The 114,430-nt window shown below is 60.0% G+C and carries 108 protein-coding genes, 3 tRNA genes and 1 pseudogene (1 of these 112 cut by a window edge); 40 read left to right on the forward strand and 72 right to left on the reverse strand.

What is annotated here, in order from left to right; all coding sequences use genetic code 11:
• Window positions 1-134: 134 nt before the first annotated feature.
• The 8 genes from mmsB to ytfQ all read right to left on the reverse strand — a co-directional run bounded on the left by mmsB (window position 135) and on the right by ytfQ (window position 9,642).
• The gene (gene mmsB, locus AA309_RS14695) at window positions 135-1,334 is read right to left on the reverse strand and encodes a multiple monosaccharide ABC transporter permease (protein ID WP_047189787.1); all 1,200 of its coding nucleotides are present in this window, start codon (window positions 1,332-1,334) and stop codon (window positions 135-137) included.
• A 1-nt stretch (window position 1,335) separates the two neighbouring features.
• Window positions 1,336-2,865, reverse strand: a complete 1,530-nt coding sequence (mmsA, locus tag AA309_RS14700) for a multiple monosaccharide ABC transporter ATP-binding protein (RefSeq protein WP_047189788.1) — start codon at window positions 2,863-2,865, stop codon at window positions 1,336-1,338.
• A 99-nt stretch (window positions 2,866-2,964) separates the two neighbouring features.
• Window positions 2,965-4,029, reverse strand: coding sequence for a multiple monosaccharide ABC transporter substrate-binding protein (gene chvE / locus AA309_RS14705; RefSeq protein WP_047189789.1), 1,065 nt, complete (start codon window positions 4,027-4,029; stop codon window positions 2,965-2,967).
• Window positions 4,030-4,321: 292 nt separating this feature from the next.
• Window positions 4,322-5,095 (reverse strand): FadR/GntR family transcriptional regulator, encoded by a 774-nt coding sequence (locus tag AA309_RS14710; protein WP_047189790.1) that lies wholly within the window; start codon window positions 5,093-5,095, stop codon window positions 4,322-4,324.
• 18 nt (window positions 5,096-5,113) lie between these two features.
• A complete protein-coding gene (yjfF, locus tag AA309_RS14715; RefSeq protein WP_047189926.1) occupies window positions 5,114-6,070 on the reverse strand; it encodes a galactofuranose ABC transporter, permease protein YjfF in 957 nt (318 codons plus the stop codon).
• Window positions 6,070-7,074 carry a galactofuranose ABC transporter, ATP-binding protein YtfT gene (ytfT, locus tag AA309_RS14720; protein WP_084731258.1) on the reverse strand — a complete coding sequence of 335 codons (1,005 nt, stop codon included), beginning with the start codon at window positions 7,072-7,074 and terminating at the stop codon, window positions 6,070-6,072. The genes yjfF and ytfT overlap by 1 nt, the downstream gene beginning before the upstream one ends.
• Entirely contained in the window at window positions 7,071-8,582 is a 1,512-nt protein-coding gene (gene ytfR / locus AA309_RS14725; protein WP_047189792.1) for a galactofuranose ABC transporter, ATP-binding protein YtfR, read from the reverse strand. Before ytfR ends, ytfT begins: the two co-directional genes overlap by 4 nt.
• 97 nt (window positions 8,583-8,679) lie before the next feature.
• Window positions 8,680-9,642, reverse strand: coding sequence for a galactofuranose ABC transporter, galactofuranose-binding protein YtfQ (ytfQ, locus tag AA309_RS14730; protein WP_150117571.1), 963 nt, complete (start codon window positions 9,640-9,642; stop codon window positions 8,680-8,682).
• A gap of 156 nt (window positions 9,643-9,798) precedes the next feature.
• Between ytfQ and AA309_RS14735 the strand changes: the two genes are divergently transcribed.
• Complete coding sequence (locus tag AA309_RS14735) at window positions 9,799-11,532, forward strand: IlvD/Edd family dehydratase (RefSeq protein WP_047189793.1); 1,734 nt, start codon at window positions 9,799-9,801, stop codon at window positions 11,530-11,532.
• Between the two features lie 37 nt (window positions 11,533-11,569).
• The gene (locus AA309_RS14740) at window positions 11,570-12,508 is read left to right on the forward strand and encodes a dihydrodipicolinate synthase family protein (protein ID WP_047189794.1); all 939 of its coding nucleotides are present in this window, start codon (window positions 11,570-11,572) and stop codon (window positions 12,506-12,508) included.
• Between the two features lie 75 nt (window positions 12,509-12,583).
• On the opposite strand, the gene AA309_RS14745 is transcribed toward AA309_RS14740, so the two are convergent.
• Complete coding sequence (locus tag AA309_RS14745; protein WP_244470365.1) at window positions 12,584-12,787, reverse strand: hypothetical protein; 204 nt, start codon at window positions 12,785-12,787, stop codon at window positions 12,584-12,586.
• Window positions 12,788-12,969: 182 nt separating this feature from the next.
• On the opposite strand from AA309_RS14745, the gene AA309_RS14750 reads away from it, so the two are divergent.
• From AA309_RS14750 to AA309_RS14765, 4 genes are all read left to right on the forward strand, one after another.
• The gene (locus AA309_RS14750) at window positions 12,970-13,254 is read left to right on the forward strand and encodes a hypothetical protein (protein WP_150117572.1); all 285 of its coding nucleotides are present in this window, start codon (window positions 12,970-12,972) and stop codon (window positions 13,252-13,254) included.
• Between the two features lie 9 nt (window positions 13,255-13,263).
• Complete coding sequence (locus AA309_RS14755; protein WP_047189797.1) at window positions 13,264-14,247, forward strand: zinc-dependent alcohol dehydrogenase family protein; 984 nt, start codon at window positions 13,264-13,266, stop codon at window positions 14,245-14,247.
• Between the two features lie 74 nt (window positions 14,248-14,321).
• Window positions 14,322-14,672: a hypothetical protein gene (locus AA309_RS34290; protein ID WP_150117573.1), complete on the forward strand. Its 351-nt coding sequence runs from the start codon at window positions 14,322-14,324 to the stop codon at window positions 14,670-14,672.
• A 32-nt stretch (window positions 14,673-14,704) separates the two neighbouring features.
• Window positions 14,705-15,064: a hypothetical protein gene (locus AA309_RS14765; protein WP_052954737.1), complete on the forward strand. Its 360-nt coding sequence runs from the start codon at window positions 14,705-14,707 to the stop codon at window positions 15,062-15,064.
• Window positions 15,065-15,214: 150 nt separating this feature from the next.
• Here the strand turns inward: AA309_RS14765 and AA309_RS14770 are convergent, their stop codons facing one another.
• On the reverse strand, window positions 15,215-15,610 hold the full coding sequence (locus AA309_RS14770) for a hypothetical protein (protein ID WP_047189799.1): 396 nt from the start codon (window positions 15,608-15,610) through the stop codon (window positions 15,215-15,217).
• A gap of 85 nt (window positions 15,611-15,695) precedes the next feature.
• Entirely contained in the window at window positions 15,696-17,297 is a 1,602-nt protein-coding gene (locus AA309_RS14775; RefSeq protein WP_150117574.1) for an MBL fold metallo-hydrolase, read from the reverse strand.
• A gap of 119 nt (window positions 17,298-17,416) precedes the next feature.
• On the opposite strand from AA309_RS14775, the gene AA309_RS14780 reads away from it, so the two are divergent.
• Entirely contained in the window at window positions 17,417-18,115 is a 699-nt protein-coding gene (locus AA309_RS14780; protein ID WP_052954739.1) for a DUF1003 domain-containing protein, read from the forward strand.
• 12 nt (window positions 18,116-18,127) lie between these two features.
• On the opposite strand, the gene AA309_RS14785 is transcribed toward AA309_RS14780, so the two are convergent.
• The 3 genes from AA309_RS14785 to AA309_RS14795 are packed head-to-tail and all read right to left on the reverse strand — an operon-like array spanning window position 18,128 to window position 21,434.
• The gene (locus tag AA309_RS14785) at window positions 18,128-18,712 is read right to left on the reverse strand and encodes an NAD(P)H-dependent oxidoreductase (protein ID WP_047189801.1); all 585 of its coding nucleotides are present in this window, start codon (window positions 18,710-18,712) and stop codon (window positions 18,128-18,130) included.
• A 19-nt stretch (window positions 18,713-18,731) separates the two neighbouring features.
• Window positions 18,732-20,420, reverse strand: coding sequence for an alpha-glucan family phosphorylase (gene glgP, locus AA309_RS14790; protein ID WP_244470366.1), 1,689 nt, complete (start codon window positions 20,418-20,420; stop codon window positions 18,732-18,734).
• A gap of 48 nt (window positions 20,421-20,468) precedes the next feature.
• Complete coding sequence (locus AA309_RS14795) at window positions 20,469-21,434, reverse strand: 1-phosphofructokinase family hexose kinase (RefSeq protein ID WP_047189802.1); 966 nt, start codon at window positions 21,432-21,434, stop codon at window positions 20,469-20,471.
• 293 nt (window positions 21,435-21,727) lie between these two features.
• On the opposite strand from AA309_RS14795, the gene AA309_RS14800 reads away from it, so the two are divergent.
• Window positions 21,728-22,066 carry a hypothetical protein gene (locus AA309_RS14800; RefSeq protein ID WP_150117575.1) on the forward strand — a complete coding sequence of 113 codons (339 nt, stop codon included), beginning with the start codon at window positions 21,728-21,730 and terminating at the stop codon, window positions 22,064-22,066.
• Between the two features lie 21 nt (window positions 22,067-22,087).
• On the opposite strand, the gene AA309_RS14805 is transcribed toward AA309_RS14800, so the two are convergent.
• Entirely contained in the window at window positions 22,088-23,095 is a 1,008-nt protein-coding gene (locus AA309_RS14805) for a 2-hydroxyacid dehydrogenase (protein ID WP_047189804.1), read from the reverse strand.
• Window positions 23,096-23,359: 264 nt separating this feature from the next.
• Here AA309_RS14805 and AA309_RS14810 point away from each other — a divergent pair, with 264 nt between their 5' ends.
• Window positions 23,360-24,208: a universal stress protein gene (locus tag AA309_RS14810; RefSeq protein WP_047189805.1), complete on the forward strand. Its 849-nt coding sequence runs from the start codon at window positions 23,360-23,362 to the stop codon at window positions 24,206-24,208.
• A gap of 308 nt (window positions 24,209-24,516) precedes the next feature.
• Window positions 24,517-25,833: a 30S ribosomal protein S12 methylthiotransferase RimO gene (gene rimO / locus AA309_RS14815; protein WP_047189806.1), complete on the forward strand. Its 1,317-nt coding sequence runs from the start codon at window positions 24,517-24,519 to the stop codon at window positions 25,831-25,833.
• A gap of 795 nt (window positions 25,834-26,628) precedes the next feature.
• Here the strand turns inward: rimO and AA309_RS14830 are convergent.
• The 4 genes from AA309_RS14830 to AA309_RS14845 form a co-directional block, all read right to left on the reverse strand.
• A complete protein-coding gene (locus tag AA309_RS14830; protein ID WP_047189809.1) occupies window positions 26,629-27,705 on the reverse strand; it encodes a BMP family ABC transporter substrate-binding protein in 1,077 nt (358 codons plus the stop codon).
• Window positions 27,706-27,807: 102 nt separating this feature from the next.
• Window positions 27,808-28,725 carry an ABC transporter permease gene (locus AA309_RS14835; protein WP_047189810.1) on the reverse strand — a complete coding sequence of 306 codons (918 nt, stop codon included), beginning with the start codon at window positions 28,723-28,725 and terminating at the stop codon, window positions 27,808-27,810.
• A complete protein-coding gene (locus AA309_RS14840) occupies window positions 28,722-29,798 on the reverse strand; it encodes an ABC transporter permease (RefSeq protein ID WP_047189811.1) in 1,077 nt (358 codons plus the stop codon). Before AA309_RS14840 ends, AA309_RS14835 begins: the two co-directional genes overlap by 4 nt.
• The gene (locus AA309_RS14845; protein ID WP_047189812.1) at window positions 29,788-31,335 is read right to left on the reverse strand and encodes an ABC transporter ATP-binding protein; all 1,548 of its coding nucleotides are present in this window, start codon (window positions 31,333-31,335) and stop codon (window positions 29,788-29,790) included. The genes AA309_RS14840 and AA309_RS14845 overlap by 11 nt, the downstream gene beginning before the upstream one ends.
• A gap of 147 nt (window positions 31,336-31,482) precedes the next feature.
• Here AA309_RS14845 and AA309_RS14850 point away from each other — a divergent pair, with 147 nt between their 5' ends.
• Window positions 31,483-32,691 carry a UbiH/UbiF family hydroxylase gene (locus tag AA309_RS14850; protein WP_047189813.1) on the forward strand — a complete coding sequence of 403 codons (1,209 nt, stop codon included), beginning with the start codon at window positions 31,483-31,485 and terminating at the stop codon, window positions 32,689-32,691.
• On the opposite strand, the gene AA309_RS14855 is transcribed toward AA309_RS14850, so the two are convergent.
• Window positions 32,688-33,659, reverse strand: a complete 972-nt coding sequence (locus AA309_RS14855) for an AEC family transporter (RefSeq protein WP_047189814.1) — start codon at window positions 33,657-33,659, stop codon at window positions 32,688-32,690. The two genes, AA309_RS14850 and AA309_RS14855, sit on opposite strands and share 4 nt — an antisense overlap.
• 266 nt (window positions 33,660-33,925) lie before the next feature.
• Here AA309_RS14855 and hspQ point away from each other — a divergent pair, with 266 nt between their 5' ends.
• A complete protein-coding gene (gene hspQ / locus AA309_RS14860; RefSeq protein WP_047189815.1) occupies window positions 33,926-34,255 on the forward strand; it encodes a heat shock protein HspQ in 330 nt (109 codons plus the stop codon).
• Window positions 34,256-34,320: 65 nt separating this feature from the next.
• Here the strand turns inward: hspQ and AA309_RS14865 are convergent, their stop codons facing one another.
• A complete protein-coding gene (locus AA309_RS14865; RefSeq protein ID WP_052954741.1) occupies window positions 34,321-35,094 on the reverse strand; it encodes an invasion associated locus B family protein in 774 nt (257 codons plus the stop codon).
• A 227-nt stretch (window positions 35,095-35,321) separates the two neighbouring features.
• On the opposite strand from AA309_RS14865, the gene AA309_RS14870 reads away from it, so the two are divergent.
• Together AA309_RS14870 and AA309_RS14875 are read left to right on the forward strand one after the other, a co-directional pair.
• Entirely contained in the window at window positions 35,322-37,127 is a 1,806-nt protein-coding gene (locus AA309_RS14870) for an extracellular solute-binding protein (protein ID WP_052954742.1), read from the forward strand.
• 137 nt (window positions 37,128-37,264) lie between these two features.
• Complete coding sequence (locus tag AA309_RS14875) at window positions 37,265-37,609, forward strand: hypothetical protein (protein WP_047189816.1); 345 nt, start codon at window positions 37,265-37,267, stop codon at window positions 37,607-37,609.
• Between the two features lie 15 nt (window positions 37,610-37,624).
• Here the strand turns inward: AA309_RS14875 and mfd are convergent, their stop codons facing one another.
• Together mfd and AA309_RS14885 are read right to left on the reverse strand one after the other, a co-directional pair.
• The gene (gene mfd / locus AA309_RS14880) at window positions 37,625-41,149 is read right to left on the reverse strand and encodes a transcription-repair coupling factor (protein WP_047189817.1); all 3,525 of its coding nucleotides are present in this window, start codon (window positions 41,147-41,149) and stop codon (window positions 37,625-37,627) included.
• A gap of 77 nt (window positions 41,150-41,226) precedes the next feature.
• The gene (locus AA309_RS14885) at window positions 41,227-41,523 is read right to left on the reverse strand and encodes an FAD assembly factor SdhE (protein WP_047189818.1); all 297 of its coding nucleotides are present in this window, start codon (window positions 41,521-41,523) and stop codon (window positions 41,227-41,229) included.
• 87 nt (window positions 41,524-41,610) lie between these two features.
• Here AA309_RS14885 and recG point away from each other — a divergent pair, with 87 nt between their 5' ends.
• On the forward strand, window positions 41,611-43,728 hold the full coding sequence (recG, locus tag AA309_RS14890; RefSeq protein WP_047189819.1) for an ATP-dependent DNA helicase RecG: 2,118 nt from the start codon (window positions 41,611-41,613) through the stop codon (window positions 43,726-43,728).
• A gap of 55 nt (window positions 43,729-43,783) precedes the next feature.
• On the opposite strand, the gene glmS is transcribed toward recG, so the two are convergent.
• Window positions 43,784-45,610, reverse strand: coding sequence for a glutamine--fructose-6-phosphate transaminase (isomerizing) (glmS, locus tag AA309_RS14895; RefSeq protein ID WP_047189820.1), 1,827 nt, complete (start codon window positions 45,608-45,610; stop codon window positions 43,784-43,786).
• 112 nt (window positions 45,611-45,722) lie between these two features.
• A complete protein-coding gene (gene glmU, locus AA309_RS14900) occupies window positions 45,723-47,078 on the reverse strand; it encodes a bifunctional UDP-N-acetylglucosamine diphosphorylase/glucosamine-1-phosphate N-acetyltransferase GlmU (RefSeq protein ID WP_425286884.1) in 1,356 nt (451 codons plus the stop codon).
• A gap of 256 nt (window positions 47,079-47,334) precedes the next feature.
• Between glmU and AA309_RS14905 the strand changes: the two genes are divergently transcribed.
• Both AA309_RS14905 and mdoH read left to right on the forward strand, forming a co-directional pair.
• The gene (locus AA309_RS14905; protein WP_244470367.1) at window positions 47,335-48,855 is read left to right on the forward strand and encodes an OpgD/OpgG family glucan biosynthesis protein; all 1,521 of its coding nucleotides are present in this window, start codon (window positions 47,335-47,337) and stop codon (window positions 48,853-48,855) included.
• Window positions 48,831-51,023 (forward strand): glucans biosynthesis glucosyltransferase MdoH, encoded by a 2,193-nt coding sequence (gene mdoH / locus AA309_RS14910; protein WP_047189821.1) that lies wholly within the window; start codon window positions 48,831-48,833, stop codon window positions 51,021-51,023. The genes AA309_RS14905 and mdoH overlap by 25 nt, the downstream gene beginning before the upstream one ends.
• Window positions 51,024-51,040: 17 nt before the next feature.
• Here the strand turns inward: mdoH and gcvA are convergent, their stop codons facing one another.
• Complete coding sequence (gene gcvA, locus AA309_RS14915) at window positions 51,041-51,976, reverse strand: transcriptional regulator GcvA (RefSeq protein ID WP_047189822.1); 936 nt, start codon at window positions 51,974-51,976, stop codon at window positions 51,041-51,043.
• Window positions 51,977-52,105: 129 nt separating this feature from the next.
• Here gcvA and AA309_RS14920 point away from each other — a divergent pair, with 129 nt between their 5' ends.
• A complete protein-coding gene (locus AA309_RS14920; RefSeq protein ID WP_150117576.1) occupies window positions 52,106-52,312 on the forward strand; it encodes a hypothetical protein in 207 nt (68 codons plus the stop codon).
• Between the two features lie 4 nt (window positions 52,313-52,316).
• Here the strand turns inward: AA309_RS14920 and AA309_RS14925 are convergent, their stop codons facing one another.
• Complete coding sequence (locus AA309_RS14925; RefSeq protein WP_047189824.1) at window positions 52,317-53,960, reverse strand: Na/Pi cotransporter family protein; 1,644 nt, start codon at window positions 53,958-53,960, stop codon at window positions 52,317-52,319.
• Window positions 53,961-54,186: 226 nt separating this feature from the next.
• On the opposite strand from AA309_RS14925, the pseudogene AA309_RS14930 reads away from it, so the two are divergent.
• The 3 genes and pseudogenes from AA309_RS14930 to AA309_RS14945 form a co-directional block, all read left to right on the forward strand.
• Window positions 54,187-55,445, forward strand: a pseudogene (locus tag AA309_RS14930) (acetyl-CoA hydrolase/transferase C-terminal domain-containing protein); the annotation flags it as partial.
• A gap of 214 nt (window positions 55,446-55,659) precedes the next feature.
• Complete coding sequence (locus tag AA309_RS14935) at window positions 55,660-56,064, forward strand: hypothetical protein (RefSeq protein ID WP_150117577.1); 405 nt, start codon at window positions 55,660-55,662, stop codon at window positions 56,062-56,064.
• A 318-nt stretch (window positions 56,065-56,382) separates the two neighbouring features.
• Window positions 56,383-57,096, forward strand: a complete 714-nt coding sequence (locus tag AA309_RS14945) for a calcium-binding protein (RefSeq protein ID WP_047189827.1) — start codon at window positions 56,383-56,385, stop codon at window positions 57,094-57,096.
• 62 nt (window positions 57,097-57,158) lie between these two features.
• Here AA309_RS14945 and AA309_RS14950 read toward each other — a convergent pair whose 3' ends face one another.
• From AA309_RS14950 to AA309_RS32065, 3 genes are read right to left on the reverse strand one after another with little or no spacing between them, the layout of a single operon-like run.
• Window positions 57,159-58,199, reverse strand: coding sequence for a histidine kinase dimerization/phosphoacceptor domain -containing protein (locus AA309_RS14950; protein ID WP_047189828.1), 1,041 nt, complete (start codon window positions 58,197-58,199; stop codon window positions 57,159-57,161).
• On the reverse strand, window positions 58,196-58,627 hold the full coding sequence (locus AA309_RS14955; protein ID WP_047189829.1) for a response regulator: 432 nt from the start codon (window positions 58,625-58,627) through the stop codon (window positions 58,196-58,198). Before AA309_RS14955 ends, AA309_RS14950 begins: the two co-directional genes overlap by 4 nt.
• 1 nt (window position 58,628) lies before the next feature.
• On the reverse strand, window positions 58,629-60,746 hold the full coding sequence (locus AA309_RS32065; protein WP_052954743.1) for a PAS domain-containing sensor histidine kinase: 2,118 nt from the start codon (window positions 60,744-60,746) through the stop codon (window positions 58,629-58,631).
• Window positions 60,747-60,968: 222 nt separating this feature from the next.
• Between AA309_RS32065 and AA309_RS14965 the strand changes: the two genes are divergently transcribed.
• Window positions 60,969-62,495, forward strand: a complete 1,527-nt coding sequence (locus AA309_RS14965; RefSeq protein WP_244470368.1) for a peptide ligase PGM1-related protein — start codon at window positions 60,969-60,971, stop codon at window positions 62,493-62,495.
• A 9-nt stretch (window positions 62,496-62,504) separates the two neighbouring features.
• On the opposite strand, the gene purT is transcribed toward AA309_RS14965, so the two are convergent.
• Window positions 62,505-63,680: a formate-dependent phosphoribosylglycinamide formyltransferase gene (gene purT, locus AA309_RS14970; RefSeq protein ID WP_047189830.1), complete on the reverse strand. Its 1,176-nt coding sequence runs from the start codon at window positions 63,678-63,680 to the stop codon at window positions 62,505-62,507.
• Window positions 63,681-63,874: 194 nt separating this feature from the next.
• On the opposite strand from purT, the gene AA309_RS14975 reads away from it, so the two are divergent.
• A complete protein-coding gene (locus AA309_RS14975) occupies window positions 63,875-64,177 on the forward strand; it encodes a hypothetical protein (protein WP_047189831.1) in 303 nt (100 codons plus the stop codon).
• Window positions 64,178-64,258: 81 nt separating this feature from the next.
• On the forward strand, window positions 64,259-65,182 hold the full coding sequence (locus AA309_RS14980; RefSeq protein ID WP_047189832.1) for a DMT family transporter: 924 nt from the start codon (window positions 64,259-64,261) through the stop codon (window positions 65,180-65,182).
• Here the strand turns inward: AA309_RS14980 and AA309_RS34295 are convergent.
• The 8 genes from AA309_RS34295 to AA309_RS15015 form a co-directional block, all read right to left on the reverse strand.
• Window positions 65,162-65,329: a hypothetical protein gene (locus AA309_RS34295; protein ID WP_160310468.1), complete on the reverse strand. Its 168-nt coding sequence runs from the start codon at window positions 65,327-65,329 to the stop codon at window positions 65,162-65,164. The genes AA309_RS14980 and AA309_RS34295 overlap by 21 nt on opposite strands.
• A 91-nt stretch (window positions 65,330-65,420) precedes the next feature.
• A tRNA-Arg gene (locus AA309_RS14985) sits at window positions 65,421-65,497 on the reverse strand.
• A 22-nt stretch (window positions 65,498-65,519) separates the two neighbouring features.
• Window positions 65,520-65,825 (reverse strand): ETC complex I subunit, encoded by a 306-nt coding sequence (locus tag AA309_RS14990; RefSeq protein ID WP_047189833.1) that lies wholly within the window; start codon window positions 65,823-65,825, stop codon window positions 65,520-65,522.
• Window positions 65,826-65,865: 40 nt separating this feature from the next.
• Window positions 65,866-65,942, reverse strand: a tRNA-Pro gene (locus AA309_RS14995).
• A 269-nt stretch (window positions 65,943-66,211) separates the two neighbouring features.
• Entirely contained in the window at window positions 66,212-67,276 is a 1,065-nt protein-coding gene (locus AA309_RS32070; protein WP_342027949.1) for an AraC family transcriptional regulator, read from the reverse strand.
• Window positions 67,277-67,704: 428 nt separating this feature from the next.
• Window positions 67,705-68,160, reverse strand: a complete 456-nt coding sequence (locus AA309_RS15005) for a DUF192 domain-containing protein (RefSeq protein WP_047189834.1) — start codon at window positions 68,158-68,160, stop codon at window positions 67,705-67,707.
• Window positions 68,161-68,172: 12 nt separating this feature from the next.
• Window positions 68,173-68,793 carry a cold-shock protein gene (locus tag AA309_RS15010; RefSeq protein WP_047189835.1) on the reverse strand — a complete coding sequence of 207 codons (621 nt, stop codon included), beginning with the start codon at window positions 68,791-68,793 and terminating at the stop codon, window positions 68,173-68,175.
• Window positions 68,794-68,922: 129 nt separating this feature from the next.
• Window positions 68,923-69,678 carry an SIR2 family NAD-dependent protein deacylase gene (locus tag AA309_RS15015; protein WP_047189836.1) on the reverse strand — a complete coding sequence of 252 codons (756 nt, stop codon included), beginning with the start codon at window positions 69,676-69,678 and terminating at the stop codon, window positions 68,923-68,925.
• Between the two features lie 65 nt (window positions 69,679-69,743).
• On the opposite strand from AA309_RS15015, the gene AA309_RS15020 reads away from it, so the two are divergent.
• Window positions 69,744-70,769, forward strand: a complete 1,026-nt coding sequence (locus AA309_RS15020; protein ID WP_047189837.1) for a heparan-alpha-glucosaminide N-acetyltransferase — start codon at window positions 69,744-69,746, stop codon at window positions 70,767-70,769.
• Window positions 70,770-70,858: 89 nt separating this feature from the next.
• On the opposite strand, the gene AA309_RS15025 is transcribed toward AA309_RS15020, so the two are convergent.
• Window positions 70,859-71,371 carry an Lrp/AsnC family transcriptional regulator gene (locus AA309_RS15025; RefSeq protein ID WP_047189838.1) on the reverse strand — a complete coding sequence of 171 codons (513 nt, stop codon included), beginning with the start codon at window positions 71,369-71,371 and terminating at the stop codon, window positions 70,859-70,861.
• 297 nt (window positions 71,372-71,668) lie between these two features.
• Here AA309_RS15025 and AA309_RS15030 point away from each other — a divergent pair, with 297 nt between their 5' ends.
• The 3 genes from AA309_RS15030 to AA309_RS15040 all read left to right on the forward strand — a co-directional run bounded on the left by AA309_RS15030 (window position 71,669) and on the right by AA309_RS15040 (window position 73,417).
• Complete coding sequence (locus tag AA309_RS15030) at window positions 71,669-72,028, forward strand: acyl carrier protein (RefSeq protein ID WP_150117580.1); 360 nt, start codon at window positions 71,669-71,671, stop codon at window positions 72,026-72,028.
• A 445-nt stretch (window positions 72,029-72,473) separates the two neighbouring features.
• The gene (locus AA309_RS15035) at window positions 72,474-73,085 is read left to right on the forward strand and encodes a 2-dehydro-3-deoxy-6-phosphogalactonate aldolase (RefSeq protein WP_162489282.1); all 612 of its coding nucleotides are present in this window, start codon (window positions 72,474-72,476) and stop codon (window positions 73,083-73,085) included.
• Between the two features lie 80 nt (window positions 73,086-73,165).
• Window positions 73,166-73,417, forward strand: coding sequence for a hypothetical protein (locus AA309_RS15040; RefSeq protein WP_047189841.1), 252 nt, complete (start codon window positions 73,166-73,168; stop codon window positions 73,415-73,417).
• A gap of 60 nt (window positions 73,418-73,477) precedes the next feature.
• Here AA309_RS15040 and AA309_RS15045 read toward each other — a convergent pair whose 3' ends face one another.
• Window positions 73,478-73,711 (reverse strand): DUF6894 family protein, encoded by a 234-nt coding sequence (locus tag AA309_RS15045; RefSeq protein WP_047189842.1) that lies wholly within the window; start codon window positions 73,709-73,711, stop codon window positions 73,478-73,480.
• Between the two features lie 219 nt (window positions 73,712-73,930).
• Between AA309_RS15045 and AA309_RS15050 the strand changes: the two genes are divergently transcribed.
• Window positions 73,931-74,233, forward strand: coding sequence for a hypothetical protein (locus AA309_RS15050; RefSeq protein ID WP_047189936.1), 303 nt, complete (start codon window positions 73,931-73,933; stop codon window positions 74,231-74,233).
• Window positions 74,234-74,284: 51 nt separating this feature from the next.
• Here the strand turns inward: AA309_RS15050 and AA309_RS15055 are convergent.
• From AA309_RS15055 to AA309_RS15085, 7 genes are all read right to left on the reverse strand, one after another.
• Window positions 74,285-74,359 (reverse strand) — tRNA-Glu (locus tag AA309_RS15055).
• Window positions 74,360-74,440: 81 nt separating this feature from the next.
• Entirely contained in the window at window positions 74,441-76,252 is a 1,812-nt protein-coding gene (gene recJ / locus AA309_RS15060) for a single-stranded-DNA-specific exonuclease RecJ (protein ID WP_047189843.1), read from the reverse strand.
• 27 nt (window positions 76,253-76,279) lie between these two features.
• The gene (locus AA309_RS15065; RefSeq protein WP_047189844.1) at window positions 76,280-76,720 is read right to left on the reverse strand and encodes a GNAT family N-acetyltransferase; all 441 of its coding nucleotides are present in this window, start codon (window positions 76,718-76,720) and stop codon (window positions 76,280-76,282) included.
• Window positions 76,721-76,881: 161 nt separating this feature from the next.
• The gene (gene glpX / locus AA309_RS15070) at window positions 76,882-77,880 is read right to left on the reverse strand and encodes a class II fructose-bisphosphatase (protein ID WP_047189845.1); all 999 of its coding nucleotides are present in this window, start codon (window positions 77,878-77,880) and stop codon (window positions 76,882-76,884) included.
• A gap of 54 nt (window positions 77,881-77,934) precedes the next feature.
• Window positions 77,935-79,257 (reverse strand): homoserine dehydrogenase, encoded by a 1,323-nt coding sequence (locus AA309_RS15075; RefSeq protein ID WP_047189846.1) that lies wholly within the window; start codon window positions 79,255-79,257, stop codon window positions 77,935-77,937.
• Window positions 79,258-79,367: 110 nt separating this feature from the next.
• Complete coding sequence (locus AA309_RS15080; protein ID WP_047189847.1) at window positions 79,368-80,588, reverse strand: LL-diaminopimelate aminotransferase; 1,221 nt, start codon at window positions 80,586-80,588, stop codon at window positions 79,368-79,370.
• Window positions 80,589-80,630: 42 nt separating this feature from the next.
• Window positions 80,631-81,044 (reverse strand): hypothetical protein, encoded by a 414-nt coding sequence (locus AA309_RS15085; protein ID WP_200901992.1) that lies wholly within the window; start codon window positions 81,042-81,044, stop codon window positions 80,631-80,633.
• A 102-nt stretch (window positions 81,045-81,146) separates the two neighbouring features.
• Between AA309_RS15085 and AA309_RS15090 the strand changes: the two genes are divergently transcribed.
• A complete protein-coding gene (locus tag AA309_RS15090) occupies window positions 81,147-82,952 on the forward strand; it encodes a PHA/PHB synthase family protein (protein ID WP_047189848.1) in 1,806 nt (601 codons plus the stop codon).
• Between the two features lie 91 nt (window positions 82,953-83,043).
• Here the strand turns inward: AA309_RS15090 and AA309_RS15095 are convergent, their stop codons facing one another.
• Window positions 83,044-84,396, reverse strand: coding sequence for an OmpP1/FadL family transporter (locus tag AA309_RS15095; protein WP_084731262.1), 1,353 nt, complete (start codon window positions 84,394-84,396; stop codon window positions 83,044-83,046).
• A 382-nt stretch (window positions 84,397-84,778) separates the two neighbouring features.
• Between AA309_RS15095 and AA309_RS15100 the strand changes: the two genes are divergently transcribed.
• Window positions 84,779-85,654: a fumarylacetoacetate hydrolase family protein gene (locus tag AA309_RS15100; protein ID WP_047189849.1), complete on the forward strand. Its 876-nt coding sequence runs from the start codon at window positions 84,779-84,781 to the stop codon at window positions 85,652-85,654.
• A 132-nt stretch (window positions 85,655-85,786) separates the two neighbouring features.
• Here the strand turns inward: AA309_RS15100 and argC are convergent, their stop codons facing one another.
• From argC to rplM, 5 genes are all read right to left on the reverse strand, one after another.
• Complete coding sequence (gene argC / locus AA309_RS15105) at window positions 85,787-86,746, reverse strand: N-acetyl-gamma-glutamyl-phosphate reductase (RefSeq protein ID WP_047189939.1); 960 nt, start codon at window positions 86,744-86,746, stop codon at window positions 85,787-85,789.
• Between the two features lie 449 nt (window positions 86,747-87,195).
• On the reverse strand, window positions 87,196-87,381 hold the full coding sequence (locus tag AA309_RS15110; RefSeq protein ID WP_150117581.1) for a hypothetical protein: 186 nt from the start codon (window positions 87,379-87,381) through the stop codon (window positions 87,196-87,198).
• Between the two features lie 81 nt (window positions 87,382-87,462).
• Window positions 87,463-88,773 carry a calcium-binding protein gene (locus AA309_RS15115; protein WP_160310469.1) on the reverse strand — a complete coding sequence of 437 codons (1,311 nt, stop codon included), beginning with the start codon at window positions 88,771-88,773 and terminating at the stop codon, window positions 87,463-87,465.
• A gap of 393 nt (window positions 88,774-89,166) precedes the next feature.
• Complete coding sequence (gene rpsI / locus AA309_RS15120) at window positions 89,167-89,643, reverse strand: 30S ribosomal protein S9 (protein ID WP_047189852.1); 477 nt, start codon at window positions 89,641-89,643, stop codon at window positions 89,167-89,169.
• A 3-nt stretch (window positions 89,644-89,646) separates the two neighbouring features.
• Window positions 89,647-90,111 (reverse strand): 50S ribosomal protein L13, encoded by a 465-nt coding sequence (gene rplM, locus AA309_RS15125; RefSeq protein ID WP_047189853.1) that lies wholly within the window; start codon window positions 90,109-90,111, stop codon window positions 89,647-89,649.
• 284 nt (window positions 90,112-90,395) lie between these two features.
• Between rplM and AA309_RS15130 the strand changes: the two genes are divergently transcribed.
• Window positions 90,396-91,034 carry a glutathione S-transferase family protein gene (locus AA309_RS15130; RefSeq protein ID WP_047189854.1) on the forward strand — a complete coding sequence of 213 codons (639 nt, stop codon included), beginning with the start codon at window positions 90,396-90,398 and terminating at the stop codon, window positions 91,032-91,034.
• Window positions 91,035-91,052: 18 nt separating this feature from the next.
• On the opposite strand, the gene AA309_RS15135 is transcribed toward AA309_RS15130, so the two are convergent.
• Window positions 91,053-91,490, reverse strand: coding sequence for a PaaI family thioesterase (locus AA309_RS15135; RefSeq protein ID WP_047189855.1), 438 nt, complete (start codon window positions 91,488-91,490; stop codon window positions 91,053-91,055).
• 50 nt (window positions 91,491-91,540) lie between these two features.
• Here AA309_RS15135 and AA309_RS15140 point away from each other — a divergent pair, with 50 nt between their 5' ends.
• A complete protein-coding gene (locus AA309_RS15140; RefSeq protein WP_047189940.1) occupies window positions 91,541-92,065 on the forward strand; it encodes a CoA-binding protein in 525 nt (174 codons plus the stop codon).
• Between the two features lie 97 nt (window positions 92,066-92,162).
• Window positions 92,163-93,446 carry an O-acetylhomoserine aminocarboxypropyltransferase gene (locus AA309_RS15145; RefSeq protein ID WP_047189856.1) on the forward strand — a complete coding sequence of 428 codons (1,284 nt, stop codon included), beginning with the start codon at window positions 92,163-92,165 and terminating at the stop codon, window positions 93,444-93,446.
• Window positions 93,447-93,626: 180 nt separating this feature from the next.
• On the opposite strand, the gene AA309_RS15150 is transcribed toward AA309_RS15145, so the two are convergent.
• On the reverse strand, window positions 93,627-94,304 hold the full coding sequence (locus AA309_RS15150) for a ParA family protein (RefSeq protein ID WP_047189857.1): 678 nt from the start codon (window positions 94,302-94,304) through the stop codon (window positions 93,627-93,629).
• Window positions 94,305-94,725: 421 nt separating this feature from the next.
• Here AA309_RS15150 and AA309_RS15155 point away from each other — a divergent pair, with 421 nt between their 5' ends.
• Entirely contained in the window at window positions 94,726-95,142 is a 417-nt protein-coding gene (locus AA309_RS15155; protein ID WP_047189858.1) for a DUF1236 domain-containing protein, read from the forward strand.
• 134 nt (window positions 95,143-95,276) lie between these two features.
• Here the strand turns inward: AA309_RS15155 and AA309_RS15160 are convergent, their stop codons facing one another.
• Window positions 95,277-96,200 carry a D-glucuronyl C5-epimerase family protein gene (locus AA309_RS15160; protein ID WP_047189859.1) on the reverse strand — a complete coding sequence of 308 codons (924 nt, stop codon included), beginning with the start codon at window positions 96,198-96,200 and terminating at the stop codon, window positions 95,277-95,279.
• Window positions 96,201-96,462: 262 nt separating this feature from the next.
• Window positions 96,463-97,548: a COX15/CtaA family protein gene (locus tag AA309_RS15165; protein WP_084731268.1), complete on the reverse strand. Its 1,086-nt coding sequence runs from the start codon at window positions 97,546-97,548 to the stop codon at window positions 96,463-96,465.
• Window positions 97,549-97,674: 126 nt separating this feature from the next.
• Between AA309_RS15165 and AA309_RS15170 the strand changes: the two genes are divergently transcribed.
• Window positions 97,675-97,887, forward strand: a complete 213-nt coding sequence (locus tag AA309_RS15170; protein ID WP_047189860.1) for a DUF2842 domain-containing protein — start codon at window positions 97,675-97,677, stop codon at window positions 97,885-97,887.
• A gap of 43 nt (window positions 97,888-97,930) precedes the next feature.
• On the opposite strand, the gene AA309_RS15175 is transcribed toward AA309_RS15170, so the two are convergent.
• The 5 genes from AA309_RS15175 to AA309_RS15195 all read right to left on the reverse strand — a co-directional run bounded on the left by AA309_RS15175 (window position 97,931) and on the right by AA309_RS15195 (window position 102,507).
• On the reverse strand, window positions 97,931-98,125 hold the full coding sequence (locus tag AA309_RS15175; protein WP_047189861.1) for a hypothetical protein: 195 nt from the start codon (window positions 98,123-98,125) through the stop codon (window positions 97,931-97,933).
• Between the two features lie 117 nt (window positions 98,126-98,242).
• On the reverse strand, window positions 98,243-98,623 hold the full coding sequence (locus tag AA309_RS15180; protein WP_047189862.1) for a hypothetical protein: 381 nt from the start codon (window positions 98,621-98,623) through the stop codon (window positions 98,243-98,245).
• 174 nt (window positions 98,624-98,797) lie between these two features.
• Window positions 98,798-99,841, reverse strand: coding sequence for a helix-turn-helix transcriptional regulator (locus tag AA309_RS15185; RefSeq protein WP_047189863.1), 1,044 nt, complete (start codon window positions 99,839-99,841; stop codon window positions 98,798-98,800).
• 12 nt (window positions 99,842-99,853) lie between these two features.
• Complete coding sequence (locus tag AA309_RS32075; RefSeq protein ID WP_052954746.1) at window positions 99,854-101,998, reverse strand: sensor histidine kinase; 2,145 nt, start codon at window positions 101,996-101,998, stop codon at window positions 99,854-99,856.
• Window positions 101,999-102,000: 2 nt separating this feature from the next.
• The gene (locus AA309_RS15195; RefSeq protein ID WP_150117582.1) at window positions 102,001-102,507 is read right to left on the reverse strand and encodes a putative pterin-binding protein; all 507 of its coding nucleotides are present in this window, start codon (window positions 102,505-102,507) and stop codon (window positions 102,001-102,003) included.
• Window positions 102,508-102,887: 380 nt separating this feature from the next.
• On the opposite strand from AA309_RS15195, the gene AA309_RS15200 reads away from it, so the two are divergent.
• Window positions 102,888-103,301, forward strand: a complete 414-nt coding sequence (locus AA309_RS15200; RefSeq protein WP_047189865.1) for a BA14K family protein — start codon at window positions 102,888-102,890, stop codon at window positions 103,299-103,301.
• Window positions 103,302-103,634: 333 nt separating this feature from the next.
• Entirely contained in the window at window positions 103,635-103,910 is a 276-nt protein-coding gene (locus AA309_RS15205; RefSeq protein ID WP_047189866.1) for a hypothetical protein, read from the forward strand.
• Between the two features lie 15 nt (window positions 103,911-103,925).
• On the opposite strand, the gene AA309_RS15210 is transcribed toward AA309_RS15205, so the two are convergent.
• Both AA309_RS15210 and AA309_RS15215 read right to left on the reverse strand, forming a co-directional pair.
• A complete protein-coding gene (locus AA309_RS15210; protein WP_047189867.1) occupies window positions 103,926-104,909 on the reverse strand; it encodes a L,D-transpeptidase family protein in 984 nt (327 codons plus the stop codon).
• Window positions 104,910-104,987: 78 nt separating this feature from the next.
• On the reverse strand, window positions 104,988-105,761 hold the full coding sequence (locus tag AA309_RS15215) for an extensin-like domain-containing protein (RefSeq protein ID WP_052954747.1): 774 nt from the start codon (window positions 105,759-105,761) through the stop codon (window positions 104,988-104,990).
• 107 nt (window positions 105,762-105,868) lie between these two features.
• Between AA309_RS15215 and AA309_RS15220 the strand changes: the two genes are divergently transcribed.
• Window positions 105,869-106,252, forward strand: a complete 384-nt coding sequence (locus tag AA309_RS15220; protein WP_160310470.1) for a hypothetical protein — start codon at window positions 105,869-105,871, stop codon at window positions 106,250-106,252.
• 25 nt (window positions 106,253-106,277) lie between these two features.
• Here the strand turns inward: AA309_RS15220 and AA309_RS15225 are convergent, their stop codons facing one another.
• From AA309_RS15225 to AA309_RS15255, 7 genes are all read right to left on the reverse strand, one after another.
• Window positions 106,278-107,645 (reverse strand): FGGY-family carbohydrate kinase, encoded by a 1,368-nt coding sequence (locus AA309_RS15225; RefSeq protein ID WP_047189869.1) that lies wholly within the window; start codon window positions 107,643-107,645, stop codon window positions 106,278-106,280.
• A gap of 3 nt (window positions 107,646-107,648) precedes the next feature.
• A complete protein-coding gene (gene rhaM, locus AA309_RS15230) occupies window positions 107,649-107,972 on the reverse strand; it encodes an L-rhamnose mutarotase (protein WP_047189870.1) in 324 nt (107 codons plus the stop codon).
• On the reverse strand, window positions 107,969-109,015 hold the full coding sequence (locus AA309_RS15235; protein WP_047189871.1) for an ABC transporter permease: 1,047 nt from the start codon (window positions 109,013-109,015) through the stop codon (window positions 107,969-107,971). Before AA309_RS15235 ends, rhaM begins: the two co-directional genes overlap by 4 nt.
• Window positions 109,012-110,031: an ABC transporter permease gene (locus tag AA309_RS15240; protein WP_047189872.1), complete on the reverse strand. Its 1,020-nt coding sequence runs from the start codon at window positions 110,029-110,031 to the stop codon at window positions 109,012-109,014. Before AA309_RS15240 ends, AA309_RS15235 begins: the two co-directional genes overlap by 4 nt.
• Before the next feature lie 16 nt (window positions 110,032-110,047).
• Window positions 110,048-111,565, reverse strand: a complete 1,518-nt coding sequence (locus AA309_RS15245; protein WP_047189873.1) for a sugar ABC transporter ATP-binding protein — start codon at window positions 111,563-111,565, stop codon at window positions 110,048-110,050.
• Window positions 111,566-111,639: 74 nt separating this feature from the next.
• Window positions 111,640-112,635, reverse strand: a complete 996-nt coding sequence (gene rhaS, locus AA309_RS15250) for a rhamnose ABC transporter substrate-binding protein (RefSeq protein WP_047189874.1) — start codon at window positions 112,633-112,635, stop codon at window positions 111,640-111,642.
• A gap of 36 nt (window positions 112,636-112,671) precedes the next feature.
• The gene (locus AA309_RS15255; protein WP_047189875.1) at window positions 112,672-113,484 is read right to left on the reverse strand and encodes a DeoR/GlpR family DNA-binding transcription regulator; all 813 of its coding nucleotides are present in this window, start codon (window positions 113,482-113,484) and stop codon (window positions 112,672-112,674) included.
• 248 nt (window positions 113,485-113,732) lie between these two features.
• On the opposite strand from AA309_RS15255, the gene AA309_RS15260 reads away from it, so the two are divergent.
• Window positions 113,733-114,430: the 5' end (the start) of a bifunctional rhamnulose-1-phosphate aldolase/short-chain dehydrogenase gene (locus tag AA309_RS15260; RefSeq protein WP_047189876.1), read on the forward strand. It continues 1,408 nt past the right edge of the window; 698 of the gene's 2,106 nt are visible here — the first part of the coding sequence; the start codon lies at window positions 113,733-113,735; its stop codon lies beyond the right edge, outside the window.

The following is a 114,430-nucleotide window of genomic DNA, read 5'->3' on the forward strand; positions in this document are numbered from 1 at the left end:
CGCAATATAGTTCTTGGTCATCAGCATTTCTCCATTCCGTATGCAGGCTCAAGTTTGCCCTGCCCGCTGACAGGCAAGGAGGCCAAGCGCCCCCGTCAAGGCTTAAACCCCCGCCGCGAAGCGAGGGCTCCGTGTTACTTCTTTCGATTGTATACGTCGAGAGATACGGCTGCGAGCAGCACCAGGCCTTTGATGACCTGCTGATAGTCGATTCCGATGCCGAGGATCGACATGCCGTTATTCATGACACCCATGACGAAGGCGCCGATCACCGCACCCGTGACCTTGCCGACACCACCCGTGGCCGAGGCGCCACCGATGAAGACGGCCGCGATCACGTCAAGCTCGAATCCGAGACCCGCCTTGGGAGTCGCCGTGTTGAGGCGCGCCGCGAAGATGAGACCGGCAAGACCAGCGAGCACGCCCATGTTCACGAAGGTCAGGAAGGTCAGGCGCTCGGTCTTGATGCCCGAGAGCCGCGCCGCCTTCTCGTTGCCGCCCAGCGCGTAGATACGCCGTCCGATCGTCGTGCGATTGGTCACGAAGGCATAGAGGATGATCAGCACCGCCATAATGACCAGCACGTTCGGCAGGCCGCGATAGGTCGCCATCAGGTAGCAGAACGCGACCACGAGCAGGGCGAGAAGCGCGTTCTTGGCTACGAACAGGCCGAAAGGCGCCGTCTCCACGTCGTGCTTCAGCTGGTTCGCACGGCTGCGAATGCTGAAATAGACGATGGCGATGACGCTCGCGACGCCGATGAAGAGCGAGGTGTAGTTGAACCCCTCACCGCCGAAGAAGTCCGGAATGAAGCCGGAGCTCAGGCGCTGGAAGACAACCGGGAACGGACCGACGGACATGCCGCCCAGAAGCGCCAACGTCAGCCCCTTGAACACGAGCATGCCAGCGAGCGTGACGATGAAGGAAGGCACCTTGAAATAGGCCACCCAATAGCCCTGAGCCGCGCCGATAAGGCCGCCCACCACCAGACAGGCGATGGTGGTCGTCACGGGATCGAAGCCCCACCTCACCATCATCATGGCAGCCAAGCCGCCCACGAAGCCGACGATGGAGCCGACCGACAGGTCGATATGCCCGGCCACAATGACCAGCAGCATGCCGAGCGCCATGATGACGATATAGCTGTTCTGCAGAACTAGGTTCGTGAGATTGAGCGGCCGCAGCAGGGTGCCGTCCGTCGCGACCTGGAAGAACAGCATGATCACAAGGAGCGCAAGCAACATGCCGTAGTCGCGGAAATGGGTCTTGATGAACTCCAGCCACGACGTCTTTTGCTGGGGAACGTGAAGCTCGTCAGCAGTTCTCGTATCCATCTCAGCGTCTCCCCGACTTAACGATAGCGTGCATGATTTTTTCCTGTGAGGCCTCGGCGACGTCGAGTTCGGCGATCAGGGAGCCCTCGTTCATCACATAGATCCGGTCGCACATTCCGAGCAGCTCCGGCATCTCGGAGGAGATCATGAGGACACCTTTTCCGGTATCCGCCAAGCCGTTGATGATCGTGTAGATTTCGTATTTCGCACCTACGTCGATGCCACGGGTCGGCTCGTCCAGAATGAGGATCTCCGGATCGGAGAAGAGCCACTTGCTAAGGACGACCTTCTGTTGATTACCGCCCGACAGGTTCACCGTTTCCTGGAACACGTTGGACGAGCGGATCCGCATCCTGCTACGATAATCATTGGCAACCGCAAGCTCGCGAATGTCGTCGATGACAAGATTTTTTGCCACGCCGTCGAGGTTCGCCAGGGAGATATTCTTGCGAATGTCCTCCTCAAGAACCAGACCATAGGTTTTGCGGTCCTCAGTAGCGTAGGCAATGCCGTTCGCAACGGCCTTTTCCACCGTGCTGACGTCGATCTCCTTACCGTGCAGCAGCACGCGGCCCGAGATGTTCTGGCCATAGCTGCGACCGAAGAGGCTCATGGCGAATTCGGTCCGCCCTGCCCCCATAAGACCTGCAATGCCAACGATCTCGCCGCGGCGGATGTTCAGGTTGAGGTTCTTGACGACCTGCACGTTCGAATGAAGCGGATGATAGGCCGACCAGTTCTCGACCTGGAAAATGGTCTCTCCGATCCGGGAGTCACGCTTCGGATAGCGGTCCTCCATGGTACGGCCGACCATGCCGCGAATGATCCGGTCTTCGCTGATTTCCCCGGCGTGGCAATCCAGGGTCTCGACTGTGCTGCCATCGCGAAGGACCGTGATGGAATCCGCAACTTTCGTAATCTCGTTGAGCTTGTGGGAAATCAGGATCGATGAAATCCCCTGTGCCTTGAACTGCAGGAGCAGATTCAGGAGTGCGTCGCTGTCCTTCTCGTTCAAGCTTGCCGTCGGCTCGTCCAGGATCAGCAGCTTAACCTTCTTGGACAGGGCCTTGGCGATCTCGACGAGCTGCTGCTTGCCGACACCGATATTGGTGACGAGCGTTTCCGGGGATTCATTCAGCCCCACGGTCTTGAGCAGCTGCTTGGTGCGCGAAAAAACCGCCGACCAGTCGATCACACCGAACTTGGCCTGCTCGTTGCCGAGAAAAATGTTTTCCGCAATCGACAAGAGTGGCACCAGAGCCAGTTCCTGGTGAATGATGATGATGCCGAGTTCTTCGCTGTCCGCGATCCCCCTGAAGCGCCGCTCCTCACCTTCATAGATGATCTCGCCGGAATAGGAGCCGTGCGGGTACACGCCGCTCAGAACCTTCATCAAAGTCGATTTTCCCGCACCGTTCTCTCCGACAAGCGCGTGGATTTCACCGGCCTTGACGGTGATGTTGACGTTGTCGAGCGCTTTCACGCCCGGAAACGTCTTGGTGATCCCTCGCATCTCAAGGATCGCATTCATCGCTTAAACCTCAGGCAACTCAAGGAACGGGCCCCAAGCCCTTTCAGAAATGAGCAAGGACCCCGCGCGGGTGCGCAGGGTCCGTCTTCGGTTCAAGTCCTACTTGAACTGGTCTTCCTTGTAGTAGCCGCTGCCGACCAGAACTTCCTTCCAGTTCGAAGCATCGACACTGACCGGCTTCAGCAGGTAGGCGGGAACGACCTTCACGCCGTTCTCATAGGTCTTGGTGTCGTTCACCTCAGGCTGCTTGCCCGACAGAACAGCGTCCACCATGTTGACGGTGACCTTGGCGAGCTCGCGGGTGTCCTTGAACACCGTCTGAGTCTGCTCCTTGGCCAGGATCGACTTAATGGAAGGAACCTCGGCGTCCTGACCGGTAATCACCGGCATGGGCTGCTTCGGCGTGCCGTAGCCGACACCCTTGAGCGAGGAGATGATGCCGATGCTCAAGCCGTCATAGGGCGAGAGAACGGCGTCCACACGCTTGTCGGTGTAATAAGCGCTGAGCAGGTTATCCATACGAGCCTGAGCGACAGCACCGTCCCAGCGCAGAGTCGAAACCTTGTCCATACCCGTCTGGCCGCTCACCACTTTGAGCTTGCCGCTCTTGATGTACGGATCGAGCACCGACATGGCGCCATTGTAGAAGAAGTAGGCATTATTGTCGTCTGGCGAGCCACCGAAGAGCTCGATATTGAACGGACCCTTACCCTCCTTCAGGCCGAGCGCCTTCTCGATATAGCTCCCCTGGAGGACGCCGACCTGGAAGTTGTCGAACGTGGCATAGTAGTCGACGTTCTTGGAGTTACGGATCAGGCGGTCATAGGCAATGACCTTGATGCCTTTGTCAGCGGCCTGCTGGAGAGCGTCCGAGAGTGTCGTGCCGTCGATCGCCGCGATCACCAGCACCTTGGCGCCTTTGGTGATCATGTTCTCGATCTGCGAGAGCTGGTTCGGAATGTCGTCTTCGGCGTACTGAAGGTCGACGTTGTAGCCCTTCTCCTTCAGCACCTTGACCATGTTGTTGCCATCGTCGATCCAGCGCGCGGATGACTTCGTGGGCATCGCCACGCCGACGGTACCCTTGTCCTGGGCCAGAGCCGGAGCGAGCAGGCTGGTCGCTCCGAGAGCCAGCGCTGCCAATGCAGTCGTTAAAGTCCTCAAGGTCGTTCTCCCTTTTTCATCCTATGGCCGGGGCGGTCCACGGCTGTGCCGGCTCATATCTAGAGTTCCCACGCAGCAGGCCTAGGCAGCTCACCCGTTTCGAAGAGCGTCACCCAAGCAGCCAGCGGCACCACAGGGCCCTTCTTCAGGAGCCCTTGCAACTCGCATATCAGGCCATTCAACTCCAAAAGTCACGCGCCTAATCACCCAATAATACTATAATACTATTTTCGCGCGGAGAAATGGCCCTACGCGATCTTCCAGAGCGTCCAATCCTTCAGGCGGCACGAACTCAATCATCTGAGAAAGCATGCGTCGGAATGGTCGCCAAGGCAGCGTCGCCGTGTTTGATTCGGACACGCTCGGCCGCCTGTACGATCAGTGCGGACATCGCCGCGCTGGCAGCCGATGGATTCTGTTGCTCAATAGCGTCGAAAACGGCCTGATGTTGCTCCATCACCTCCTCGAAACGGGCATCGCTCGAAACGGGAGAGCTGATCGTAAAGGAGGTGGCAAGCGCCGCACCAATCAGCGACCCAATCGATTGTAGGAAAGGATTGCCCGAGGCTTCGAGAATGGCTTGATGGAAGGCCAGATCCGCTTTGGTGAAGCCCTGGCGATTGGTGGCGCAGCCATACATGGCCTGCAGTGCCTTCCGCATGTCCTCCAGCTGCTTCAGCGTTCGCCTCAGAGCAGCTGTGGCACAGGCGAAGGGTTCCAATGTCTGCCGGATTTCGAAGAGCCAGCCGAGGAACTGGGCATCGACACCCATCTCGAGATGCCATTCGAGAATGTCGGCGTCGAACATATTCCAGTTGTTGCGGTCCAAAACCTTCGTACCGACCTTGGTCTTGGACTCGATGAGGCCTTTCGCCGCCAATGTCTTCAAGGCTTCCCGAAGAGCTGTGCGGGAGACCCCAAACAGTTCCATCAACTCGACGTCGCCTGGCAGGGTGCTGCCAACTGGAAAGCGGCCCCTCATGATGTTTTGGCCAATGCCATGGGCTACGAGGTCGTGGGCGGACCGCGTTCTTGCAGGCTTGCGGAGGTCGTTTGCCAAAACCATGATGAAGCTCTTGAAACTCTACCTTGCCCGGATCGACGCCGCCGACAGTCCCCTCTGCAGAACGATGAAGGCGAATAGTAGCGCACCGATCGCGATCTTGGTCCACCAGGAACTCAAGGTCCCCTCAAAGGTAATGTAGGTTTGGATCAATCCCTGAATGAGCACGCCGATGAGCGTGCCGATGATCGTTCCGGAGCCGCCCGTCAGAAGAGTGCCGCCAATAACGACTGCAGCAATCGTGTCGAGCTCAACCCCGGTTGCTGCCAGGGAATAACCCGCCGAAGTATAGAAAGAAAAGACTATTCCAGCCAAGGCCGCCAGAAAACTCGACAACATGTAGATCCGGACTGTCGTCTTCCCGACCGGAACGCCCATCAGCTCCGCCGATGTTCGGTTGCCGCCAAGTGCATAGACATCGGCACCAAACCGGGTGAAATGCGCCAGCACGATCCCTAGGCCAAAGACGGCCAGCATGATCAGGGCGATGAACGTGAGACGCCCTCCTCCCGGCAATCGAAGGGCGATCTCCGTGATCTGGCCATAGGCCGGAGCATTGATAGGGATCGAATCCGTTGTGAGGACGAAGCACATGCCCCTCGCCAGGAACATCCCGGCAAGGGTCACGATGAAGGCCGGGATCTGGAAGGTATGGATCAGGAAACCCATCCCGGCTCCGAACAAGGCCGCGAGGCCCATGATCAGCACGAAGGCCAAGTAGGGATTGAGGCCGTACCGCTCGATGGATACGGCCAGAAAAACGCCCGTGAAGGCAATGACTGAGCCAACCGACAGATCGATTCCACCCGATAGAATTACGAAGGTCATGCCGACTGCGACGATACCGAGAAAAGCATTGTCGGTCAGAAGATTGCCGATGACGCGGGTCGAGGCAAAGCTCGGGAACTGTGCTAGGCAGATGAGGTAGCCTGCAATAAAGACGGCCAATGTGATCAGAACCGGCAGGTGACGGCGCATCATGCCTTGGCCCTCCAAATAAAGCGGAGCCCGGACAGGACGGGCGTCTGCGCCAGCAGTACCGCCAGCACGACAATGGCCTTTACGATGAGGTTGTATTCCGGCGGGAACCCACTGAGCAGGATGCCTGTATTCATGGCTTGGATGATGAGGGCCCCGACGACAGAGAGCCCGAGGCTGAACCGTCCGCCGAAGAGCGAGGTACCACCGACAACGACGGCCAGAATCGCATCGAGCTCGAGCCAAAGCCCTGCATTATTGGCATCCGCACCTCGAATATCGGCCGTCACGATCAGCCCTGCGATGGCAGCGCACAGGCTGCACCACATGTAAACGGCGATGGTCACGACCTTCGTGCCAATACCAGCATACGCGCTTGAGCGCACATTGGCTCCGGTGGCTTCGATGAAGAGACCCAGAGCCGTATATCGAATCACGAAATGCGTCACGATCAGCATCGCGAGAGCAATGACGACGGGCATGGGCAGCATCAGAAATGAGCCGCCGCCGATGGCTGCGAAGCCTTCACTGACAAAGGTGATGATCTGTCCTTCCGCGATCAGCTGTGCGAAACCACGACCGGCAACCATCAGGATGAGAGTGGCAACGAAGGGCTGGATTTCCAGAATGGCGACTAGGATGCCGTTCCACAGACCGCAGGCCAATCCAACTCCGGCAGCGGCAGCCAATGCCGCCGGAAGCGGATAGCCCTGGGCCGTCAAGGTGGCCGCTGTCGCTCCGGCAATCGCCATCACGGCACCAACGGAGAGATCGATGCCGCGGGTGGCAATGACGAGCGTCATCCCCAGCGCAAGGATCGCTACCGGTGCGCCTCGGTTCAGCACATCGATCAGGCTGCCGAAAAGACGCCCGTCCTGGAGGCGTACCGCGAAGAAATCACGGAACACCAGCCAATTGACGAGAAGGACCACCAGCAGCGCCGCCAGCTGCGGCAGGCCCTTGGGAAGCGTACGAGCGGAACTGACCTGCATCATTCCGCTCATTGATGGCTCGCAATCGTAGTCATGATGGTATCGGCGTTAACCTCTGGGCCGGACAATTCACGCACATGCTTCCGGTCGCGGAGCACCACGACACGATCGCTGTAGGAGGCGATTTCTTCCAGCTCCGAGGAGATCACGAGCAAGGCGAGACCGTCATCGCACAAGCGCTCAATCAAGCGGATGATCTCCGCATGCGCACCGACATCGATTCCTCGGGTCGGCTCGTCGAGAATGAGGAACCGAGGCTCGGTTGCGAGCCAACGGGCCAACAACGCCTTCTGCTGGTTCCCGCCGGAGAGGAGGCCGATAGGCTTTTCCGCATCGGGCGTGCGGATATCGAGCAGCTTGATGAAGCGGTTGGCGATCTCGTCCTGCTTGCGACGGGGGATCTGATGCAGCCATCCGCGCTGCGCCTGCAGGGCGAGAATGATGTTCTCGCGGATCGAGAGTTCCGCAACAATGCCTTCCGTCTTGCGATCTTCGGGAGTGAAACCGAACCGCAATCTGGACGCATCCCGAGGGGACGCGATGCGCACCGGCTTGCCATCCACAAAAGCCTGCCCGCTCTCGGCTCGCTCAATGCCGAAGACCAGTTTAGCCGTCTCCGTGCGCCCGGATCCAAGCAGGCCAGCCAAACCCACCACTTCGCCAGGGCGGATTTCAAGATCGAATGGCTCTACGAGGCGGCGCTTACCGTAATCCTTGAAGGCCACCATAGGATTGCCGGTCACAGCCGGGCGTTGATTGCGATGGAGAGCCTCCGCTGCCAGTTCACGCCCAAGCATCATGGAGACGAGTTCGATTCGTGGGAGTTCCGCTATAGGACGGGAACCAACGAGGCGCCCATTGCGGAGCACAGTGATCCGGTCGCACACGGCATAGACCTGATCAAGGAAATGAGTGACGAAGACGATGCCGATACCTCGCGCCTTCAAATCATTCAGGATGCGAAAGAGTGTTTCGACCTCCTGCGCATCGAGACTCGCCGTCGGTTCGTCCAGGATCAGCACCTTGGCGGAGAGATCCACGGCGCGCGCAATCGCAATAATCTGCTGAACTGCAACCGAATAGCTGCCCAACGGATCGGCCACATTGATATGAAGGCCGTAAGTTGCGAGAAGCTCGGATGAACGTCCGCGCATTTCGCCGGTCCGAACAAGGCCGAAACGGTGAGGCTGGCGACCGATGAAAAGGTTCTCCGCAACAGAGAGATTGGGCAGGAGATTGACCTCCTGATAAACGGTTCCGATACCCAGCGAGAGAGCATCTGCAGGATCCCGCGCTTCGATTTCCTGTCCATCGAGGCATATGCTGCCGCCGTCGCGCCTGAAGACGCCCGTGAGCACCTTGATTAGCGTGGACTTGCCAGCTCCATTTTCACCGAGAAGACCGTGGATCTCGCCGGCGCGCAGGGTGAAATCGACATGGTCTAGCGCCTGAACGCCCGGAAAACCCTTTGTCAGGCCACTGATCTCAAGAAGATCGGGCTGCTCGCTCTTCAACTGCATGAATCTCTCGCCAGCTCACGGGTAAACCGCCCGTTAAGAGCGGAACATGAGAGGCGGCAGGTATGCCCCCACACCTGCCGCCTGTGGATCCGAGAGGTCAGTAGAGTTCCTTGCGCTTCTCGTACTCGGCCTTCGCCGTCTCCGGCGTGTAGACCTTGGACTCCGTCTGGATCCACTTCTTGGGCATGGTGCCGTTCTTCTTGTAGGCCGTAAGGGCATCCAATGCGGGACCGGCCATGTTGGGCGTCAGCTCGACAGTCACATTAGCCTCGCCGTCGCCCATGGCCTTGAAGATGTCCGGCACGGCGTCGATGGAGACGACCTTGATGTCCTTACCGGGCTTCAGGCCAGCTTCCTTGATGGCTTGGATGGCGCCGATAGCCATGTCGTCGTTGTGGGCGTAGACGGCGCAGATGTTCTTGCCGCCGCCTTCAGCCTTGATGAAGCTTTCCATCACCTCTTTGCCCTTGGTGCGGGTGAAGTCGCCGGACTGGGTGCGGATGATCTTCATCCCGGGATTGGCGGCCACGACCTGATCGAACCCCTTCTTGCGGTTGATCGCCGGGCTGGAGCCTACGGTACCCTGCAGTTCGACCACATTGCACTTGCCGCCGGTTTCCTTGGCGAGCCACTCGCCGGCGACCTTGCCCTCATAGACGGTATCGGAGGTCACAGCGGTCAGATAGAGCGATTCGTCCTTTGTCTCGATGGACCGGTCGAGCAGCACCACGGGGATCTTGGCTTCCTTGGCCTCCTTGAGCACGGCATCCCAACCGGTCGCGACAACCGGAGCAAGGAGAATGGCGTCGACGCCCTGCGCGATGAAGGAGCGGACGGCACGGATCTGGTTTTCCTGTTTCTGCTGAGCGTCAGAGATCTTCAGATCGATGCCGCGCTTTTCGGCTTCGATCTTGGAGACCTTCGTCTCAGCTGCTCGCCAACCGGACTCCGATCCGACCTGCGAAAAGCCAACGGTCATTTTGTTTTGGGCGTAAGCAGCCCCCGACGACAGCATCAGCGCAGCCATACCAATCGTCGTCAGAAGATGACGAGCCTTCATGCGTTTTCTCCCACTGGTTTCCTTGATTTTAGACTTTAGCAGCCTTAACAGCTGCCTATTTATCATATTATATGCCAATTGAACGGCAACCATGCGACATTAGTCGTAGTCAGAGGATCTCCCCACAGCGTTGCCGCAAGGTTCAAGGATAGAAAAGTGAGCGAAGACAAGAAACGCCAGCTGCGCAGCCAAGCCTGGTTCGGCCGCCAGGATAAGATGGGATTTTATTACCGCTCGTTCCTGAAGAACAGCGGCTTCCCGCAGGACCAGTTCGAGGGACGTCCCGTCATCGGCATCTGCAACACCTGGTCCGAGCTGACGCCTTGCAACGCACATTTCCGCACCATTGCAGAGCATGTGAAATACGGCGTGCTGGATGCGGGCGGCTTCCCGTTGGAGTTTCCTGTCTCCTCCCTCGGCGAGGTGACGATGCGCCCGACCGCAATGCTCTTCCGGAACCTCGCAGCGATGGATGTGGAAGAAGCCATCCGCGCTCATCCGCTCGATGGTGTCGTTCTGCTCATGGGCTGCGATAAGACCACCCCTGCCCTGTTGATGGGGGCTGCCTCCGCGGATCTTCCGACCATCGGCGTTTCGGGCGGCCCGCAGCTGCGCGGTGTCTACCGTGGCAAGTATATCGGCTCGGGCACCAACATCATTTCCATGAGCGAGCAGCTGCGCGCGGGTGAGATCACCCTGAAGGAATTCCATGAAGCCGAAGGCGCGATGAATCGCTCGGCCGGTCACTGCATGACCATGGGTACCGGCTCGACCATGGCGTCCATGGTGGAAGCGCTCGGCGTCGGCTTGCCAGAGAACGCCGCAATCCCGGCGGCAGACGCGCGCCGCAATCATCTCGCCCGCATGGCTGGTCGCCGCATCGTCGAGATGGTGAACGAGGACCTCGTTCTCTCGAAGCTGCTGACCCGCCAGGCTTTCGAGAACGCCATCCGCACCCTCGCCGCCATCGGCGGGTCGACCAACGCCGTTGTCCATCTACTTGCCATGGCTGGCCGCGCTGGAATAGAGCTCACACTTGATGACTTCGACCGTCTTGGTCGTGATGTTCACTGCCTTGTTGACCTGATGCCGTCGGGCCGCTTCCTCATGGAGGACTTCTACTACGCAGGCGGCCTGCCAGTCGTACTGCGTACGCTGGGCGAAAAGGGCCTTCTGCACAAGAATGCCCTGACCGCGAACGGCAAGCCGATCTGGGAAAACGTGAAGGATGCGCCCTGCTGGAACCGCGAGGTGATCACCACCTTCGAGGAGCCATTCAAGCCGGAAGCCGGCATTGCGATCCTGCAGGGGAATCTGGCGCCCAACGGCGCGGTCATCAAGCCGTCCGCGGCCTCTCCTGAACTCATGAAGCATACGGGCCGCGCCGTTGTGTTCGAAACAATCGAGGACCTGCACCACCGTATCGACGATGACACTCTCGACATCGACGAGACCTGCATCATGGTGCTGAAAAACTGCGGACCGAAGGGCTATCCGGGAATGGCCGAGGTCGGCAACATGCCCTTGCCCCAGAAGCTGCTGAAGAAGGGCGTACGCGACATGATCCGCATCTCGGATGCCCGCATGTCGGGCACGGCTTACGGTACGGTCGTTTTGCATGTAGCCCCCGAAGCCGCAGCCGGCGGCCCGCTGGCGCTCGTCCAGAACGGCGATCTGATCACCCTCGACGTGGCAGCCCGTAGCCTCCATCTCCATGTGGAGGCTGAGGAATTGGAGCGCCGTCGCGCCGCCTGGCTTGCGCCGGAGCCGCATGCTACCCGTGGCTATGTGAAGATGTACGTGGATCATGTGATGCAGGCGGACAAAGGCGCGGATCTCGACTTCCTCGTCGGGAAAACCGGATCACCTGTCCCGCGCGACAACCATTAACATCAATACTCAACAGACGAGATTTCAGGGAGAGAACATGACTTCGCTCGAAAGGTCTTCAGTCCGCCCCTATCGCGGCGTGTTTCCGGTCGCTCCGACCATCTTCAGCGACAATGGCCAGCTCGATCTTGATGGCCAGAAGCGGGCTATCGATTTCATGATCGACGCCGGCTCAGACGGCGTCTGCATCCTCGCCAACTTCTCCGAGCAGTTCCTGCTCACCGATGCCGAGCGCGATGCCGTGATGCATACCGTTCTCGACCATGTGGCAGGACGTGTGCCCGTCATCGTCACCACGAGCCATTTCTCGACCGAAATCTGCGCCGACCGCTCGAAGCGGGCGCAGGAGGCGGGAGCTGCAATGGTGATGATCATGCCGCCCTTCTATGGCGCGACGCTGCGCGTCTCGGAATCAGGCATCTACGAGTTCTTCCGCCGAGTATCGGATGCCGTCAGCATCCCAATCATGATCCAGGACGCCCCCATGGCGGGCACTTCAATGTCGCCCACCTTTCTCGCGCGCATGGCGAAGGAAATCGCCAATGTCTCGTATTTCAAGATCGAGGTGGCCGGCACTGCCAACAAACTGCGCGAACTCATCACGCTGGGCGGTGAGGCCATCGAAGGGCCCTGGGATGGCGAGGAGGCGATCACCCTCATGGCCGATCTCGATGCGGGCGCTACGGGCGCAATGACGGGCGGTGCTTATCCCGACGGCATCCGTAAGATCATCGATCCGTACTTTGCAGGAAACCGCGAGGAAGCGGCTGCGGCTTACGAGCGGTGGCTCCCTCTCATCAACTACGAGAACCGCCAGTGCGGGCTGTCCGCCGCCAAGGCGCTCATGAAGGAGGGTGGCGTGATCAAGTCGGATGCCGTCCGCCACCCGCTTCAGCCGCTTCACCCCGAAACGCGCAAGGGCCTCATCGAGATCGCCCGCCGTCTTGATCCGCTCGTGCTTCGCTGGGGCCGGTAAGGCTGAATCATTCTACCAAACTGGCAAAAAGGGCACAGCAGGAATTTCTTGCTGCGCCTTTTTCTCTTCAGGTCGTCAGCGTACCCGCCGCCGCTTGAGCGACCAGCGCTCGGGCCAAAAAGCCAGCACAGCGACGATCAGGGCGAGGAGCAGAAGCATCACCATCGTCTGGACGACCCCGAACAGCGGCGCATCCTTGGCCACGAACAGGCCCGTCACGACGCCTGCAACGATCATGATGATCCGCACGACCCATCCGAGCATCATCCTCTCCATCATCTGAAGGGTCTCTATAACGCTTAAGCCGAGGCAGTTTCTTGATCGGCGTCAATGCCTGAAAGCCTTTTCCGGCCTAGCCGAGCCTCGTTCTGCTGAGGTGCCCAACCATTACCATAGTGCTCTGCTCTTAAATGGTGCAGAAAGCCATGCGGGTGGGAGCCATTGCAAGAATGGAGGAAGCCATGACAACCCACGTTGTTTCCCGAGCTGTGCAGAGCGCGTCAGGGCCAGGCCGGATGTATTCACCGAATCTTCTGGCTCACATGCAATCCCTATTGGCCGAAATCGCCGATCTCGAATGCGCTTTCGAGAAGAAACTCCAGGCTGCCAAGAACGGCTCCTATTCCGAGTCGCACAAAAGCGAGCTGATCCAGGAATTGAAGCGCCGACATGACGAGCGACACACCTCCATAGCCATGGAACTCGCCGCTTTGGAGAAGAAAGTGGCTCAGGAGCTTCAGCTGTAAGGCTCTGTCATGAGGGCCATGGTCCTTCGGGAACAGCGCGCGCCCCTCGCGCTGGAGGAGCGCCCTCTTCCTATGCCCAGTCCCGGCGAGATCAGGATCAGGGTCGAGGCCTGCGCTGTCTGCCGGACGGACCTGCACGTGGTTGACGGCGATTTGCCCCATCCGAAGCTGCCTCTCATCCCCGGTCATGAAATCGTGGGGCGCATCGAAGCTTTTGGAAGTAGCGTGACGGGGCTCCAGGCTGGAGAGCGTGTGGGCATTCCCTGGCTCGGCTATACCTGCGGGCACTGCCCTTATTGCCTGTCGAACCGCGAGAACCTGTGCGATGCCCCTTTGTTCACGGGCTACACGCGGGATGGGGGATTTGCCACCCATGCCGTGGCTGATGCCGCCTATGCGTTCAAGCTGCCGGAGAATGCCGATCCCGTGGCCATTGCCCCTCTCCTATGCGCGGGCCTCATCGGATGGCGCTCCCTTGTTGCGGCAGGCGATGGTCAGAAAATTGGAATCTATGGCTTCGGGGCTGCCGCTCATATTATCGCTCAGGTCTGTGTCTGGCAGGGGCGCAAAGTCTTCGCTTTCACGCGTCCGGGCGATCTGACTGCGCAGGATTTCGCTCGCTCCCTTGGTGCGATTTGGGCTGGCGGCTCGGACGAGTCACCCCCGGAACACCTGGAGGCAGCGATTATCTTCGCCCCTGTCGGGTATCTGGTACCGCTTGCCCTGAAGGCTGTCCGCAAAGGTGGCCGGGTTGTCTGCGGAGGCATTCACATGAGTGACATTCCGCAGTTCCCCTATCGGCTGCTGTGGGGAGAGCGGCAGATCCTCTCTGTCGCCAATCTCACCCGTCAAGACGCTCATGATTTTCTGGCGATCGCGCCCAAGGCCGGTATCAAAATTGAAACTGTCGTCTATCGGCTCGAGGCGGCCAACGAGGCCTTGGCGGCTCTACGTCAGGGACGCCTTCAGGGCGCTGCCGTTCTTGTGCCTTAGGCTCACGACGCGTTGATTGCAATCAATGTCGGCGATCAAATCTGGAGGCATCTTCTTCCAAAGAGGGGGAAGTCATGCTGCAGAATATCAAGAGCTTGTTGATCGGCCTGTGTCGCGATGAACGGTCCCAGCCTGCCGCTATCGATTATGGTCTTTCTCTCGCGCAGCAGGCCCAAGCCCACGCCTCCATTCCGGTTCTGTCGCCGAAGGTGACGGTGTCTCACGCCTTCGTGAGCCAAGTCACAGATCGGCTGATCGAAGAGGAAAATACCCGCCTTAGGAGACTTGCCCAGACACCCAGACATTGGCTGATCAAGCTCGGCAGGCGGCTCTGCCCAGGGTGTTGCCTGCACGGCCGAAGTGGTTCAGGAGCATTACCCTGCACTCTCGACATTGTTCGCGAAAAGCGCCCGCGTCTGACCTGACGGTTTTCGATGCGGAGACGGATACACTGAGTTTGAACCGCGGTCTTCTCGAGGAAGCCCTGTTCAATGGTGGCGCTCCGATGATCGTCGTTCCACCGGGCATAAACCGCTTCATCGCCAAGCATGTGCTCATCGCCCGGGATGGCAGCGCGAAGGCGGGCCGCGCCGTCAACGACGCCCTGCCCTTCCTAAGAGCAGCACAGGAGATCGAGATCGTCAGCATACTGGGCGAGGAGGACCTGTCGAAGTCTGTCAAAGAAGTTGGGCCCGCGCCCTACTTGGCCCGTCACGGCATCAACTGCACCGTCAAGGACACGGCCGCAACCGACGGCGATATCGGCCAGACCTTACGGACGCAGGCGGGTTATACTTCCGGGCACATCTTATCGTGATGGGCGCTTTCGTTCATTCTCGTCTGCGCCAGAGAGTGCTGGGCGGCGTCACCCAGTTGATGCTCAAGAGCAGCAAGGTGCCCGTGTTCCTATCCTCCTAGAGCATTGGACCCGAAAGTGGACTTGAACTTTCGGGATCAGTCTGATGCTCTAGAGCTTCTCAGCCGTCTTGATTGGCCGAGCTTCGACCACCTGGAATGTGTGGAGTTCCTCATCTTCATCCTGGATGGAGACGTACTCTCCCACCGCAAACCGATGCTTGTTGAGGCGATATCCCGCTTCATCGTCGATTACACGCTTAGGATCGTAGTCAATGGCCCAGGTCGCCCCGCCGGAGCCTCCGGGACGGTGAATTAGGTAGCCATGCCGGTCGAACTCGTCGCCCCAAAATCGCCTGACACGGCAGAGAGCTCGCGTCTCTTTCCATTCGGCCGCATCCAGCGTTGCTGCAGCATCGAGCGGGGCCGTGATTTCATAGCCGAATTTCGAGCTACCCTCGGGATAATCCTTGGACCGGGCGAGGTGAAGGGTGATGTGGTAAAGCATGATTTCCTCCAAGACCGCGCCTGATCATTCTATCACGCAGCCATGCTTGACCCTAGAGGAGCGCCCCTCCCTCTCCTTGATCTTCTCAAGCCTCAGCCTCCTCCGCTTCCTTCAGGGCGCGGCGCAGGCGTCTGACAATGACGGCCTTTGCCCGCTTGTCGGCAGCCTTGTCGAGGGCCTCGTTGATGTCGATCAGCAGCTTGGAATAATCATTGCTCCAGTCCTGCCGCCCCACGACCGCGGGCTCCAGGCGACGCTCATGATCATCCACCTGGACAGCCTTGTCGCCGGATAATTCATAGATGTCGTCGAGCTCAGGAATGACCACCCGGTCGCCCGGAACAGTTCCACTCAGCGAAGATTGCAAGGCTTGAAGAGGAACCTCCTCACCGTGGACCAGGAAAACACCGCGCCGAACCGGCAGCCGCTCGGTGAGCCAGGTTTTCAGCTCAGGCCCATCCGCATGTCCGGAATAGAGATCGAGGCTTCTCATTCGGGCTCGAACCCTCACGTCCTCTCCCTGGATCCGTACCCGCGTCGCTCCATCCTGCAGGATGCGTCCGAGCGAGCCCTGTGCCTGATAGCCAACGAACAGCACGGTCGCCTCTTCGCGCCAGAGCCATGCCTTCAGGTGGTGCCGGATCCGGCCCGCCTCACACATACCGCTCGCGGCCGTCACGATGTGAAAACTATGAATACGGTCAATGGCCTTGCTCTGCTCTACACTCTCCGTAAATCGAACCCAGCGCTTCTCGAGCGCCTCGACCAGATCCTTGCCGTTCCGCAATTCATGGGCGTGTTTCTTGAAGATGGCGCTCGCCTTGGTGGCCAGTGGTGAGTCGATGAAAACGGGGATTTCCGGCAGTTCTCCAGCTTCCATCAGCTCCAGCAGATCGACGAGCAGCTCCTGCGTCCGCTCAACCGCGAAGGATGGGATGAGAAGCACGCCGCTCGGCCGCATTGCTGCGCGCACTTCGTCTCGCAGCATGCGACGGCGGCGTTCTATGGTGATGCCAGCACGATCCGCATCGCCATAGGTGCCTTCCAGGATGACATAATCGAGACCGCTCGGACCAACCGGATCGGGCTGCAGGAGCTTGTAGTCTGGTCCCACATCGCCCGAGAAAAGGAGGCGAACAGCCTTGTCATTTCCACCGGAAATGACCTCCATCTCGATGGAGGCGGATCCCAGGAGATGACCTGCATTCCAGTAACGAGCCTTGAAGCCAGGAGCGAGCTCCCGCCATTGCCCGTAAGCCACGGGCCGGAACTGATCAAGGGAGGCAACTGCATCTTCGGCGGTGTAGATCGGAGTGACTGTCGGCCGGCCTCGGCGGCTGTTGCGCCGATTGAGCTGATCGACCTCGAGCTCCTGAATATGCCCAGAGTCCGGCAGCATGATCGAGGCCAGATCCGCTGTCGCGGCCGTCGCATAGATCGGCCCATTGAACCCGGCATTCACGAGCTTTGGGATGAGGCCGCTATGGTCGATATGGGCATGGGTCAGGCACAGGGCGTCAAGCTGCGACGCCCTGAACGGAAACTGCCGGTAATTCAGCTCTTTCTCTGACTTGGCACCCTGGAACATTCCGCAATCGACGAGAACCCGGGTCTCGTTCGTTTCCAGCAGGAAGCAGGAGCCTGTGACGGCATGGGCGGCGCCAAGGAAATGTATGCGAAGGGACAAGGAACACCTGTTCTGAGATGACAAGCTCGCAAGGAAGCGGATGCGGCTATATAGTCAGCCTTTGTGCGGCTAAGTTTGATCCATGCCAAGCGACCCGCCAAATCCGCGGAGGACAATTCATGACATCCCGGGTCCCGTCTTCAACCAATGCCCTCTGTCCGATTACCGGCAAATCCTACCCGCAGCGGGAGTTCGTCGTACTGGATCACCTCCACCCTGCCCTCGTGGATCGGATCCTGAGGGACCATCCATCACTGACGCTGGACGCTCGTATCAGCCGTGCGGCCGTGGACCGCTACCGCATGCTCTACGTGGAGGAGTTGCTGCGGCAGGAACGGGGCGAATTGACCAAGCTCGATCAGGAGGTCACCCGCTCCCTTGCCGAAGGGGCCACGGTCTCGATGAATATCGAGGCCAGTTATGACGAGCGCCGCACCATCGGAGAGAAACTGTCCGATGGGCTGGCAACCTTCGGCGGCAGCTGGACCTTCCTCATTTTCTTCGGCCTGGTCCTGGCGGGCTGGACTGGCATCAACACCCTTGGCGGTAGGGAAGCGTTCGATCCTTACCCTTACATCCTTCTCAACCTCGTCCTGTCATGCCTAGCCGCCGTCCAGGCTCCGATCATCATGATGAGCCAGAAACGGCAGGAGGCGAAGGACCGGCTGCGTTCTCTCAATGACTATCGGGTCAACCTCAAGGCAGAGCTGGAAATCCGGCATCTTCACGAGAAGATCGATCACCTGATCTCGCGGCAATGGGAAAGGCTTGCGGAGATACAGGAGTTGCAGATCGAGCTTCTTCAGGAGCGTCGCTAGAGAAAGTGTAGCCTATCGCGCTTTCCGTCCGAGGTCTGCGACAGAAGCGAGCCAGGCTTTCCGTTTGGCATCGCTCATTCCCTCGATCCTTCCGATGAGCGTATGCCGGTTAGGGCCGACACCCACGAGCGACAGGATGCTGCGCTTGAGGCTTTTCAGGCTGTGTGCGCCGAAATACCAGCGGAACGCAAAGCCGGGCATGCCCATGGTGATGATGATGCGGCTCGACTTGCCCTTGAGAGCCGTCTTCCAACTGACTCCCGCACCTGCGCCACCCGTCATAAAGGCAGGTCGGAGAGCCTGCTCGAGAAGCCCTTTGAGAAGCGCCGGCATGCCTCCCAGCCAGAGTGGGTAGATGATCACGAAATGCTCGGCCCAGGCCAGCGATTGCTGCGCCTGTTCGATGGCAGTCGGCGGGGAATCATTCTCCCAATCGCTTTTGGAACGAAGAAGCGGAAAATCGAGCTCCGCCACAGAGATGAGGCGAACGTCATGACCGCCTTTCGCCGCGCCCTGAGCATAAGCCTCCGCCAGAGCATGGCAGTAATGTTGGCCGCCCGGCGTTGGATGCCCCTGAAGGATAACAATGCGGGTCAACCCTGCCTCCCGACCTTGATCATTCCCCAGTCAACAGGGATTGGTCGGTCGCGTCTTTGACATGCAGCAAATAGGCCTCGCTGGCATAGGCCCGCATCATGCGCTGCGTATTGAACACCGGCCCGATCTTCGCAATGGCGTGCTTCATCATGCCGATCCAACCGGATCTGTTTTTGCAATAGAACGGCAGGATGGTGTTCTCCAATTTGTCGTAGAGTATGCGCGCGTGATCATCGGGCGATCCTTCCTGCCCAATACCCCAGCCTGTGATTCCCTCCTCACATCCTTCAAGCCACCAGCCGTCGAGGGTGCTGAAGTTCAGAACACCGTTGAGGGCAGCCTTCATACCGCTCGTTCCCGAGGCTTCAAGGGGCGGCAGAGGCGTGTTCAGCCAGATATCGCTGCCGGCCACGATGATCTTGGCGAGGTCCATCTGGTAATTAGGAATGAAGGCGATCGGGATCCTTGCATGATGCGCCTGTGCAGTAATCTCATGGATCAGCTGCTTTCCGCCCTCATCGCGCGGATGGGCCTTGCCGGCCATGACGATCTGAAACGGAAAGAGGTGATGGATTTCCATCAATCTGGACCAATCGCTGAGCAGCAGGCCAGCGCGCTTGTATCCGGTCATGCGGCGCGCGAAGCCGATAATAGGAAGAGCAGGATCGAGACTTTGACGGGCTGCCTCCTGCGCCAGAGCGATCAGATCTCCCTTCGCCTCCTCGTGAGCTCGCCAGACTGCCTCATCGCTGAGGTGGATGACTCGCGCTAGAGCTTCCGGCCGCACATCCCAATCCGGCGCTGTGTCGTGAAACAGACGCGCGAATGCAGGGTGCGTCCATTGCCGGGCGTGGACGCCATTGGTCACCGCATGAATGCGATGGCCGGGGAACATCTGCCGTGTCGTCTCCGCATGGCGGAGAGAAACGCCATTCACGTACGAGCTGAGATTCAAGGCAAGCCGCGTCATGTTGAGCAGATCATCACCAGCCAAGGCCTTGATTTGATCGATGTCCAGAAACTCCCCGAGAATGTGTGCGACTTGCTCGTAACTAAAGCGGTCATGCCCCGCTTCGACGGGCGTATGGGTAGTGAAGACGCAACGTCTCCTGACCGCTTCGATGTCATCACCACGGCGCAGCAGTGCGAGAGGCAGCAGCGCAGCATGCCCCTCATTGAGGTGATAGGTCTCGATCTTGAACCCGAGTGCTCGCAGAACCTGCTCTCCGCCGATGCCGAGCAGGATCTCCTGTTTGAGACGGTATGCATCGTCCCCACCGTAGAGCCTGTGAGTAATGCCGCGATCATGGAGATCGTTCTCGTCGACATGCGTATCGAGCATGATTACCGGAACTTTATAGCCACGGGGGGAAACCCATTCGTAGAGCCAGGGCCGGACCCAGACATTCCGTCCCTCGATCGTAACCGCCATGGCATCCGGAAGCGGGGTCGCCCAATCGTCCGGCTCCCAAGGATCGGCATGGTCGATCTGCTGCCCCTTGGCGTCGATCTCCTGCCGAAGATAGCCCTGCCGACTTGCCAGCGTCACGAACACCATCGGCATTTCGAGGTCGGCGGCAGAGCGCACCGTATCGCCGGCAAGGACGCCCAGGCCTCCGGAATAGGTGCGCATCTCGCTTCTGAGCGCGATCTCCATGGAGAAATAGGCGATCCGTGTTCGCGACAGGTAGCTATCAATCACAGACACAGCATTCTCCAAAGCTTTGGTGGTGACGGAAAGATCAGGAGTCCAGGACTAGCGGCTTCCTACGCCTCTAAGGGGCTCGATGGTTTCCTGAGCGATCCGCTCAGCATAGAGACGCTCGACATCTTCTCTGCGGCATAGCCCAGTTCCCGGCGTCATCAGGGTTGCCGCCCCCGCGGCCATGCCGAGACGTACGGCATGGCGCAGGTCGAGGCCCTGAACGAGACCGAAGCATATGGCCGCGACCATGCTGTCCCCTGCGCCGACTGCACTTCTGATCGGCACCTCGATAGGTGCGAGTTTTTCGTAACCATCAGCCGTGACCAGAAGTGCACCCTCAGCCCCTTGCGAAACAACCATCACTTCGCTGATACCTCGATCAATCAATTGCCGGGCAGCTTCGACCTGCTCGGCCTCACTGCGCAACTCCTGTCCTACCCACTCTCGCAGTTCGCGAATGCTGGGTTTGAGAAGGTAGGCTCCAGATTTGACATGGCGCAGGGCTTCACCCGACGTATCGAGCACGAAACGGCAGCCAAGCGTTTTCGAGAGATCGGCGACATCCTGGACGAAGTCGGGAGACACGCCGGGAGGAAAGCTCCCGCTCAAGACGATGATGCGAGCGCCTTCAGCGGCTCGCGCCAGCTCTTCAAGGCAAGTCTGCCTCTCTGCTGCACTGATTTCCGGACCGGACAGAACGAAGCGATATTGAAGTCCGCTTCTCCGCTCGTCGATTGTGAAGCTCTCCCGCGTGAAGCCGCTGATCGGAACATGCCGGGATGGAACGCCTGCCCGTTCCAAAAGCCTCTCCAGCATCAACCCTGTCGGGCCACCGGCCGGATAAACCGCGAGGGCTTGGCCACCCAGGGTCTGAACGACACGTGCCACGTTGATGCCACCTCCACCCGGATCATGCTGGACAGCACTGCAGCGAACCTTGTCCGTGGGGACGACAGCCTCTGCACTCGTCGAGACATCGAGCGCCGGGTTCATCGTTAGCGTTACAATATCCGGCAATTCCTTCGCCTCCCCTCATCGGCTCAAGCCTCGAAGTCCCTTCTAGAGCCACGAGGATCGAACTTTCCTTTATAGGGTAGAGAACAGCAGATCCCCAGCGACTAAGACAGGACACCCAAAAGTCGGACTGAGAGTTTTCGACCTTGTGCGATAAGATGCGGCACGCAAAGCGCATTTCGGTGAGACCAGACATGACATCAGCAGCTCTCTCCACGTCTCTGCCCGACAACCTCGAACCCGACCTCGCCAAGGCTCTGGCTTATTGGAAAGATCTGCTCCGCGGCGAGAACCCCATGCCTTTCTCCGATGATGTCGATCTCTCCCAAATGCCTGAGCTTTCCTCAAATCTTATGCTGTTGACCGCCTTCGAGAATCCGGACCGGTTTCGTTTCGAAACGGCAGGCGAAAAGATCGCTCAGGATTACGGGGCCTCCCTCGCCGGCAAATTCTCCGATGAGATCGCGCAAAATGCTCCATTGGAAGGTTTCACTGAACAATGCCGCATGGCGGTATCTCAGCGCGCTCCGACCTATTACCGTTCTCCTTTAAATTCTTATGCCCGCCTTGTCCTCCCGACCTGGGGAGAAGGACATGTCATGCTTCTCCTCGCTGCAGTGACAAAAACCTCTTAAGAACGCCCCTATGGAACGCCTCTAGCGTGCGATCTTCTCGACGGAGACCTCGTGCATCGCGCGTCCGGTCCTCTCGAAAATGGTGACATTGCCGATTGTCGTTTCCGCAATATTGGTCAGTGCCTCCTTCGTGAAGAAGGCTTGGTGGCCGGTAATGAGCACGTTCGGGAAAGTCAGCAGGCGTGCGAAGACGTCATCGTCGATGAATCGTCCCGAGAGATCTTCGAAGAAGAGGTCGGCCTCCTCCTCGTAGACGTCGAGACCGAGATTGCCGATCACACCTTCCTTCAGGCCTTTGACGACGGCGTGGGTGTCGATCACAGCCCCGCGGCTCGTATTGATCAGCATCACGCCGGGCTTCATGCGCGTCAGAGCAGCCTCGTTGATGAGATGGTGTGTCGCGGGCGTCAGCGGGCAATGCAGGGTGATGATATCGGAGGCGGCGAACAACTCGTTCGTCTCCACGTAGGTGATACCCATGTCGAGGCAGGCGGGGTTGGGCTGCAGATCGTAGGCGATTACCTTGCAGCCAAATCCCGCAAGGATCTTGCACACGACCTCTCCGATCTTGCCGGTTCCCACCACGCCCACTGTCTTACCGGCAAGGTCGAAGCCGAGAAGACCTTCCAAGGCAAAGTTGCCTTCCCGTACGCGATTATAGGCACGATGCGTCTTGCGATTGAGCGCAAGGATGAGAGCTAGCGTGTGCTCCGCAACCGCATGGGGCGAATAGGCCGGAACACGGGCAACGGCGATGCCCAAGGCTTTGGCCGCCGCGAGATCGACATTGTTGAAGCCGGCCGAGCGCAGGACGATCAGCTTGATGCCCTTTGCGGAAAGGCTGGCGAGAACCTCCGCGTTCACATCGTCATTGACGAAGGCACAGACGGCATCGGCGCCAGCGGCAAGGTCGCAGGTCTCAACGGACAACTTAGCCTCGAAATAGATAAGCCGGTGTCCAGATCCAGCGCTGGCGGCATCCAAGAAGCGCCGGTCATATGGCTTGGTGCTAAAGACCGCGATCTGCAAGGCAGCCCTCCCTCTTGAGGATCAACATATATCCCGCTTCTTGCATGTAGCGCTCCGCTCACGCCAGGCTTGGCATTATTCCTACGGTCAGGACTCCCGCTGTGAAAGCCCACCTGGAAACAAGCCGCATAGACTCTTGATCGGCATCAATTTCACCGATCGCGGCCGAGCTTATTGTCTTCTCGCATCTTGGCTCGGAGCCCATTCGCCCAAGAATCAAACCTGGGACTTCCGCTGATTCCGAATATTCGGCTGGAGAACATCATGATCAAAGACGTCCTCGTTCACCTCGACGGCACCCCTCGCGATGAGGAGCGTCTGCAGCATGCAGAGGCCATCGCTTCGATTTCTCAGGCGCATGTGACCGGCCTGCTCACCAATCCCCTTCCTGACATGCCCCTGATCGCGCCCATGGATGCAGGAGCAGCAGCTGCCGAAATCCTGGTCTCTCTGAATGAAGAGGCCAAGGGCACGGGGGACGCGCTTCAGAAGAAATTGACGGCGCGCATGGCTCTCTTCAGTGTCCCGAATGAAATCCGACGGCTCGACGCCACTCCCGGGGGAATCCCGAATGAGGCTGCCTCGGAGGCCCGTTGGGCGGATCTCTTCATCATGAGCCGTCCCTATGGCACGGATGGTTCCGAGGAATGGGATTCGCTCTTCGAGGCCGTGCTGTTCGAGGGCGGCCGAAGCGTTCTGGTTGTGCCGCCCAATCACCGCGCCGCGGACGCCATTCGCCGCGTGCTCGTGTGCTGGCGCGATACCAGGGAGGCCGCTCGCGCCGTCGCCGAGGCAGCTCCCTTCCTGGCAAAGGCGACGAAGATCACGATTCTGGTGGTCGATCCGGAGCAGAAGGAAACAGACAGCAACAATCAGCCAACCGCCGATATCGCCAAGCATATCAGCCGCTACGGGGCGCCTGTGGAGGTCAGTATCGTTCAGAGCCAGGGGCGTGATGTCAGCGACGTCATTCTCGAACAGGCCCGCAGAACCTCCGCCGACCTGATCGTCATGGGCGGCTATGGCCACTCCCGGGCACGGGAATGGATCATCGGCGGCGCGACGCGCAACACCCTGAGCACATCGGAATTCCCTATTCTCATGGCTCACTGAGACGGCTCAACAACCTAAGCCGTTCAAGGACTTAATCGTGCCGTACATCCGGGCTGCCAAGGCAGGCCGGAGTTGTCAACGCTGGTGCTCTGTTGTATGGCATTCTCGCGCTTCAGTCGCACGCTCCTCCGTCCGGGAGCCTTGCGCGAGGCGTGACATCGACTTGATGAGGCAGTCCCGCAGGGCTGCGAAGTCACCGGGCGCGAGGCGCTCCCGATCCAGGCTCCCTTGCCATGATTTCGCACCGAAGCCGCGTTACGCGGGCGCCTTCCCGATGTCCGTATAGCTTCTAGAGTGGAATTTCGCGGATGAATGCTCCCGCACCCAAAATTTCGTTCGTGTCCCTGGGCTGCCCGAAGGCCCTGGTCGATTCTGAGCGCATCATCACGCAGCTGCGCGCTCAAGGTTACCAGTTGACCAAGGAGCATGACGGGGCCGACGTGGTCATTGTCAACACCTGCGGCTTCCTGGACAGTGCCAAGGCCGAGTCGCTTGAAGCCATCGGCGAGGCCATGGCCGAAAACGGCAAAGTCATCGTGACCGGCTGCATGGGCGCCGAGCCCGAGCAGATACGTGACCAGTTCCCGAACGTGCTTGCGATCACCGGCCCGCAGGCCTATGAATCCGTGGTCTCCGCCGTTCATCAGGCCGTTCCGCCTGCGCACGATCCCTTCATCGATCTCGTACCGCCCCAGGGCGTCAAGCTGACGCCGCGCCATTACGCGTATCTGAAGATCTCGGAAGGCTGCAACAATCGCTGCACCTTCTGCATCATCCCAAAGCTGCGCGGTAACCTCGTCAGCCGCCCAATCGGCGATGTGCTGCGCGAGGCCGAGAGGCTCGCCAAGGCCGGTGTGAAGGAGCTGCTGGTGATCTCGCAGGACACCAGCGCCTACGGCCTCGACATCAAGTACCAGCCGAGCCTCTGGAAGGATCGCGAGGTCCGCACGCGCTTCTATGAGCTTGCCAAGGAACTCGGTGATCTCGGCATGTGGGTGCGTATGCACTACGTCTACCCCTACCCGCACGTGGACGAGGTCATCCCGCTCATGGCGCAGGGCAAGATCCTTCCCTACCTCGACATCCCGTTCCAGCACGCTTCGCCGAGCGTGCTCAAGGCCATGCGCCGCCCCGGCAACCAGGAGAAGACCCTGGAGCGCATCAAGAAGTGGCGTGAGATCTGCCCGGATCTTGCCATCCGCTCCACGTTCATCGTCGGCTTCCCCGGCGAGACGGAAGAGGATGTGGACTTCCTGATGCAGTGGCTAAAGGAAGCGAAAATCGACCGTGCCGGCTGCTTCCAGTACGAACCCGTGCAGGGCGCGCCCGCCAACGAACTCGCCGGTGCGGTTCCGCCGGAGGTCAAGGAAGCACGCTGGCACCGCTTCATGCAGACCCAGCAGGATGTCAGCGCCAAGCTGCTCAAAGGTCGCGTCGGCAAGACGCTCCCCGTCATCATTGACGAGATCGGTGCAACGGTCGCCACAGGCCGCACCAAGTATGACGCGCCGGAGATCGACGGCGTCGTCTATGTGGCCTCGAAGAAGCCGCTGAAGCCGGGCGAGATTGTTGATGTGAAGATCGAAAGCTCGGACGAGTACGATCTGCACGGAACGGTGGTCTAAGATCTCCCAAGGATAGCCGACACCTCACCATCATCCCCGGCCCCGTGCCGGGGATCCACGTCTTTCAGCGGTTGAAGGCGTGGATGGCCGGAACAGGTTAGGTCCTGCCGAGCCTGTTCAAGTGAGCCATTGGTGTGGATGGCACGCGAGGCATCCTCGATCAAGCTACGTCTCGAACCCGGCCGCCACGGCGTCGAGAGCGGTCCACGCCACACAGAAATCCGTCGCCAGACCGGCGCAGAAGACACGCTTGAAACCACGCCCCTTGCGGTACCTTCAAGGCCCGTCGAGGTCTTCCGGGCGGCTTCCTTGAACCCCGAACAGCTGTCGATGCCTTCGTTGTAGCCTTTGCGGATGACGAGATGAGCGTGCGGGACCAGCAGACCGCGGGATATCTCGGCACCTGGCGTACCCTGAATACAATGGTCCGGCCAGAGCACCTGTTGGCCGTAGTGCAATTCGGTCAAATCGACGGGCTGCTTGGCCGGATGCTGGACGCGAAAGAAGCATGCCTGCCTGGATGTCGATCCTGCGTCAGAACGACATGTCGAATGGCTTGGGCCAGCCGGTTGGTGGGCTCGATGACTGCGTCCCCATCCGGCATGGCAAGTGCGCCGCCCGGGAGGACGTCATACTGAACATCCACGACCATAGGGACGTTCGGATCACTCAGTTTGATCGCGTTTTGCTCGGCCACTTGCAGCGCCCTCGCCTTACGCGTGAATTATCATGAGCTGAACGAAAAAGGCAGCCGAGCGATCGGCTGCCTTTACAGGTTCGAACAGAGACCGCCGCTTATTGCGGGATCTTGTCCTCGATACCCTTCACGTAGAAGTTCATGCCGAGGATCTGCTCATCGGAGAGTGCACCGTTGCCTTTGCACTCGATCTCCTTGCCGTCTTGGCCGATAACCGGGCACTTGAAGGGGTTGACCTTACCGGACTTGATCGCAGCCTCGGTCTCCTCAGCCATCTTCTTCACGTCGTCTGGCATGTTCTTGTAGGGCGACATGACCACCATGTGGGCGGCAAGGCCGCCCCAGGTGTCTTCCGACTTCCAGGTGCCGTCGAGAACAGCCTTGGTGCGAGCGACGTAGTAGTCGGACCAGTTGTCGACGATGGCGGTAAGCTGCGCCTTCGGAGCGAAGCGCTCCATATCGGAAGCCTGGCCGAAGCCGAACTTGCCACGCGCCTCAGCAGCCTGAATCGGAGCCGGGCTGTCCGTGTGCTGGGCAATCACGTCCACGCCCTGATCGAGCAGAGCCTTGGCAGCATCGCCCTCCTTCGCGGGATCATACCAGGAGTTCGCCCAGACCACCTTGATCTTCACATTCGGATTCACCGACTGCGCGCCGAGGAAGTAGGAGTTGATGCCCGAGATCACTTCCGGGATCGGGAAGGCGCCCACATAGCCGATGGTGCCGGACTTGGTCATCTTGCCGGCGATCTGGCCGATGATGTAGCGGCCCTCATGGAACTTCGCGGCATAAGTCGAGAGGTTCGGGGCGCGCTTGAAGCCGGTAGCGTGTTCGAACTTGATGTTCGGGTACTTCTTGGCGACCTTCAGGGTCGGCTCCATGAATCCGAACGAGGTCGTGAAGATCAGGCCGTGGCCCGTGCGGGCGAGCTGCTCGATGGCGCGCTCGGAATCGGCTTCCGGAACGCTTTCCACATAGGTGGTCTCGACCTTGTCGCCAAAGGCCTTCTCGACGGCCTTGCGACCCTGATCGTGCTGATAGCTCCAACCGTGGTCGCCTACCGGGCCCACATAGATGAAGCCGACCTTCAGCTTCTGCTGGGCCGAGGCGGCACCTGCGGACAGGGCCAGGGCTGCAGCCCCAGCCAAAGCACCCATAATCGTCTTTGAAAACATGCTCGCTCCCTCGAGTTAGATTTCAGACATTCCGTCGCAGGTCTGAGGCACTCTGGCAAGAATTCCCGTGCCTAGAATAAGTGCATGTTAACACCGGTTTGCTCATCGGTCAGGCACGAAGGGCATGCCGAGCGATCCGGGGGCCCCGATAGCCCGCCCATACCGCAAGGAGAGCAGCAGCAGGGCGATGATCGTGGCGAGATACGGCACGGCCGAAAGAAGCTGAGAGGGGATGCCCCATTGAGCAGCCTGCGCGTGGAGCTGGAGCACCGTGGCCGCGCCGAAGATGTAGGCTCCTACTAGTACCCAAGCTGGTCTCCAGGCAGCGAATACAACCAATGCCAGGGCGATCCAGCCTCGGCCCGCCGTCATGCCAGGGGACCAGAAGCGGGTATAGACCAGGGCAAGGTAAGCGCCTGCCAAACCGGCGCAGGCGCCGCCGAACAGGATCGCAAGAAACCGCACACGCAGGACGGGAAGGCCCAGGCCATGGGCGGATGCATGGTTCTCACCGATGGACCGCAGGGTCAGGCCGGAGCGCGTGCGCTTGAGATAGATGGCGATCAGGATCGTCAGGGCGATGGACGCGTAGACGAAGAGATCCTGCTCGAAGAAGAGGCGCCCAACCACGGGGATGTCGCTCAGACCCGGAATGTCGATCGGAGCGATAGGATCGCGCCGCGAGCCGACGAAAGGCGCACCGATGAGCCCCGACAAGCCCAGACCAAAGATCGTAAGGGCCAGTCCCGAACCGACTTGGTTTGCGGCGAACCCAAGTACCACAAGGGCGAACAGGGCCGCCATGAACGCGCCTGCCAGAATGCCGGCAGCGACGCCGATCAGCGTGGAGTCAAAGGTGACGGCGGCTGCAAAGGAGCAAGCCGCCCCCATGGCCATCATGCCTTCGACGCCGAGATTCAGGATACCGGAACGCTCAGTCACCAACTCGCCCAAGGCGGCAATCAGCAGCGGCGTGGATGCGGTGACGATAGTCAGGAGGATGGCCTCGAAGGTGGTCATTTTCCCCCTCCACGGGTCACGAAACGGATGCGGTAGCTCACGAGCGCATCGGCCGCGAGAACACAGAGCAGAAGAATGCCCTGGAAAGCCTGCGTGAGATCGAGCGGGAGTTTCAGCAGGATCTGCGCGCTCTCACCACCAATGAAAGTCAGCGCCACCACGAGCGCCGCAATGAGAATGCCAACCGGGTTGAGACGTCCGAGATAGGCAACGGTGATCGCCGTAAAGCCGTATCCCGGCGAGATCGATGGCTGGAGTTGTCCGATCTGTCCCGAGACTTCAACGATGCCTGCAAGTCCTGCCAGACCGCCCGAAATGGCAAACACCGCCATCGTGGTCGCCTTCGAGCTGAATCCGGCGAAACGAGCAGCACGGGGCGCATCTCCAGTCAGCTTGAGACGATAGCCAAAGAGAGTGCGCCCCAGAATGATCGCAGTGATCACGATGGCGACAAGGGCGAAAATCGCCCCCCAATGAATGCGGCTGCCCTCCATGATGGATGGCAAGGTCGCGGCCGGATCGAAGGTCACCGATTGCGGAAAGTTGAAGCCCTTCGGATCGCGCCAAGGGCCACGCGACAGATAATCCAGGAAAAGTTGTGCCACATAGACCAGCATGAGGCTGGTGAGGATCTCATTGACGCCGAAGCGGATCTTCAGAAAGGCAGGGATCAGGCCGTAAAGCGCCCCGCCGATGATGCCGAGCAGGAGCATGGCAGGCAGGACCCAAGCCCCCGCATCCGTCCCGTGGGTCCTGAGAGCCAGCCAGCCGCCGAAGACGGCGCCGATCACGTATTGGCCTTCCGCTCCGATGTTCCAGAGATTGGCGCGAAAGCAATAGGACAGGCCGATGGCGATCAGCATCAAAGGCGTCGCCTTGACCAGCAGTTCCTGCAGCGACCACGGATCGCTCAAGGGCTGGAGCACGTAAACATCGAATGCTGCGATGGGAGATCGCCCCATCAGCCAGATCACGACACCCGCAATGAGGAAGGCCGTAATGAAGGCAGCGACCGGCGCGAGCGCCCGCGCAACGGGTGACACGGTTGTACGGGGCGTGAGCTCAAACCGCATGAGCGCCCCCTTGAGCTTGAGCCACGCCTAGCATTTCAAGGCCGACTGCCTCCCTGGTCCATGCCCTGATAGGTTTCAGCGGGCTCAAACTTCCCTGATGGATCACCGCCATCTGGTCCGCGACTTCGAACAACTCGTCGAGATCCTGGCTCACCACCACGACGGCGCTGCCCTCGCGGGCCAGATCGACAAGCGCCTGACGGATAAGGCGGGCAGCACCCGCATCCACACCCCAGGTCGGCTGATCGACGATCAACAGCTTCGGCTTGCGGATGATCTCGCGCCCGATCACGAATTTCTGCAGGTTGCCGCCGGAGAGCTTGCGCGCCTGCGGATCGCCTTCCGGCGTGCGGACATCGAAGCTCTTGATGATCGTGCGTGCGAGCCGCTTGGCGGCATTGAGGAGGATAAACCCGGAGCGGCTCACTTCCGTCGCCGCGTGGGAAATCAGCGTATTCTCACTCAAACGGTGGGTCGGAGCTGCTGCATGGCCCAGACGCTCCTCCGGCACGAAAGCGGCCGAGAGGCGGCGGCGGGTGTCGATCCCAATCGTGCCGCAAGCCCGGCCGGCAATAGTGACGGTGTCGGCCCGGTCGGCCAGCCGCTCGCCGGACAAGGCCGCGAACAATTCGCTCTGCCCGTTACCGGCAACGCCTGCGATGCCGACGATCTCACCAGCGCGCGCCACGAAGTTGATGTCCTTGAGGGCAACGCCATGAAGGCCTGCGGGCGGCATGTTGAGATGGTTGACCCGCAGAACCTCTCCCTGAGGGGCGTGAGGAGCATCGGAACGGATCTCGCCGACTTCGTTACCGACCATGAGCGCAGCAATCTCCCGCGCGGAAATCGCGCGCGGATCGATCGTCGCCACCACACGCCCTGCCCTCAGGATCGTGGCGCGGCGGCAAAGGCGGCGCACCTCTTCCAGCTTATGGGAAATGTAGAGGATCGAGCAGCCTTCGGCCGAGAGCTTGTCCAGGGTCTTGAACAGATGCTCGGCCTCTTGGGGTGTGAGAACCGAAGTCGGCTCGTCGAGGATCAGAAGTCGCGGATTTTGCAGGAGGCAGCGAACGATCTCGATGCGCTGACGCTCGCCCGCCGACAGCGTCCAGACCGCCCGATCCGCATCGAGAGCCAAGCCATAGGTCCGACTGATCTCGCTTAAGCGGCTGCGAACCATGGCGAGGTCCCACTCATCCGAGAGCGCCACTGCAATGTTCTCGGCCACCGTCATCTCGTCGAAGAGCGAGAAGTGCTGGAACACCATCCCGAGGCCGAGGGCCCGCGCTTCGACGGGGGAGCCGATAGTGACTGGCCTTCCCTCCCATCGGATTTCACCAGCGCTGGGCTCGATCACACCGTAAAGGATCTTCACCAGAGTGGACTTGCCTGCTCCATTTTCGCCAAGGAGAGCATGGATTTCCCCCGGCGCGATCGCCAGATCGATGCCGTCATTGGCGAGGAGGTCGCCATAGCGCTTGCTGATCCCTTTAAGCTCGACGAAGGGTGGCCCAGATGGTGATACGTCTTCCTTCACGCAAGCGACTCTGACTTAAAAAGGAAAAGGGTCCGACAAGAACCATGGATAACGATCATAGGGATGCGCCGCACAGGTCGGCAATGGCGAATCCATGGTTTATTGTGAGTCGGCAAGCCGTCCACAATCAGATGACGGGGAAATTCCTTGGTCCAGAAAAGCTATAGCATTGCCATTGTTGGTGCCGGAGCTGCCGGCCTGAGTGCCGCCATTGCCTTCGCCCGCGATGGCTTCGAAACGGTTCTGATCGGCGGTCTGGACGTGCGACGTGATGGGCGCACCGTTGCCCTTCTCAATGGCTCCGTCCGATTCCTGAAAGCGCTGGGTGTTTGGCCTGCCGTGGCTCCGGAAGCGGCTCCGCTCGAGACCATGCGGATCATCGACGACACAGGCAGTCTCTTCCGGCCACCGCCGGTCTCATTTTCCTCGCGCGAGATCGACCTCGATGCCTTCGGCTGGAACATCGAGAATGCGACGCTGGTGGAAGGACTCGCCGAAGCGGCCCGAGATTATGAGTATCTGACCATCATAACCGAGCAGGCCAAGGATTTCCGCGCCGAGGCGAACCGGGCCATCGTCACGCTGACTGACGGCTCGGAAATAGAGGCCAATCTTGTCGTAGCTGCCGACGGGCGCAATTCCCAACTTCGCCGGATTGCAGGGATCGAGGCCCATACCTGGTCCTATCCTCAAACGGCTCTCACCGCGATCCTGGCCCATAACCGGGAGCATCGGGAGATGTCGACCGAGTTTCACACCCGCCACGGACCCTTCACCCTCGTTCCCCTTCCGGGCAAGCGCTCCAGCCTCGTCTGGGTGACGAGCCCGAAACAGGCTGAACGCCTCGCGAAGCTCGACGATGAAGCGCTGGCATTGGAGATCGAGCGCCAGGCTCACTCTTCTCTCGGTGCCATGCGCATTGACGGGCCACGGGGGCTGGTGCCCATGAGCGGCCTTTCGGTCGATCGCTTTGGAGCGCCCCGCCTCGCACTCGTGGGCGAGGCCGCGCACGTCTTCCCACCCATCGGCGCTCAGGGGCTCAATCTCGGGTTCCGCGACGTGGCGTCCTTGAGGGATGCAGTGGTGGATGCGTTCGACGATGGGCGCGAGCCCGGATCGCCCGAAACCTTGCGGCAGTACCAGCGCAGCCGCGATCTCGACGTCCGCCTGCGCACGGCCGCGGTGGATGGCCTCAATCGAACCCTTCTCACCGGCCTCCTGCCCGCCGATCTTCTCAGAGGCGCGGGACTTCTCGCTCTCAGCAAGGTCGGCTTCCTGCGCCGCGCTGTCATGCGCGAAGGCGTGCTGCCCCATTTGGGCGCGCCTCGCCTCATGCAGGATGCCTCAGCCGCTTAAGGGATGAGATCGTAGGGCAAGGTGCCGGTCTTGGTGGTGAGATAGAGCACCGCCGTCAACGTCAGGATCGACACCAGCGTCCCGATGAGAACGCAGGCTGAAGCCCGTTCTACGCCTACATTGTACTGGCTCGAGATCACGAAGATGTTCAAAGCGGGCGGCAGCGCCGCCATGACAATGGCCGCATAGGTCCAGGTCTGTCCGAAGTCACCGACGGCCGACAGCACCACCCAGACCAGCAGCGGGTGCAGGATCAGCTTGATGAACACAAGGGCCGGCACCTCCCCCGGAACACGCCCCAAGGGGCGCAGGGCCACGGTCACGCCGAGGAGGAACAAGGCACAGGGCGCGGCAGAACCCGATAGCCATGTGATCATCTGATTAAGCGGGCCCGGCACTTCGAGATGCAGATAGCTCGCGGCGACGCCGATGGTCGTCGCCACGTTGAACGGATGGGTCGCGACACGCCAGATGATCCGCCGAATGGTGGCCGCCAGATTCAGCTTCTCCACACCCGCGACTGACATGAGCAGGGGTACCACCGAGAACAGGAACAGGTTGTCGAACACGAAGATGAGGACGACCGGCGCGCTGGCGGCGGGCCCCGTGGCGGCCAAGATCAGGGGTGGCCCCATGTAGCCGATGTTGGAATAGGAGCCGGCAACGCCCTGCATGACCGATTGCGGAAGCTCCTTCGTGTGGCGCCAGCCGGCTGCGAAGGACAGGAGGAAGGCGCAAGCCGTCGAAAAAGTGGTCGCTGCAACGAAAGCCCAATTCGCCAGCTGGTCCAGAGGCTTATCCGCGATCAGGCGGAAGAAGAGACACGGCAGCGCTACATAGATCAGGAAGAACTGCATCCAGGCCAGCCCACTCTCCGGCTGCTTGACCATCTTGCCGCAGAAGAAGCCGAGCCCGATGAGACCGAAGAACGGGGCAAGCAGATTGAAAAGCCCGATCAGGTCGGACATCGCGGGCTCCTGAAGCGTGGGATAAGGCAGCGGGGACTTGGGGTAACTCTTCTGACAAGGTTCTAACCGTGCAGCAATCCCACCTTTGGAAGGCCTGCAGACCAAGAATGCAGACGTCGCTGACGATTTCTCTCCATTATGGTCGCTAACGTCTGCCGGCCACCGCAGTAAGCTCTTGGCGATACTCTCCGAATTGTGACGGTTGTGGATTTGGAGATTCCGACTTGTGCGCCTATATGCGAGTCCAAGGAGTTAGGACCATGCCTATGAAAGCGAGTTCAGCGAAATTCGCGATCGGCCAGGTGGTCAGGCATCGCCTGTTCGACTTCAGAGGCCTCATTTTCGATGTGGACCCTGAATTCGACAACACGGAAGAATGGTGGCTGTCGATCCCCGAGGACGTGCGCCCCCGCAAGGACCAGCCGTTCTACCACCTCTTCGCCGAGAACGCGGAAACGGAATACATTGCCTATGTGTCCGAGCAAAACCTGATGCCGGACCATTCGGACGAACCCCTGCGCAATCCTATGATTGAGGAAATGTTCGTGCGTGAGCCGAACGGCGCCTATCGTGCCAAACCGACCTTCGCCAATTGAATCAGTCCCATAAACGAAAACGCCGGGCTTTTTGCCCGGCGTTCCTTTTTGTCTGGACTTCCCGATTAGGGCTTCGGAGCGGCTTGAGCGCTCGGAGCCGCGGCGCCACCGCCCTGGCTCTGAAGCATCTTCTGGCGCATCTCTTCGCTCTTCTTCTGGAGTTCTTCCTGCAGCTTCTTCTGCTGCTCCTCGAGCACTTTCGGGTCGATCGGAGGACCGTCAAAGGCTTTGCCGAAGCCGGCAGCCGGAACGGCGAACGTGATCTCGCGGCCAACCTGATTCTGAACGCTGACGTTCAGGTTAGCACCCTTCTTGAAGGAGGCGATGAAGTCGTCCTTCACCTGGGCCTCGGCGAAGCAGCCGTTGGGCAGGCACATCACGTAGCGGCCGGGGATCGCTTGACCCTGGTCGACGGCGAACCGCAGACCGGGCTGCAGGAGCAGGCCGAGCGGCATCACGAAGCGGACGACCTTCTGCGGCTGCTGGCCCTTCACGTCATAGACGGCAAGAGCGAGAACCGGCTGGCCCTGATCCGACACGAAGTCGCGGGTGGTGTAGCAGATCTCGGTGTTGGTGTTCTGGTCCTTACCGCAGACCTTGGTCCATTCCGGCTGAGAAGGCTCAGCCTTCACCTGGACGACCGTAGGACCGGACTGCTGCTGAGCAGGCTGGCCCTGCGCAGGAGCAGGAGCAGGAGCCGCAGGCTTGGCCGGCTGAGCGGCAGGAGCCGCAGGCTTCGGCTGAGCCTGAGCGAAAGCGGGTGCGCTGGCGAGAAGGGCCAAGGCGGTCGCCAGGCCACGGGTGCCCCCCAAGCTCGCGATGCGTTTCGCGAATGACATGTCGTTAGATCCTCTTCAGTCGAAAGGTCGGCTCTTGAATCGGCCGATGGTATCCGGCGTTCTTAAACCTGCAATGGAACGGTGAATCTTTGCCGATTGCGGCGAAGACATGACCTGTGGCGCTCCTTTAACCTTTCGTGTGCTAGGTTTCCAGTCACCTCGGGCAGATTCCTGTACAATATTGCCCGCCGAATTGCCACCAAGCGCCATTACGCAGCAGGAGCGCCATGAGCTGCAATCTTATAAGGATTTTTCGCCTGCTTGCCACCCTTGCCCTGGCGAGTTTTGGGCTGATGGTCGCAGCAAAGGCGGAAACACTGCGGCATGGCATCGCCATGCACGGCGAGCCCGCGCTGCCGGCGGATTTCACTCACCTGCCCTATGCCAACCCTGATGCGCCCAAAGGGGGGCGAATCACGCTGGCCATCCAGGGCACCTTCGACAGTCTCAATCCCTTTATCGTTCTTGGCGTCGCCCCGCCGGCCGTTCCGACTTACGTGGTCCAGAGCCTGATGATGCGCTCCCAGGACGAGCCGTTCACGGTTTATGGCTTGGTTGCCCGCTCGGCCGAGATGCCCGAGGATCGCAGCTCCGTGACCTTCAATCTCGATTCGCGGGCACGTTTCTCGGATGGGCATCCGCTGACTGCCGAGGATGTCCGCTTCACCTTCGAGCTTCTGAAAAAGCACGGCAAACCCTTTTACCGCTCAAGCTTCGGGCAGGCAAAGACCGTCGTCGTCGAGAACCCCCACCGGATCAAGTTCGACCTCTCGGGCTCCAACGATCGGGAGTTGCCGCTGCTGATTGCGATGATGCCGATCTTCCCGGCCCATGCGACCAACCCGGATACCTTCGCCAACACCACCCTCACCCCTCCGATCGGGTCCGGCCCCTATGCCATCACCGAGGTGCGGCCCGGTGAGCGCGTGGTCCTGAAGCGCCGCAAGGATTTTTGGGCCGAAGACCTGCCGATTCTGCGCGGGCTCTATAACTTCGACGAGATCCGCTATGATCTCTACCGCGACGCCAACACCATGTTCGAGGCGTTCAAGGCCGGACTCTACGACTACAGGCTGGAAGGTGACCCGACCCGATGGGCCTCGGGATATGACTTCCCCGGCATCCGGAGCGGGCGGATCGTCCGCGAGACGATCCCTATCCAGCTCCCCAAGGGCATGAACGGCTTCGTGTTCAACACTCGCCGCGCCATCTTCGCCGATGTCAGGGTGCGGGAAGCCTTAGGGTACATGTTCGATTTCGATTGGCTGAATCGAAATCTTTTCTATGGCCTGCTCAAAAGGTCCGACAGCTTTTTCGCAGGCTCCGAACTCTCTTCGACGGGCCGGCCCGCCACGACACGCGAACGTGAGCTTCTCGCCCCATTCCCAGGTGCTGTCCGTGAGGACATTCGCGAAGGGCGTTGGGCTCCGCCCGTTGCCGATGGATCGGGGCGGGACCGGGAGACGGCTCGCCAGGCCCTGACCCTGCTCTCCGAAGCAGGCTGGGTTCTCGAGAACAATATTCTGCGTCACAAGGATACCGGAGAGCCCTTTGCCTTCGAGATGCTGGTGAATTCGCGCCAACAGGAGCGCCTGGCCCTGAATTATGCGCAGACACTTGAGCGGATCGGACTCAGCGTGAAGGTGCGCCTGGTGGACGACGTTCAGTACTGGCGCCGCATTTCCCGGTTCGAGTACGACATGATCCAATGGGTCTGGCCGGCATCCGCTTCTCCAGGAAACGAGCAGCGCAATCGTTGGGGATCCGCAGCGGCTAAGAGGGATGGTTCCTTCAACTACTCAGGAGCTACCTCTCCCGCCATCGACCGCATGGTCGATGCTCTGCTGGAGGCGAAAAGCCGGGAGGAGTTCGTCTCGGCCGTGCGTGCACTCGATCGCGTTCTGCTCTCGGGCTTTTATGTCGTTCCACTCTTCTACGTGGGCGATCAATGGCTTGCCTATGACAGCACCCTGAAGAAACCGGACCGAACAGGCCTTTTTGGGTCCTATATCGATGTCTGGTGGCGCAACTGAACTAACTCTTCCGGGGTCATGGCTACGCCGACTGTTACGCTTCCGTTCAGCCAGCCGATGCAACTAATCTCCTGCTTTGTTCGTTGAGCGATGTGTCTCCTGTCTCAATAAACGCGTTTTGACGCAAGGGTGTTGCAATGAACGGAATGCAGAAGGTACTCGTCGTTGACAACGGCGAGCGCGCTCCTGACAGCGCTCTTTCGGCTGAGCTCGCAGGCATGGGATACGCAAGCGTCACAACCCCTTTCGAGGCCGCTGACGATGTTCTGGCGCTCATTCCGAGCCCTGCTGCCGTCGTGCTGCAGATGCCTCTGCATGCCAATGGGTCCGAACGACGCCGGTTCCTGGAACTCGCCACGCGCCTGCGTAAGACTTTGGCCGCGAGCCGCACGCCCGTTATCGTTACGGGCGGTGTGAGCGGTGCCGCCACGATGCTCCAACACGAACTTACGACTCGTGCTGTAGCAGCAGCGGAACTTTAAATTCTCAACATCCGATCAGGCCGCCTTCTTCTCTGCAATCCGCACCAGATCGCGCAGGATGATGGTCGAAGCCTTGATGCGTTCGTCCGGCGTTTCCACATCCCGCACGAACACGATCTTCATGTCCGGACGCACCTTCGCGAACGAGGCTTGCTCGGTGACGTAAGAGATGAGGCCCGTCGGATTGGCGAAGGAATTGTCGCGGAAGGAGATGATGATGCCCTTCGGACCGCCATCCACCTTCTCCACGTTGGCGCGGCGGCACAGGACCTTGATCGCCATGATCTTGAGAAGCTGATCGACCTCGGACGGAACGGGTCCGAAGCGGTCGACGAGTTCCGCCCGGAATCCTTGGATTTCCGCATCCGTCTCAAAGGTCGAAAGGCGACGATAGAGACCCAGACGCAGTTGCAGGTCGGCGATGTAGCTCTCGGGAATCATCACCGGCGCGCCCACCGAGATCGTCGGCGACCATTGATCCTCAGCGGGCTCTTCGATACCTGCCTTCAATTGTGCAACGGCCTCCTCCAGCATCTGCTGATAAAGCTCGTAGCCCACTTCCTTGATATGGCCGGACTGCTCTTCACCGAGCAGGTTGCCCGCGCCGCGAATGTCGAGATCGTGCGAGGCAAGCTGGAAGCCTGCGCCCAAGGTGTCGAGCGTCTGCAGCACCTTCAGACGACGCTCTGCCTGAGTCGTGAGATTCTTGTTGGCAGGCACTGTGAACAGGGCATAGGCACGCGTCTTCGAGCGGCCCACGCGTCCGCGCAGCTGATAGAGCTGCGACAGGCCGAACATATCGGCGCGATGCACGATGAGCGTATTGGCGGTGGGAATATCGAGACCAGACTCGACGATGGTGGTGGAGAGCAGGATGTCGTACTTGCCCTCGTAGAAGGCGGTCATGACATCCTCCAACTGGCCCGCCGCCATCTGACCGTGGGCCACCGCCACCTTCGCCTCCGGCACTTCCTTGTCGAGGAAGGCCTTCACCTCACCGAGATCGTCGAGACGCGGCACCACATAGAACGCCTGCCCACCCCTGTAGCGCTCGCGTAGCAGCGCTTCGCGGATGAGAAGCGGATCGAATGGTGTGATGAAGGTGCGCACCGCCAGGCGATCCACCGGCGGCGTGGTGATGAGCGACAGTTCGCGCACACCTGTGAGGGCCAATTGCAGGGTTCGCGGAATGGGCGTTGCGGAGAGCGTCAGCACATGCACTTCCGCACGCAGTTCCTTCAGGCGCTCCTTGTGGCTCACGCCGAAATGCTGCTCCTCGTCCACGATGATGAGGCCGAGGTCCTTGAACTTGATCGACTTGCCCAGCACCGCATGGGTGCCGATGACGATGTCGACTGATCCGTTCGCCAATCCTTCCTTCGTCTTCTTCAGTTCGCCAGAGGGCACGAAGCGGGATGCCTGCGCGATACTGAGCGGCAGGCCACGGAAGCGTTCGCAGAACGTCTTGTAATGCTGACGCGAAAGCAGCGTCGTCGGCACCACCACCGCAATCTGTTTGCCGCTCATGGCCGCGACGAAAGCGGCGCGTAGCGCGACCTCGGTCTTGCCGAAACCCACGTCACCGCAGACGAGGCGATCCATAGGACGGCCCGAGGCCATGTCGTCGAGAACCGCCTCGATGGCGTTGAGCTGGTCTTCGGTCTCATCATAGGGGAAACGCGCGGCAAACTCGTCATAGAGCCCTTCCGGCGGGATCATGCGCGGCGCTTCCTTCAGGATACGCGCCGCCGCGATCTTCATGAGCGCGCCCGCCATCTCGCGGATGCGCTGCTTCATGCGGGCTTTACGCGCCTGCCAGGCGCCGCCACCAAGCTTGTCGAGCTGAATTTCTGTCTCTTCCGAGCCGTAGCGGGTCAGAAGCTCGATGTTCTCGACCGGCAGGAACAGGCGGTCGCCACCGGCATAATGCAGCTCAAGGCAATCGTGAGGCGCGCCTGCGGCCTCGATGGTCTTCAAGCCTTCAAAACGGCCGATGCCGTGATCCACGTGAACCACGAGATCGCCAGGCGTGAGCGCAGCCACTTCAGTGAGAAAATCCTGCGGACGCTTGGACTTGCGCTTCTGGCGCACGAGACGGTCGCCGAGAATGTCCTGCTCGCTGATGACAGTCAGATCGCCTGTCTCGAACCCATGCTCCAGCGGCCAGATGCCGACCGGGATCTCGTTGCGTGGATAGGCCATGGACTCCGAGAACCGACCAATCGGCTTCGTCTGCCTCAGGTCATGATCCTGCAGCACATGGCACAGGCGCTCGCGCGAGCCATCAGACCACGCGCCGAGAATGACACGGCGGCCTTGTGCCTGCTGATCGCGGATGTGGCGCACCACGGCCTCGAATACATTCGCGCTTTCATCGGCACGCTCAGCGATGAAATTGCGCCCCTGTCGTGCGCCGCAATCGACCACGAGGCGCCCGCCTTCCGATTCCGGAACGGCAAAGGGCGTAAGCCGAGCCAGCGGCAGCGCAGCGGTGCGCTCCGCCCATTCCTCCGGCTTGAGATAGAGCTGGTCGGGCGGCAAGGGACGATAGGGCGCGACGCCGGGCTGATTCAGCCCCATGTTCTCACGACGAGCGTCGTAGTAATCCTTCACCTGCGACAGGCGCTCGGCGGCCGCGTCGTCATCCAGCGGATCGAACACGACGGGAATGCCGGGCACATAATCGAGCAATGTGTCGAGATGATCGTGGAAGAGCGGCAGCCAGTGCTCGAGGCCTGGATAGCGCCGCCCCTCGCTGATCGCCTCGTAGAGCCGGTCGTCGCGGGTCGGCGCGCCGAACATGGACACATAGGCCTGCCGGAAACGCTTGATGCTCTCGGTGGTTAACTGCACCTCGCTCATCGGCACGAGGTCCAGTGAGCGAAGGGTGCCGACTGTGCGCTGGCTTTCGGGATCGAAGGAGCGGATCGATTCCAGCGCATCGCCGAAGAAGTCGAGGCGCACCGGATTTGGAAGGCCTGCGGGATAGAGATCGATGATGCCGCCGCGTACGGCATATTCGCCCGTATCGCGCACCGTGCCTGTGCGCATGAAGCCGTTGGTCTCGAGCCAGTTAATCAGCAGGGTCGTGTCCACCACGTTGCCAGGCGCGGCAGAGAAGGTTTCCGCCGCGATGCGGGCTCTCGGCGGCACGCGCTGCACAAGGGCGTTTACGGTGGTGGAGAGAATGCGAGGCTTGTCCTCGGAGGTCTTCGAACGAGCCAGCCGCGCCAGTGTCGTCATGCGCTGCGCCGTGATCGCGGCATTCGGCGAAACGCGGTCGTAGGGTTGGCAGTCCCACGCCGGAAAGGTGAGAACCTCGATCTCAGGTGCGATGAAACCGAGACTGTTGGCAAAGTTCTGCTGCCTCTGCCCGTCACGGGCCACATGGACCAGGACGGCGGGACCTTCCACATGCCCCGACAGTCCACGCGCGAGGTCGGCCACCGCCATCGCGTCGAAACCGTCCGGAACACTGGACAGCGTCAGGCCTTGGCCTTTTTTCAGGGCGTCGAGGGCGCGGGTCAGGGCAGATTTCATGGCAGCGTGTCAGGTCAACGGAAAGAGAACGCGGGCTTTTAGGCCCGGTTCGGCAGGATTCGGTAAAGAGCCGGGCTTCAGCCGTGAATTGGCGAGGTGTGGGTGTGGAATGCCTTCAACCGGCGGAACAGGGGCGTGTCGTAGTTCGAGGGCGTCTCGATCTCGCCGGTGATCCAGCCGAGCAAATCACGATCGGTTATCTCGATCAGATGCTCGAAATCGGCCAGCTCCTCCTCCGAGAGGTCGGCGATCTCGGCATCTGCAAAGCGGCCCATGATCAGGTCCATCTCGCGCATCCCCCGGTGCCAAGCACGGAAAAGGATCTGCCTGCGGCGAACATCGAGGTCGGCGCTGCTGCGTGTCGTCCCGCTCATGAAAATGCTCCGGTGAGAAAAGATAACGTCGCTTCAAAGCGGCTTGGCCGCTATATAACCATCTCACCTACACTTACCACCCGTTTGATGTCCTTGCGTCCTTCCATTCTCGATCCCTTGTTCGCTCCGGCAGCCGCCCTGCCCGGCGTCGGGCCGAAGATCGCGCCCCTCCTGGACCGCCTCCTGGGCGAGCCGGAAAAGCCTGCGCGCGTGGTCGATCTGCTGTTTCACCTGCCGAGCAGCGGCATTTCCTGGGAAATGAAAGGCTCCATTGCCGATGCGCCCGTGGGCGAGCCAGTCACTCTGTCCGTCACTGTGGTCGCGCACCGCCCGCCCCCGCCGGGCCGCCGCGCGCCTTACCGGATCCTGGTGGAGGATGAGACAGGGGATGTGTCGCTCGTCTTCTTCAACGGCCAGAAGGCGCACCTGGAAAAGCTCCTGCCCGTGGGCGAGCGCCGCTATGTCTCCGGTAAGATCGAACTCTGGGACGGCCGCCGCCAGATGGTGCACCCTGATCGAATTCTGGACGAGAGAGGCATCGAGAACCTGCCGGCAGTCGAGGCCGTCTACGGCCTGACCGAGGGCCTCTCATCCCGCATGGTCGGCAAGTATATCGCTGCGGCGCTGGAGCGCGTCCCGCACCTGCCCGAATGGCAGGATTCCGCTTGGCTCGACCGGAATGCCCTGCCCGATTTCCGAAAAGCCTTGCTCTCGTTGCATAGGCCCGACAGCGCATCGCAGCTTTCCGAAGAGGCGATTGCCAAATCCACGCCACGTCGCCGTCTCGCCTATGACGAACTCCTTGCCTCCCAATTGGCCCTCGCGCTGGTGAGAAGCCGCATGCGCCGCCTGCCGGGCCGGGTGAACGCGGGCGATGGACACCTCGTTGAAAAGCTGAAAAAAGCCCTGCCCTTCGGCCTCACGGCATCCCAAGCCCAGGCCGTCGAGGACATCCGCCGCGATCTCGTCTCTGACAAGAAGATGCTTCGACTGCTCCAGGGCGATGTGGGATCGGGCAAGACCGTTGTCGGTCTCCTCACCATGGCCAGTGCCATCGAGGCCGGCCGTCAGGCTGCCATGATGGCGCCGACGGAAATCCTGGCGCGCCAGCATTATGAGCGCCTTGCCCCCATGGCCGAGCAGGCCGGCCTCACCATTGCCCTTCTCACGGGGCGAGAGAAAGGCGCTGCCCGCAAAGCGGTGCTCGCCGGGCTTGCGGACGGCAGTATCCAGATCGCGGTGGGGACCCATGCGTTGTTCCAGGAAGGTGTCGCTTTCCAGGATCTCGGCGTCGCGGTGGTGGATGAGCAGCATCGCTTCGGCGTGCACCAGCGTCTCGCGCTGGGCTCTAAAGGCGAAGCCGTCGACATTCTCGTAATGACTGCGACGCCGATCCCGCGCACGCTGGCGCTCACCTATTTCGGCGACATGGACGTGTCGGTGCTGAGCGAGAAGCCGGCAGGCCGCAAACCCATTGCGACGAAGCTGATTTCCATCGACCGTCTCGACGAGGTGATCGGCGGCATCGGCCGTGCAATCGCCAATGGCGACCAGATCTATTGGGTCTGTCCGCTCGTGGGTGAATCCGAGACCGTCGATCTCGCTGCTGCCGAGGAACGCTTCGAAACGCTGAAGAGCTTCTTTGGCGATCAGGTCGGTCTCGTTCACGGCAAGATGGCGGGCAAGGACAAGGACGCCGCCATGGAGCGGTTCTCGAGTGGCGAAGCCAAGATTCTCGTCTCCACCACCGTGATAGAAGTGGGCGTCGACGTGCCCAATGCCACGATCATGGTGATTGAGCATGCCGAGCGCTTCGGCCTCGCGCAGCTCCATCAGCTGCGCGGGCGCATCGGACGCGGCTCGAAATCCTCAACCTGCCTTCTCGTCTACAAGGGCCCGCTCGGACAGGTCGCGCAAGCGCGGCTCGAGATGATGCGCCAGACAGAGGACGGCTTCCGCATCGCAGAAGAAGACCTGCGCCTTCGCGGCGAAGGCGAAGTCCTGGGCACCCGCCAATCGGGGACGCCCGGCTTCAAGCTGGCGCGTCTGGAGGTCGATGGCGACCTTCTCGCTGCCGCACGCGATGATGCGCGGCTGATCGTGGACAAAGATCCTGAGCTGATGAGCGAGCGTGGTCAGGCCCTGCGGACCATGCTCTATCTCTTCGAGCGCGATTCCGCGATCAAGCTGTTAAGAGCGGGGTAAATCCTCCTCGTCAGGCCCGGCCTTTTGCTTGGCCGGGCCTGACGGGAGTTAACCCTCATTCCACCGTCACGGACTTCGCGAGGTTTCGCGGCTGATCCACGTCTTTGCCCATGAAGACCGCCGTGTGATAAGCGAGCAGCTGGATCGGGATGGAGTTCACGATCGGCGCGACGATGGGATGCACGGAGGGCATCACGATCGTGGCCATGGTATCGAGGCCCGTTTCCAGAGCGCCCTTCTCATCGGTGATGAGAATGATACGGCCACCACGCGCCGCCACTTCCTGCATGTTCGAGACGGTCTTCTCGAAGATGTTGTCGTAAGGCGCAATGACAATGACCGGCATGGTCTCGTCGATGAGCGCGATAGGCCCGTGCTTCAGCTCGCCCGCCGCGTAGCCCTCGGCGTGAATGTAGGAGATTTCCTTGAGCTTCAGCGCGCCTTCCATGGCGAGCGGATAGGACGTTCCGCGCCCGAGATAGAGCACGTCCTTCGCCTTCGAGAGTTCGCGGGCCAGGATCTCGATCTGATGCTCGCGCTTCATGGCTTCGCTCATCTGGCCGGGAACGGCGATGAGCGCATCGACCAACTCCTTCTCCTCCTCGGCGCTCAACGTGCCGCGGGCACGGCCTGCCGCAATAGCGAGCGAGAGGAGAACCGTGAGCTGGCAGGTAAAGGCCTTGGTCGAAGCGACGCCTACCTCCACGCCAGCGAGAGTCTGCGCGATCACGGCGCTTTCACGAGCCATGGTGGAGGTCGGCACGTTCACGACCGAGAGCGTATGCTGCTTCTCGGCCGTGGCGTAGCGGAGCGATGCCAGGGTATCCGCCGTCTCGCCGGACTGTGAAACAAAGAGTGCAAGCTCGCCGGGCTCCAGAGGCGCTTCGCGGTAGCGGAACTCGGACGCCACGTCGATCTCGACCGGAATGCGCGCCAGACGTTCGAACCAATATTTCGAGACGAGACCGGCGAGATAGGCCGTGCCGCAGGCGGAAATGGAAATCCGCTTCAAAGTCTTGAAGTCGAAGGGCAACTGAACAGGAAGCTTGACCCGACCGGCCGTGAAATTCACGTAGTAGGCAAGCGTGCGCCCCACGACCTCCGGCTGCTCGTGGATTTCCTTGGCCATGAAATGCTTGTGATTGCCCTTGTCAGCCAGGAAGGAGCCGGCAGGAATCTTGTGGCGCACCCGCTGAACCATTGCGCCTGATGCGTCACGAATGTCGGCTCCTTTCCGACGCAGAATGGCCCAGTCACCATCCTCGAGATAGGCGATGTCGTCGGTGAACGGCGCGAGCGCCAGAGCATCGGAGCCCAGATACATCTCGCCCTCGCCATAGCCGATCGCGAGAGGCGCGCCGTGGCGGGCACCGATCAGCAGATCGTCCTCACCATGGAACAAGAAAGCGAGCGCAAAGGCACCGCGCAGGCGCGGCAGGGTAACGGCAACGGCCTCTATGGGCCCACGGCCTTGGCGCATTTCGTGGGTGACGAGCTGCGCGACGACCTCGGTATCGGTTTCCGTTTCGAAGCGAACGCCCTTGGCTTCCAATCCAGCCTTCAGCTCGCGGAAGTTCTCGATGATGCCGTTATGGACTACCGCCAGCTTGTCGGTCGCATGGGGATGGGCATTCGTCTCATTGGGCTTTCCGTGCGTCGCCCAGCGGGTGTGGCCGATGCCGATGACGCCGGAGAGCGGATTCTCGGAGAGCTTCGCTTCAAGATTACGGAGCTTCCCCTCTGCCCTGCGGCGGTCGAGGTGGCCATACTCCAACGTCGCCACGCCAGCCGAATCGTAACCCCGATATTCGAGCCTCTTCAGAGCCTCGACGATCTGAGGCGCGACAGGGGTGTTACCAACAATTCCGACGATTCCGCACATGCCCTGAGGCTTCCTTTTAGACGGTTAGTTTCATGTCAAGCTCGAGGCTTCCATACAGAGGATGCTGCGCTCATCGGAATCAACTTGCATGACAAATTATGACAGCTAATCCCTATTTTCCTTTAGCTGCCTTGGCTTTAGCACGGAATTCGACGGCCCAGCCCTCCTTCACGACCTGACGACCGCGCCCCAGAGCAAGGGCATCGGCAGGCACGCTTTCGGTGATCACGGAACCGGAACCGACAAAGGCTCCGTCGCCGATGATGACAGGTGCCACAAGCGATGAATTGGAGCCGACGAAGGCCCCCTCGCCGATCTCCGTACGGTACTTGTTGTAGCCGTCGTAATTGCAGGTGATCGTCCCCGCGCCGATATTGGCTTCGGCTCCAACACTGGCATCACCCAGATAGGTCAGGTGGCTGACTTTGGCGCCCGCACCCAGATCCGTGTTCTTGATCTCGACGAAATTGCCAACCTTGGCCTTGGGACCAATGGCAGCGCCAGGGCGCAACCGGGCGAAAGGCCCAATGCCGGCCCCGGACGCGATGCGTGCCCCTTCCAGATGGCTGAAGCTGTGAATGACGGCTCCCGGCTCCACGGTGACGCCCGGGCCAAAAACCACGTGCGGCTCGACAATCACATCCTGTCCGAGACTCGTGTCATAGCTCAGGAAAACCGTCTCTGGCGCAACAAGGGTCGCGCCTGCCGCCATTGCGGCCGAACGCAGACGTTTCTGGATCATACGCTCGGCATCTGCGAGCTGCGCCCGATCGTTGACGCCATGCACCTCTTCTTCCGGCACAACGGCGATAGCCGTGCGATGTCCGAGTTCGCGTGCGATTTCGACGATATCCGTCAGATAATACTCACCCTTGGCGTTGTCGTTGCCGACCTTGTCCAGAAGGGTCATGGCGAGATCGCCCTGGATCGCCATCAGGCCTCCATTGCAGAGGGTGATCGACCGTTCCGTTTCCGTCGCGTCCTTATGCTCCCGGATTGCGAGCAGCTGGCCGTCCGCCGTGATAAGGCGTCCATAGCCGGACGGATCCTTCGGCTCGAAGGCCATGACTACAACCGCTGCACCGCCTGCCAATGGCGCACGCAACTTGGCAAAGGTTTCCGTCCGGACGAGAGGGGTATCCCCGAATGCGATAATCACGTCGTCGGGTTTTTCCGCCAGAACCTCCCGGGCGCTGAGAACCGCATGCGCTGTTCCGAGCCGCTCCCGCTGCACGAAGATCCGGACATTCGGCAGGCTCTTGCGCGCCTCCTTCTCCACGTCTTCGCGGCCGGGACCGATGACCACGGCGGTCTTGGTCGCACCGGCCTCTGTCAGCACAGCCAGGACATGCCCGACCATGGAGCGGTTCGCTACCTGATGCAGCACCTTGGGCTTATCTGACTTCATCCGGGTGCCTTCCCCTGCAGCCAGAACAATGGCGAGGCAGCTCCGGGCGGTGGAAGTCATGGGAGAATCGCTCAACGTCATAAGGTTTCAATCCGGTAGGGGTTCTGCTGTGCTGCTAGATCAGAAGAGGTAATTCGGCAATCTTTTCATGGGCAAAGGCCTCTCAAGCGAACTGCCTCGTTTACTTCATACTCATGTTTGATGATAAATCATGAGAGTTCCTGATTGTCTGGCCAAAGAGCCAGGTTCACGCAAGAGTATCACTGTGTCGGTTTCGCTGGGGGCCCCGCGCCCTTCTCATCCTCGGCGACGCGATGTGCTGGCCTATCTCAGCGCTTCCGTTGCCGCGTTCACCCTTGCCCCTGCCGTTCGGGCCCAGACGCCCCAAGCCACCATTGCCTCGCGCATGGGGGACGGTCAGCGCTTCGACTCCGCCACGCTCACCGACATCGCCCGGCAGCTTTCCAAAAAGCCGTTCGTGCAACCGCCGAACGATCTGCCGGATGTGTTTTCGAATCTGAACTACGATCAGTACGTCTCCATCAAATCCCTCCAGCCACCGATTTGGAGCATGGAGGGGCGCGGCATCGCCCTGGAGCCTCTTCATCGCGGCTTCGTGTTCGCCAACGCGGTAGACCTGTTCCTCGTCGAGGATGGGGCCGTTCGGCGGACCGGGTATGATCGCTCGCAGTTCAACTTCAACGGAATAAACGTCCCTAACGATCTGAAAGATATCGGGTTTTCAGGATTTCGCCTGATCTCCCATCCGGCCGAGGGTAAGCCTTTCGAGTTTGCCATCGTTCAAGGGGCAACCTTCTTCCGGGCCCTGGCTCGCGGCCAGAACTACGGCGCCATCGCGCGTGCTCTGACCTTGAAACCTGCCGAGGCGAAGGGCGAAGAGTTTCCCGTCTTTAGAGCCTTTTGGATCGAACGGCCCAGCATCGGCAGCACCAGCATCACCGTTCATGGCGTCCTCGATTCGGAATCGACCACCGGCGCCGTGCGCATGACCTTCCGTCCAGGCGACATGACCATCGTGGACGTGGAGACGACCCTTTTCCCGCGCGTGAATTTGGAGCATGTGGGTCTCGGAGGCATGGCCTCGACCTATTTCTATGGTCCGAACGACCCTCGCGATGCGGATGATATCCGCCCTGCCGTCTACGAATCCTCGGGCCTCCAGATGCTGAACGGCCAGGGGGAGTGGCTCTGGCGCCCTCTGCAAAACCCCGAGACTCTTCAGATCTCTGCCTTCGTGGACAACTCGCCTCGCGGATTCGGACTGCTCCAGCGGGAACGCTCCTACGAGACGTTCCAGGATGACGACCAGCGTTTCGAGCGCCGCCCGAGTCTGTGGATCGAACCTCTGGGTGAATGGGGCCAGGGCAGCGTTCAGCTGCTCGAAATTCCATCCGACGCGGAGATCAACGATAACATTCTGGCCTATTGGCGCCCGAAGGCTCCGATGGCTGCCGGATCGGAGGTTTCTTTCGCCTACCGGCAGTACTGGGGCTGGAACGCGCCGGAGCGGCCGCCGCTCGCCACCGTTTCCGGAACCCGAGTCGGCCGCGGTAATGGTGGACGCAGGCGGCGGTTCACCGTGGACTTTTCCGGCGACATGCTGGGTGACAATTGGCCCACGGACCTTAAGTCTGTCCTGACCGTTGGTCCGGGAGTGTTCCAGAACCTCAAACTTTTGCCCTATCCGGAGCGAAAGACGGTGCGCGTCGCATTCGAGCTTGACCCGGGCAACGAAAACGCGTGTGAGATGCGTCTCATCCTCGAAGCAGGCGGGAAACCGATAAGCGAGACATGGCTGTATCGTTGGACACCCTAAGTTCCGACTCGAACTCTAAAGTCGCTGCCCTCGGGCGGCCCGAATCCATCATGCCTCCTGAAAAGCACCTGGACATGCCGACCCAGCATCTCAGGCGCTGGTCGGCCGAGCAGGAGCGTAAGTCTGTTCGGCAAAATCCCAAGCTCGGCACCTGGCTCGCCCGCCTGTTCGTGTTCGGCGGCGGATTGCTGCTGACCGGGTACGGCACCTACGAAATGTATCAGGTGGTGTCGGTGAGCCGCACCACGGCGCTTCAGTGGGTGTTGGTGGCGCTGTTCACCGTCAACTTCTCCTGGATCGCGGTGGCATTCACGAGCGCCCTGCTCGGCTTCTTCGCCCTTCTCCGGCAGCCGCGCCCTGCCCCGCTGCCGACATCGCTGCAGGCACGCACGGCCATCGTCATGCCCGTCTACAACGAGCAGACGTCGCGGACCTATGCGGCCCTTGAGGCCATCTATGAATCCGTCGAAGCCACGGGTCTCGGAGAGAGTTTCGACTATTTCATTCTCTCCGATAGTACGAATTCCGATGCCTGGATCGCGGAGGAGCGCGCCTTCCTCGACCTGCGTGAAAGGCTAGGTCCCAAGGCGAGGTTCTATTATCGCCATCGGGCGAAGAACCATCACCGCAAGGCCGGCAACATCGCGGATTTCGTTTCCCGCTGGGGCGGTCACTACGAGCATATGCTGGTGCTCGATGCTGACAGCCTCATGACCGGCGAGTGCATCGTGCGTCTCGCGGCGGCGATGGAAGCCGATCCCGACGCCGGCATCATTCAGTCGCTGCCGCTCATCATCAACCGCAACACCCTCTTCGCGCGCGTTCAGCAGTTTGCAGCCCGCGTGACCGGCCCGGTCATCGCCATGGGTCTGTCGGTTTGGATGGGTCGCGACGGCAATTACTGGGGCCATAACGCGATCATCCGCACCAGGGCCTTCGCGGCTCATGGCGGCCTGCCGGACCTGAAGGGCAAACCACCCTTCGGCGGACATATTCTCAGCCACGATTTCGTGGAGGCGGCGCTGCTGCGCCGTGCCGGCTGGGATGTTTACATGCTGCCGGACCTCGAGGGCTCGTACGAGGAAAGCCCGCCTTCCCTCATCGACCTTTCGGCCCGCGATCGCCGCTGGTGCCAGGGCAACCTGCAGCACATGCGTGTGATCACGGCGAAGGGCCTGAAGCTGCCGACCCGTCAGCACTTTGCCACCGGCATCATGTCGTACCTGGCCTCGCCGTTCTGGCTGTTCCAGCTGATCGTCGGTATCGCCCTCGTCCTGCAGACGACTTACATCAGGCCCGAATATTTCGCGCGCGACTTCCGCCTGTATCCCATCTGGCCTCGGTTCGACCCTGAGCGAGCCCTTGCCCTGTTCGCGCTGACCATGGGTATCCTGCTCGCACCGAAGGTCTTTGGCCTGATCCTGATGCTGATCCGCGGCAAGGACCGCCGGGCTTCCGGCGGCGGCATCCGGCTCATCATCTCGTCCCTGATCGAGATCATCCTGTCCGCGCTTCTTGCGCCCATCCTGATGCTGATCCAGTCCGGTTCGGTGTTCCAGATCCTGCTGGGACGCGACACGGGCTGGCAGCCGCAGCGCCGTGATGACGGGTCGATCCCGTTCAAGGACATCGTGCGTCGTCACCGGGCTCATACGGTGCTGGGCGCGCTGGCCGGTATCTCCGCCTTCATGATCGCCACATCCCTGTTCTTATGGATGTCACCGACTATTATCGGTCTGCTTCTGGCGATCCCGCTCTCCTGGCTGAGCGGCCAGTTAGGCGCAGGTCTTGCCCTGAAAAAGCTCGGGCTTCTCATGACCCCGGAGGAGCACCAGCCGCCGACCATCGCCACGCGGGCGAACGAGCTGCAAGCTCGCAATGCCGCCTTCGGATTTGATGACGAGGACAGCCTCAGGGCGATCTACTCGGATGCGAAGTTGAGAGAGCGGCACATGGAGATGTTGCCGCCTGCCTCTCCCCGCAAACGCGGCATCATCGAGACAGAGCGTGCTCTCGCCGAAGCCAAACTCGTCGATGCGGAGACCATTGAGGATGCGATCAGCTGGCTGCACTCGAAGGAGCGCATGGTGGTGCTCCATGATCGCGCATTGCTCAACAAGCTCGTTCATCTGAAAGACAAGCCTGCAGACGCTCAGGCCGCCGAATGACAATCTTAGACCGGGGCTCAGGCCCCGGTTTTCATATGGCTTACGAGTGGCCCTCGCTCGGCATCACCAGCCACTTCGCTCAAGATCCAATCCCGGAATGCCTCGATCTTGGGGGATCGCCTGCGGGCCTTGGGATAAACGAGCCAATAGCCCCGGCCGGATGTGGCCATCAGGCTGAACGGCTGCACGAGGCGTCCTGCGGCAAGGTCGGCTGGGAAGAAACAGGGATTGATCAGGGCAAAGCCCTGCCCCGCTATGGCTGCCATGCCTTCGAATTGCTGGACCCCGAGTGAGTTGTCGAGGCGGCGCGACAGGTCGACGTCAGGCATGCCTGCCGCCGTAAACCAATCCTTCCACCAGGGATCGCTCGGCGAAATGATGGGGAACTTCAAGATATCCACTGGCTCCTTCAGCTCTGCACCTCTGATGAGATCAGGGCTGCAGACAGGCGTGAAATGATTGGGAAAGAGGAGATGAGCCTCGAGCCCCGGCCACTCTCCACTGCCGCTGCGGATCCCTAGATCGAACTCGCTTTGCGCGAAATCCACCACCTGCGAAGCGACCGAGATCTGCACCGCGATGTTGGGGAAAAGCTGCTGGAAACGGCCTAATCGAGGGATAAGCCAGTTTGATGCGAAGGTGCTCAGCGTCGTGACGGACAGGACGGACTGCACAGCCTCTTCAACGCCGGCAAAAGCCGCACGCAGAGCATTGAAGGCCTCCGTTACGGCCGGAGCGAGCTGCTGGCCCCTTGCCGTCAACGTCACCTGCCGTGGCATACGCACGAAGAGTGGCGCGCCGACGCGATCTTCCAGCATCTTGATCTGGTAGCTCACGGCAGCCTGGGTCATGCCGAGTTCTTCCGCTGCCCGCGTAAAGCTCTGATGCCGGGCAGCCGCCTCGAAGACTCGGACGGCACTCATCGGAGGAAGTTTGGAGGGCGCTTTCGTCATGACCGATCCATAAGGCAGCCTTATGCCAGCCCCTTGGCTTTCATTTTGTCAAGGCTGCCGAACAGGAGCATCTTTTCCTTGCATGAACGAGGCGTTGCGGCGCCTCCCCAACACAGCATGGATATCGTCATGAGGTACGAAGATGCCCGCCGCTTGCGCGGCGTTGAGAGCGTTTGGCTGCATGTAAAGCTCTGGTTGCGCTCTACCCACCTGAAAGACCAACCTCCGGTGGCGGATCTGAACCACCTCTCGGATTACGAGAGACGCGACATCGGCCTGCCCGAGCCAGTCCGCTACATGGACTGGCGCACGCTGAAGGATGAGGCGCGCCTGTAACGCGTCAGGACGAGAGACGACTGGGTCTGAGTTCCCCGCTCTGCTCCAGCAGGGAATGGCCGGTGGCTGCGATATGCGCCTCGATGCGCTTCAGATCGCGCACGATATCGAGCTGAAGCGCACTCGTGTCACCGACCGTACGGCCAGAGCGAATCTGCTCCAGCTGTTTCTGGGTCATGGCGCGCTCAAGGTCGCGGAAACGCTCCTTCTCCGAGACCAGCTTGCGGGCCGAGCCGATATCCTGGAACATGAGCACGGAGGCCGCGAGATGCAGGTGCTCCAGGAGCTTCGCGTGCATGCTCGTGATGTCGTCGAGGCTGTCCTTAGGCAGACGCAGATGGTTCTTGATGCGCTTCGCCGCAAGCTCCATCAAATTCTTGTCGATGATATCGCCGATATGCTCGAGATTGATCGCAAAGGCCAGAATATCGGAGAGGCGCTTCGCCTCCGTCTCGCTCAAAGCCTCATGATTGATGGCGCTCAGATAGCGACGAATGGCGCTGTAGAGGCGGTCCACCACATCATCCGTGCGGCTTACCTCCGTCACGCGACTGATGTCGTCCTCCCGGAACAGGTCCTGAGAACTGCGCAGCATGATCTCCACCGTGTCCGCCATGCGCAGAACCTCACGGGCTGCATTGGACAGAGCAACGGAAGGTGTGTCGAGGGCGTCCTTGTCGAGGTATTGCGGCATGCCGGGATCGGAGGCCCGCAGCTTTTCGGGGAAAGCCCTCGTGAGCAGCTTCGCGATCCATGGCAGCGGCAGAATGAAAATCACCGCGACAGCCACGTTGAAGAGCGTATGGAAGTTCGCCGCCAATCGGGCCGGACTGGAATCGAACAGCGTCACATGGCTCTGGAAGACGTCGATGAGCGGCAGCGCCGCGACGCATCCAATCACGCGCATGGCAAGGTTGCCGAACGGCACTCGGAACTTGGCCGGATCCCCGCCCAAGCCCTCCAGCATCGGATTAGCGGAGCTTCCGAGATTGGCACCGAGCACCATGACCAGTGCAGCATGAGTATCGATAACGCCAGCCGTGGCAAGCGACATGATGAAAAGCATCGCCGCGACGCTGGAATGGGCTATCCAGGCGAACACTCCCGACAGGAGCAACAGGATGAGCGGATCGGACGCGACACCTCCAAGCAATTCCTTGAGTACCACTGAAGATTGGATCTCGCGGATTGTCTCGCTCAGGAGGTGAAGCGAAAGCAGCATCAGTCCGAGGCCGATTGCAACGCGACCCAGGTCTTTGATCCGGCTCGATTGTCCACGCTTGTAGCCGATGAAGCCAAAGAAGATCAGCAATGGGAAGATCAGCGTGATATCGAAGGACAAGACCTGCACGATCAGTGCCGTGCCCACATTGGCGCCCAGCATCACGGCCAGCGCCGGAACGATGTCGACCGCGCCGCCTGCGGTAAAGGAGGCCACCATCAGGGCGGTTGCCGTGCTGCTCTGCAGCACAGTGGTGACGCCCACTCCAGCCAGGAAGGCATGCAGGCGGGTGCGCAATCCAATACCGAGGATCCATCGCAGATCGCTGCCGAAGGCACGCTGAACCCCGCTGTTGACCATGTTGATGCCCCAGAGAAGCAGGGCAACCTCACCGAGAAGGTGGATCAAAACGGAGGTGGCGGACATCTATTCCTCAGCAATCACGGATACGCACTAGACCTTGTGCTTAGTCCCGTTGTTTCAGGACGACAATAAGGTTGCCGGCTAATAATGAGCGACCCGACCGGATTTTCCAGCTTTTTGCCATCAAGCACCGGGATTTAGAGGCATTTCCCCTTCCAATAGAGAGGATGGCATATGCCTCGCCTCAGGAATCGTCCGGAGGTCAACTTTGAGCCGGATCAAGGCTGCCATGCTCATCAAGGACGGCATGACCGTCGGTATGAGCGGCTTTACTCGTGCAGGCGATGCCAAGGTCGTCCCGCTGGCACGTCACCTGCCCTTCCAGGCAGATCCGACCCCTCGCGCCGCAATCAACGGCGGCGAGGTCATGTTCCTCGATCAGCCTCTCTCCGAGGCGGTGGAACTGCTTCGCTCCCCGCAGATGAGCACTATCAATTGCGGTCATCGAGGCCTCGGCGATCACAGAGGATGGCGCGCTGATCCCGACCTCGTCGGCAACGGTGCAACCTTAGCCATTCTTGCCGAAAAGGTGATCGTGGAGATCAACCTGACCCAGCCGCTCGACCTGGAAGGTCTGCACGATATCTACATTCCGACCCGCCGCCCGTTCCGCGGGCCTTCCCTTTATCTTGACCCTGGCAGGATCGCGGCCATCGTGATCACTCAGAAATCGGACATCGCCGCGACCATCGAGGCTCCCGATGCCGAGACTGCAGCGATCACCGGCCACCTGATCGAGTTCTTTCAGCACGAGGTGCGGCAAGGGCGCCTGGGCACCACCCTCGCCCCGCTTTAGGCTAGCATCGGGTCCATTGCCAACGCCGTTCTCCACGGGCTCATCGACAGCCCCTTCCATGACCTGAAGATGTACAGCGAGATTCTGCAAGGCAGCACCTTCGAGCTGTTCGATTCCGGCAAGCTCGCCTTCGCTTCCGGCTGGTTACCCTCGGGGCCAAAGCCCGTGATCGGCAGCTCCCCAATATTGGCCGCTACAAGAACAAAGCCGTTCTGCGCCCACAGGAGATCAGCAACCATCCTGAGGTCATTCGCAGGCTCGGCGTGATCGCATCAATACGGCCCTTGAATGCGACATCCAGGGCAACGTGAACTCAACACACGTTAACGGCACACCTCTGATGAACGGCATTGGTGGCTCCGGCGATTTCGCGCGCAATGCCTATCTCGCTATCTTTGTCACGAAATCTCTGGCCAAGAACGGCGCTCTCAAAAGTTGTGCCGATGGTCACCCATGTCGACCACAACGAGCATGATATGGATGTGATTGCCACGGAAACCGGCCTTGCCGATCTTCGCGGACTCGCGCCGCGCGAGCGCGCGGAGACGATCATCCGCAACTGCATCCACCCGTCTTATCGTGAACTGGCCTCCGACTACCTGCGTCGGGCCATGCAGCGCGGAGGACATACGCCTCACCCTCTGGAAGAGGCCTTCCCCTGGCACATTCGTGCCCAGCAGACGGGCGCCATGTTGCCATCTCAAAGCAAGCTGATCGCCCCGCAGGCCAATTCGCTTCTGAGCTGTGTATTTCTCAGTGCGAATTGGTCTCTTGCCATCTTCTTGCCGCGCAAGCCGTTTTGGCTACTCCATACGCATGCCTTGTATCACCTTATGGAACTCTGCTCTTTTCCAAATGCAAAAGATACGCATGTGAACCAGTAAGGCTAAGATCAGGAACGGTCCAGTGCTGGCAAACGATACATCACCGGCGGGGATGCGAGGAAACGAGATGGGTTTGGATGATCCATTTCCGATCGAGAAGTGCTCGGGACGAGTGCGAGGTGCGGTTCTTGCGGAGTTCCAGGGGCGATGTCCCACCATCAGGGAGGTTGCCAGCATCTCCGATGCGCAATGGCTGACCGTTCCCAACATTGGGCCGACGACCCTCGAGGAAATACGCCGCTTCATCAGCGAAGCCCCTGCCGAGCAACGCCTGCAAAACCTCCCGACCATGGAGGATGGGGAACTTCTCTCCCGCATAAACCGGCTGCAGCGTGAGCTAAATCTCATTGCCAGCGCCATTCGGGCCAGGATCTCCGCTGCATCATTCAAGAATTCAGCGAAACAAAAGCACACAGACGCAACATAACTGCGAGATAGGGAATTTAACTTGCGCACGTTATTTGTTTGACTCTGCAACAAAGCTGAGCACTTGCAGAGACCTACAATAAAAAAGGTCTCTCATGTCCTCTACGTCACTTCGGGCGGTCGATCTCCTCATTCAGGGAGAGCCGGGGGCACTCGTCGCAGTCTCGGAAACACCGGAAGGCACCCTCACCTTCAGGATCAGGATGACGGACGTGATTAACGGTGCCGTGGACGCACCTGACATTGCGGACCTTCGCGGCCTCTTTTTCACGTATCGGATGAGACTCTGCTCTCCGGCCTCTCCGTCACTGGATCGGACGTGACGACCTACCTGGTCGATGCCAACGAGGTGATGCAGGTCGAAAATGACGTCACCATGAGCGGTGAGGTTGGCAAGTCCGTCGGCCCCTTCGACGTCGGTCGGGATCGAGTTCGGCACCTCGGTGAGATCGGCAAGGACGACATCCGCGAGACCAGTTTCACCTTGAGCGCATCCAAGCCTCTGAGCCTAGAATCCGTGCTCCAGCAGCATTTTGGCCTGCGCCTCACCAGCGTCGGCAACAATGGCGACGGGCGGGAACTCAGCCTGAAGCTCACCGGACAGCTGACCGGCACCCCGAAGGTCATCGGCGACACGACCAACCCGCCCAGCGATGATACTTCAGGGGGAGACAATCCTACGCCTCAGGATCCCGGCACCGGAGCCCCGCTGCCTGGTGTTTCCTATGACGACCTGATCGAGGCAGGTGACGGCAACGATACGATTTATGGTGGTCTCGGCGATGACGAGATGCAGGGCGAAGGCGGCGACGATCTGATCATCGGTGGCAAGGATAACGGCACCCTCACCTGGAACGGCGGTGTCAGCGTCAAGATCGGCGACAATCTTTACGGCAAAGACGGCAACGACTACATCCTTTACGACACCAAGACCGGCTATCTACGCTACGTTGCGGATGGCTCCGGCAAAGGCGCATCGGTCATCGTCGCCAAGCTGAAGCCGGGACTTGCGCTCACCCATGCGGACTTCTAGGTCATCTAAACAGCCTTAGGCCGGGGCTGGTCTGACCGGCCCCAGCATCGAAGTTCGTTCATTTAGATGGAGAATGACAGGACAGCCCTGGTTCCGGAATGGTTCGGATCAAATTCGATGGCCGATTGCAGGTTCGAAGCCATCGCGCGGACGATTTTCGTACCCAGGCCACTGCCCTGCACCTGTCCTGTCCCTTTCCACCCGATGCCGTCGTCTTCAACGGACAGAAGCACCTTGTCGTCAGAAGTCGTCAGAAGCACGCGAATGTCGCCTGAGGTACCATCCGGATAGGCATATTTGAAGGCATTGGTGACGAGTTCCGTCACGATCACACCCACGGAAACGGCCTTGTCTGTAGGTATCGGGATCGGCTCGGCTTTGAGCGAGATCGTATGCTCCCGCCCCGAAGCACGCATCGCACCTTCCAGTTCTTCAACCAAGCCTTCCAGGTAGGTGTCCATCTCGACGAAACGGACATCGTTGGAGGTGTAGAGGCGGCGGTGGATCTGGGCAATGGCGGTGATGCGGCTCTGGGTCTCCGCAAGTGTATCTTGTGCAGTGATGTCGCCTGCAACGGCGCGCTGCTGCATGGCGACCAATGAGGCGACGAGTTGCAGACTGTTCGCCACGCGGTGATTCACCTCCCGCAGGAGCATTTCGGCGCGCTCGCGCGCCTCACGCATTTCCCGCTCGGCAGCTTCCTTCGCCCGACGGAGCTGAGCCGCGGCAAGGGCCTGCTCCGCGGCTGTGTGAAGGAGATCGAGAAAGACCCCACCGACATCCTTGATCACGTAGTCGACCGCGCCAGCCTTGAGGGCGGCAACTGCGATGCGTCCCTCGTCAGCCCCGGTCACATAGACCACCGGTGGAGGATCGGGCAGCAGCTGGATATCGGACAAGACCTCCAGGCCCTGCTTGCCGGGCATGAAATGATCGAGCGCGATCACGTCGAAAGAGCCCCCGGTCAGGAGCTGCATACCTTCGTCGCCGCTCAAGGCGTGGCTCACCTGGAAGCCATGGCGCGTCAGCGAGCGCTCCACGAGCCGTCCGAGGCCCGGATCGTCATCGATATAGAGAAGGCGAATGGGCTGGGTGTCGTTCACAGCGTTTCGGGAACCTGAATGACGGAAAGGAAGAGCCCAAGCTGGCGAATGGCTTGAGAGAATGACTCGTACTCAACCGGCTTCGTGATGTAGACGTTGGCTCCGAGATCGTAGCAGCGTTGGACCTCGCGCTGATCGTCGGTCGTCGTCAGCACCACGACCGGCGCACGCTTCAGCTTCTCGTCATTCTTGAGCTTGACCAGGATATCAACGCCGTTCATGTCCGGAAGATTGAGGTCCAGCAGAACCAGGAAGGGACCATCATTCCGGACATCTTCATGGAACAGGTGCTCAAGAGCCGCCGTACCATTCTTAAAGGCGCGGATTTCGTTGCACACGCCGGCGCGCCGGATGTTCTTCTCGATCAGACGGGCATGTCCGTCGTCATCTTCGATCATGATGATGGTAACGGGTTGCTGCTGGGGCATGTTACGCGGCCTCTGAACTCACACTGATGGATTTGGGGAGGGTTACGGTGAAGGTCGAGCCCTCACCCAATCTCGAAGCGACTGAGATCGTGCCTCCGAGCCTTCGCACGAGCGCCCTCACATGTGCAAGGCCAATTCCCTCGCCCTGCTGGTCCTGCGTCCCCGAACGCCGGAACAGATCGAAGATCCGCTCGAAGTCCTTTTCGTCGATCCCGCGGCCATTATCCTCGACCTCGTAACGGACGCTCAGGCCAAGATCTCTGCCACGCACCGCGATCCGACCCGAGCGACCTGGCTCTAGATATTTAATGGCATTCTCGATCAGATTGCCGAACACCTGCTCTACCGCCAATCGGTCACTGACGACATCCGGGACCGTCTGAATGACGAGCTTGGCCCCGCTCTCATGCAATTGATGGGCCAGGCTGTGGCGCTGTGCCTCAAGCAGCTGGCTCATGCTGATCGGCTCGGGAGTCAGCACGCGCCGCCCCTCGCGAGAGAGCTTGAGAATGGCATTGATCAGCTTGTCCATCTTGACCGTGGACGACCTGATGAAGCCGATTGCTTCCGCAAGATCGGTCTCGATGGCGGCCCGAGCCTCTGGTGTGACCAGATCCGGCTGCGTCTCGGAGACTCTCCTGTAGAATTTCTCGATCTCTTCCTGCGCGTTCTCGAGCTCGCTCGTGAAGCCCATGACATTGACGAGCGGAGCGCGAAGATCGTGGCTCACGATATAGGCAAAACGCTGGATTTCATCGTTGGCAGCATCAAGCTCGGACACTCGCTCAGCGAGCGTAGCCGCCAGACGGAGGGTTTCCTTCTCGGACTGCACAGCCTGCTCGCGACTCTTCCTTAGATCGTCCTGGGCTTGCTTGAGGTCGTGGATATCCGTGCAGGTGCCATACCAGCGCGTGATCCGCCCCTGCTCGTCGCGAACGGGCTGAGCCCGTCCCAGCACCCAACGATATTGCCCTGAACGATGCCTCAGCCGGTATTCGATGTGGTAAGGCTCACCCGTCTCAAGCGAACGGCGCCATTTATTCCAGGCGCGCTCCTGATCGTCGGCATGGAACATGCCGTTCCATGCCGCACCATCCGTGGAACCTTCCGGAACGCCGGTATATTCGTACCACCGCTGATTATAATAATCGTGGAAGCCATCCGGTCGCGTTGCCCAGATCAGCTGATCGATGGAATTGGCGATCGCACGGAAGCGCTCCTCGCTTTCCCGCAAAGCATTCTCGGCGCGCCGATGGTCCGTGACATCGTGCCCTTGCACGAAGATGCCCGAAACATTGCCGTCGCGGCTGAAGATGGGCTGGTACACGAAATCGAGGAAATGCTCCTCTGACCGACCGTCTGCCCCCTGCAGATGGAGGCGCACGCCCCGGCCGATGAAGGGCTCGCCGCTTCGGTAGACGCGGTCCAGCAGACGAATGAAGCCCTGCTCCACGACCTCGGGCAAAGCCTCACGCACGGGCTTGCCGATCAGGTCGCCGCGTCCCACGACATGGCGATAGGCTGCATTGGCCATGGTGAACACGTGGTCCGGGCCACTGACGGCCGCAATGAAGCCTGGAGCCTGCTCGAACAGCTCCTGCAGGTGCTGACGCTCCCGCGAGAGGGTCTGGTTCACCTCCTGAACCGCCTGGGCGCGTCGGAACATGTCTGTTTCGATGAGCGCCGAAGGGCCGGACAGGAGCGCCGACGTCTGCGCGAATTTCCGGAGCTGGTGAAGCTCCGTCACGTCCACTGTGTGCTGGAGGATAGAGATCAGCTCGCCGGCTTCGTTGAACAAGGGCGTGTGGGTTGCGCTCCAGAAGCGCTCCTCGAACCCTTGGCCGTCAGGCAGGGGAATGGCGTATTCGATGATCGGCAGGTGATCGGGCACCTTCTCGGCGATCACCCGTTCGAAGGAAGCGCGAAGCTGCCTGTGACCCTCGGAATCCGGGTCGCTCGGAAAGGCTTCGAACATATTGCGGCCCACCAGCTCTTCTCGGGTACGCATCGTGACGCGCAGGTAAGCCTCGTTCATCCCCATGATGTTGAGCGAGGGATTGAGCAGAACATACGGGTTCGGCGAAGCGTTGAAGAGAGCTTCAAAATTTATCGATTTCAATGCCTTACGCTGGACGCCTTCCAGCTCCCCTTAAAATTCGCCGCATAGAGCTCTGCCTTATGTAGGACTGATCCGTCTCAAGGCCAGATTTCCGCCGCAGCCCAGCTTCGCCGGGGCAACAAAACTTGGCCAGAGACGTTCCGCTATGGGGCGGCTCCAGTGGAGACCGTTGCTTTGGCTCCACGTAAGTTGGGGACTGGATTGGCAGCAGAATACGATTTCTTGACCCCACTCAGCGCTAATCCTCCGGCCGGCACATCTGGAGCAAACGACTTCCAGGCGCTGCAGGGAAGGCTGACGCGCGCGTTTGGATCCTTCTCCGCCCTCGATGCTCCGCGAACCGTTCTGATCGTCCCCAGTCTCAGTATGGATCAGGAGGTGCTGGCTGGGATTTCAGGCGCCTACCATTATGAGGAGCGCATGCTGTGCTACCTCATGCTGCTCCGGCTGCCGCGTACGCGCGTGATCTATCTCTCGAGTTATCCCATTCCGGAATCGATCATCGACTACTACCTCCACCTCCTGCCCGGAATTCCCGCACAGCATGCCCGCAGCCGGCTGACCCTTTTCGCCTGTCACGACGGCTCGCCCGTCGCACTCACCGCGAAGATCCTGGGACGCCCTCGCCTTCTCGACCGGATCCGGTCGGCGATCCCTGATCCGGATACCGCCTACATGATCTGCTTCAACGTGACGGATCAGGAACGCAGTCTGGCTCTGCGCTTGAACATGCCGATCTACGGCTGCGACCCCGATCTGCTGCATTGGGGCTCGAAAAGCGGCTCCCGCAAGATCTTCCGGGAGGCGAGTATCGACATGCCCGAAGGCTTTGAGGATCTGCGGGGAGCCGATGAGATCGTGGACGCACTTGCCGAACTCAAGGCGCGCCGTCCCCGTATCAAACGGGCGGTGGTGAAACTCGATGAAGGTTTTTCGGGAGAAGGCAATGCCGTCTTCTCGTATGAAAGGTCACCTGCGAGCACAAACCTGAAGGCCTGGATCAAAGAAAGTCTCCCTGATCTAGCCTTTGAGGCGAAGGGCATGACCTGGGAGCCGTTTGCGGAAAAGCTCTCAGCGATGGGCGGCATCGTGGAGGAATTTATCGAGGGTGAGATCAAGCGCTCGCCCTCCGCCCAATTTCGTGTCGATCCGGTCGGCCGATTGGAGGCGATCTCGACCCATGATCAAGTGTTGGGTGGCGAGAGTGGCCAGGTTTTTCTCGGTTGTCTGTTCCCGGCCGACGAGGCCTATCGTCTCCAAATCCAGGAAAGCGGTCTCAAGGCGGCAGGCATTCTTGCCGACAAAGGCGTCCTCGGGCGCTTCGCCATCGACTTCCTGTCCGTGAAGGATGGCGAGGAATGGCGCCACTACGCCATCGAAATCAATCTGCGCCGCGGCGGTACGACGCATCCCTTCATCATGCTCGAGTTTCTCACCGAGGGACAATACGATCCCGGCACCGGCACGTTCCTCACACCGTCAGGACATGCCCGCTGCTACTACGCATCCGACAACGTACAGTCCGATGCCTATCGCGGCCTTCTCCCGGCTGATCTCATCGACATTGCTGCCCTGAACTGCCTCCACTTCGACGGAGCCAGCCAGCAGGGCGTGATGTTTCATCTGATCGGCGCCCTTTCGGAATTCGGCAAGCTCGGCGTGCTCTGCATTGCGCCCACGCTGGAACAAGCCGAAACCTTCTATCACCGCACGACTGAGGTGCTCGACCGGGAATGCCGCCGGGCCTGAGACTTCCTCTTATTCTTGGTACTTGATCCGGATTTGTGCAGCAGCCTGACGCGCCCGCTCGCGCGCATCCTCGACCGTCTCGGCCGAAGCCAAAGCCACACCCATGCGGCGATATGGGCGCGTCGTTGGCTTGCCGAAGATCCGCACTTCGACTTCGTTATCCTTGGAGCCCAGGGCCAGCGCATCCCTCAAGCCTTCGATTGCGAAGCGCTCCGCCTCTCGGTCCGCCAAGATCACGGCAGAAGCGGTTGGCCCATTCAGTCGGATATCCGGGATCGGCAGCCCGAGCACGGCGCGGGCATGCAGATCGAACTCAGACAGGTTCTGCGAGAGAAGTGTTACCAACCCGGTATCGTGCGGTCGCGGCGAAAGTTCGGAGAAAATGACTTCGTCCTTGGTGACGAAAAACTCGACACCGAAGATGCCATAGCCTCCCAGATCGTCGACGACCTTCCGGGCCATTTCCTGCGCATCGGCAAGGAGCCTTTGCGTCATCGGCGTCGGCTGCCAGGATTCCTGATAATCCCCCCGCTCCTGCCGGTGCCCGATCGGCTCGCAATAGGACACACCCTCGCGGGAGCGGATGGTGAGCAGCGTAATCTCGTATTCGAAAGGGATGAACTCCTCGACGATCACTTTCTTGCGGTCGCCGCGCATGTTGGCGACGGCATAATTCCATGCCTGCTCGAGTTCATTAGCGGAGCGAACGGTGCTCTGTCCCTTGCCTGACGACGACATGACGGGCTTGATCACGCAGGGCACGCCCGTGTGCTCCACAGCGGCCCTCACCTCATCCAGGCTTTCCGCATAGCGGTACTTCGACGTGCGAAGACCAAGCTCCGATGCCGCGAGTTCCCGGATGCGATCCCGGTTCATGGTGAGAGACGCCGCCCGGGCTGACGGCACGACGGTGAAGCCCTTGTCCTCGAATTCCTGCAGCACCTCCGTGCGGATCGCCTCGATCTCCGGAACGATCAGGTCGGGCTTGTGCTTGTCGATAGCCCGCCTCAAGGCCTCGGCATCGAGCATCGAGAACACCTCCGCCTCGTCCGCCACCTGCATGGCGGGGGCATTGGTATAGGAGTCGCATGCCACCACGTGACAGCCGTAGCGTTTGGCCGATATCACGAATTCCTTGCCGAGCTCGCCCGATCCGAGAAGGAGAATTTTGGCTGTGAACACCATCGATGCCTTTCCTCTGGTTTGGCACGAAACACCGGCCGCCCATACGCGTTTTGTGGAAGCACGATTGAGGGCATCTTTCCAGCCCCATCCCACCCGCCCACTGCAAAGTCTGCGCTGAGCGCATTCCTGCCGTCACGGATGCGCATTGCGCAAACCCAAGGTTGATACGTTAAGGGGAGCACAGGAGAAGCTGAATGCTTGCAAAGAAGAAGACTCAGAACCGCTACGGGCAGCGGGTGACCCGGGTCGATGCCCCGACCCTAGAGGAGGCCATTGCCGCCGCACAGGGCCTGACGGATGACGTCGAAGGTCAGATCGAGATCGCCTCGCAGCTCATGGGCATGCCCGAGGACGAGGTCCGCCCTGTCGCCCTCAAGCTCTCGGCAAGGTCAGCCCAACCGGAGCGCCTGCCGATTGCGGATCGGGTTCTGGCTCGTGGTGAGGCATCCAAAGTGGTCGTTGTCGAGCGCCGCCGCCCCCGCATCGTTGCCCGATAGCGCAATACCGACGCGCAGGAGACAGGTAGAGCCTGCGTGAGATGCTCTTGTTCCGAATTCCATAGTTAAAGATTTTCCCGCATGGTCAAAGGCATCGTCCTTGCTTTCCTTGCCTTTGCCGTCTTCGCCTGGGGTGATGCGGTGGTGAAGGCCATCGGTCATGATCTCGATCCCTTCGAGGTCACCTTCTTCGGCTACCTCATCCCCCTGCTACTCTCGCCCGCCTTCATGAAATCGGGCGACAGGCTGTCCGACCTCATTCGCTGGAAGCGTCCCTGGCCTATGGCTCTCAGGGTCTTCTTCATCTCGGTGACGACGCCTCTAAGCGTCATGACATTTACGAGGCTCCCGTTCGCCGAAGCCTTTGCCCTTCTGTTCCTGATGCCAAGCTTGGTCACGGTGCTGTCCATCGTCGTTCTCAAGGAGAAGGTTCGCTGGCGGCGCGGACTTGCAGTTGTCGCGGCCTTCATCGGGGTGCTCGTGATCGTAAGGCCGGGATTCAGGGAATTCCTGCCCGGACACCTATATGCCATCGCAACGGCACTCTGCGGCGCGGGCGGCGTCATCATGGGGCGCATGATCGGCACGACCGAGAAGCGCTACACCCTGATCGGAAGCGTTTTCCTTGGAACGGCCCTCATCGCCGGGATCCTCATGATCCCCGGCTTTATTTGGCCGACAGCCACGCAATGGGGCCTACTCCTGGCCTTCGCCGCCACGGCCTTCGTGGCTCAAGCCCTGTTTATCGTTGCCACCATTTACGCCCCGGCAGACCGCCTCGGCGCGACGCAATACAGCCAGATCCTCTGGGCCCTCGCCATCGGCACCCTCTTCTTCGATGAATGGCCGGACGCTCTGGCACTCCTGGGGATTGCTATCGTGGTCGCTGCGGGATTGTTCATCTTCGCACGCGAGCAGACGCTCAAGAAGAACCCGTCTCAGGCAGCGCCTTTGGCACCACCAGAGCAGCTTGGAACCTTAAGCTCATCTCTTCAGAGCGAATGAGCGCGCGAGATAGATCGGTAGAGCCGGCAGCAGAAGGCCGGCGCTGGCGAGATAGCGAGCGGCAGGGAAAGTGACGGCCACCATCAACACTCCTGCAGCGATGGTACAGACCAGCGTCAGTAGCAGAATGGCATGAACATCCAACATGCGTACGCAGCTTGGCGCCATCCACACCTCACATCAGCCAGAGATTCACATTGAGGATGGCACCATTCCATGGTGCAAGGGATCAAAATAATGGCGACCCCTGCAGGGCTCGAACCTGCGACCTACTGCTTAGAAGGCAGTTGCTCTATCCAGCTGAGCTAAGGGGCCGTCGAGCCGCGGGCCTGGACCTTTAGTGGGTCCAGGGGCCGACGCGATTAAACTTGAAATTGTCGGAATAGGACATAGTGCGCCGCTTGATATCGTGCGGCTCCTCGACCCGGTAAGCGATGCCTTCGCGCTCGGCATAGGCAATGGCTTCTTCCTTGGTGTCGAACCAGAGGCGGAGTTGCTGGCGGGTGTCGCCCGAACTGGTCCAGCCCATAAGGGGCTCGATCTCGCGGGGCTTGTCCTGCTCGAAGACGAGAAGCCATTGCTTGGTCCGGGCCATGCCGGACTGCATTGCGGACTTGGCGGGCTTGTAAATCCGAGCGGGCATTGGTTTTTCGCACTCTCTCCAAGACTCTTACCGTTGAGGATGGTCGGGGCGGCAGGATTTGAACCCGCGACCCTCTGCTCCCAAAGCAGATGCGCTACCAGACTGCGCTACACCCCGTGTCTCTCAATGGCTTGGTTTCTCTAGCGATTTGAGAACCCCTACGCAAGCCCAAGGTTTCAGAGTTCAGAACATAATGGGACCTATGGGACTGGTTTTAAACGGAAGGTTTCAGGAAAGGACTCATGGATGTTCTCCAGGTGTTCTCAAAACTGGCGCAGGAGCAAACGCAAGCGCGCCTCCGAAATCCTGGCCAGAATGGATCAGGTCCTCTGGGATGTGCAACCCGGGCGCCGCAGGAACGCACGAGCTTCATCAAGGAACACACTCTAGAGCCGCAGCTTCTTGTGCAGTGTCTGGCTTGGCGTCACGCCAAAAACACGCCGATAGGCTGTTCCAAACTCGCCCATATGCGTGAAGCCGCAGGCCAAGGCGATCTGCGTGACCGTCACGACGGCGGGATCCGCAGCCAGCAGCGCCTCGTGGGCCCGCTGCAGCCGCACGGAGCGAAGGAACCCCATTGGCGTGATGTTGCGGAAGTTCTGAAACCCGTTCTGCAGGCTGCGCGCACTCACCCCCGCCTGAGCCGCCAGATCGACAAGGGACAAGGGCTCGGCGAAATGCGCCTCGATATAGGCCTCCGCCCGCTTGACGTAGAACGGCACGGCGGCAGCCTGAGGCGCCAGTAGGGCCTGCGAATAGTCATGGGGACGGGAAAGGAGAAAGCCGGTGAGCAGCTGCTGCTCGAACTGACGCCACGCCACCGGCGACTGCCGGATGAAAGCGTGCGGATCGGACAGCTCGGCTTCCGCATATTTTAGAAGCCGCAGCCAGCTGCGGCCGGAGGCGGTCTTGAGATCGGCCGCGACGTCGAAATTGACAAAGCCTGGAATGTCATGCCCCAGCAGCTTGGCGCAGCATTCCCCAATCTTCACACGGTCTGCCATAAACACTTTGGCTTCTGTGTCTTGAGCAAATCTCACTATTCTCTCCAGACCAGACGGAAAAATGACTGCCCGGTCCGCTGAGTGAGAAAACCCTTTTCTGTTTAGGAGCACCTCCCCCGTTCCCGATGTCGACATGATGAACGCGATCCGATCGTCAGCCTCTTCTGGCTCCATGAAGATATCGATGTCACGCCCGATCCTGGCACGAAAGATCCCGAAGTAGCCCTGGCCCCGGAAGGCGAGCATACCATCAGCATGATCGCCAGCCGAGGAGTTCATAAACCTCTGCGGAGAGACTTGTACATTCAGGGCATGCTCGAGTTCATCGAGCCTTTTGGAATGCAAGACCTCGTCGATGACTAGGCTGTTCTGCGAGGCCTGAGGCTGCTCCGCCCGATCCTTGTCATGCGGGTTCCGGATCATAGTGGCAGGCATGTGTCTGCTCATGGCTTACTCCCGGCAGCAGGGGTGCCAGAAGCCTGGCTGACGCTGCAAGACGTCTCTGTTGATTGAGGCCGATGGATATCTTCTCTTGAAACACTTAGCTCGTAACCGCAGGGGCAATCGTTGCGATGCTGTTTCCCTGCAATGGCGCAAGGTTTCATTCGCTCAATTGAGAGAAAGACAAGAAAACAACTTGGAGTAGCACCCCGAAATCCCATTCCCACTCGCCTTTGACGCTGCGAGAGCTTGAGATCTTATAAGTTTGGCGCATTTACCACAAGTAATACCTAGGCTAGAAACGGTTTACCACTTGGGCATGACCGGCGCTGGGCTGCCCTGACCAGCCTCGGCTTCATCGAGTCTCGGCATGTCCATGAACGGAGGTCGGAATTGGCAGATTCCTCGAGCTGGCCGCCGCCCTGGAATGCTATCTACCGCTTGAAGAGCGGATGCTCGATCCGATCTCCAGGCTTGATCCCGAGCTTAGCCGACGTGCCGGCATTCAGCTCCAGAACGGCGACAACAGGTTCGCCGGAGGGAATGGTGCGGGTGGACAAAGGCTCCGTATTGGCGGCAATACGGGCGATGGTTCCGTCTGGCCGGATGAACAGCATGTCCAGGGGCAGATAGGTGTTCTGCATCCACATGGAGACGGGCTCGACACGGCCGAAATCGAACAGCATTCCCCGATCCGGCGCCATCGAGCGGCGAAACATCAGCCCCTGTGCCCGGTCCGCATCGTTGCGGGCGACCTCGACATGGAAATTTTGCCGCTGGCCGCCCTGTGTCACAATGGACAAGGCCTCGAGAGCCTGAGCATAGGCCGCCCCGGCCAGGGCAACTACAAGGCCGAGGGCCGGGAAAACCGGGCGGAGGCGCTGGAACACGAAACAAGCCTGTCAGTGGGAGTGCGGCAGGGCCATGTCGGCGAGACGAACCTCGGCGGCCATGAGGCCCTTTGAACCGTCGCCGAAGCGCACGAAAACGCGCTCGCCAGGCTTCAGTTCGGCAATGCCATAACGGCGGAGGGTTTCCATATGGACGAAGATGTCCGGCTTGCCCTCACCTTGCGTCAGAAAGCCGAAACCGCGAAGGCGGTTGAACCACTTCACGACCGCAGGCTCCAGACCGCTCGTCGGCACCACCTGAACATGGGTGCGCGGCAGCGGGAGCTCCGAAGGATGCAGGGCCGTCGATTCATCGAGCGACAGAATACGGAAAGCCTGGAGACCGCGGGGGCGCTGAACCGCCTCAACCACGATACGGGCGCCCTCATTCGCAGCCTGGTATCCCTCGCGCCGCAGGCAGGTCACATGCAGCAGTACATCGGGCATACCGTTGTCGGGCACGATGAAGCCGAAGCCCTTGGCGACGTCGAACCACTTGATCCGGCCGCTCACCTGAATGAGTTCGACAGGGTTCTCTTCCGCAATCGGCTGAGAGGACTCACGCCGTCCTTGATCGAAAGAGGGATTCTCCTCTCGAAGATTGAAGGAGTTAGAGCCGAAATCGCCAGTCATGAATAAACCCAAACTCGAATCAAAAAACCCGATTCTTAAAAAGAGGATAACATCGTCCTGAATCAGGGGAAGCCGGAAACAGCCCTTAAAATGCGATGAAATTTTCAGCATCCGGCGAGAGCATTGAAATTACGAGACAAATGCCGACAGAACGGCTCCGATTTCTGCATGGATCACCAAGTCCGCCATCTCATCGAGCGGGGTCGGCTCGCGATTCACGATCACGAGCTGCGCTCCGTTCCCCTTCGCGAAAGCCGGAAAAGCGGCCGCGGGATAGACAACGAGGGACGATCCAACCACGAGACACAGATCGCAGCTGGCGACAAGCTTCTGTGCCCGGCGCATGGGTTCCTCCGGCATGGCTTGGCCGAAGGAGATGGTCGCGGATTTTAGAATGCCGCCGCAATTGATGCACTCGGGCGGTTCGCCACTCGCCTCGAAGTGCCGCCTCACCCAATTGATCTCGTGGCGGCGTCCGCACGACAGGCATTTTGCATAGGTGCCGTTGCCATGGAGTTCGATCACCTGCTCCTCGGAAAGTCCCGAGGCCTGATGAAGCCCATCGATATTCTGGGTGATCACCGCGGGCATCCGGCCTGACGCGACGAGCGATGCGATGCCAAGATGCCCTTGGCTCGGCTGGGCCTCGTGATAAAGATCGTCCATAACGAACTTGCGTCGCCACGCCTCCCGCCGCGCTTGGGCGCTTTGGACGAAATGCTCAAAGGGAATCGGCTTGTTACGCATCCACGGACTGTTGGGAGAGCGAAAATCCGGGACACCACTCTCCGTCGAGATGCCCGCTCCCGTGAAACCGGCAACGATCCGGGCATCTTGAATCATTTCCTGCAATGTGGCGATTGACGCGGCGAGGCTCTCGGTCATGTCACTGATATAGAACGTGGATGACGGATAGAAACGCCTCCCATGAGCCACAGGATGAGCATCACGTGAACGACGATCTTTCTCGCGCCCCAGCCTCCCAGGAAAGGACTTACCCTCCTGCGGCAGCTGGACGCACCCAAGTCGTCGCATCCCAGCGCTGGGATGCCATCGACGTGGCTCGCGGGCTCGCGATCGCAGCCATGATCATCTATCATTTCAGCTGGGATTTGAGCTTTCTGAAGCTGATCGAAACCAACATTCTCCAGGTGCCGGCATGGCGCTGGTTCGCGCGTGGGATTGCAGGCTCATTCTTGCTCCTTGCCGGTGTGGGACTTGCTCTTGCCCACGCGAAAGGTTTCCGCCGCTTTCCCTTCTTGAGACGGCTCATGAAAGTGGGCGGAGCGGCGCTGGCCGTGACCCTCGTCACGTACCGCGCATTTCCCGAGAGCTATATTTTCTTCGGCATTCTTCACTGCATCGCCGTGTCAAGCGTACTGGCGCTCCCGTTCCTGCGGCTGCACCCTGCCCTCACTCTGCTGGTCGCAGTCTCGTGTCTGGCCACCTCCGCAATCTTCACGAGTCCCGCGCTCGATGGGCCCTATCTCGATTGGCTGGGGCTCGGCGCCACGGATCCAGTGACGAACGATTATGTGCCTGTCTTTCCATGGTTCGGTATGGTTCTGATCGGCGTCGCTCTCGGCAAGCTGCTCCTGAAACGAGCCGAGACCATGCGCCTTGCGCGCTGGCGGGCGACGGATGTGCTATCCCGAACCTTTGTCTGGGCAGGACGAAAAAGCCTCCCGATCTATCTCATCCATCAACTCGTATTACTTGGGCTTCTCTATGGAGTGCTGCAGATCACCGGCCCGAACCCAAGAGCCGAGGCACAGCCCTTCATGAATGAATGCGTTTCGACCTGCCTGATGCAGAACACGCGGCCACAGACCTGCAACGCCTTGTGCTCCTGTACGGTCGACACGCTTCGCCAAACCGAATTGTGGCGAAAGGTCCTCAGCGGCACGACAAGTGCAGAGGAGCGGACGCAAATCTCCCGTGCCGCGCAGCAATGCCTGCGCCGTGCGCCATCCTAGAGCATTTTAAACGGCGAAGTGGATGCGGTTCGCCGTTTAACATGCGCCGCAACAAGGAACAGAGCTGTTTCCACGCAAGTGGAACAGCTCTAGGTTTCGGTAGTGATAGGATAGCCTTCGAAGCTCTTGAGGGTTTTCAGAACGAAAGTCGTGTGAATGCGGCCGATGCCGAATCCCGTATCCGCAAGGACGGCTTCGGTGAGCGCCTCGTAGGCTGCAAGTGTTGGCGCAACGATACGGGCGATGTAATCGTACTCACCGTTCACGACCTGCAATTCAACGACCGCCGGGTGTTCGAGCAAGACCTTCTCCAGACGCTGCCGCGCTACTGCGGAGGGATCGCGCATGCTGATTCCTGCAAGCGCAATGATGTCATGGCCAATTGCCGAAGGGTCGACGAGAGCCGTATAGCCACGAATGACCCCCTTCTGCTCCAGACGCTTGACCCGTTCGAGGCAGGGACGCGGCGAGAGCCCGACACGGTCTGACAACGCCTGATAGGTGATGCGGCCGTTCTGGCGCAGTGCGTCGAGGATCAAAAGATCGATCCGGTCGAAAGCAGACTTTGCTGGGCGGATCGGCAGCTTCGCAGACGGCTTCATGATGTAGCTCGAACGAGGATCTCCTCCCCACTGGGAGGTAAGCGTGTCTGTAGCTCACGAGAGGGGTCGCTTGCAAATCGACGTACAAGTGACCGCGAAATCTCTGTCTAACCCAATCATGAGGGTTGCAAAAGTGAAGCAAGATCCAACACGACCCAATGTTTCACTCTGGTGCACTAATTTTGCAAATTACGAAGAGTAAGGTTGCATTATTACAAATACCAAATTATATCGTAACGTAACGAAACGAAGTACATTCCCTCGACCGAATTAACGTAAGTTGCTCAGGGGCAAAAAATGACTTTTGACTCAGAGGCGAATGTCGCTCGCCAGATTGCTGACCTGTGCCAGTGGATAAGCGAAGGCAGCATTGCTCACATTGAAATGAGCATGTCGCTCACCCGGGATCTGGCCTTCGATTCCATGAAGCTCATGCAGTTCTTCGCCGGTACCGAGGAGCTGTATTCAGGTATTGCTCTTGAAGATTGGTTCATCGAACACAGCGCCGGCGGACGCGATACCATCGGGAGCGTGGTGCAATATATCGCCGCTGCGCTGATCCCCATGGCGGCGGAGCGATCCAATGGCTCTCGGAGGAACAACCACTCTCGCGACCTTGGTCAATCCATCCAAAGCCGTTCTCAAACACGTCTTTGATCAGGCGATCCTTTGAAACGAGAAGTTCGACGAATGGTACGCCGAACGGAGGGAATGCGCTTGAGCTCGGCACCTCGACACGGTGCCATCAGTGCCGCTGAGCCCATCCAGAAGCGAACTATCGATCTCTCCTATGCCCGCATTGCCCCATACGTCTTGAGGCGTGAAGCTTTGGCCGCCCATTGACTTACCGGATGCATTGCCGCGGCTTCTCTCAAACAATATTGCCGTCGACCATGTGCTCGATGTGCCGTCCCAGACCAGGACGACGGGCGATAAGCTTCAGCGGATCAAACTGGAGCAGCCGGCCCATGAAAAGCATTCAATCGCTGTGAACTGAACGCAGCAGAGTAAAAAAGTCGCTGGAAAACTCCCGCGACTTTCGCGTTAAGTTCCCGTCATCGACACAGGCTTTCAAAGAGGTGCTGTCTTGTTGCGGGGCTATATGACTGATCTTCCCCTGGTCGCAATCCTTCGCGGATTGCGACCTGATGCGGCCGAAACTGTTGGCCTTGCACTCGTTGAGGCGGGTTTTCGCATCATCGAGGTTCCCCTGAACTCGCCCGAGCCTTTCCGCAGCATCGAAATCCTGGCCAAGGCGATGCCGGGCGACGTTCTCGTCGGCGCTGGCACTGTTCTTGATCCTCAGCAGGTCGACGGCATCCGCGACATAGGCGGCAAGCTCATCGTCATGCCTCATGCCGATCCCGATGTGATCCGGCGCGCCAAGGAACATAGGATGATTTGTACCCCGGGCGTCGCAACGCCGACGGAAGCCTTTGCAGCGCTAAAGGCAGGGGCCGACGCCATCAAGATCTTCCCGGCAGAAGCCATTCCTCCAGCGGTCGTGAGAGCTTGGCGGGCGGTTCTGCCCAAGGAGACGATCGTGCTGCCCGTCGGCGGCATCAAGCCTGACAACATGAAACCTTACATTGATGCGGGCGCGAATGGGTTCGGCCTTGGCTCTGCTCTCTTCACGCCGTCCATGACAGTCCAAGAGATCGGCCGCAATGCACGTGCCTTCGCGTCGGCCTGGAAAGATCTGCGCGCAAGCTGAAGTGCTTCCAAGCTTTTGCAGGAACCGTCGCGGGAGGAAGACGTTCACACGGCAAAGGCTCGAACCATGGAGTTTCAGACATGAAGAAGTTGGCGTTCGTTTTTGCCGCTACTGTGCTTAGTACGGCGGCCTTCGCTCAGGACACCACGACGACCATCAAGAAAGAGGAAGGCATCCTCGGCAGCAAGACCACCATCGAGCAGAAGCGCGAGCCGAGCACCACATCCTCGACGACCGTGACGACCGGTTCAAGCGTTGGCTGCACGACCGAAACGAAGCAGAAGACAGACGAATTCGGCGACACGACCACGCAGAAGAAAACCGAGTGCTGAGTGCGTCGATCGCTCACCAGTAAGGGGCCCGGCTTACGCCGGGTCTTTTCGTGAGAGAACTTAGCGGCGCTTTCCGCTGCGTCCTCCGCGGAAGAACGGAACCGTCAGGAGACGCCGTCCTGCCTCATCCACGATTTCGAGCTCGATATTGCCTGCATCCGCCAGTTCGTCCCGCAATTCTTCGACGGTGGCGATAGCTTCGGCCTTGGCCGCTTCCAGGTCGGGTAGCTCGATGCCCTCATCGTCTTCGTCAACGTCGTAACCGTCTCGAATATTGAAGAAAAAGCGAGGCATGGCTTTACGCTCGGCAATAGAGAGATGGCGAGAAAACGCCTTTCACATCGGCAAGTTCACTGTAACGGCAGCCACCCTCGTTTGGACATCGGAATCTTGGTGAAGCTGCCCAGTTATGCAGCACAACTTGCCGTGCTTCTCGGCATGGAGCTTTTGAGATACCTTGTGCGTTGATGGACACGCCAAGGGATCATGCGGGCAAACCGCTTAGGACGTGCCATGATTCATCGCTCCCTTGCCGTGCTATCTCTCCTCAGTCTGCCGCTGCTTATCGAACCATCCGCGGCATCCGCGCAGATCTCATGCGGCCCACGCGATCACCTCGTGAAATTGCTTGCCGAGCAATACAAGGAAGATCCTGTCGGAATTGGCCTCACCCAGCCTGGCCAGGTTCTCGAAGTCTTCGCCTCTCAAGCCGGATCGTGGTCGATGGTGATGACGATGCCGGACGGCAAAGCCTGCCTGATCGCAGCTGGCGACAATTGGGAAATGGTGACCAAGATCAAAGGCAACCCGATCTGAATCGATTGCTCTCAGATAGTCTTCAGCAGCCAATTGTCTGAAAGAAGAAAGTGGCGCGCCCTAGGGGAATCGAACCCCTCTTTCCTGCGTGAAAGGCAGATGTCCTAACCGATAGACGAAGGGCGCACTGTTTGTTTCGGGGCATCGCCGCCGAAGTGGGCGGACGTATAGACGGGTTCGTGACGCATCGCAAGCGTCAGTTTTGAATTATTCAGGCCTTGCCGCGTCCATGATGCGAAGCTCGGCTTTTTCCTGGCCGCCCCAGCGGTCGATGGACAGGGTTCCGGCCACGTGGAGCGGGCTTCCAATGGCCCCTGAGAGCACATTCCCGAGCGGTTGGCCCGCCGCGCGGAATGCGATTCCCCCCACGAAGCTGCCATCACCACCGCGAAGCTTCACGCGCATATGTCCACCGCTACCGACCTCACGCGCCTCGACGACACGATGTTGTGGAAACACGAAGACCGGCTCCGGCTGTCCTGAACCGAACGGCCCTGCCCGATCCAATGCGGTCACGAGCGTCGGCTGCGCACCTGCCGCCGTCAGTGTGGCGTCGATGGCGAACTGATCGTTCAGGCGCGTGATGCTGACCGGCTCGTTCAGTTTGTCGGTTACGAAGGCGAGGAAACGATCCATGTCCGTCGCCTGGATGGTCACGCCCGCCGCCATGGTGTGGCCCCCGCCCTTGATGGCGATTCCAGCCGCCACGGCCGCTCGGACGGCAGCTCCAAGATCGACACCAGGCACGGAGCGACCTGAGCCGGTCGCCGTGCCATCCGGATTGAGGGTGAAGGCGAAAGCCGGGCGGCGGAAGCGCTCCTTGGTGCGGGCGGAAATCAGCCCGACGACACCCGGATGCCATTCGGCCGAAGCCGTTACGAGCACCGGTTGGTCGGGCGACTTCTCCAGGGCCAGCATGGCCTGGGCTTCGGCCTCCTGAACGGCGACCACCTCAATGGCCTGGCGCTCGCGGTTCAGCCGGTCGAGCTCGCCCGCGATCTGACCAGACTGAACCGGATCCTCCGTCAACAGGAGCCGAGCCCCCAGCGCGGCATCGCCGATCCGGCCACCTGCATTGATACGCGGGCCCACGAGATAGCCGAGATGCCAAGCTTCAGGAGCCCCAGCGAGACCCGCCGTGTCGAGCAGAGCCGCCAAGCCCACGCGGCGGCGGGCGCGCATGATGGCAAGGCCTTGGCGCACGAAAGCGCGGTTGAGCCCGATCAGCGGCACTACGTCCGCTACCGTGGCGAGAGCCACGAGATCGAGGCTGCCCATCAGGTCCGGCTCAGGCCGGCCCTGGAAATAACCGCGCAGGCGCAGAACCCGGTTGAGGGCGACGAGGAAGAGAAACACCACGCCGGCGGCGCAGAGATGACCAAGCCCGGAGAGATCGTCCTGCCGGTTCGGGTTCACGATGGCGAGCGCCTCGGGCAGTTGCTCGGGTGCCTGATGGTGATCGAGAACAAGCGGGTCCAGGCCAAGGCGCTTCGCCTCCGCGAGCGGCTCGATGCTGGCCGTGCCGCAATCGACAGTGACGAGGATATCCGCGCCCTGCTCCTTCAATGCACGGATGGCATCGACATTCGGGCCGTAGCCCTCGGTGATCCTGTCAGGGATGTGAATGGCAAAACTGATCCCGCATGCGCGCAGATACTCAGCCAGCAGCGCTGAGCTGCAGGCACCATCCACGTCGTAATCCCCGAAGATCGCAACCTTCTCCGAGCGCATCACGGAATCCGCAAGCCTAGAGGCTGCGGCTTCCATGTCGGTGAGCACACAAGGGTCCGGCAGCAGATCCCTCAGGCGCGGATTGAGGAAACCCTCGGTCTCATGGATGCCGACCCCACGCCCGGCGAGCACGCGCGCGAGAATGTCCGGCACGCCGTGGGTCTGGGCGATGGCGAGCGCAATCGCACTCTGGGAAGCGCTGCAACGCTCGACCCAGAGGCGTCCAAGGGCTGATTGGGTCACCCCCAAAAAGGGTTTCGGCAGAGAAATCGGCGATGATTCGGTCACGGAATGAGTATTAACCGCGAATTGTGGTCAAAACACCCTGCGATACTGAATGAACCCGCTGCGGGAGGCCACCTTGTCGTAAAGCGCCTGAGCGGCCGTGTTCGTCTCATGGGTCAGCCAATAGACGCGGCTTGCCCCATCGGCTCTCGCGCGATCATATACCGCCTCGATCAAGCCCCGTCCGACACCGCGCCCCCGCGCCTCCTCGGACGTGAAGAGATCCTGCAGGTAGCAGTAGTCGCCCGTCGACCAAGTGGAGCGGTGATAGAGGTAGTGCACAAGGCCGACGACCTTGCCGTCGAGGATGGCAACAAGGCCATGCATGGGCTCGGCCGGATCGATGAGACGCCGCCAGGTGACTTCCGTGACCTCGGCGGCCAGCGTGGATTTGTAGAAGGTCAGATAGCCCTGCCAGAGCGGTTCCCAGGCCTGCCTATCCTCGGGGGTGAAGGGGCGGATTTGAATCATGCGATTGGCTCAAGTGCTCTCATGTCACGAATCTTAAGTCCTCCCCGTCATGGCCGCACCTGTTGCGGCAATCGATGTCTTAAGATCAGCGTCCTTTGAAACGTAATGGCCGGGACAAGCCCGGCCATGAGGAATAGCAAACGTGTTATGCTCCCGACCGGCTAGTCGAGGTGGAACTTCGACAGCTCGCGGTGCTCGCCGTGGATGCGGCGCACCGTGCCGGTGGCGGAGCGATAGACCACGGTTTCCGTGGTGATCACTTCCTTGCCGAAATGGACGCCCTTCAGCAGCGCACCGTCGGTCACACCAGTGGCGGCCACGATCACGTCACCGCGGGCAAGGTCTGTCATGTCGTACTTCTTGTTCGGATCGGTCACGCCCATCTGGAACGCGCGGGAGCGCTTCTCCTCGGTATCGAGGATGAGACGGCCCTGCATCTGGCCGCCGATGCACCGTAGCGCGCCGGCTGCGAGCACGCCCTCAGGCGCAGCGCCGATGCCGAGATACATGTCGATGCCAGTGTCGGCTGGCTTCGTAGTAAAGATCACGCCCGCAACGTCGCCGTCCGTGATCAGGCGAACGCCGGCGCCCGTCTTGCGGATCGCCGCGATCAGCTCCGCGTGGCGCGGACGGTCGAGCACGAGGCAGTTGATCTCGTTCGGCTTCACGCCCTTCGCCTTTGCGAGAGCATGAATGTTGTCCTCCGGCGAAGCATCGAGATCGACTACACCCGCGGGATAACCAGGACCTACGGCGATCTTATGCATGTAGACGTCGGGAGCCGCCAGCAGAGTTCCGGCCTCGGCCATGGCCATGACGGCAATGGAGCCCGGCATGTCCTTGGCGCAGAGGGTCGTGCCTTCGAGCGGATCGACCGCGATATCGACCTTCGGGCCCTGCTTGTTGCCGACCTTCTCGCCGATGAAAAGCATCGGCGCCTCGTCACGCTCGCCCTCGCCGATCACCACAGTGCCGTCGATGGGCAGCTTGTTCAGCTCACGCCGCATGGCGTCCACGGCGGCTTGGTCGGCCGCCTTCTCATTGCCGCGCCCGCGCAGGCGGGCGGAAGCCACCGCCGCACGCTCAGTGACGCGAACGAGTTCCATGGTCAGGATGCGCTCGATGATTTGCCCCGGTTGGACGGTAATGCCTTGCGACATGGATGGGTCGACTCCCTCTTGAAGGTGACCGGCGGGCCTTTGCCCGTCCGATGATTAATCTCGCTCGATGCGAATGACTTGGGGCGGCTCGGCGATAAGACCATCCCTCGAGATCTTCTCCACGGCGGAGCGAATGGAAGCTTCCGTCGCCGCATAGGTGATGAGAACGAGGGAGACTGGCGCGCCCGAGCGGCCGTGGGGATCCTGCGTCGCGGCGATCTCGGAGCGTTTCTGCAGAATGCTCTCTAGGGAAATGTCCTCTTCCGCCATGCGGGTGGCGACACCGGCGGCCACGCCCGGGCGGTCATGAACCGTGAGGCGGATATAGTAGCCACCCTCGTGCCTCTGCATGGGAGCACGAGGCGCCTTCTCCAGTTGGCCGACAGGCCTGCCGAAGAGGGGCTGTGCCACACCGGCGGCCACATCGGCGATGTCAGCCACCACGGCGGAAGCAGTCGCATCGCCCCCTGCTCCGGGTCCGATCAGCGTGAGCTCGCGGACCGCGTCCGCATCGATGGTCACGGCGTTCGTGACGCCCATGACCTGCGCGATGGACGAGGTCCGCGGCACCATGGTCGGGTGCACACGCTGCTCGATGCCGGTCTCCGTGCGCTCGGCAACGCCCAGCAGCTTGATGCGGAAGCCCAGCTCCTTCGCCATGGCGAGATCGAGAGGCGTGATGGAGGAAATCCCCTCCACATAGATCGCATCGGCATCGATCTCGGTGCCAAAGGCAAGGCTCGTGAGGATGGCGAGCTTATGGGCGGTATCGAAACCTTCCACATCGAAGGTCGGGTCGGCCTCCGCATAACCGAGGCGCTGAGCGTCCTTCAGGCATTCCTGGAAGGTCAGACCCTCCATTTCCATACGGGAGAGGATGTAATTGCAGGTACCATTGAGAATGCCATAGAGCCGGGAAATCCGGTTGCCCGGCAAGGCCTCACGCAGGGTCTTGATGATCGGGATGCCGCCCGCAACCGACGCCTCGAAGGCGATCGACACGTCCTTGCTCTCGGCAATCCTTGCGAGTGCCAAACCATGCTTGGCGAGCAGAGCCTTATTTGCCGTAACGACATGCTTGCCGCTGGACAGAGCCGTCTCCACCACTTCAAGGGCTGTCCCATCGGCACCGCCCACCAGCTCGACCACGCAATCCACATTCGCCGAGCCCGCAAGGTCTACGGGATTATCGAACCACGTGAACCTGGAGAGATCGACGCCGCGATCCTTGAGCCTATCTCGGGCCGATACGGCTACGACTTCAACAGGCCGGCCGCCCCTCTGGGTGACGGTCTCGTTCCGGCGTTCGAGGATCCGAATGACCGAAGCGCCAACCGTGCCGAGGCCAGCAATGCCCACCTTGAGAGGACGTATCACGGACAAAAGCTCCCTGTAAAAACCGTTGCTCTTTACGCCTGCCAAGCTCCCATGTCCATGCAGGCATGGAAAACCGGACACTCATACGGGGCAGCCTCGTCCTTAAGGGCTCACCCCCTGCGCGCCATCGGCACCACGTTGTGGAGGGTCTGGTCCGCGTTGTCGAAGAACTTGCGGATATTGCGGGCAGCCTGACGGATGCGCTGCTCGTTCTCCACAAGGGCGATACGGACATAATCATCACCATGCTCGCCAAAGCCGATGCCCGGCGCCACTGCCACATCGGCCTTTTCGACCAGGAGCTTGGAGAATTCCAGGCTGCCCATATCCCGGAACTTCTCCGGAATCTGGACCCAGGCGAACATGGAGGCGCTGGGGGCCGGAATGGACCAGCCTGCCTTCTCGAAGGCATCGATCATCACGTCGCGGCGCTTCTTATAGACCGCCCGCATTTCGCGGATGCAATCGTCGGGGCCGTTGAGAGCGGCGGTCGCCGCGACCTGCACCGGGGTGAAGGCGCCGTAGTCGAGATAGGATTTCACGCGGGTCAGTGCCGCGAGCAGGCGCTCGTTGCCGACGGCGAAGCCTATTCGCCAGCCAGCCATGGAGAAGGTCTTCGACATGGAGGTGAATTCCACCGCCACGTCGATCGCGCCCGGGATCTGGAGGATCGAGGGCGGCGGGTTCTTATCGTCGAAATAAACCTCGGCATAAGCGAGATCCGACAGCAGGATCAGTTCGTGCTTCTTCGCGAAGGCCACGAGGTCCCGGTAGAAATCGAGGGAAGCCACATAGGCCGTGGGGTTCGAGGGATAGCAGACCACCATCGCCACGGGTTTGGGGATCGAGTGCATCACGGCCCTCTCGGCGGCCACGAAGAAGTCCGGGGTGGGTTCTGCCGGAACGGAGCGGATCACGCCGCCCGCCATCAGGAAGCCGAAGGCGTGGATCGGGTAGCTCGGATTCGGCACGAGGATCACGTCACCCGGTTCGGTGATGGCCTGCGCCATGTTGGCAAAGCCTTCTTTGGAACCCAGGGTCGCCACGACCTGTGTGTCGGGGTTGAGCTTCACGCCGAAGCGGCGCTCGTAATAGCCGGCCTGAGCCCGGCGAAGGCCCGAGATGCCCTTGGAGGCCGAGTAGCGGTCCGTGCGTGGCTTACCCACGGTCTCGACCAGCTTGTCGATCACGTGCTGTGGGGCAGCCAAATCCGGGTTGCCCATGCCGAGATCGATGATGTCAGCTCCATTGGCGCGGGCGGCGGCCTTAATACGGTTGACCTGCTCGAAGACATAAGGCGGAAGGCGCTTGATGCGATAGAAGTTAGACATGGTTCTGTCCTCGAGCGGAATCGGATGAATCCGGTATAGATTCTAGCGATTAGTATTGGAATTCGTCTTCTGGGCAGGGCTCTGCGGCTTGTTGACCGGCAGCTTGATCGGCTCAGGCGGAGGCGTTCCGCCCAGACGAGCCGCAGCGGCTCCGGCAGCCTCGTTGCGGGCGCGCAGGGCATCGAGCTCCGACTCGGCTGCCTTGATCTCCGCGGCACTCCGGGCAGGAGTTGGGCGCCCCTCCTCAGCAGTCCCAATCGGCATGTAGTCGAGGTTCTGCGGGCGCGAGCGGGCCACGAAATCCGGGGTCGGTGCAACTTGGGGCCCAGCCCCCACGGCGGTTGCGATATCGCGGACAGGATTGGAACCACCTGTGCAGGCAGCAACGTTAGCAGCAACCAGCACCGTCAGCAGCAGGGCCGGAGCGCGGGAAACCGGAGGAAACTGAATACGCATTGTCGCTAACCCAAGAGATAACTGCACAGATCGAAGATCAAACGCTAAGATGCTCGAAATGAGCACCCTGAGCAATGGCGCGAGATAGAGGGAGATCGCCTTATGGACAAGCCATACGGTGAAGAGAAGGCCCGTTCCTCATCCCCGGATTTCGAGGAGCTCTCCCGCAACATGGCCCGCTTCCTCGAGGGAGCGACAAAGGCAACGGCCGCCTACCTCAAGCCGATAGAGGAGCGCGGCACCCCACCGGAGATCGCAAGCGATGCCTCGGAAGCGATCCGGACCCTGGGCCGCGTTGCGGAAGCATGGATGAGCGATCCGCAGAAGTCCCTCGAAGCACAGACACGCCTCGGGTCCCAGTTCCTCGATCTTTGGGCCTCGACATTCAAAAAGGCGCAGGGCGAGCCCGTCGATCCCGTTGCGGAGCCCGAGTCCAAGGACAGCCGCTTCAAGGATCCGGAATGGTCCGAAAATCCCGTCTTCGATTTCCTGAAGCAGGCCTATCTGATCTCCTCACGCTGGGCGGAGGACATGGTTGAGGAGGCCGAGGGTCTGGACGAACGGACGCGCCACAAGGCGCAATTCTATCTCAAGCAGATTTCGAGTGCCCTCTCGCCTTCGAACTTCCTCCTCACCAATCCCGAACTCATCCGCGAGACGTTCAAGGAAAACGGAGCGAACCTCGCTCGCGGCATGGCGATGCTGGCGGAGGACATTCAGGCGGGTCGCGGCGAGCTCAAGATCCGCCAGACCGATCCCACCAATTTCAAGATCGGCGTGAACATCGCGACCACACCGGGCAAGGTCATCTTCCGCAACGACCTGATCGAGCTGATCCAGTATGCGCCGATCACCGAGCAGGTGCTGAAGCGCCCGCTGCTGATCGTGCCGCCTTGGATCAACAAATACTACATTCTCGATCTCAACCCGGAGAAGAGCTTCATCCGCTGGGCCGTGGCGCAGGGCCTCACCGTATTCTGCATCTCGTGGGTCAACCCGGCAGAGCAGCATGCGGAGAAGGGGTTCGAGCACTACATGCGCGAGGGCGTCTTCGCGGCGCTCGATGCTATCGAGCACGCAACCGGCGAAAAGAAAGTGACAGCCATCGGCTATTGCGTGGGCGGCACCTTGCTCGCCGTCACGATGGCCTACATGGCGGCCAAGCGCGACAAACGCATCGATAGCGCGACCTTCTTCACCGCGCAGGTGGACTTCACTCATGCGGGCGACCTGAAGGTGTTTGCGGACGAGGAGCAGATCCGCGCCATCGAGAGCGACATGAAAAAGCGCGGCTATCTCGATGGATCGCGCATGGCCAATGCCTTCAACATGCTGCGCCCCACCGACCTGATCTGGTCGAACGTCGTGAACGTTTACATGAAGGGCCGCCCCCCCACCGCCTTCGATCTGCTCTACTGGAATTCGGATTCCACGCGCATGCCGGCAGCGAATCACGCCTTCTATCTGCGCAACTGTTACCTGGAAAACAAGCTCGCCAAGGGAGAGATGGAACTGGCAGGCGTGAAGCTCGATCTGAAGAAGATCAAGGCACCAATCTTCAACCTCGCGACGAAGGAAGATCACATCGCCCCTGCCCGCTCCGTGTTCCTGGGGTCAAAGGCCTTTGGAGGTCCGGTCGATTTCGTCCTTGCCGGATCGGGCCATATCGCGGGCGTGGTCAACTCACCCAACAAGCCGAAATATCAGTTCTGGACCGGCGGCCCCGTCGCAGGCGAATTGGAGGACTGGATGGCCAAGACCACGGAAAATCCGGGCTCCTGGTGGCCTTATTGGTTCTCGTGGATCGAGAAGCAGGCTCCCAAGAAAGTGCCCGCGCGGGAGCCGGGTGGCGGCAAGCTCGAGCCGCTTTGCGATGCGCCCGGGACTTACGTCTTGCTGAAGGCCTGACGCGAGCCGCACCAACGCAACTCTTCTTCGTACGCACCCAGAGAAAAGGCCGGCGTCACCGCCGGCCTTTGTATTTTGAACCCTTCGGCTCTCAGTATTTGCGAACGATCGGAGCTGCCGGGATAGCCACCTTCGCATCGTCCCAGCGATAGCGCAGGCCCACCGAGATGATGTCGACATCCGATTCCACGTCAGCCACGAAGGGCAGCCCAGGGCGGAAGTCCTGATGGCCTTCGACGATGCGGATATCCGTCTCCTTCGCGAAGATGTGGGTGTAGGCGACGTCGAACGACAGCTTGTCGTTCCACTGGTAGCCGAGACCAAGCGAGGCCCAGACACGATCGTTGTCCGGCAGACGGGTCGAGCGGATCTCCGTATCGATCGGAGATTCTTCGTAAGCCACACCGGCGCGCACGATCCACTGGTTGTTCAGCCTGTAGTCTATGCCCAGCGAATAGAAGAAGCCGTCGTCGTAATTGAGCGGAAGCTCCTGGACGACAGCTCCGGTGCTCGCACTGGTGACGAGCGGAGTCCTCAGAACGCTCCAGTTCGTCCACTCGAAGCCGAGGTGGACCGTCATAGCAGGTGTAATCACCTGCGAGAGGCCGACGGTGACCTGGTCAGGAGTCTTGAGAGTCGCGTCAATCGGCGTCCGAACCGCAACAGGAGCAACAACGCCCGCGGGAAGCGTAAAGGATCCTTCGAGGTTATGCTCGATGGCCGAACGGTAGCCGACGCCGATCGTCGTTCCTGCGAATGGAGTGATGGTCAGACCGGCCGTGAAGCCGAAGCCGATATCGTCGCCTTCGAGAATGCCGCTCGGCTGGCCAGGAAGGACAGCGGTGGCGGGCACAGTGATCGGGGTCGGCACTGCACTCTTCAGGCGGATGTCGAAATACTGGAGCGTTGGGCCCGCGGCGACCGACAGCCAATCGGTCACCTTCACGCCGATGACCGGATTGATGTTCGCAGAGAAGATTCGTGACGAGCGGGAATAGACCTGACCGGCCCAGTTCTCCCGGGGATCGGTTACGAGACCGTAGGGAGCGGTGCTGGAAAGACCGACCCAAAACCTGTCGTTGATCTGGTAGGAGGCGAAGCCGGTCGGCACGATGGCATCCTGCCCGATATCACCGGAAGCGCCAAAAACGGCGGTCGGCGTCCGCAAAGGATCCGGATTGATATCGATGCGCGGAACAATCAGCGAAAGATGCCACTCGCTGTGCCAGCCGGGAGCCATCGTAATGACGGCAGGGTTCCAGAACATCGAGGAGAGATAGCCCGAGCCGGAAGCGGCACCAGCGAAGGAGTAGCCCTGCGCAGTGGCGCTCTGCTCACGGACTGCGAAACCGCCGGCTTGGGCGCCTTGAGCGGCAATGAGAGCGGCAATGAGAGCGGCGAAGGAGATTGCGGCGAGGGACAAAGAACGATTGGAACGGCTCATGGAAGCTTCCTGCCCTTTTCTGTTTTGTAGCGGGGAATCCCGCATTGGCCGCAATGTGCCAATGCATTATTTTTACCGCAATCTCCTTGTGAGCCGCCAAACATGTCTTAGACAAACCTAAATACTGTCCATATTTTCTGTTTTTTATTCAAGAAATCTAAAGCTTAGCCGTCAAATATACGATCCACTACGGTTGGTTCATATGTAAACCAATGTATTTGGAACGCACCACTGCAATTTTGCCGCGTTATACCTGACAGGGGACATTTCGTGCTTTGTCAGGCCTCGTGGCAAAACGGCAACATATTTGTGTCTAGAAAATGCATTGTAGGCAGGCGCGAACGCGCCAAATAGCAACGTGCCGTTACAAGAGGAGCGCTTGATGAAGCTGGTGAGGTTTGGGGAATACGGACGCGAGAAGCCGGGAATCATCGATGCCCAGGGGCAGATCCGCGATCTGTCGGGCGTGGTCCCGGATATTACAGGTGCAACTCTGTCGTCGGAGAGCCTGTCCCGCATCCGCAATGTCAATGCTGGCACGCTCCCCCTCGCCCCGTCGGGACAGCGCCTCGGCGCCTGCGTCGGTCAGGCCCGCAATTTCATCGCCATCGGCCTGAATTATGCGGATCACGCCGCCGAAACGGGTGCGCCCATTCCGGCGGAGCCCATCGTCTTCAACAAGGCCCCCTCCTGCATCGTAGGGCCCAATGACGACGTCATTATTCCGCGCGGATCCCAAAAGACTGACTGGGAGGTTGAACTCGCCATCGTGATCGGCGAGCACGCCTCCTATGTCGGCGCCAACGAGGCACTGGACTATGTGGCCGGCTACTGCGTCTGCAACGACGTCTCCGAGCGCGAATTCCAGCTGGAGCGCGGCGGCACGTGGACTAAGGGCAAGGGCTGCCCGACCTTCGGTCCCCTCGGTCCCTGGCTCGTGACGAAGGACGAAATTCGCGATCCGCAGAATCTCTCCATGTGGCTCGACGTGAACGGCGAGCGCATGCAGACCGGCTCCACCACGACCATGATCTTCAACGTGGCGAAGATCGTCTCCTACGTCTCCCACTTCATGATCCTGGAGCCAGGCGATGTGATCACCACCGGCACGCCGCCTGGTGTCGGCATGGGCATGAAGCCGCCGCGCTATCTGAAGGCCGGCGACGTGGTGAGCCTCGGCATCGAAGGCCTCGGCGAGCAGCGCCAGCGCTTCGTTGCTTTCGAGGAGGCTCAGCCGGATACGAGCAAGGGACACTAACGCCCTGGTGGACGAAACCACCTCGTCATGCCCGCACTTTGTTGCGGGCATCCACGTGTTTTCTCACCCAGTCATGAAACTGTGGATGGCCGGGACAAGCCCGGCCATGACGGTTCCCTGTTCTGGGTGCTCTTAAGCCAGCCCCAGCATGAGCTCGATGTTCTGCACGGCGGCGCCCGAGGCGCCCTTCCCGAGATTGTCGAGGCGTGCCACCAACACCGCGTGATTGTAGCTGTCGTGCTTGAAAATGAAGAGTTCCAGGCGGTCCGTGTCGTTGAGCGCCTCGGGCTCGATACGCTCGATCTTCTTGCCCTCGGAGATCGTCGGCACGACGCTCACCAAACCACCGCCCCGATAGCGATCGATCAATGCCTTCTCCAGCTCGATCGCCTTCGGCTTACCCGGCAGCAGATCAAGGTGGAGCGGAATGCTGACCAACATGCCCTGCCGGAAATTGCCCACTGAGGGAATGAAGATCGGGCGGCGGATCAGGCCGGTATATTTCTGCAGTTCGGGCACATGCTTGTGCTCGAAGCCAAGACCGTAGAGCTCGAAGGCCGGAGCCGTGCCGGCCTCGTAAGCCTCGATCATCGTGCGCCCGCCGCCGCTATAGCCGCTCACCGCATTCACGCTGATCGGATAATTGGGCGGTATCAGACCCGCATCGACCAGTGGACGCAGGAGCGCGATGGCACCGGTGGGATAGCAGCCGGGATTGGCGACGCGCTCGGCAGTCGCGACCGCCCGCTTCTGCTCCGACGTCAGCTCCGCGAAGCCATAAGCCCAGCCAGGGCTCACCCGGTGTGCGGTGCTGGCATCGAGGATCTTCGGCTTCTTGCCACGCAAGCCATCGACGAGCGCCACCGTCTCGCGCGCCGCATCGTCATGAAGGCAGAGCACCACGAGATCGACCTCGGCGAGAATTTCACGCTTGGCCTCAGGGTCCTTGCGGCGCTCGGGATCGATGCTGCGGATGGATACACCCGATACGCTTTTCAGGCGTTCGCGAATGCCGAGGCCGGTCGTTCCCGCCTCGCCGTCGATGAAGACGGTCTTCGTGCCTTGCGAGAGATCCGCAGAATTCTGGGGCATGGTTGTCATAGTCGATCAGGTCCGCCTGTGGCCGCCAATCAGGCTAAAGCCAATAACGCCGATAAAGTTCTGGAGAAACAAAAAAGCCGCGCATCGGCGCGGCTTGCGGGGTCAGGCCATTCAGACAGCCGTCATCGCACGCGCGCTGGGGCGGCGATCATTCGGCGTCGGAGAATTTTCAAACTGATGGCCATGCGAGCTCTTATGCGAGTGAAAACCCTCTTCTGTCAATACACTAAGCTTGAGTGATGAAGTATCTTCATCTTTCAACATGGATGCTTTCGGTATTGTACGGCTCAGATGATGGTGAACTTAGAGTACGCGAGAGCCGTCATGTTGGGGAATTGAGCGATCAGCATCTACATTCGCCGCTGGGCCGCCATTCCTGCATGAGACTGAAAAAGCCCCGGGCTTGGAAGCCCAGGACCTTGCTTGATATTCCTATCAGGTCAGATGACGACGAAGTCGTTGTAGGCGATGGCCTTGTTGGCCCCGATGTTGGCGAACACCACATACCCGCCGGCCCGGTTGCCGTTGCTGTCGTACCAGAGATCGCCGGTCCTGCTGTTGTAGCCAATGTAGTCGTTGGCATCTGCAGCCGCAGCGCCCAGCTTGAACGAGGTGGAGCTGAGCACGCCCATCCTCGTCAGCGACCGGAAGACCGCGTTCTCCAGTTGGACTGTATCGTAGGTCTTGTTCCAATCCAGGATCCGGTCCTAGTTGGTGGCGCTGTTCAGGGCCGTGTTGAACACAAACACATCAAAGCCCGTATCCGTGCCGCCGTAGAGCTGGTCGTTGCCCGCGCCGCCATTGAGGGTATCGTTGCCACCATTTCCGATGAAAATGTTCGCAAGCGCAGTACCGATGAAACCATCTGCGCCGGATGAACCCGTCAGATTCTCGATCGAGCTGAGAATGTTGTCGCCCTCACCCCTGGCTAGGCCCCGACGTAGATCGACGGTGATGGCCACTTCGCCATCGAACACGACGGTGTCGATCCCGGCGCCGCCGTCCAGAACATCGGCTTCAAGACCGCCGCGGAGAGTGTCGTTGCCGCCATTGCCGAGCAGCATGTTGGCATTATTGTCTCCAGTGAACACGTCGTTGCCCGAACCTCCAGAGAGGTTATCGATATTGATCAACGTATCGAAGCCATAGCCCCTGGTATTCTGAGCCTGGCCTTGTAGAGCAAGGCTCACAACCGCAACCGCAGAGCCGGAATAGGAAGCCGTATCGGAATCGGCGGCAGAGCCCCCTTCCACAGTGTCGTTTCCGAGGCCCCCTTCGAGAGTATCGGCTCCAAGCCCACCGGAGAGCCTATTGTTGAGAGCATTGCCGATCAAGAGATCGTTGCCGTAGTCGCTGCGGACATGCTCGATGCCGATGAACGTATCCATCCCCTGGCCCGTGTCCTGCGCGTCCGTCAGGCGCAGATCGATGGTGGCGTTGCCTGCACGAAAGATCACAACCGTATCGTTTCCTGAACCGCCATCGACGATGTCATCGCCATCCCCTGGCTCAAAAACCTCGTCTCCGTTGCCGCCGAAGACAGTATCGTTTCCGCTGCCTGCATCGATAGTGCCAATAACGGCCCCAAACCGGCCGTCGGAAAGATCGGCATTTCCACCAAAGTCGATGCCGCCGTCGATGAGTCCTTCATTGATGATCTGCTCCGAAGCAGCGCCCCCGGTAACGGCGCCAAGAATACCAAGCCCGACAATAATTCCTTTATTATAAAGGTGGGATGTTCCTACATTAGCTGTGAAACTAATACCTGAGTCATCTCCATAGATTGAGCCGGTATTGACAACGTCATGGTTGCCGGAGAGCTCAATGACGTTGCCAGCTTGGCCGATTATAGTACCTGCATTAGTGATACGGCTTTGGCCAGGTGCGGCAGATCTGCGGACATTAATGCCGACGCTTCCGGTTATTGTGCCGAAATTCGCAATTTCATTCCCCGATCCGGACAGGTCGATTCCTACAAGCCCGGAGACAGCGCCCGTCTGGCCAACGACGATATTCATCGTGCTGCCCCCGATGCCCCTGTCATTAGCAATCACGGATCCAAGAATATTCAGCCTGTCGTCCGTCCCTGTCGAATGGATTCCATCAGCAGCTAATCCGGAAGCCTTGATCGTTGCCTCCACCCCGAGGAAGACCGTATCGAACCCATCGAGATCGACCGCATGGTCGCCGAAAGCTGACGTGGCCGGGCAAGGGTTCAGGGTATCGTAGGAATAAGCAGTCGTAGAAGCTTTTCTCCGGTTTCCAGGCCAAGACAGACAGCGTTTCAAATTGATGATATATCATAATTTTGTCTATCCAAAAAGAAAGGGCGGCTGATAAGCCGCCATCGGTCGACAAACAAAAAGGGCGGCCGAGAGCCGCCCTTTTCGAAATGTGTAGCCTGGAAGCGATTAGCGCTTCGAGAACTGGAAGCTACGGCGAGCTTTCTTCTTGCCGTACTTCTTACGCTCGACGACGCGCGGATCGCGGGTCAGGAAGCCTTCCTTCTTGAGCGGGCCGCGGAGCTCCGGCTCATAGTAGGTCAGCGCCTTGGCAAGGCCGTGGCGGACCGCACCGGCCTGACCGGAGAGGCCACCGCCGTTGACGTTCACGACGATGTCGTACTGGCCTTCGCGCTGAGCGATCTGCAGCGGCTGCGACAGGATCAGGCGGAGAACCGGACGAGCGAAGTAAACCTCGACGGCACGGTCGTTGATGGTGATCTTGCCGGAACCGGGCTTGATCCACACACGGGCGACAGCGTCCTTACGCTTGCCGGTGGCGTAAGCGCGACCAAGGGAGTCGAGCTTCTGGACGTGCTTCGGAGCTTCCGGAGCGGCGGCCTGGGCGTTCTGACCCAGATCGGCGAGAGACTGAAGGGTCGCCATGGATTAGGCCCTCACGTTCTTGGCATTGAGGGCAGCCACGTCGAGCACCTCCGGCTGCTGAGCGGTATGCGGATGCTCAGCGCCGCCGTAGACGCGCAGGTTGCCCATGATCTGGCGGAAAAGCGGGCCGCGGGGGAGCATGCGCTCCACAGCCTTCTCGACCACGCGCTCAGGGAAGCGGCCGTCCAGGATGAACTTGGCGGTGCGCTCCTTGATGCCGCCCGGATAACCGGTGTGATGGTAATACACCTTCTGCTCGCGCTTGCGGCCGGTGAACACCACCTTGTCGGCGTTGATGACGATAACATTGTCGCCGCAGTCGACGTGGGGCGTGTAGTTCGCCTTGTGCTTGCCACGCAGACGCATGGCAACGATCGTCGCGAGACGGCCAACAACAAGGCCCTTCGCGTCGATCACAACCCACTTCTTCTCGACCTCGGCGGGCTTCAGCGAAGTCGTAGTCTTCATTGCGCTGTTTCCCGTTGGAGCCCATCGGGGCTCAGGTTCTGAAAAACGACAAACCGCCGCGAAATGCGGCGGCGAGTGAGAGGGTGTTTAGTGGTTTTGCACCCACAAGTCAACGGCACTTCCGCAGAACAGGGAAACGCTAAAACCTAATCAATTCAATGCATTAAACCGATGTGGTATTAAAATACCAGGAATGTGGTTTTATAATACCACACGAGATTTGCTGTTTTTCACAGCTACGCTATCGTCCTGCTTCTCGCCAACTCTCAGCAAGAGGAATCAAGATGGCCGATAATCTCATCTTCTACACCCATCCTCAGTCGCGCGGGCGGATCGTCCGCTGGATGCTCGAGGAGGTCGGCCATCCTTACAAGACAGAGATTCTGCAGTTCGGAACCTCCATAAAGAGTCCGGACTATCTCGCCTTCAATCCCATGGGCAAGGTGCCGACAATCATTCACGACGGCACGGTGGTCACCGAGGCGGCGGCCATCTGCGCCTATCTGGCCGATGTCTTCCCCGAGGCGGGGCTGGCTCCGCCCCACGGTGACCGCCGCCGGGGCCCGTATTACCGCTGGATGTTCTTTGCCGCGGGGCCTGTCGAGGCGGCTCTGAGCAACAAGGCTTTCGGCTTCGAGGTGCCCACCGAGCGGCGCAGCGTGATCGGCTACGGCAGCGTCGAGGACGTGGTGAATGCTCTGGAATATGCCGTCACCCAGTCCGAATACATCGCCGGCGACCGCTTCAGCGCCGCCGATGTTTATGTCGGCTCGCAGATCGGCTGGGGCATGATGTTCGGAACACTCGAGAAGCGCCGCGCCTTCGAGGCTTATTGGAAGCGGATCAGCTCACGCCCAGCCGCCATCCGTGCGAGGGAGATCGACGATGCTCTGGTGGCCGCCCAGCAGCAGGCCTCGCAGTAAGGGACGGATGTGCCGCTCCTATCGGCGATCCGGGATCGAATAGGTCCCGGTCGCATGGCAGACCACATCGGAACTGCCTTCCGAGAAGATCGAGACCTCTCCCACGGCAAGCCGCCTGCCGAGCTTGAGCAGCCTGCAATCCGCGATCAGGGCGCGGGGCTCGGGCTTTCTGAGGAAATTGAAATTGAGGCTCGTGGTGACGGCAAGCGCCACGGGGCCGATATGGGCGAGGATCGCGGCATAGAGCGCGAGATCGGCCAAGGTCATCATGGAGGGACCGGAGATGGTACCGCCCGGGCGTAGATGCCGGTCGTGATAATCCATCCGCATCCGCGCACAGAGCGGCCCGATCTCATCGACGAAGAAGGTCTGTCCACCCTCATGGATCTGGGGAAACTCCCGATCCAGGAAGGCTGTCAGTTCGTCCTTGCTCATGATCGGGTGATGAGATGTCATATTTCACAATGCTCGTTGAACTGCCCTGCCCTTTCCCATACGTTCCCGCCATGGATCACAGCAATTACCCGAACGATTACATCCGCGGCATTCTCAACAGCGTGAAGACCATCGCGCTCGTGGGCGCCTCGGCGAATCCCGCCCGCCCGAGCTGGATCGTCACCAAGTATCTGCTGGAGCGGGGCTATGACGTCATCCCCGTCAATCCGGGGATCGCCGGCACTGAACTGCTCGGCAAGAAGGTGTACGGCTCGCTCGCCGAAGTGCCCGGCCCTATCGACATGGTCGAGATCTTCCGCAATTCGGAGGCCGCAGGCCCGATCACTGACGAGGCGCTTGCTCTCGATCCCCTGCCGAAGGTGATCTGGATGCAGCTTTCGGTGCGCAACGACGAAGCTGCCGCCAAGGCGGAGGCGACAGGCATCAAGGTGGTGATGGACCGCTGCCCCAAGATCGAATTCGGCCGCCTCTCGGGCGAGATCTCCTGGCAGGGCGTGAATTCACGGATACTCAGCTCCAAGAAGCCTGTCCTCTCCGGCAAGGGTTTTCAGAAGCTTGGCCTCAATCGCCCATAAGTCTTAAATGGGAGCCCTGGGCACCTCCTTGACCGAACGAACGTTTCGTTCTTTAAAGAGAACAGAACATCGTCTCTAAGAGGAAAAGGCTCCTGCCATGTCTGATCGTCTGCCAGGCTTCAACACGCTTGCCATTCATGCGGGGGCCGCCCCCGACGCCGCAACCGGCGCCCGTGCCACGCCCATCTATCAGACCACGTCCTTCGTGTTCGACGACGTCGATCATGCGGCCTCTCTCTTCGGCCTGCAGGCTTTCGGCAACATCTACTCGCGTATCGGCAACCCGACCTGCTCCGTTCTGGAAGAGCGCGTTGCGGCGCTTGAGGGTGGCACCGCAGCCCTCGCCGTCGCTTCGGGCCACGCGGCGGAATTCCTGACGTTCCATACACTGCTTCAGCCGGGTGATGAATTCATCGCAGCGAGGAAGCTCTATGGCGGCTCGATCAACCAGTTCAATCACGCCTATAAGAACTTCGGCTGGAACGTGGTCTGGGCCGATTCCGACGATCCCTCGACCTTCGAGGCAGCCGTCACGCCGAAGACCAAGGCGATCTTCGTCGAGTCCATCGCCAATCCGGGCGGCGTGATCGTCGACTTGCAGGCCATCGCGGCTATCGCCAAGAAGCATCGCATTCCGTTCATCGTGGACAACACGATGGCCTCCCCATACCTGATCCGTCCCTTCGAGCATGGCGCCGACATCATCGTGCATTCGGCCACCAAGTTCCTTGGCGGTCACGGCAACTCGGTTGGCGGACTGATCGTGGATGGCGGTTCGTTCAACTTCGCCGGCGATGACCGCTATCCGATGCTCTCCAAGCCTCGCCCCGAGTACGGTGGCATGGTGCTGGGCGAGACTTTCGGCAATTTCGGCTTCGCCATTGCTGCCCGTGTGTTGGGCCTGCGCGATCTCGGCCCTGCGCTCTCGCCCTTCAACGCCTTCCTGATCCTCAACGGCATCGAGACCCTGCCGCTGCGCATGCAGCGCCATTCGGACAATGCGTTGGCCGTTGCCGAGCATCTGTCGAACCACAGCAAGGTGTCTTGGGTCAGCTATCCGGGGCTGCGCACGGATCGCTATCACAACCTCGCCAAGCAGTACTGCCCAAAGGGTGCTGGTGCGGTGTTCACCTTCGGCCTGAAGGGTGGCTACGAGGCGGGAGTGAAGCTCGTGTCGAACCTGAAGCTCTTCTCGCATCTTGCCAATATCGGCGACACGCGCTCGCTGGTGATTCACCCGGCCTCGACCACGCACCGTCAGCTCACCGACGAGCAGAAGACCCAGGCCGGCGCCGGCCCCGAGGTGGTTCGCCTTTCCATCGGCCTTGAGGACACGGAAGACCTGATCGAGGATCTCAACCAGGCTCTGGACGCGGCTTAAGCCTTCGCGCTTCTTCGTCATGCCCGGGCTTGTCCTGGGCATCCACGCCTTTGTTGTCTTGCAGGTTTCTAACAGGCGGATGGCCGCAACGAGTGCGGCCATGACGGCGAGAGGCGAGTATTCGGAAAATAAAAGGGCGGCTCGGAGCCGCCCTTTTTGATTCAGCGAAGGCCGCTGGGTTTAGGCAGCGCGCGAGGAGCCACCGGCCTTCTTGTAGGTGCTGTGAATGGCGTTGAGCGAACGCTCCAGAGCCGTCCACAGGCGTCCGATTTCCTCGGCTCCCTGCGAGTTCGGCTCGTACTCCTTCGCGCCCTCGCCCGTTGCAAGCGCAAGGGTCAGTTCGGGGCGATGGGTGATCTGGCCAGCCCAGACGGGAACCTGCAGTGCATTGAGAGCACCGCGGGCATCGGCCACCACGGGAGACTCCGCATCGCCGTGCTTGGCCGGAGCGGCATTGATCACGGCAGCGTAAGGCTTGCGGAGTTCGCGTGCGATAGCAACCGTATCCTGCAGAGCCGCGATGTCGAACAGGCTGGCCCGGGTGGGAACGATCACGAGAGTGGCGTGCTTGATGGATTCGGCGACGATATGGGACTTGTTGGGCGGCGTGTCGACCAGAACCCATTCATAGCCTTCGCGCTTGGCCTCTTTCAGGGTTTCGCCAAGGCTGCGCACATTGTGCTTGAGGCCGAGATGCTCCTGATGGCGGATCCTGTGCCACAGCGACAGAGATCCCTGCGGATCATTGTCGATCAGCAGCGTCTTGCGGTTTGGATTGGCAATATAGCTCGCGAGATGTGCAGCGAGCGTGCTCTTACCCGAGCCGCCTTTCCGCGAAGCAAAGACCAGCACATTCATGCTTGACTCCTCATAAGCCTATCAAAGCCCGCCGCCCTTGGTTAATGCGAGCTTAATATTGTTCATCTGTAGCAGAACAGGACCTGATTTCCTAATTCCACCTTCGATCACTCTGTGTATATCCCCAAGCAGAACGCGCGTTTTTTGAGCAAAAGGCCGTGCCCCAAGGCCAAGCCTTCACAGCTCGGCCTGAGGCACCCCTTCCTTTCACGACGTGAAAGCCAGGGGTAGCACGGAACGGGAGCCGCAAGACCAAGATCCCAGGATTCAATAGAAGAAGGATGATTTGGATCCGACAACCAGCGGGAAACGAGGATTATTTGCTTGAAACACCGCCCTCTTGTAATCCTCTAACAATGTCGGAACCACCCTTAAGCCTAGTCGTTAAGCTCCCGACTTCACCAGTGAAATGGAGCTGACAATGTCGAAGAAGATTCTGATTACTGGCGCTATTCTCGCGGCTCTCGCCCCGGTTGGCGCTTTCGCCCAGGACCCGGCGGCTGGCGGCGCTGCTGCTGGCGCAGCGACGGGTGCCGTCGGCGGCGCGATCGTCGGTGGTCCGGTCGGTGCGGCTGTCGGTGGCGTAACCGGTGCGATCGTGGGCGGCCTTGCCGGTGACGCACAGCCCCGTTTCCGTCAGTATGTCGTGACTCAGGGCGTTCCGTCCTATCGCTATACGGAAGAGGTTCGCGTGGGCGCTACCCTGCCTGCTTCGGGCGTGCAGTACTATGAGGTTCCCGCCGAGTACGGCGTGACCCAGTATCGCTACACGGTGGTCAACGACACCCCTGTTCTGGTCGATCCCGGCACTCGCCGCATCGTCCAGGTCGTTCGCTAATCGCTAGTGGAATGATCGAGTTTGGGCGGCCTTCTAGGTCGCCCATTTCATGTTCTGGTATATAGAACCTCTACGTCTCCCTTGAAGGCTCAGGACTCGAGACCCATTGTGATTAAAGGGGCAGTAGAAAGCAGCTAATCTTGCCTGTTTTTGGTGTTCTTCTTAATTTGTTCGATTTCGTCGTGCATATCAGCCTCAAACATATTCCGATATTCTGCAAAAATGGGATCTCCTGTCATTTTAAACAATATGTCTTGCTGTACGATGGTTCGTTCTGGACCATAATCGGCAAGATATGGCCGCAATAAATCATAGGCGTTAATACCGCCCCGCTTTCGATATCTAGGGGCATGATCTTCAACAGTTTTGATCCCTGCCCGAAGCAGAGGTAAGGCTGTCTCATCTTTTGTATGCACCCAGTACGTATAAATTCCTGTTAAAGCGCGAATGTGGCCATTCAGGATGCGCGGCTGCTCCACTTGATCAAGCGGCTTTTCCTCGAACCATAAATATCCAGCCTCATCTGTAAACGAGACCCAAAGATCAGGACGATTACCACGAGGATCTATGGGATTTGCAAGATCAGCTAAAACCTCCTTGGCGGTCACCAGAGCCTCCGGCATATCGGCGCACTTGTACATCGATGTCAGTCCAATCAGGGCAGCACCACTCGCATAAGCGGACGTCCAAGGCACGTTGACCCTATATTGCTCTCGGTAATCCTTTGTGAATCTATAAAGTAATAAACGCCTCCCATCTCGAAGTTCACTGTATTCTAGCAGGCGCTTGTGGAGTAAAATTAAAATATTACGCGTTTCGACATTATTGGTCTTCTTCCAATGGGCACATAACGCTGAAACATTTCGGTAAAATGCCCATGGATTGAAAGGCTGCCTGCCGCGCTTCACGTACTCTTCCGGCCAAGGCATCGGAAGCGCAGCATCTAGTCCCTGCGTTAGATCTGGCCTCCATCCTTTTGGAGGGTTTGCTTCGCCTACTGAGAAAACCTTGAGGTAATCGTCAGAGATGGCGTAGGCCTTAGTTTGCCACTCCGACATGGAACGAGGCTTCAGGATGGGACGGGGTGGCGGCTGGTCAAATGATCGCCCTGTGGCCACCAGAAGGGTAAGTATTAAGAGGCCGACAATACCCAGAGCAACCTTAGGTGACCTGATTGTAAATTTAGGCCAATTGACAATTCGCCTTAAGGCACTTGAGAAATCCATTCAGGAGCCGTCATCGTTATATCATACCTGATAGAGTGGTATAACATGTCAATGACGACTTCAAGTTTCAGGCTTTGTTTTAGGCTTTTAACAGTTAGCTGATTGCACTTACGCGAGCGTGCACCACGGCCATGGCAAGCACGGCCATAGCGAAGACCTGATGGGCCAGACCAGCCCAGAGTGGCACAGCCAGAAGCAGCGTCACGATGCCGAGCCCCATTTGCGCGAAAGTCAGAAAAGCCATTCCGTTCGCGCGGCGCGCCGCGCCCGAACCCGGCGCTTTGCGACGCGTGCCCCATGCGTGCCAGATGGCAAAGGCGACGAGGACGTAAGCCACCACGCGGTGATTGAACTGAACCAGCAGCACGTTGTCGACGAAGTTCTCGATCCAGGGTTTCACCACGAACAGAGCCGACGAGGATGGAATAAGCTCTCCGTCCATGAGAGGCCAGGTGTTGTAGGTCAGCCCGGCCTTCGAGCCGGCGACGAGACCGCCTAAAGCAATCTGCACCAGGATCAGACCGACAAGAATGCGGGGTCCATAGCCCGCGCTTTCCTCAGGCGGAGAAGCGCTGCGATCCTTCAAGCCGGCGGCCACCCAGACCAAGCAAGCAAGGATGATGCTGGCGACCGTCAGGTGCAGCGCGAGCTTGATGGGCGCGACAGCCGTCATGCCAGGCTCCAACCCTGAGGCCACCATGATCCAGCCGATGGCACCTTGCAATCCGCCGAGCGCGCCGATGCCGAGCAGCGTCAGGGCCAGCCTGCCCTTGATGATACCCCGCACCCAGAACCACACCAGTGGTAGGAAGAAGACCAAGCCGATGAGACGGCCGAGCTGCCGATGTCCCCATTCCCAGGCATAGATGAACTTGAACTCGGAAAGGGTCATGTCCTTGTTCACGAGCTCGTATTGCGAGATCTGCCGATATTTCTCGAACTCTCTCTGCCACGACTGTTCCGTGAGCGGCGGAATCGCGCCGGTGACCGGCTTCCATTCCGTGATCGATAGCCCGGAGCCTGTCAGACGGGTCGCTCCACCAACGGCGACCATCAGCACGACCAAGGCTGCGAGCGTGTAGATCCAGGTACGGATGAGAGTCTTAGAACGGGTTTGAGGCGATTGGGCTTCAGGCAGGCGCGCCAACGGCACGCCCTCGGTTGAGGCTGCGACAGCCATGCTCGTTCTCATCGATAATTTAGGACTTGAACCCGGGATAACGCTTGTCACATAGAGGTTGAGCCTCCTTGAGGCAATCAATGCCAGTGACGCACCACGAAAAGGTGGGTTCTAGAAGGGTTGAGCATGAACATGCGTGCGCGCAAGCTGATCGGGACGGTAGTGATGCTGGTCTTCATCATCACCTATGCGCTGTTTGCCATGGCTGTGGCTGAGGGCCGGATTACTGAGGCTCCGAAACCCGTCCAGACCCTTGCCTATATCGTGCTCGGCCTGATCTGGGTGGTTCCCATGATGCCGCTTGTCCGGTGGATGGCCAAGCCCGACAAGCAATCCTAAAAGGCATCGGTTGCCCCAGTGGCCTCCACTTTTAGGCCGGTGCTCAAGCGCCGCCGATTCCCTCGATAATCTTGCCCGTTCCGCCGCAAATAGGACAGGCCGCCGCACCGATGCGGCCGCTGCCTTTGCATTCGGGACAGATGTTCTCGCCCGTACCGGGAGTGCCGGGCTCGGCCTGATCACCAGGGTTGAGTTTCGTCTTGTCAGAGGCAGCTTGGTCTCGCGGTGTATTGCTCATGACAGAACTCGCGTTGTGGCTTCCCCCGTCAACGCGGCAATGGAATCGGGGTTTCTAAAACGTGCAAAAGAAAAGGCCCGCCAGAAGCGGGCCTTCCATGATTCGTGACGGAGGTGATTAGTTGCAGACTTGGCGGCGGCGATATTCCCAGCCCCAGCCCGGAACCCACTCACGATAGCGCTCGGTCGTGCAACGCTCGACATAAACATGGCGCGGACGATGATGCTCATACACAACCGTGGCAGGCTGCTCCACGTAAACGCGGGTCGGCGGGGGTGGCGGAGGCGGTGCTACATAAACCGGCGCTGGAGCGGCATAAGCCGGCTGCTGGGCAATCGTCGCACCAACAATGGTGCCGACCGCAAGGCCACCCAGGGCACCGACGGCAGCAGCCGCGCCGGGAGACATGCGATCACGGGCAGCAGCCGGTTGGGCGGCCAGACCGACCACCAACGCCAGAGCAGCAGCCGTACCGGAGAAGAAACCGAAGACCTTCATGGATCGTCACCTACAAGCAGGAGGGAGATTTCTGTTCCCCCTTTCTTGGCAATGACTATATCGCCTCAAACCTCACTGGAAGCTGAACAGATTGTGGCAAAGCCTCGACCGAACTTTGTTTCGGAGCGGATGGTAAGCAAACTCTTAACGAACCCTTTCGCCCATCGGCCAGCGCTAATCTCCTGTCGTCCGCAATGGGACCGACAGCAGCACGCGCACCAGGTCAGCCTGCCGGTTCGTCTCGGTTTTCCTGAAAAGGTTCTTCAGATGGAAGACAACCGTCGTCTGTGCGACCTCGAGTTCTTCGGCAATCTGGTCAAGCCGCTTGCCATCGATCAGCATCAGCGCAACTCGGGTCTCGGAAGGCGTCAGATTGTAAAGCCGCACGAGCGTGTCGCCTGAGACTTTTGTGCGCTGCTCGGTATCAATGACAAGCAGCACCACGGCATCAGGCCTCTCTTCCACCGAGAACCTTTGACCGGGAACCAGCACGAGATACGGACGCCCACCGGAGTTGCGCGGGAAGGACATAATCTCGTCGAGAGCTTCCTCTTCGAACGCCTTCTCGATGGCCTGATGCAGCTTGGAGTTCTGCTTCGCCACAGCCCCCTTGAGCACGCCGCCTGAGACGGTAAGACCATCATTCTCACCAATGATCCGCTCGGCTTCCTTGTTCATCAGCCTTACACCCCCCTTCTCATCGACGATCACGACGCCGACCAAAAAGCGGTCGAATGCGAAAGTCGCTTTGTACAGGGCTTCCACAGTGCGTCCGCGCGAGGATTTGAGAATTTCCTGCCAGGCCTCTTCCGCACGGCTGATGGCACTCGACTGCACGCGCGCCACCTGATTGAGACGCGCCTCGATCGTGGCGAGCAAGATCTCGTAGTCGATGGGCTTGACAAGGTAATCGTCCGCGCCGGCCTGCTTTCCAATCAGAACGTCGTTTCTCTCTGCCAGGGCCGTCAGAAAGATGAAGGGGACATCGGCCTTGTCCGCCTGCTCGCGAATGGCCTTGAGCACATCATAGCCACCAAGGCCCGGCATGGTGATATCGCAAAGCACGAGGTCAGGACGCTCATTCTCAAGGAGACTAAGGGCTTCACTACCATTAGCTGCCTGAAGCACGCGGTAGTTGGCGGACTCCAGTTCCTCGGCAAGGTCGGTCCTCAGGTCATCTTCGTCTTCAACGCAAAGAATTGTTTTTTGGGTATTCATTGGCTTGGTCACTCACGCAGCCTGTTGCGCCTCTTCGGCATTCGATAGAGGCAAGTCGAATGTGAACAAAGATCCTCCGGCCTCGTAGCTTTCCACTTGGATCTCCCCCCCATGCAAGTGCATGATTCTCTGCGAGAAATTCAAACCGATACCAGTCCCTGCGATTCCTGACGCTGTTCTGGCACGATAGAACCGATCGAAGATCTTAGGCAACTCGTCGGCCGGAATACCGATACCCCAGTCCCGGACAGAGCAGAAAGCACGCGCGCCTTCCGTCGAGATCGTAATCTCAACTACCGGACTCTCGCCCGAATACTTCACCGCATTTGATACAAGATTGATGACAACCTGCTCGATCAGCATGCTGTCGCAATAGACCTGCACAGGGAGATCAGGCACCCGGAAGCGAATGTCGGCGTGCGAATTGAGCTCGCTCTGACGCTCGCAAATATCCATGACAAGGTGGACGAGGTCACATGCCTCAGGATTCAGCTCGATCCGGCCCGCATCAAGTTTCGCGGCATTCAGAACGCTCTCTACGAGCCGGGTCAGGCGATTGCCGGCGTTTCTGATCTTCTGAATACGCGTGGAAAGCTCCTCAGGCGTCAAATGAGGGCCACGCCTCAGAATGCGTTGCGCACTGGAATCAAGAATCGCCAGCGGCGTGCGGAACTGGTGGGAGACCATGGAGACGAAGTTGCGGTAGGCATTCGTCGTCTCACGCTCACGATCGAGAGCAGACTGAAGGGCCTTTGCCACCTGCTTGTAGCCGGAGATGTCGATAAGACGCACGAAGATCGTGGCACCGTCTGCCTTCGTGACGGACAGGCGGGCCCAAACATCCTTCTTGATCAGAACGTCGATCTCGATCTCCTCGAAGGGAGGCTGAGCCGCCAGAAGCCGCTCATCCGCACCTTCGCACATGGCAAAGCAGCGCAGGAAGACGGGAAGGCTCATCTCCTCCCGGCACCAAAGGGCAACGGGCGCAGCCGCCCAGATCTGCTCGTTGGCAAAGAGCAGTTTGCCGGTCCAGTCGAAAGCCGCAAACCCTTCTGCGGCGGATTCGATAGCCGCAATAAGACGGCGCTCGGCCTGCCGCAGAGCGGCAGTGCGCTGGAGGACCTTGATCTCCAGGTCGAAGTTCTGGCGCTCAGCCTGCTTGCGGGCGAGCCATTGCTCAGTCACGTCGCGCACGAAGGCGATGCCCAGCTTGCGCTGAGCCATGGAGACCGGAAGACAATTGATCTCGAGGCAACGCTCCTGACTGGCGTCTTCCGGCGTCGTGTCTTCAAAAATGGAACTTGTTCCCTCAATCGCCAAATTGAGAGAACGGATCACATCGGCTTTTGAGAAAAGGGGGTCAATGTCTTGCATGAGCCGCCTGATCGCCTGATCCGGCTTGACGTTGAGCAGGCCCTCCATCCCCGGGTTCCAGAGCAGGCATTCCAGCTTCTCGTCGAACATGACGATGCCCTGGTTGCTGACGTTGTTGATCACGAGATCCGACAACTCCTGCTCCTGACGCAGGAGTTGCTTGGCCTGACTTGCCTCCTGAGCGCCTCGGAAAAAACGCATGAGCAGAAAGGCCGCACTGAGCACGAGACCGACGAAGAACGCGAAGCTCTGGAAGACGACGCGCATGTAATTCGAGTGTTTCAGAGAGGCTTGCTCACGCCCGTACAGGATGACCCGGTTGGCGACATCCCGCAGCTTGAACGCGAGGTCGCGCGCCTGAGCCTGCAGCAGCAACGCACCCTCCGCATCGATGCCTTGCTGGAGCAACGGCTCGGCCAGCGTGAGCTGAAGATAGGATTGTCTCAGGTCGCCCAAGAGTCCCAGGGTGCGAAACACCTCACCCTGCGGTCCTTCAATGAGAACGGCGAGGCGGCTGATCAGGATGGTGGCACGAAAAGCCGGCTCTTCCTCAGGTATGGTGAAGGTCACCCGGGCGGCTTTGCGCGCAAGGCTTTCGGCAAAAGCAGCTGCCTCGAACTGGGTTTGAGTAGTCACCCAGAGATTCGTCTGCGTGGCGTCCGTTCGCATATCGCGTTCGACGTCGAGCAGCCGCGCAACGGTCACACCGAGATAGGCGACGAGGCTTGCAATCGCGAGGAGCGTGACGATAGCTGCTTTCCTACCGGGCAGAGCGAATTTCATGGCTACTCGATATGAAGCTTGCTCAGCTGCCAGACCCAGCGCGAGTCATACCTCACGTCATCGAGGACGGGATTGGCATCACGCGGATAGACAATCCAGAGCGGTCCCTTATCGCGGGCGGTAATCACCTTGCCATCCACCTTCATGGCGAGAATGGGCTCGAACTGAAGATCCTCCATGGGAATGGAGTTCTGATAAGCGTTCAGGGCGGTCGCCCTGATCGTCTTACCCAAAGCCCCCACCCGCTCCAGCACGGCACGCAGAGGAACCCCCTCAAACGTCATGGGTGCTGCCGACACTTCGGATGATGTCGTGTACGAGGCCTTTCCCAATGCCTCCAGCATGGTCTTGTCAAACTGGGCCTGCCCCGGGGTGTTCGTCTGGGTAATGTTACCCGTGATCGTCAGAATGACGGCCCCCTGGGGGTGTGGCAAAGGCTCGGCTGCGGAGGCGCCCCACATGCCTCCCAGCAACGCAACCAGCATTACCAGCAATGTGACGCAACGCACGAAAGCCCCCCTCTCGCAAGGACTATGTTAGAACATATTCTTTCTGAATGATTTCATGGCAAAAATCCAGGACTTTTCAGTGGTTTTTGCCATCGCCCTCCGTCCAGGCATTTGATCGGCTGCGACCTCTGGCTCAAAGCAGGTATTCCAGTGAGCTTCACAATGGGTAGATATATTATAGCGCTCATCTATCTCTACTAAGGCTTACGGCCGGCTTGGATCGGGCCGAGACATTCACTGCGTCCAGTCAGCGGGCGCAGGCCAGGAGAAGGGCATAGACGCGGTGAAAGCATGACATTTGCAAGCTTGGCAGATTGCATTGTAGCTTCGCAAGCTGGTATCGCGACAAACGTTATGAAATTTCAAACCAGGAGTCTTCGATGCGCAAACTCACTGCAGCCCTTGGTCCAACGATAACCCTCTCGGCGGCCCTGCTCGGCTCGTCCCTTCCTGCCGGGGCCGACCCTCTCCTGAAACAAACTCTCACGAAGATCGAGCGGGCTTACCCGAACGAGAACTACACCCAGTACTACTACCGCCGTCACTATTATCGCCGCCATCACCATCATTATGACGGCGGCTCGGCGCTTGCTGCGGGTGCCGTGGGTTTGGCCGCAGGAGCTTTGATCGGGAGCGCCATTGCCAGCCAAGCTCAGGCAGCCCCTCCTCCGCCTCCGGGCACGGTCGATCCCACAGTGGCAGCTTATTGCGCCCGCAAATATCGCTCTTACGATCCGGTGACGGGGACGTTCCTAGCCCATAACGGCATGCGCTACGTCTGCACCTATCCTTAAGCCTGCCTTCACCGATGCAAAGGCCCACCGTCTTGTGGCGGTGGGTTTCTTGCCTCTATGCGATCGAACGCAGCATCCAGGCCGAAGGTTTACGCCTGGCGCCGATGGCTCAGCACCTCGTGCGGAACCGGAGGTCCGCGTCAGTGACCCGAAGGGCCACGGCAGTGACCCAAAGGGCCGCGTCAGCGAAAAGGGGATCCGGGTTGTCCGCCAAAGGCGCTACCCCGCCAAACAAGGGAGCATCGGAAGGGTCCCGAAAGTGGGGTCCACTTTTGGGTCCGATGCTCTAGAACTGGCAGAGAGCCTGAAACTTGAAAAGTGAAAGACACCCTCATGGCCCTTCCTCCCGACAGCAGTGGCACCGTCATTCCTCCCAACGAGGCAGCCATCGTGACGGCCAGCAACATGACGGAGCTGGAGCTTGTGCTGCCCGATATGGGTGATGAGGACCTTCCCGAGATCGCGATTTTCCTCGTGGCCTGCGCCATGCGCTTCCACAGCGACCCCAGCTTCGTGCAGGAGCAGCTGGAATGGCTCGTCAGGATGCACGATACCGAGGTCGACGAGGGCCTGAAGCCTGACCAGCTGAACTCCGCCAACGACGATTGAAGGCTGTCCTCACGATCAGTCGAGAAAGACGACCGGCATCCCTTTCTTGACCATGCCTGCAAGCTCCTCGACATCCCAGTTCGTCAACCGAACGCAGCCATTGGAATAGGCCTTGCCAACCTTCTCCGGCTCGGGCGTGCCATGGATACCGAAGGATTCGACGGAAAGGTCGATCCACTTTGAGCCGACAGGGTTATTCGGCCCCGGCTTGATCTCGAATTTCTCCTTCGCCTTCACGCCCTTGAAGGCATAATCGGGATTGTAGGTATAGGTAGGATTGGGCGCGACGGCGCGCACCGTATGCGATCCTGTGGGCGCAGGCTTCTCCTCACTGCCGATGGAAGCCGGGTAGGTGGCGAGCACTGCTCCATCCTTTCCGATCACTCGCAGGATGTGTTCGCCTTTGACCACTTCGATCTTCTCGATCTCCCCGGCCTGTCCGTTGGTGGCTGAAGGCGGCGCAACATTGGCGACGACGATGGGGGTGCCCGCTTCGTCGAAGCGCTTATCGGGATTGAGCTCCTTCAGCAGGTCAACGTCCATGTGGAATTTTTCAGCCAGAAGCTCTTCCGGACTGGAATAGGACAACCGCTCCAGCTCCGCCTGCTGCTCCATCTTCTCAGGGATCGCTGTGAAAGGACCTTTCACGTCCTCATCGCTGATCGTGTAGGTCACGAGGACCGGATCGGATGAGGCTTCGTTCAGCTTGCCCCATAGTTCCTCGTCGAGTGCTCCATCGACTTTAAGCTCTCGCGCCTTTTCGAAGGCTTTGATCGCGTTCTGCATGTTCTCGCCATTGCGCCCATCGATCGCGCCGGGAGAAAACCGCGCCCGGTCGAGCAAAACCTGCGCTTTGATGAGGACTGGACTGACGCCCTTTTCAACCTTCGCAGAGAAATTGGAGGCATTCACGGCCTCCATATCCAAGACCTGCGGAGCGGCGGCAGCCCCTCCAGTCATGCACAAGAGACCCAACGCGGCACGCACCAGAACCTTCATCCTCTACTCCACTCAGTTCGCCTCGGCGTGAGACGAGTGAACATATGAAAGACGAAAGCCAGCTGCTCGTTCCCTGCATCACTGGCAAATACGGTAATCGGCCTTGCGCACGCGCATATCGAGATGAAGGTGATCGTCATGGTCATCATCGGCCCCTGGCCCGAGCACCGTCGAGAAAATCGCGCAGGCTTCCTTTTGGACAGCCGACTGGAAAGCGGCCTCCGGGGAACCTTCGGGCTGAACACGAACCGTCAGCGGCGGGCGCTTGTCGAACTCGAAGCCCATCACGTCCACGCTGTTCCCGAAGGCATGCTCACTCAACTTGGCTCCGGACCGTTGATCGCGGCACTGGTAGGATGTTCCGATCAACAGCTTCGTCGGCGCGCTTTGGAAGTGCTCGCCCGTGCGGGGAATGACGACTTCGTTCACCCAGCGCACCAAGCCCTCAGCAAAGGAGCATTCCATCAGCGAGGCCGGCGAAACCTCTATCCCGGTCGGAAGCGCCGAGACGGAAACAGGGTTACCGATCCTGCAGGCATTCTCCTGCACAGGCGGGCGCTTCTCGAAGCGAAGCCCGAGCTTAGTCAGACGCTCGATGCAGGCGGCAGCCGGATCACCGGCATCCGTTGCATTCTGCTCCGCGCTCTCTCGAACGGGCGATTTTCCGTCAGGCTTTTCCGGGGGCGCAGGCCTGTCCGGTCTTGGCGGCGGCAAGGGTGGATTCTGCTCCTGGGAGGCCCCTGCCCCGGGGAGCGCCACCGCCATCACGAGGACCAGACTTCTGATCCAGTGTGACAAGCCGTTTCGGGAAAAGCCGCCCAACCGCCAATCCTTGCCTTTGACCTTTGCCATGCCAGTCAACCGAACTTGGCAAGTTAACGTTCCACTCACCCTTTCGGGTGGCTTGTCCTCACGGTCGGAAGCGCCAAATCCTCTGCCAGAAAGGGTAAGTGATGAGCATGCTGACTCTCCCGCCGGCCAGTTTCGGCGAGGGCTTGGATCTCAGCCCGAAGCTCCATGAGCTTCAGGAAGGTCATTGTACGAAGCGTGTTGCGGAGCTGAAGGCTCAGGTAGAGCATCTGCGGGCGCAGTTGCACGAGGCTGAAGAGGAACTGGCGCGGGAACAGAGCCGCGTGCCTGAGATCGGCGAGTTCGTCCGCTGTCCCCTGACAGGCTTCTTCGGCCAAGTCACAAAGGTTACGCCGCGCGCCTATGGCCGCCCCTGGGTCGAGATCTTGCTTTACCTCGACAAGGACATGCCCGGCCACGCGACCATCGATCTGTTCGGGAATTGGGAGCTGATCGACCCACCTTCAGAGGACAGGTCGTTACTGAGCTTGTAGTCGCAGCTGAGGCATTCAGTTCGGTTCAGCCGGCCTGCACAAGCTGATCCCAGGCCCGACAATATTGCTGATAGCTCTCAGGGAGCTGGAAAGTAACAGCCTGCGCTCCGGCCTGAACGGCTGTCGCTACAGAGAGGTCGGAAGCAAGAAGAGCCGCACCGACACTCGTTCCTGTCGATCCAGCGACCGCGATCACCGGACGCCCGGTCGCCTCGGCCAAGGCCTCAATGTAGAGTTCGTTTCGGGCGAACGGACCCTCTACGACGATGGGACCTGCCGCACCAGTGAGACCGAGACAGGCTCTCGTCATCAAAGCGGCATAGAGGGAGGCTGCCACATAGGTCTCGTCCGGGTTGAGCCCCTCAGGCGCATTCACGATACGGTGCTCGGCATGAGGATAGGGCCCGCATCCGGGGACAACGCTCGGCATCAGGCAAATGCCTTCTCCCACGACACGTGCCACAGCCTCCGGGGTAACCGTCCCCTGCCCTCCCGTCAGGATCTCGAACTCGCGCCCTCCCATGAACCGGGCTGAGGGCACGGCACGGCCGAGAGCATCGATGTTAGCCAGCGTGTCGCGCTCGGGGTCGAGATGATCGAGGTCTCCGCCCACGGCGAAAAGCACGACCCAGGTGCCCGTCGACACCACCGCGAAAGGCGCCTCGCGCTGAAGGAGATGCGGCAGAAGAGACGCATTGGAATCGTGGATGCCGCAATAGACCGGCACGGCATGCGTAAGCCCGATCCTGCCCGCGATCTCGTCCGTGACATATCCCAGCAGGTCAGACGGTTTCTTGACGGGTGCCAGTTTACCGGCAATCCCGAGGCCATCGACAAGGCTGGAAAACATGCCGACGCGCGGTAGCCACAGATCCGTGTGGCACCCGAGCGACGTGACCTCGGTCGCCGCAACACCCGTGAGCCGCCAGCCCCAATATTGCGGATAAGTGACGATCGTCCGTACCCTTCTGAACGCGTCGGGAAAGGTGGCTTTCTGATAATGAAGCTGCGCGCCGAGATTGAGCCCGCCGGGCAAGCGGGGCGAGAAAGTCTCCCGGAACGATGGCCTGATCGCCTCATAAGCCTTATCGATCTCTGCCGGATAACGGAACTCATAGTCCAGAACCGGCAACGCCAAGCCGTCCTCACCGAGGAGCGCGCCGCTTGCGCCATGGGCCGTGATAGAGACCGCCTCGAAGCCGAACTCGGCATTGAGCTGCTTCAGAGATTCCAGAAAGAACGCGAAGATCCCATCCACGTCGAAATGAGGATAAGGTCCGTCCGTCAGCACCCTGTTCGGTTTCGTGCGGGCAGCAAGCTCCCGCCCGCCCGTCACATCCACGACAACGGCCTTGACGTTCGTCTTGCCGACATCGAGCACTGCGACTTTCATGTGTCAAACCATATGGAAGACAGTGGCGAGCGGCTTCTCCACCGGCGAATTGTCCGGGTTCGTTGCCATGATGTCGGCCATGTAGGCCCACCAGCGTTTCATTACAGGGTGGCTCGGCAGATCGGCCATGTTGTGATTCACGGGCCGCCAAAGCACGGCGAAGAGGATGTTGGTCTCCCGGTCGAGATGGATCGAATAATCCTCGACGCCCGCATCCTTTAGAAGCCCCACCAACTCGGGCCAGATCTCGTCATGGCGGCGGCGATATTCCTCCTCCATTCCGGGATTGAGCTGCATCTTGAACGCATACTTTTCCTTTGCACTCATGCGGATGCCCTCGAACGGATGCGGCGGAAGACGATCGGCAGCGCGATCACGAGGATCAGCAGTAGACCGATGAAGATGGACATGACGATTCCGGGCACGTTGAGCAGGCCCAACCCGAAGGTGACGAGGCCCATGACGACGGCGGCAAGCACCACGCCCAGAATGGTGCCAGAGCCTCCCAGAATGCTCACCCCACCGAGCACCGCCATTGTGATGGCCTCGAGCTCCCAACCGGCAGCGATGGTGTGCCGGGTCGAGCCAAGGCGTGAGGTGAGGCAAACGGCAGCGAAGCCGCTCATCAGGCCTGTCATGAGGAACAGGATGAATTTTGTGCGCTGGACGGGAATGCCGGAAAACTGCGCCGCAAAGGCATTGTTGCCGATGGCATAGATCCAGCGCCCGAAGGTCGTCCGGTGCAGCAGGATGCCGAAGACAACGGCAAAGAGCACGAAGGCGATCATCTCGAAGGTCACGACCTCGAAACCGGGAAGCGTGGGCCACCACGAGAAATCAGACATATAGCCTTGGCCGAACCAGGCGAAGCTCGGAGGGTAACCACCATAGGCCTGATCGCCGAGAACAATCTGCGCAATGCCACGGAACAGGCTCATGGTGCCGATGGTCACCACGATGGAAGGCAACCCGATGCGAGCCACCAACAATCCATTGAACGCACCGCACAGAAGACCCACGCCGAGCCCGATGCCGACCAGCGCCGGCGTCTGGAATCCGGCCTGGGCGGCTGCTCCCATGGCGGTGGAGGCAAGCGCGATGATCGCCGCAACCGACAGATCAATTTCCCCTGAGATGATCAGCAGCGTCATCGCGAAGGCGATCATCGCCTTCTCGGTGAAGTTGTAGGTGGCGTCCGACAGGTTCCACGGATCGAGGAAGTGCGGTGATGCCAGCGAATTGGCGATGAAGATCGCAATGGCGACTGCGGCGAGCAGCGTCTCCCAGCTTCCCAGAAGCCGCCCAATGGGCGTTGAGAGCCTGTCGGGGATATGGCGCACGGACTGTTTGTCGGCTGTCATGATGCTCATGCGGCTGCTCCTTCAACAGGGGCCTCGATCCGGGACGGGCGGCGCTTGGCGGCATCGCGCAGGATGAGACGACCCTTGCGGCGCTCCTGACGGGCATTGAAGAGAACGGCGATGATGATCACAAGGCCGGAAATCGCCATCTGCCAGAACGGCGAGATGTTGATGACCGGAAGCGCGTTCTTGATCACTCCCAGGAAGAGCGCGCCCAATACGGCCCCGCCAACGGATCCGATGCCGCCTAGGGTGGAAATTCCGCCGATCACGCAGGCCGCAACCGTGTCGAGCTCGAAGCCGGCGGCGATATCCACGTAAGCGACCGCATAGCGCGACACCCAGAGATAGCCGCAGAGCCCTGCCAATGCGCCGGACAGCACGAACGCGAAGAATTTCGTGCGACCGACGTCGACGCCGGCATAGAGCGCCGCCGTGGGGTTGCCGCCGGAAGCATAAAGAGACCGCCCGAAGATCGTGCGCGTGAAAACGACGCTGACGATGGCGATCACGAGGATTGCCGTCCAACCGAGCAAGGGAAGCCCGAGCACGGGCATGCGTGGCGTATTGAGGAAGACCGGTGTCATCTGGGTCTGGTTGACCCAGGCACCGCCCGAAAGCACGAAGGCCGTGCCTCGATAGATCGTGAGCGTGCCGAGTGTCGCCACGATGGCGGGAATACCGATCTTCCACACCATGAAGCCGTTGATGGCACCGAGAATGGCTCCAATGGCGAGCGCTGTCAGGATCAGGAGCGGCAGCGGAATGCCAGGATAGGCAGCATTGAGCATCGCAACAGCCATGCCGGTGAAGGACAAGTTTGCCGCCACCGACAGATCGATGGACTTTGTCATGATCACCGCCATCTGACCAAGCGCCAGAATGATCAGGATGGAGGTGTCATTGAAGATGTTCGCGAGGCTCTTGGGCGAAGCATAGCCCGGTGCGCGGTAGGAGAAGGCGGCGATCAGCACGATGATGATCGCCACCAGCAGGAGTTCGCGGTACTTCAGAATGCGGCTCATCGCGTCTTTCTTCCCATCACTCGTTGCCTGTGGCGGCGCGCACCAGCGTTTCGGCGTCGAGACCCTCCCGATTCCAGATGCCAGCCATCCGCCCTTCGCGCATCACCATCACCCGGTCGGACATGCCGAGGATTTCGGGCAGCTCGGACGACACCATGATCACGCTCAGGCCCTCTCCTGCGAGTTCGCTCATGAAGCCATGCACGGCAGCCTTGGAGCCGATGTCGATCCCCTTCGTCGGCTCGTCCAAAACGATCACCTTTGGCCTGGCGGCGAGCCATTTGCCGATGACGACCTTCTGCTGGTTGCCGCCGGACAGAGTGCCGACTGGAACCGACAAGGCGGCTGCACGCAGATCGAGCCGCTCCGCATACTTGCGCGCCAAGGCGAATTCCTCGGCCTGCCGGAGGAAACCAGCCCGCGTCGTCTTGGCCAAGGTGGCCATGGAGAAGTTCTGGAAGATCGGCATCTGAAGCACGGCGCCGTGACGGGCGCGCTCTTCCGGCACATAGACGATGCCAGCCGCAATTGCGTCCGACGGAGAGCGGATCTCGATGGAGCGCCCTTCCAGCTCGAGGGATCCCGCGCTCGGTCGGGTGATGCCGAAGAGAGATTGGCAGAATTCGGAGCGCCCTGCCCCGACGAGACCATACAGGCCGAGGATTTCGCCCCGGCGAAGCTCGAACGAAATGCTGTCGAATTCCGTCGGGTGGGAATATCCGGAAACCTTCAGAACGGTGCCGCCGATGGCGACTTCTGTTTTGGGAAACACGTGATCGACCGAGCGGCCGACCATCATGCGCACGATCTCGTCCTGGCCGGTTTGCGACAGCAATCCGGCACCGATCGAGCGCCCATCGCGGAAGACTACGAACCGCTCGGCGATCTCATAGACCTCTTCGAACTTGTGGCTGATGAAGAGGATCGCCTTACCCTGCCGCTTCAGCCTATCGATGATGCGAAAGAGATCCTCCACCTCCTTATAGGACAGTGCCGCCGTCGGCTCGTCCATGATGACGACACGGGCTTCGACGGACAAGGCGCGCGCAATAGCGACGAGGTGGCGCTGCGCGATGGAAAGATCCTTCAGCCGTGTATAAGGGCTGATCGGCGCATCGATGGAGGTCAGCAGTGCCGCTGCCCGCGCGTTCATGGCAGACCAGTTGACGAGCCCCCACCGGTTGCGAGGTGCGTGCCCAAGGAAGATGTTTTCGGCGACAGAGAGTTCGTCGAACAGCACGGTTTCCTGATGGATTGCCGTGATGCCGTTGCGAATGGCGGCCTCCGCATTCCCAAAATGGACGGCCTTGCCATCGACGACAATCTCGCCGCTATCGGGCTGGTAGATGCCAGTGAGAATCTTGACGAGGGTGGATTTGCCCGCACCGTTCTCACCGATCAGCGCCGTCACGGTTCCCGGGTAGAGCGCGACATCGACATGATCAAGCGCCTTGACGCCAGGAAACGACTTGGAAATGTCGCGCATCTCCAGAAGCGGGGTTGGATCTTGAGCAGCCGCTTGTACGACAGACATGGGAACTCCCGCCGCGAGCCAACGTGAGCAAGGAAGGCGCAGGTTACCCGCGCCTTCACTCTGAGGTGTCGAGATCAGAAGATCTTGGCGAATTCGTCGACGTTCTTCGCGTCATAGACGAAGGGATCGGCCATGGCGGCTTCACCGTTGTCACCGACCTTGATCTTGCCCATGCGGCCGGCATTGATCTCCGAACCCGGCTTGCCGTCTGTCTCCTTCTTGACGAGACGATAGGCGAGCTGTGTCGCGGAATAACCGAGATCGATCGGGTTCCAGATCGCGAACTGCTTGGTTGCGCCCGAGTGGACCGCACCTGCCATTTCTGACGGCAGGCCGAGACCGGTCACGTAGACCTGGCCGATCTTGCCGGCATCCTTCACCGCCTGCGAGGCAGCGAGCACGCCAACGGTCGTGGGAGCAACGATCACTTTCACGTTCGGGTGGGAGGTGAGAAGGCCCTGGGCTTCGCGATAGCTCTTGTCGGCCAGGTCATCGCCATAGACGGTCGTAACGAGGTTCAGCCCGGGATACTTCGGAAGCTGCTTCTTCATCTCGGCAATCCAGGTGTTCTGGTTCGTCGAGGTGGAAGTGGCCGACAGGATGGCGAAGTCGCCCTTGCCGCCCGGCAGGTGATCGGCAGCAAGCTTCAGGCACATGTTGCCAATGAGCTCGTTCGACGACGGATTGAGATGAAGGATGCGGCCGTCCTTGTTGACGCCGGAATCCCAGGAAATCACCTTGATGCCGCGCTGGGCAGCCTTCTTCAGCGCCGGAACCACAGCGTCGGGATCGTTGGCGGAGATCGCGATCGCATCGACCTTCTGGGCGATCAGCGCGTTGATCACCTCGATCTGACCTTCAGCGGTCGTGGTGGTGGGACCGGTGTAGATGATGTCGACGCCGCCGAGCTCTTTCGCCGCTTCCTGAGCGCCCTTGTTGGCCGCCTCGAAGAAGCCGTTGCCGAGGGACTTCACGACGAGGCCGATCTTGATGTTCTCGGCGCTCGCCGTGCCCGTGAGAAGGGCGAGGCCCAGAGCGGTCCCGACGGCGAGTTTCGCGAATAGTTTCATGTTTTCTTCCTCCCTTGCAAACACCTCCGGCAGACTTCACGCTGCCGATGAGGATTCCGTTGGCTGCTCAACTGCCGAGACATTGGCAACAATCAGCTTGATGCCCGCTTCCTCGATCATGGCCTGGGCCGAGTCCGGAATGCCGTCGTCGGTGATCAGAGTAGAGACACGATTGAGCGGGCAGAGAATGAGGCTGGAGCGGCGCTGGAACTTGGTGGAATCCACCATCAGCACCAGTTCATCGGCTTGGTTGATGAGCTTCTGCTCGGCTTGAATGATCAGCGCATCCTGCTCCATCACGCCGAGAGGGCCGACGCCCTGAGCGCCCATGAACATGCGCCGCGCATAGAAGTTGCGCGTTACGTCGTTGTCGAAGGGCGAGAGAATTATGCTCTGATCGCGATAGACAGAGCCACCCGGCAGCATCACCTGGTTCTTGGAATGCTTGATGAGGTGCTCGGCAATCGCGAAGGAATTGGTGAAGACCTGCATCCGGCGGGCGGTGAGATAATGCACCATCTGGAAGGTGGTGGTTCCGCCATTGATGATGATGGCGTCACCATCATTGCAGAGCGCCACCGCCTCGCGAGCGATGGCGCGCTTCTTGGCAGTGTTCTCGCCTTCAGAAATCCGGAAGGGCTTTGCGGCCAGCGGGCTGATCTGCTGCGGATGCAGGGCCTCCGCCCCGCCGCGTACGCGGCGCAGGCGCCCCTGGACATGAAGGGCTGCGATATCTCGGCGGATCGTTGCCTCGGAGGCTTCCGTCAGCTCCATCAAATCCTGGATGGTCGCAACCGGCCTCTCCTGAACGAGGCTGAGAATGATCCGATGCCTTTCACGTTCGTGCATTATTCCTCACCAGAGTGCCGTAGGACCAAGCAAGATCACTAAGAAGCCATCAGATCCGCTTAAGAGCCATCCTACCGTCACGGAGATTTGGAGCACCGTCAATCATTTCCGATCTTATCCCTTCGTCTTATGATCTGTTTTGATCGTTTGTGACTGGTTTTGGTTGACAAGACTGGAGGCCTCGCCAATGTTCTTTGCCTAAGCGTGAGGCACTGCGCGCCCACTTTACAGCTCGGCAGGAGGACAACGTGGATACTGCGACGCAAACCGTGAAGCTGCTCGAAAACAAGTGGGATGACGCGAAAGCGGCCATCCTCGACGAGCCCGGCCTGCTCCTCTACCGCTCCAATCTGCTCGGCGCCGACAAGCGCATCACGAACTATGGCGGCGGCAACACCTCGGCCAAGGTGATGGAGACCGATCCCCTCACGGGCGAGGAGGTCGAGGTTCTCTGGGTGAAGGGCTCTGGCGGCGATGTCGGCACCATCAAGCTCGACGGTTTCGCAACCCTTTACATGGACAAGTTGCGGTCGCTGAAGTCCCTCTACAAGGGCGTCGAGGACGAGGACCGCATGGTGGGCTTCCTGCCCCACGCGACCTTCAACCTGAACACGCGGGCAGCCTCCATCGATACGCCCCTACATGGCTTCCTGCCCTACAAGCATGTCGACCACATGCACCCTGATGCGATCATCGCGATTGCAGCCTCCAGGAACTCGCGCGAACTCACGCAGGAAATTTTCGGCGACGAGATCGGTTGGCTGCCCTGGCGTCGCCCCGGCTTCCAGCTCGGTCTCGATCTGGAGGCTTTCGCCAAGGCCAATCCCCACGCCAAGGGCGTCGTACTCGAAAGCCACGGTCTCTTCACCTGGGCCGACAACGCGAAGGATTGCTATGAGCTGACGCTACGCATCATCAACCAGGCCATCAAGTGGTTCGCGAAAGA

It is taken from the genome of Microvirga vignae (assembly GCF_001017175.1).
GTDB lineage: Bacteria > Pseudomonadota > Alphaproteobacteria > Rhizobiales > Beijerinckiaceae > Microvirga > Microvirga vignae.

Bases quoted from the DNA above. Each gene is read 5' to 3' on its own strand.
- AA309_RS15215 (WP_052954747.1), bottom strand. From the start codon at position 105,761: ATGGCAAAGGTCAAAGGCAAGGATTGGCGGTTGGGCGGCTTTTCCCGA.
- mmsA (WP_047189788.1), bottom strand. From the start codon at position 2,865: ATGAATGCGATCCTTGAGATGCGAGGGATCACCAAGACGTTTCCGGGC.
- AA309_RS14875 (WP_047189816.1), top strand. From the start codon at position 37,265: ATGAACGGAATGCAGAAGGTACTCGTCGTTGACAACGGCGAGCGCGCT.
- AA309_RS15235 (WP_047189871.1), bottom strand. From the start codon at position 109,015: ATGAGCATCATGACAGCCGACAAACAGTCCGTGCGCCATATCCCCGAC.
- gcvA (WP_047189822.1), bottom strand. From the start codon at position 51,976: ATGACGAAAGCGCCCTCCAAACTTCCTCCGATGAGTGCCGTCCGAGTC.
- AA309_RS15030 (WP_150117580.1), top strand. From the start codon at position 71,669: ATGACTTTTGACTCAGAGGCGAATGTCGCTCGCCAGATTGCTGACCTG.
- ytfR (WP_047189792.1), bottom strand. From the start codon at position 8,582: ATGCAGTTGAAGAGCGAGCAGCCCGATCTTCTTGAGATCAGTGGCCTG.
- AA309_RS14750 (WP_150117572.1), top strand. From the start codon at position 12,970: ATGACAACCCACGTTGTTTCCCGAGCTGTGCAGAGCGCGTCAGGGCCA.
- AA309_RS15065 (WP_047189844.1), bottom strand. From the start codon at position 76,720: ATGATTCAAATCCGCCCCTTCACCCCCGAGGATAGGCAGGCCTGGGAA.
- glmS (WP_047189820.1), bottom strand. From the start codon at position 45,610: ATGTGCGGAATCGTCGGAATTGTTGGTAACACCCCTGTCGCGCCTCAG.
- AA309_RS15130 (WP_047189854.1), top strand. From the start codon at position 90,396: ATGGCCGATAATCTCATCTTCTACACCCATCCTCAGTCGCGCGGGCGG.
- ytfT (WP_084731258.1), bottom strand. From the start codon at position 7,074: ATGAGCGGAATGATGCAGGTCAGTTCCGCTCGTACGCTTCCCAAGGGC.
- AA309_RS15080 (WP_047189847.1), bottom strand. From the start codon at position 80,588: ATGTCTAACTTCTATCGCATCAAGCGCCTTCCGCCTTATGTCTTCGAG.
- AA309_RS15115 (WP_160310469.1), bottom strand. From the start codon at position 88,773: ATGAATATCGTCGTTGGCCAGACGGGCGCTGTCTCCGGGCTTGTAGGA.
- AA309_RS14885 (WP_047189818.1), bottom strand. From the start codon at position 41,523: ATGAGCGGGACGACACGCAGCAGCGCCGACCTCGATGTTCGCCGCAGG.
- AA309_RS15085 (WP_200901992.1), bottom strand. From the start codon at position 81,044: ATGCGTATTCAGTTTCCTCCGGTTTCCCGCGCTCCGGCCCTGCTGCTG.
- AA309_RS15090 (WP_047189848.1), top strand. From the start codon at position 81,147: ATGGACAAGCCATACGGTGAAGAGAAGGCCCGTTCCTCATCCCCGGAT.
- glpX (WP_047189845.1), bottom strand. From the start codon at position 77,880: ATGTCGCAAGGCATTACCGTCCAACCGGGGCAAATCATCGAGCGCATC.
- AA309_RS14810 (WP_047189805.1), top strand. From the start codon at position 23,360: ATGATCAAAGACGTCCTCGTTCACCTCGACGGCACCCCTCGCGATGAG.
- recG (WP_047189819.1), top strand. From the start codon at position 41,611: ATGTCCTTGCGTCCTTCCATTCTCGATCCCTTGTTCGCTCCGGCAGCC.
- AA309_RS15205 (WP_047189866.1), top strand. From the start codon at position 103,635: ATGGCCCTTCCTCCCGACAGCAGTGGCACCGTCATTCCTCCCAACGAG.
- AA309_RS14710 (WP_047189790.1), bottom strand. From the start codon at position 5,095: ATGGTTTTGGCAAACGACCTCCGCAAGCCTGCAAGAACGCGGTCCGCC.
- AA309_RS15255 (WP_047189875.1), bottom strand. From the start codon at position 113,484: ATGCACGAACGTGAAAGGCATCGGATCATTCTCAGCCTCGTTCAGGAG.
- mmsB (WP_047189787.1), bottom strand. From the start codon at position 1,334: ATGGATACGAGAACTGCTGACGAGCTTCACGTTCCCCAGCAAAAGACG.
- AA309_RS15200 (WP_047189865.1), top strand. From the start codon at position 102,888: ATGCGCAAACTCACTGCAGCCCTTGGTCCAACGATAACCCTCTCGGCG.
- mfd (WP_047189817.1), bottom strand. From the start codon at position 41,149: ATGAAATCTGCCCTGACCCGCGCCCTCGACGCCCTGAAAAAAGGCCAA.
- rplM (WP_047189853.1), bottom strand. From the start codon at position 90,111: ATGAAGACTACGACTTCGCTGAAGCCCGCCGAGGTCGAGAAGAAGTGG.
- AA309_RS15145 (WP_047189856.1), top strand. From the start codon at position 92,163: ATGTCTGATCGTCTGCCAGGCTTCAACACGCTTGCCATTCATGCGGGG.
- AA309_RS32075 (WP_052954746.1), bottom strand. From the start codon at position 101,998: ATGAAATTCGCTCTGCCCGGTAGGAAAGCAGCTATCGTCACGCTCCTC.
- AA309_RS15170 (WP_047189860.1), top strand. From the start codon at position 97,675: ATGAACATGCGTGCGCGCAAGCTGATCGGGACGGTAGTGATGCTGGTC.
- AA309_RS15175 (WP_047189861.1), bottom strand. From the start codon at position 98,125: ATGAGCAATACACCGCGAGACCAAGCTGCCTCTGACAAGACGAAACTC.
- AA309_RS15025 (WP_047189838.1), bottom strand. From the start codon at position 71,371: ATGAAGCCGTCTGCGAAGCTGCCGATCCGCCCAGCAAAGTCTGCTTTC.
- AA309_RS14980 (WP_047189832.1), top strand. From the start codon at position 64,259: ATGGTCAAAGGCATCGTCCTTGCTTTCCTTGCCTTTGCCGTCTTCGCC.
- AA309_RS15225 (WP_047189869.1), bottom strand. From the start codon at position 107,645: ATGAAAGTCGCAGTGCTCGATGTCGGCAAGACGAACGTCAAGGCCGTT.
- AA309_RS15100 (WP_047189849.1), top strand. From the start codon at position 84,779: ATGAAGCTGGTGAGGTTTGGGGAATACGGACGCGAGAAGCCGGGAATC.
- AA309_RS14770 (WP_047189799.1), bottom strand. From the start codon at position 15,610: ATGCTTTACCACATCACCCTTCACCTCGCCCGGTCCAAGGATTATCCC.
- AA309_RS14800 (WP_150117575.1), top strand. From the start codon at position 21,728: ATGCCTTTCTCCGATGATGTCGATCTCTCCCAAATGCCTGAGCTTTCC.
- AA309_RS15165 (WP_084731268.1), bottom strand. From the start codon at position 97,548: ATGGCTGTCGCAGCCTCAACCGAGGGCGTGCCGTTGGCGCGCCTGCCT.
- AA309_RS15185 (WP_047189863.1), bottom strand. From the start codon at position 99,841: ATGAATACCCAAAAAACAATTCTTTGCGTTGAAGACGAAGATGACCTG.
- yjfF (WP_047189926.1), bottom strand. From the start codon at position 6,070: ATGCGCCGTCACCTGCCGGTTCTGATCACATTGGCCGTCTTTATTGCA.
- AA309_RS14925 (WP_047189824.1), bottom strand. From the start codon at position 53,960: ATGTCCGCCACCTCCGTTTTGATCCACCTTCTCGGTGAGGTTGCCCTG.
- ytfQ (WP_150117571.1), bottom strand. From the start codon at position 9,642: ATGAAGGCTCGTCATCTTCTGACGACGATTGGTATGGCTGCGCTGATG.
- rpsI (WP_047189852.1), bottom strand. From the start codon at position 89,643: ATGGCGACCCTTCAGTCTCTCGCCGATCTGGGTCAGAACGCCCAGGCC.
- rhaS (WP_047189874.1), bottom strand. From the start codon at position 112,635: ATGAAACTATTCGCGAAACTCGCCGTCGGGACCGCTCTGGGCCTCGCC.
- AA309_RS32070 (WP_342027949.1), bottom strand. From the start codon at position 67,276: ATGAGCAGACACATGCCTGCCACTATGATCCGGAACCCGCATGACAAG.
- AA309_RS15135 (WP_047189855.1), bottom strand. From the start codon at position 91,490: ATGACATCTCATCACCCGATCATGAGCAAGGACGAACTGACAGCCTTC.
- purT (WP_047189830.1), bottom strand. From the start codon at position 63,680: ATGGTGTTCACAGCCAAAATTCTCCTTCTCGGATCGGGCGAGCTCGGC.
- argC (WP_047189939.1), bottom strand. From the start codon at position 86,746: ATGCCCCAGAATTCTGCGGATCTCTCGCAAGGCACGAAGACCGTCTTC.
- AA309_RS15245 (WP_047189873.1), bottom strand. From the start codon at position 111,565: ATGTCTGTCGTACAAGCGGCTGCTCAAGATCCAACCCCGCTTCTGGAG.
- AA309_RS14755 (WP_047189797.1), top strand. From the start codon at position 13,264: ATGAGGGCCATGGTCCTTCGGGAACAGCGCGCGCCCCTCGCGCTGGAG.
- AA309_RS15220 (WP_160310470.1), top strand. From the start codon at position 105,869: ATGCTGACTCTCCCGCCGGCCAGTTTCGGCGAGGGCTTGGATCTCAGC.
- AA309_RS15095 (WP_084731262.1), bottom strand. From the start codon at position 84,396: ATGAGCCGTTCCAATCGTTCTTTGTCCCTCGCCGCAATCTCCTTCGCC.
- AA309_RS14990 (WP_047189833.1), bottom strand. From the start codon at position 65,825: ATGCCCGCTCGGATTTACAAGCCCGCCAAGTCCGCAATGCAGTCCGGC.
- AA309_RS14975 (WP_047189831.1), top strand. From the start codon at position 63,875: ATGCTTGCAAAGAAGAAGACTCAGAACCGCTACGGGCAGCGGGTGACC.
- AA309_RS15240 (WP_047189872.1), bottom strand. From the start codon at position 110,031: ATGAGCCGCATTCTGAAGTACCGCGAACTCCTGCTGGTGGCGATCATC.
- hspQ (WP_047189815.1), top strand. From the start codon at position 33,926: ATGAAAGCGAGTTCAGCGAAATTCGCGATCGGCCAGGTGGTCAGGCAT.
- AA309_RS14865 (WP_052954741.1), bottom strand. From the start codon at position 35,094: ATGTCATTCGCGAAACGCATCGCGAGCTTGGGGGGCACCCGTGGCCTG.
- AA309_RS14920 (WP_150117576.1), top strand. From the start codon at position 52,106: ATGAGGTACGAAGATGCCCGCCGCTTGCGCGGCGTTGAGAGCGTTTGG.
- AA309_RS14870 (WP_052954742.1), top strand. From the start codon at position 35,322: ATGAGCTGCAATCTTATAAGGATTTTTCGCCTGCTTGCCACCCTTGCC.
- AA309_RS14740 (WP_047189794.1), top strand. From the start codon at position 11,570: ATGACTTCGCTCGAAAGGTCTTCAGTCCGCCCCTATCGCGGCGTGTTT.
- AA309_RS14840 (WP_047189811.1), bottom strand. From the start codon at position 29,798: ATGCGGTTTGAGCTCACGCCCCGTACAACCGTGTCACCCGTTGCGCGG.
- mdoH (WP_047189821.1), top strand. From the start codon at position 48,831: ATGGCTGTATCGTTGGACACCCTAAGTTCCGACTCGAACTCTAAAGTC.
- AA309_RS15015 (WP_047189836.1), bottom strand. From the start codon at position 69,678: ATGACCGAGAGCCTCGCCGCGTCAATCGCCACATTGCAGGAAATGATT.
- AA309_RS14855 (WP_047189814.1), bottom strand. From the start codon at position 33,659: ATGTCCGACCTGATCGGGCTTTTCAATCTGCTTGCCCCGTTCTTCGGT.
- rhaM (WP_047189870.1), bottom strand. From the start codon at position 107,972: ATGAGTGCAAAGGAAAAGTATGCGTTCAAGATGCAGCTCAATCCCGGA.
- AA309_RS14955 (WP_047189829.1), bottom strand. From the start codon at position 58,627: ATGCCCCAGCAGCAACCCGTTACCATCATCATGATCGAAGATGACGAC.
- rimO (WP_047189806.1), top strand. From the start codon at position 24,517: ATGAATGCTCCCGCACCCAAAATTTCGTTCGTGTCCCTGGGCTGCCCG.
- AA309_RS15160 (WP_047189859.1), bottom strand. From the start codon at position 96,200: ATGTCGGAGTGGCAAACTAAGGCCTACGCCATCTCTGACGATTACCTC.
- AA309_RS15180 (WP_047189862.1), bottom strand. From the start codon at position 98,623: ATGAAGGTCTTCGGTTTCTTCTCCGGTACGGCTGCTGCTCTGGCGTTG.
- AA309_RS14835 (WP_047189810.1), bottom strand. From the start codon at position 28,725: ATGACCACCTTCGAGGCCATCCTCCTGACTATCGTCACCGCATCCACG.
- AA309_RS15155 (WP_047189858.1), top strand. From the start codon at position 94,726: ATGTCGAAGAAGATTCTGATTACTGGCGCTATTCTCGCGGCTCTCGCC.
- AA309_RS15150 (WP_047189857.1), bottom strand. From the start codon at position 94,304: ATGAATGTGCTGGTCTTTGCTTCGCGGAAAGGCGGCTCGGGTAAGAGC.
- AA309_RS15035 (WP_162489282.1), top strand. From the start codon at position 72,474: ATGACTGATCTTCCCCTGGTCGCAATCCTTCGCGGATTGCGACCTGAT.
- AA309_RS15210 (WP_047189867.1), bottom strand. From the start codon at position 104,909: ATGAAGGTTCTGGTGCGTGCCGCGTTGGGTCTCTTGTGCATGACTGGA.
- AA309_RS34290 (WP_150117573.1), top strand. From the start codon at position 14,322: ATGCTGCAGAATATCAAGAGCTTGTTGATCGGCCTGTGTCGCGATGAA.
- AA309_RS14745 (WP_244470365.1), bottom strand. From the start codon at position 12,787: ATGATGGAGAGGATGATGCTCGGATGGGTCGTGCGGATCATCATGATC.
- AA309_RS15040 (WP_047189841.1), top strand. From the start codon at position 73,166: ATGAAGAAGTTGGCGTTCGTTTTTGCCGCTACTGTGCTTAGTACGGCG.
- AA309_RS15045 (WP_047189842.1), bottom strand. From the start codon at position 73,711: ATGCCTCGCTTTTTCTTCAATATTCGAGACGGTTACGACGTTGACGAA.
- glmU (WP_425286884.1), bottom strand. From the start codon at position 47,078: ATGACTTCCACCGCCCGGAGCTGCCTCGCCATTGTTCTGGCTGCAGGG.
- AA309_RS14830 (WP_047189809.1), bottom strand. From the start codon at position 27,705: ATGTTTTCAAAGACGATTATGGGTGCTTTGGCTGGGGCTGCAGCCCTG.
- AA309_RS15140 (WP_047189940.1), top strand. From the start codon at position 91,541: ATGGATCACAGCAATTACCCGAACGATTACATCCGCGGCATTCTCAAC.
- AA309_RS15010 (WP_047189835.1), bottom strand. From the start codon at position 68,793: ATGACTGGCGATTTCGGCTCTAACTCCTTCAATCTTCGAGAGGAGAAT.
- AA309_RS15050 (WP_047189936.1), top strand. From the start codon at position 73,931: ATGATTCATCGCTCCCTTGCCGTGCTATCTCTCCTCAGTCTGCCGCTG.
- AA309_RS14780 (WP_052954739.1), top strand. From the start codon at position 17,417: ATGACATCCCGGGTCCCGTCTTCAACCAATGCCCTCTGTCCGATTACC.
- AA309_RS34295 (WP_160310468.1), bottom strand. From the start codon at position 65,329: ATGTTGGATGTTCATGCCATTCTGCTACTGACGCTGGTCTGTACCATC.